Origin of the sequence: Caballeronia sp. INML3B, assembly GCF_023631305.1 — a bacterium.
GTDB classification, from domain to species: Bacteria; Pseudomonadota; Gammaproteobacteria; order Burkholderiales; family Burkholderiaceae; genus Caballeronia; species Caballeronia turbans.
The window spans coordinates 57,672-170,666 of the sequence record NZ_JALQDI010000002.1 but is presented as its reverse complement, the minus strand read 5'-3'; the positions used below and the strand labels follow the sequence as shown (position 1 = coordinate 170,666).

At 63.5% G+C, this 112,995-nt stretch carries 106 protein-coding genes, 1 other RNA gene and 1 riboswitch (1 of these 108 cut by a window edge); of the genes, 59 read left to right on the top strand and 48 right to left on the bottom strand.

All coding sequences use genetic code 11. The annotated features are described in order from the left end of the window. The first annotated feature begins 288 nt into the window (after positions 1–288). The gene (locus tag NCS58_RS03075) at positions 289–486 is read left to right on the top strand and encodes a hypothetical protein (protein ID WP_035497782.1); all 198 of its coding nucleotides are present in this window, start codon (positions 289–291) and stop codon (positions 484–486) included. 70 nt (positions 487–556) lie between these two features. Here the strand turns inward: NCS58_RS03075 and NCS58_RS03070 are convergent, their stop codons facing one another. Continuing rightward, positions 557–940 carry a hypothetical protein gene (locus NCS58_RS03070; protein ID WP_250476354.1) on the bottom strand — a complete coding sequence of 128 codons (384 nt, stop codon included), beginning with the start codon at positions 938–940 and terminating at the stop codon, positions 557–559. A gap of 221 nt (positions 941–1,161) precedes the next feature. Between NCS58_RS03070 and glpK the strand changes: the two genes are divergently transcribed. Both glpK and ribB read left to right on the top strand, forming a co-directional pair. Continuing rightward, positions 1,162–2,658 carry a glycerol kinase GlpK gene (gene glpK, locus NCS58_RS03065; RefSeq protein ID WP_250537817.1) on the top strand — a complete coding sequence of 499 codons (1,497 nt, stop codon included), beginning with the start codon at positions 1,162–1,164 and terminating at the stop codon, positions 2,656–2,658. A gap of 114 nt (positions 2,659–2,772) precedes the next feature. After that, a riboswitch (FMN riboswitch) is annotated at positions 2,773–2,936 on the top strand. A 151-nt stretch (positions 2,937–3,087) separates the two neighbouring features. Next, complete coding sequence (gene ribB / locus NCS58_RS03060; protein ID WP_250537816.1) at positions 3,088–3,822, top strand: 3,4-dihydroxy-2-butanone-4-phosphate synthase; 735 nt, start codon at positions 3,088–3,090, stop codon at positions 3,820–3,822. Positions 3,823–3,834: 12 nt separating this feature from the next. Here the strand turns inward: ribB and NCS58_RS03055 are convergent, their stop codons facing one another. Genes NCS58_RS03055 through NCS58_RS03045 form a run of 3 tightly spaced genes read right to left on the bottom strand, consistent with a single transcriptional unit; the run spans position 3,835 to position 6,133 of the window. Continuing rightward, the gene (locus NCS58_RS03055; protein WP_061117747.1) at positions 3,835–4,521 is read right to left on the bottom strand and encodes an HAD family phosphatase; all 687 of its coding nucleotides are present in this window, start codon (positions 4,519–4,521) and stop codon (positions 3,835–3,837) included. Between the two features lie 37 nt (positions 4,522–4,558). Further along, on the bottom strand, positions 4,559–5,737 hold the full coding sequence (locus NCS58_RS03050) for an MFS transporter (protein WP_250537815.1): 1,179 nt from the start codon (positions 5,735–5,737) through the stop codon (positions 4,559–4,561). A 12-nt stretch (positions 5,738–5,749) separates the two neighbouring features. Then, positions 5,750–6,133: a VOC family protein gene (locus NCS58_RS03045; protein ID WP_250537814.1), complete on the bottom strand. Its 384-nt coding sequence runs from the start codon at positions 6,131–6,133 to the stop codon at positions 5,750–5,752. Between the two features lie 111 nt (positions 6,134–6,244). On the opposite strand from NCS58_RS03045, the gene NCS58_RS03040 reads away from it, so the two are divergent. The 14 genes from NCS58_RS03040 to NCS58_RS02975 all read left to right on the top strand — a co-directional run bounded on the left by NCS58_RS03040 (position 6,245) and on the right by NCS58_RS02975 (position 21,137). Beyond that, positions 6,245–7,216 carry a LysR family transcriptional regulator gene (locus tag NCS58_RS03040; protein WP_250537841.1) on the top strand — a complete coding sequence of 324 codons (972 nt, stop codon included), beginning with the start codon at positions 6,245–6,247 and terminating at the stop codon, positions 7,214–7,216. A 112-nt stretch (positions 7,217–7,328) separates the two neighbouring features. Next, positions 7,329–8,690 (top strand): tRNA (N6-isopentenyl adenosine(37)-C2)-methylthiotransferase MiaB, encoded by a 1,362-nt coding sequence (miaB, locus tag NCS58_RS03035; RefSeq protein WP_061117750.1) that lies wholly within the window; start codon positions 7,329–7,331, stop codon positions 8,688–8,690. 21 nt (positions 8,691–8,711) lie between these two features. Continuing rightward, positions 8,712–9,830 (top strand): PhoH family protein, encoded by a 1,119-nt coding sequence (locus tag NCS58_RS03030; protein WP_061117751.1) that lies wholly within the window; start codon positions 8,712–8,714, stop codon positions 9,828–9,830. Next, entirely contained in the window at positions 9,827–10,291 is a 465-nt protein-coding gene (gene ybeY, locus NCS58_RS03025; RefSeq protein ID WP_250537813.1) for an rRNA maturation RNase YbeY, read from the top strand. The genes NCS58_RS03030 and ybeY overlap by 4 nt, the downstream gene beginning before the upstream one ends. A 35-nt stretch (positions 10,292–10,326) precedes the next feature. Beyond that, positions 10,327–11,016 carry a gamma-glutamylcyclotransferase gene (locus NCS58_RS03020; RefSeq protein WP_250537812.1) on the top strand — a complete coding sequence of 230 codons (690 nt, stop codon included), beginning with the start codon at positions 10,327–10,329 and terminating at the stop codon, positions 11,014–11,016. A gap of 203 nt (positions 11,017–11,219) precedes the next feature. Then, positions 11,220–12,125 (top strand): HlyC/CorC family transporter, encoded by a 906-nt coding sequence (locus NCS58_RS03015; protein ID WP_250537811.1) that lies wholly within the window; start codon positions 11,220–11,222, stop codon positions 12,123–12,125. Positions 12,126–12,204: 79 nt separating this feature from the next. Beyond that, positions 12,205–13,878: an apolipoprotein N-acyltransferase gene (gene lnt / locus NCS58_RS03010; RefSeq protein ID WP_250537810.1), complete on the top strand. Its 1,674-nt coding sequence runs from the start codon at positions 12,205–12,207 to the stop codon at positions 13,876–13,878. A gap of 195 nt (positions 13,879–14,073) precedes the next feature. Then, positions 14,074–15,102 carry a glycine--tRNA ligase subunit alpha gene (gene glyQ / locus NCS58_RS03005; protein WP_086960944.1) on the top strand — a complete coding sequence of 343 codons (1,029 nt, stop codon included), beginning with the start codon at positions 14,074–14,076 and terminating at the stop codon, positions 15,100–15,102. Between the two features lie 17 nt (positions 15,103–15,119). Then, complete coding sequence (gene glyS / locus NCS58_RS03000) at positions 15,120–17,219, top strand: glycine--tRNA ligase subunit beta (RefSeq protein ID WP_250537809.1); 2,100 nt, start codon at positions 15,120–15,122, stop codon at positions 17,217–17,219. A gap of 9 nt (positions 17,220–17,228) precedes the next feature. Then, positions 17,229–17,801 (top strand): D-glycero-beta-D-manno-heptose 1,7-bisphosphate 7-phosphatase, encoded by a 573-nt coding sequence (gene gmhB / locus NCS58_RS02995; protein ID WP_061117757.1) that lies wholly within the window; start codon positions 17,229–17,231, stop codon positions 17,799–17,801. A 12-nt stretch (positions 17,802–17,813) separates the two neighbouring features. Further along, positions 17,814–18,587, top strand: coding sequence for a 1-acyl-sn-glycerol-3-phosphate acyltransferase (locus NCS58_RS02990; RefSeq protein WP_061117758.1), 774 nt, complete (start codon positions 17,814–17,816; stop codon positions 18,585–18,587). An 82-nt stretch (positions 18,588–18,669) separates the two neighbouring features. Beyond that, positions 18,670–19,590, top strand: a complete 921-nt coding sequence (locus NCS58_RS02985) for a M48 family metallopeptidase (protein WP_061117882.1) — start codon at positions 18,670–18,672, stop codon at positions 19,588–19,590. An 81-nt stretch (positions 19,591–19,671) separates the two neighbouring features. Next, positions 19,672–20,058, top strand: coding sequence for a lactoylglutathione lyase (gene gloA / locus NCS58_RS02980; RefSeq protein WP_050608809.1), 387 nt, complete (start codon positions 19,672–19,674; stop codon positions 20,056–20,058). Between the two features lie 149 nt (positions 20,059–20,207). Then, positions 20,208–21,137, top strand: a complete 930-nt coding sequence (locus tag NCS58_RS02975; RefSeq protein WP_250537808.1) for a DMT family transporter — start codon at positions 20,208–20,210, stop codon at positions 21,135–21,137. Between the two features lies 1 nt (position 21,138). Here the strand turns inward: NCS58_RS02975 and NCS58_RS02970 are convergent, their stop codons facing one another. Next, positions 21,139–22,152, bottom strand: coding sequence for a DedA family protein/thiosulfate sulfurtransferase GlpE (locus NCS58_RS02970; protein WP_061117761.1), 1,014 nt, complete (start codon positions 22,150–22,152; stop codon positions 21,139–21,141). Positions 22,153–22,314: 162 nt separating this feature from the next. On the opposite strand from NCS58_RS02970, the gene NCS58_RS02965 reads away from it, so the two are divergent. After that, positions 22,315–23,175 carry an MBL fold metallo-hydrolase gene (locus NCS58_RS02965; protein WP_250537807.1) on the top strand — a complete coding sequence of 287 codons (861 nt, stop codon included), beginning with the start codon at positions 22,315–22,317 and terminating at the stop codon, positions 23,173–23,175. Here NCS58_RS02965 and NCS58_RS02960 read toward each other — a convergent pair. After that, positions 23,172–23,807 (bottom strand): FadR/GntR family transcriptional regulator, encoded by a 636-nt coding sequence (locus NCS58_RS02960; protein ID WP_409219251.1) that lies wholly within the window; start codon positions 23,805–23,807, stop codon positions 23,172–23,174. The genes NCS58_RS02965 and NCS58_RS02960 overlap by 4 nt on opposite strands. Positions 23,808–23,988: 181 nt before the next feature. Between NCS58_RS02960 and dgoD the strand changes: the two genes are divergently transcribed. Then, positions 23,989–25,137 carry a galactonate dehydratase gene (dgoD, locus tag NCS58_RS02955; RefSeq protein ID WP_250537806.1) on the top strand — a complete coding sequence of 383 codons (1,149 nt, stop codon included), beginning with the start codon at positions 23,989–23,991 and terminating at the stop codon, positions 25,135–25,137. 3 nt (positions 25,138–25,140) lie between these two features. On the opposite strand, the gene pabB is transcribed toward dgoD, so the two are convergent. From pabB to grpE, 5 genes are all read right to left on the bottom strand, one after another. Beyond that, complete coding sequence (gene pabB / locus NCS58_RS02950) at positions 25,141–26,928, bottom strand: aminodeoxychorismate synthase component I (protein WP_250537840.1); 1,788 nt, start codon at positions 26,926–26,928, stop codon at positions 25,141–25,143. A gap of 37 nt (positions 26,929–26,965) precedes the next feature. Then, positions 26,966–28,102, bottom strand: a complete 1,137-nt coding sequence (dnaJ, locus tag NCS58_RS02945; protein ID WP_061117765.1) for a molecular chaperone DnaJ — start codon at positions 28,100–28,102, stop codon at positions 26,966–26,968. A gap of 236 nt (positions 28,103–28,338) precedes the next feature. After that, entirely contained in the window at positions 28,339–30,294 is a 1,956-nt protein-coding gene (gene dnaK / locus NCS58_RS02940; RefSeq protein ID WP_061117766.1) for a molecular chaperone DnaK, read from the bottom strand. A 162-nt stretch (positions 30,295–30,456) separates the two neighbouring features. Next, the gene (locus NCS58_RS02935) at positions 30,457–30,855 is read right to left on the bottom strand and encodes a thioredoxin family protein (RefSeq protein ID WP_250537805.1); all 399 of its coding nucleotides are present in this window, start codon (positions 30,853–30,855) and stop codon (positions 30,457–30,459) included. Between the two features lie 16 nt (positions 30,856–30,871). Further along, on the bottom strand, positions 30,872–31,453 hold the full coding sequence (gene grpE, locus NCS58_RS02930) for a nucleotide exchange factor GrpE (RefSeq protein WP_250537839.1): 582 nt from the start codon (positions 31,451–31,453) through the stop codon (positions 30,872–30,874). A 360-nt stretch (positions 31,454–31,813) separates the two neighbouring features. Between grpE and NCS58_RS02925 the strand changes: the two genes are divergently transcribed. Beyond that, on the top strand, positions 31,814–31,975 hold the full coding sequence (locus tag NCS58_RS02925; protein WP_181291003.1) for a hypothetical protein: 162 nt from the start codon (positions 31,814–31,816) through the stop codon (positions 31,973–31,975). Here NCS58_RS02925 and NCS58_RS02920 read toward each other — a convergent pair. From NCS58_RS02920 to hrcA, 3 genes are all read right to left on the bottom strand, one after another. Continuing rightward, the gene (locus NCS58_RS02920; RefSeq protein ID WP_250537804.1) at positions 31,947–32,354 is read right to left on the bottom strand and encodes an RNA-binding S4 domain-containing protein; all 408 of its coding nucleotides are present in this window, start codon (positions 32,352–32,354) and stop codon (positions 31,947–31,949) included. The two genes, NCS58_RS02925 and NCS58_RS02920, sit on opposite strands and share 29 nt — an antisense overlap. 24 nt (positions 32,355–32,378) lie before the next feature. Continuing rightward, positions 32,379–33,446 carry a ferrochelatase gene (gene hemH / locus NCS58_RS02915; RefSeq protein ID WP_250476315.1) on the bottom strand — a complete coding sequence of 356 codons (1,068 nt, stop codon included), beginning with the start codon at positions 33,444–33,446 and terminating at the stop codon, positions 32,379–32,381. Between the two features lie 120 nt (positions 33,447–33,566). Further along, a complete protein-coding gene (gene hrcA, locus NCS58_RS02910) occupies positions 33,567–34,583 on the bottom strand; it encodes a heat-inducible transcriptional repressor HrcA (RefSeq protein WP_061117771.1) in 1,017 nt (338 codons plus the stop codon). A 185-nt stretch (positions 34,584–34,768) separates the two neighbouring features. On the opposite strand from hrcA, the gene NCS58_RS02905 reads away from it, so the two are divergent. After that, positions 34,769–35,665: an NAD kinase gene (locus NCS58_RS02905; protein ID WP_061117772.1), complete on the top strand. Its 897-nt coding sequence runs from the start codon at positions 34,769–34,771 to the stop codon at positions 35,663–35,665. A gap of 35 nt (positions 35,666–35,700) precedes the next feature. Then, positions 35,701–37,353, top strand: a complete 1,653-nt coding sequence (gene recN, locus NCS58_RS02900; protein WP_061117773.1) for a DNA repair protein RecN — start codon at positions 35,701–35,703, stop codon at positions 37,351–37,353. Between the two features lie 7 nt (positions 37,354–37,360). On the opposite strand, the gene glnE is transcribed toward recN, so the two are convergent. Further along, positions 37,361–40,153 carry a bifunctional [glutamate--ammonia ligase]-adenylyl-L-tyrosine phosphorylase/[glutamate--ammonia-ligase] adenylyltransferase gene (gene glnE / locus NCS58_RS02895; protein ID WP_061117774.1) on the bottom strand — a complete coding sequence of 931 codons (2,793 nt, stop codon included), beginning with the start codon at positions 40,151–40,153 and terminating at the stop codon, positions 37,361–37,363. A gap of 183 nt (positions 40,154–40,336) precedes the next feature. Between glnE and NCS58_RS02890 the strand changes: the two genes are divergently transcribed. From NCS58_RS02890 to aroG, 4 genes are all read left to right on the top strand, one after another. Further along, a complete protein-coding gene (locus NCS58_RS02890; RefSeq protein ID WP_250537803.1) occupies positions 40,337–44,623 on the top strand; it encodes a YhdP family protein in 4,287 nt (1,428 codons plus the stop codon). Positions 44,624–44,692: 69 nt separating this feature from the next. Continuing rightward, positions 44,693–45,523, top strand: a complete 831-nt coding sequence (locus tag NCS58_RS02885) for a carbon-nitrogen hydrolase family protein (RefSeq protein WP_250537802.1) — start codon at positions 44,693–44,695, stop codon at positions 45,521–45,523. Positions 45,524–45,660: 137 nt separating this feature from the next. Then, a complete protein-coding gene (tldD, locus tag NCS58_RS02880; protein ID WP_061117777.1) occupies positions 45,661–47,127 on the top strand; it encodes a metalloprotease TldD in 1,467 nt (488 codons plus the stop codon). A gap of 331 nt (positions 47,128–47,458) precedes the next feature. Then, positions 47,459–48,532, top strand: a complete 1,074-nt coding sequence (gene aroG, locus NCS58_RS02875; protein ID WP_061117884.1) for a 3-deoxy-7-phosphoheptulonate synthase AroG — start codon at positions 47,459–47,461, stop codon at positions 48,530–48,532. 252 nt (positions 48,533–48,784) lie between these two features. Here aroG and NCS58_RS02870 read toward each other — a convergent pair whose 3' ends face one another. After that, positions 48,785–49,342, bottom strand: coding sequence for a cob(I)yrinic acid a,c-diamide adenosyltransferase (locus NCS58_RS02870; RefSeq protein WP_061117778.1), 558 nt, complete (start codon positions 49,340–49,342; stop codon positions 48,785–48,787). A gap of 236 nt (positions 49,343–49,578) precedes the next feature. Here NCS58_RS02870 and NCS58_RS02865 point away from each other — a divergent pair, with 236 nt between their 5' ends. From NCS58_RS02865 to proC, 6 genes are all read left to right on the top strand, one after another. Further along, a complete protein-coding gene (locus tag NCS58_RS02865; protein WP_250537801.1) occupies positions 49,579–50,997 on the top strand; it encodes an FAD-binding oxidoreductase in 1,419 nt (472 codons plus the stop codon). Between the two features lie 64 nt (positions 50,998–51,061). Beyond that, positions 51,062–52,606 carry an FAD-linked oxidase C-terminal domain-containing protein gene (locus NCS58_RS02860; RefSeq protein WP_061117780.1) on the top strand — a complete coding sequence of 515 codons (1,545 nt, stop codon included), beginning with the start codon at positions 51,062–51,064 and terminating at the stop codon, positions 52,604–52,606. Between the two features lie 143 nt (positions 52,607–52,749). Continuing rightward, positions 52,750–53,838 carry a glycolate oxidase subunit GlcE gene (gene glcE / locus NCS58_RS02855; RefSeq protein ID WP_061117781.1) on the top strand — a complete coding sequence of 363 codons (1,089 nt, stop codon included), beginning with the start codon at positions 52,750–52,752 and terminating at the stop codon, positions 53,836–53,838. Positions 53,839–53,846: 8 nt separating this feature from the next. Continuing rightward, a complete protein-coding gene (glcF, locus tag NCS58_RS02850) occupies positions 53,847–55,073 on the top strand; it encodes a glycolate oxidase subunit GlcF (RefSeq protein WP_061117782.1) in 1,227 nt (408 codons plus the stop codon). 44 nt (positions 55,074–55,117) lie between these two features. Beyond that, positions 55,118–55,813 carry a YggS family pyridoxal phosphate-dependent enzyme gene (locus NCS58_RS02845; RefSeq protein WP_250476350.1) on the top strand — a complete coding sequence of 232 codons (696 nt, stop codon included), beginning with the start codon at positions 55,118–55,120 and terminating at the stop codon, positions 55,811–55,813. Between the two features lie 14 nt (positions 55,814–55,827). Further along, entirely contained in the window at positions 55,828–56,640 is an 813-nt protein-coding gene (gene proC / locus NCS58_RS02840; protein ID WP_250537800.1) for a pyrroline-5-carboxylate reductase, read from the top strand. Positions 56,641–56,695: 55 nt separating this feature from the next. On the opposite strand, the gene NCS58_RS02835 is transcribed toward proC, so the two are convergent. From NCS58_RS02835 to recG, 7 genes are all read right to left on the bottom strand, one after another. Further along, positions 56,696–57,709: a class I SAM-dependent methyltransferase gene (locus tag NCS58_RS02835; protein ID WP_250476308.1), complete on the bottom strand. Its 1,014-nt coding sequence runs from the start codon at positions 57,707–57,709 to the stop codon at positions 56,696–56,698. 550 nt (positions 57,710–58,259) lie between these two features. Next, complete coding sequence (gene ubiA / locus NCS58_RS02830) at positions 58,260–59,120, bottom strand: 4-hydroxybenzoate octaprenyltransferase (RefSeq protein ID WP_250537799.1); 861 nt, start codon at positions 59,118–59,120, stop codon at positions 58,260–58,262. 119 nt (positions 59,121–59,239) lie between these two features. Then, entirely contained in the window at positions 59,240–59,728 is a 489-nt protein-coding gene (locus tag NCS58_RS02825; RefSeq protein ID WP_061117886.1) for a Dps family protein, read from the bottom strand. A gap of 146 nt (positions 59,729–59,874) precedes the next feature. Then, on the bottom strand, positions 59,875–60,027 hold the full coding sequence (locus NCS58_RS02820; protein WP_250537798.1) for a hypothetical protein: 153 nt from the start codon (positions 60,025–60,027) through the stop codon (positions 59,875–59,877). Positions 60,028–60,060: 33 nt separating this feature from the next. Then, positions 60,061–61,533, bottom strand: a complete 1,473-nt coding sequence (locus tag NCS58_RS02815) for a catalase (RefSeq protein WP_250537797.1) — start codon at positions 61,531–61,533, stop codon at positions 60,061–60,063. Positions 61,534–61,868: 335 nt separating this feature from the next. After that, on the bottom strand, positions 61,869–62,828 hold the full coding sequence (locus NCS58_RS02810; protein ID WP_061117787.1) for a hydrogen peroxide-inducible genes activator: 960 nt from the start codon (positions 62,826–62,828) through the stop codon (positions 61,869–61,871). A gap of 130 nt (positions 62,829–62,958) precedes the next feature. Then, positions 62,959–65,148 (bottom strand): ATP-dependent DNA helicase RecG, encoded by a 2,190-nt coding sequence (gene recG / locus NCS58_RS02805; RefSeq protein ID WP_250537796.1) that lies wholly within the window; start codon positions 65,146–65,148, stop codon positions 62,959–62,961. Positions 65,149–65,243: 95 nt separating this feature from the next. Between recG and queA the strand changes: the two genes are divergently transcribed. The 5 genes from queA to secF all read left to right on the top strand — a co-directional run bounded on the left by queA (position 65,244) and on the right by secF (position 71,207). Then, complete coding sequence (queA, locus tag NCS58_RS02800) at positions 65,244–66,290, top strand: tRNA preQ1(34) S-adenosylmethionine ribosyltransferase-isomerase QueA (RefSeq protein ID WP_250537795.1); 1,047 nt, start codon at positions 65,244–65,246, stop codon at positions 66,288–66,290. Between the two features lie 47 nt (positions 66,291–66,337). Beyond that, on the top strand, positions 66,338–67,498 hold the full coding sequence (tgt, locus tag NCS58_RS02795; RefSeq protein ID WP_061117790.1) for a tRNA guanosine(34) transglycosylase Tgt: 1,161 nt from the start codon (positions 66,338–66,340) through the stop codon (positions 67,496–67,498). Positions 67,499–67,706: 208 nt separating this feature from the next. Further along, positions 67,707–68,036, top strand: coding sequence for a preprotein translocase subunit YajC (gene yajC, locus NCS58_RS02790; protein WP_061117791.1), 330 nt, complete (start codon positions 67,707–67,709; stop codon positions 68,034–68,036). Between the two features lie 127 nt (positions 68,037–68,163). Then, positions 68,164–70,230 carry a protein translocase subunit SecD gene (secD, locus tag NCS58_RS02785; RefSeq protein ID WP_250537794.1) on the top strand — a complete coding sequence of 689 codons (2,067 nt, stop codon included), beginning with the start codon at positions 68,164–68,166 and terminating at the stop codon, positions 70,228–70,230. Between the two features lie 26 nt (positions 70,231–70,256). Further along, positions 70,257–71,207, top strand: coding sequence for a protein translocase subunit SecF (gene secF, locus NCS58_RS02780; RefSeq protein WP_061117793.1), 951 nt, complete (start codon positions 70,257–70,259; stop codon positions 71,205–71,207). Between the two features lie 115 nt (positions 71,208–71,322). Here the strand turns inward: secF and NCS58_RS02775 are convergent, their stop codons facing one another. From NCS58_RS02775 to NCS58_RS02760, 4 genes are all read right to left on the bottom strand, one after another. Beyond that, positions 71,323–72,189 carry a DUF5672 family protein gene (locus NCS58_RS02775; protein ID WP_250537793.1) on the bottom strand — a complete coding sequence of 289 codons (867 nt, stop codon included), beginning with the start codon at positions 72,187–72,189 and terminating at the stop codon, positions 71,323–71,325. A 239-nt stretch (positions 72,190–72,428) separates the two neighbouring features. Further along, positions 72,429–73,019 carry a YceI family protein gene (locus tag NCS58_RS02770; protein WP_250537792.1) on the bottom strand — a complete coding sequence of 197 codons (591 nt, stop codon included), beginning with the start codon at positions 73,017–73,019 and terminating at the stop codon, positions 72,429–72,431. Positions 73,020–73,078: 59 nt separating this feature from the next. Then, positions 73,079–73,636, bottom strand: a complete 558-nt coding sequence (locus tag NCS58_RS02765; protein ID WP_250476301.1) for a YceI family protein — start codon at positions 73,634–73,636, stop codon at positions 73,079–73,081. A 116-nt stretch (positions 73,637–73,752) separates the two neighbouring features. Next, the gene (locus NCS58_RS02760) at positions 73,753–74,322 is read right to left on the bottom strand and encodes a cytochrome b (protein ID WP_061117797.1); all 570 of its coding nucleotides are present in this window, start codon (positions 74,320–74,322) and stop codon (positions 73,753–73,755) included. 460 nt (positions 74,323–74,782) lie between these two features. On the opposite strand from NCS58_RS02760, the gene NCS58_RS02755 reads away from it, so the two are divergent. The 5 genes from NCS58_RS02755 to NCS58_RS02735 all read left to right on the top strand — a co-directional run bounded on the left by NCS58_RS02755 (position 74,783) and on the right by NCS58_RS02735 (position 79,280). Next, positions 74,783–75,463 carry a paraquat-inducible protein A gene (locus NCS58_RS02755; protein ID WP_250476299.1) on the top strand — a complete coding sequence of 227 codons (681 nt, stop codon included), beginning with the start codon at positions 74,783–74,785 and terminating at the stop codon, positions 75,461–75,463. Continuing rightward, entirely contained in the window at positions 75,460–76,149 is a 690-nt protein-coding gene (locus NCS58_RS02750) for a paraquat-inducible protein A (RefSeq protein WP_250537791.1), read from the top strand. The genes NCS58_RS02755 and NCS58_RS02750 overlap by 4 nt, the downstream gene beginning before the upstream one ends. Next, positions 76,142–77,821, top strand: coding sequence for an intermembrane transport protein PqiB (locus NCS58_RS02745; protein ID WP_250537790.1), 1,680 nt, complete (start codon positions 76,142–76,144; stop codon positions 77,819–77,821). The genes NCS58_RS02750 and NCS58_RS02745 overlap by 8 nt, the downstream gene beginning before the upstream one ends. After that, complete coding sequence (locus NCS58_RS02740) at positions 77,818–78,519, top strand: membrane integrity-associated transporter subunit PqiC (protein WP_061117800.1); 702 nt, start codon at positions 77,818–77,820, stop codon at positions 78,517–78,519. The genes NCS58_RS02745 and NCS58_RS02740 overlap by 4 nt, the downstream gene beginning before the upstream one ends. Before the next feature lie 149 nt (positions 78,520–78,668). Next, positions 78,669–79,280, top strand: a complete 612-nt coding sequence (locus NCS58_RS02735) for a glutathione S-transferase N-terminal domain-containing protein (protein ID WP_250476295.1) — start codon at positions 78,669–78,671, stop codon at positions 79,278–79,280. Between the two features lie 396 nt (positions 79,281–79,676). Here the strand turns inward: NCS58_RS02735 and NCS58_RS02730 are convergent, their stop codons facing one another. The 3 genes from NCS58_RS02730 to NCS58_RS02720 all read right to left on the bottom strand — a co-directional run bounded on the left by NCS58_RS02730 (position 79,677) and on the right by NCS58_RS02720 (position 82,004). After that, positions 79,677–80,234 carry a TetR/AcrR family transcriptional regulator gene (locus tag NCS58_RS02730; protein WP_250476294.1) on the bottom strand — a complete coding sequence of 186 codons (558 nt, stop codon included), beginning with the start codon at positions 80,232–80,234 and terminating at the stop codon, positions 79,677–79,679. Positions 80,235–80,383: 149 nt separating this feature from the next. Beyond that, on the bottom strand, positions 80,384–81,514 hold the full coding sequence (gene mnmA, locus NCS58_RS02725; protein WP_061117802.1) for a tRNA 2-thiouridine(34) synthase MnmA: 1,131 nt from the start codon (positions 81,512–81,514) through the stop codon (positions 80,384–80,386). A 7-nt stretch (positions 81,515–81,521) separates the two neighbouring features. Continuing rightward, entirely contained in the window at positions 81,522–82,004 is a 483-nt protein-coding gene (locus tag NCS58_RS02720) for an NUDIX hydrolase (RefSeq protein WP_250537789.1), read from the bottom strand. Between the two features lie 225 nt (positions 82,005–82,229). On the opposite strand from NCS58_RS02720, the gene NCS58_RS02715 reads away from it, so the two are divergent. From NCS58_RS02715 to NCS58_RS02705, 3 genes are read left to right on the top strand one after another with little or no spacing between them, the layout of a single operon-like run. Further along, on the top strand, positions 82,230–83,375 hold the full coding sequence (locus tag NCS58_RS02715; RefSeq protein ID WP_250537788.1) for a Re/Si-specific NAD(P)(+) transhydrogenase subunit alpha: 1,146 nt from the start codon (positions 82,230–82,232) through the stop codon (positions 83,373–83,375). 19 nt (positions 83,376–83,394) lie between these two features. Beyond that, on the top strand, positions 83,395–83,715 hold the full coding sequence (locus NCS58_RS02710; protein ID WP_061117805.1) for an NAD(P) transhydrogenase subunit alpha: 321 nt from the start codon (positions 83,395–83,397) through the stop codon (positions 83,713–83,715). Continuing rightward, complete coding sequence (locus NCS58_RS02705; RefSeq protein ID WP_061117806.1) at positions 83,716–85,158, top strand: NAD(P)(+) transhydrogenase (Re/Si-specific) subunit beta; 1,443 nt, start codon at positions 83,716–83,718, stop codon at positions 85,156–85,158. It begins immediately after the preceding gene. Positions 85,159–85,213: 55 nt separating this feature from the next. On the opposite strand, the gene NCS58_RS02700 is transcribed toward NCS58_RS02705, so the two are convergent. After that, on the bottom strand, positions 85,214–85,432 hold the full coding sequence (locus tag NCS58_RS02700; protein ID WP_250537787.1) for a hypothetical protein: 219 nt from the start codon (positions 85,430–85,432) through the stop codon (positions 85,214–85,216). Positions 85,433–85,656: 224 nt separating this feature from the next. Here NCS58_RS02700 and NCS58_RS02695 point away from each other — a divergent pair, with 224 nt between their 5' ends. The 9 genes from NCS58_RS02695 (at position 85,657) to ruvB (ending at position 95,307) form a co-directional block, all read left to right on the top strand. Then, on the top strand, positions 85,657–86,961 hold the full coding sequence (locus tag NCS58_RS02695) for a class I SAM-dependent RNA methyltransferase (RefSeq protein WP_061117808.1): 1,305 nt from the start codon (positions 85,657–85,659) through the stop codon (positions 86,959–86,961). Between the two features lie 229 nt (positions 86,962–87,190). Further along, positions 87,191–88,588 (top strand): aminopeptidase P N-terminal domain-containing protein, encoded by a 1,398-nt coding sequence (locus NCS58_RS02690; protein WP_250537786.1) that lies wholly within the window; start codon positions 87,191–87,193, stop codon positions 88,586–88,588. A gap of 2 nt (positions 88,589–88,590) precedes the next feature. Beyond that, positions 88,591–89,787: a UbiH/UbiF/VisC/COQ6 family ubiquinone biosynthesis hydroxylase gene (locus NCS58_RS02685; RefSeq protein ID WP_250537785.1), complete on the top strand. Its 1,197-nt coding sequence runs from the start codon at positions 88,591–88,593 to the stop codon at positions 89,785–89,787. Positions 89,788–89,998: 211 nt separating this feature from the next. Beyond that, complete coding sequence (gene dusB / locus NCS58_RS02680; RefSeq protein WP_061117889.1) at positions 89,999–91,093, top strand: tRNA dihydrouridine synthase DusB; 1,095 nt, start codon at positions 89,999–90,001, stop codon at positions 91,091–91,093. Next, positions 91,090–91,323, top strand: coding sequence for a Fis family transcriptional regulator (locus NCS58_RS02675; RefSeq protein ID WP_008351548.1), 234 nt, complete (start codon positions 91,090–91,092; stop codon positions 91,321–91,323). The genes dusB and NCS58_RS02675 overlap by 4 nt, the downstream gene beginning before the upstream one ends. A 64-nt stretch (positions 91,324–91,387) precedes the next feature. Next, positions 91,388–92,953, top strand: coding sequence for a bifunctional phosphoribosylaminoimidazolecarboxamide formyltransferase/IMP cyclohydrolase (gene purH, locus NCS58_RS02670; RefSeq protein ID WP_250537784.1), 1,566 nt, complete (start codon positions 91,388–91,390; stop codon positions 92,951–92,953). An 88-nt stretch (positions 92,954–93,041) separates the two neighbouring features. Beyond that, positions 93,042–93,584 carry a crossover junction endodeoxyribonuclease RuvC gene (gene ruvC, locus NCS58_RS02665; protein WP_061117891.1) on the top strand — a complete coding sequence of 181 codons (543 nt, stop codon included), beginning with the start codon at positions 93,042–93,044 and terminating at the stop codon, positions 93,582–93,584. A 24-nt stretch (positions 93,585–93,608) separates the two neighbouring features. Next, positions 93,609–94,190, top strand: coding sequence for a Holliday junction branch migration protein RuvA (ruvA, locus tag NCS58_RS02660; RefSeq protein ID WP_061117811.1), 582 nt, complete (start codon positions 93,609–93,611; stop codon positions 94,188–94,190). Positions 94,191–94,245: 55 nt separating this feature from the next. Then, positions 94,246–95,307: a Holliday junction branch migration DNA helicase RuvB gene (gene ruvB / locus NCS58_RS02655; protein ID WP_061117812.1), complete on the top strand. Its 1,062-nt coding sequence runs from the start codon at positions 94,246–94,248 to the stop codon at positions 95,305–95,307. Here ruvB and NCS58_RS02650 read toward each other — a convergent pair. From NCS58_RS02650 to tyrS, 3 genes are read right to left on the bottom strand one after another with little or no spacing between them, the layout of a single operon-like run. After that, entirely contained in the window at positions 95,304–95,954 is a 651-nt protein-coding gene (locus NCS58_RS02650; protein ID WP_250537783.1) for a histidine phosphatase family protein, read from the bottom strand. The two genes, ruvB and NCS58_RS02650, sit on opposite strands and share 4 nt — an antisense overlap. Beyond that, a complete protein-coding gene (gene dtd / locus NCS58_RS02645) occupies positions 95,951–96,409 on the bottom strand; it encodes a D-aminoacyl-tRNA deacylase (protein WP_061117814.1) in 459 nt (152 codons plus the stop codon). Before dtd ends, NCS58_RS02650 begins: the two co-directional genes overlap by 4 nt. Positions 96,410–96,413: 4 nt before the next feature. After that, positions 96,414–97,673 (bottom strand): tyrosine--tRNA ligase, encoded by a 1,260-nt coding sequence (gene tyrS, locus NCS58_RS02640; RefSeq protein ID WP_061117815.1) that lies wholly within the window; start codon positions 97,671–97,673, stop codon positions 96,414–96,416. Between the two features lie 381 nt (positions 97,674–98,054). Here tyrS and NCS58_RS02635 point away from each other — a divergent pair, with 381 nt between their 5' ends. Beyond that, a complete protein-coding gene (locus NCS58_RS02635) occupies positions 98,055–99,185 on the top strand; it encodes an anhydro-N-acetylmuramic acid kinase (protein ID WP_311766294.1) in 1,131 nt (376 codons plus the stop codon). A gap of 64 nt (positions 99,186–99,249) precedes the next feature. Here NCS58_RS02635 and erpA read toward each other — a convergent pair whose 3' ends face one another. The 3 genes from erpA to rplM form a co-directional block, all read right to left on the bottom strand. Further along, positions 99,250–99,615, bottom strand: a complete 366-nt coding sequence (gene erpA / locus NCS58_RS02630) for an iron-sulfur cluster insertion protein ErpA (RefSeq protein WP_061117816.1) — start codon at positions 99,613–99,615, stop codon at positions 99,250–99,252. 211 nt (positions 99,616–99,826) lie between these two features. Further along, on the bottom strand, positions 99,827–100,219 hold the full coding sequence (gene rpsI, locus NCS58_RS02625; protein WP_061117817.1) for a 30S ribosomal protein S9: 393 nt from the start codon (positions 100,217–100,219) through the stop codon (positions 99,827–99,829). 11 nt (positions 100,220–100,230) lie between these two features. After that, a complete protein-coding gene (gene rplM / locus NCS58_RS02620; protein ID WP_008351572.1) occupies positions 100,231–100,659 on the bottom strand; it encodes a 50S ribosomal protein L13 in 429 nt (142 codons plus the stop codon). 267 nt (positions 100,660–100,926) lie between these two features. Here rplM and NCS58_RS02615 point away from each other — a divergent pair, with 267 nt between their 5' ends. Both NCS58_RS02615 and NCS58_RS02610 read left to right on the top strand, forming a co-directional pair. Then, the gene (locus tag NCS58_RS02615; protein ID WP_250537782.1) at positions 100,927–101,193 is read left to right on the top strand and encodes a hypothetical protein; all 267 of its coding nucleotides are present in this window, start codon (positions 100,927–100,929) and stop codon (positions 101,191–101,193) included. Between the two features lie 39 nt (positions 101,194–101,232). Continuing rightward, the gene (locus NCS58_RS02610; RefSeq protein ID WP_061117818.1) at positions 101,233–101,655 is read left to right on the top strand and encodes an OsmC family protein; all 423 of its coding nucleotides are present in this window, start codon (positions 101,233–101,235) and stop codon (positions 101,653–101,655) included. Positions 101,656–101,720: 65 nt separating this feature from the next. On the opposite strand, the gene rnpB is transcribed toward NCS58_RS02610, so the two are convergent. From rnpB to pyrC, 3 genes are all read right to left on the bottom strand, one after another. Further along, positions 101,721–102,134, bottom strand: an RNA gene (gene rnpB / locus NCS58_RS02605) — RNase P RNA component class A. A 29-nt stretch (positions 102,135–102,163) separates the two neighbouring features. Further along, positions 102,164–102,970: a DUF3025 domain-containing protein gene (locus tag NCS58_RS02600; RefSeq protein WP_409241783.1), complete on the bottom strand. Its 807-nt coding sequence runs from the start codon at positions 102,968–102,970 to the stop codon at positions 102,164–102,166. 10 nt (positions 102,971–102,980) lie between these two features. Beyond that, complete coding sequence (pyrC, locus tag NCS58_RS02595; RefSeq protein ID WP_250537781.1) at positions 102,981–104,051, bottom strand: dihydroorotase; 1,071 nt, start codon at positions 104,049–104,051, stop codon at positions 102,981–102,983. Between the two features lie 181 nt (positions 104,052–104,232). On the opposite strand from pyrC, the gene NCS58_RS02590 reads away from it, so the two are divergent. Beyond that, complete coding sequence (locus NCS58_RS02590; RefSeq protein ID WP_086960946.1) at positions 104,233–105,135, top strand: class II glutamine amidotransferase; 903 nt, start codon at positions 104,233–104,235, stop codon at positions 105,133–105,135. Between the two features lie 44 nt (positions 105,136–105,179). Here NCS58_RS02590 and NCS58_RS02585 read toward each other — a convergent pair whose 3' ends face one another. From NCS58_RS02585 to NCS58_RS02560, 6 genes are all read right to left on the bottom strand, one after another. Further along, entirely contained in the window at positions 105,180–105,905 is a 726-nt protein-coding gene (locus tag NCS58_RS02585) for an amino acid ABC transporter ATP-binding protein (RefSeq protein WP_061117822.1), read from the bottom strand. After that, positions 105,902–106,579 carry a glutamate/aspartate ABC transporter permease GltK gene (gltK, locus tag NCS58_RS02580; RefSeq protein WP_061117823.1) on the bottom strand — a complete coding sequence of 226 codons (678 nt, stop codon included), beginning with the start codon at positions 106,577–106,579 and terminating at the stop codon, positions 105,902–105,904. Before gltK ends, NCS58_RS02585 begins: the two co-directional genes overlap by 4 nt. Continuing rightward, the gene (locus NCS58_RS02575; protein WP_061117824.1) at positions 106,579–107,319 is read right to left on the bottom strand and encodes an amino acid ABC transporter permease; all 741 of its coding nucleotides are present in this window, start codon (positions 107,317–107,319) and stop codon (positions 106,579–106,581) included. The genes gltK and NCS58_RS02575 overlap by 1 nt, the downstream gene beginning before the upstream one ends. Positions 107,320–107,387: 68 nt before the next feature. Next, entirely contained in the window at positions 107,388–108,281 is an 894-nt protein-coding gene (locus NCS58_RS02570; RefSeq protein ID WP_061117825.1) for a glutamate/aspartate ABC transporter substrate-binding protein, read from the bottom strand. Between the two features lie 309 nt (positions 108,282–108,590). After that, positions 108,591–109,904, bottom strand: a complete 1,314-nt coding sequence (locus NCS58_RS02565; protein ID WP_061117826.1) for a Glu/Leu/Phe/Val dehydrogenase — start codon at positions 109,902–109,904, stop codon at positions 108,591–108,593. A gap of 108 nt (positions 109,905–110,012) precedes the next feature. Beyond that, positions 110,013–110,984: a LysR family transcriptional regulator gene (locus NCS58_RS02560; RefSeq protein WP_250537780.1), complete on the bottom strand. Its 972-nt coding sequence runs from the start codon at positions 110,982–110,984 to the stop codon at positions 110,013–110,015. Between the two features lie 279 nt (positions 110,985–111,263). Between NCS58_RS02560 and NCS58_RS02555 the strand changes: the two genes are divergently transcribed. Then, positions 111,264–112,652 carry an MFS transporter gene (locus tag NCS58_RS02555; protein WP_061117828.1) on the top strand — a complete coding sequence of 463 codons (1,389 nt, stop codon included), beginning with the start codon at positions 111,264–111,266 and terminating at the stop codon, positions 112,650–112,652. A gap of 9 nt (positions 112,653–112,661) precedes the next feature. Here the strand turns inward: NCS58_RS02555 and NCS58_RS02550 are convergent, their stop codons facing one another. Together NCS58_RS02550 and NCS58_RS02545 are read right to left on the bottom strand one after the other, a co-directional pair. Next, positions 112,662–112,841 (bottom strand): hypothetical protein, encoded by a 180-nt coding sequence (locus NCS58_RS02550; RefSeq protein ID WP_250537779.1) that lies wholly within the window; start codon positions 112,839–112,841, stop codon positions 112,662–112,664. Positions 112,842–112,953: 112 nt separating this feature from the next. After that, positions 112,954–112,995: the end of an ABC transporter ATP-binding protein/permease gene (locus NCS58_RS02545; RefSeq protein WP_250537778.1), read on the bottom strand. The gene runs 1,836 nt beyond the window's last position; only the last 42 of its 1,878 coding nucleotides appear in the window; the start codon falls outside the window, past its right edge; it ends in the stop codon at positions 112,954–112,956.

The following is a 112,995-nucleotide window of genomic DNA, read 5'->3' as shown; positions in this document are numbered from 1 at the left end:
CGCCCTCGTGTTTGTGTGCGCCGCCGCACGAACTTCACGTCGAATCTCCGAATTCCCGTAAGCGATGGACCGCTTCCTCGACTAAAAAAAGTCAAAGCCAAAATTTTCAACGCGAATTTGGCACTTGTCAGACGCTTGCCTACAATCCCAATTCCCGGCATCCGCAATACAAAACTCCACGCGTTTGCCCGGCGGTTTTTCAGTTTCCCCGTACAACGTTTCGAAGCAAAAAGATCCGGCTTACAAAGCCGGCTGCTTATGCCGTTCGGTCGTCATGGAGAACACACAATGCTGAGTCCGCACGAATTTGCCACGCTGCTACTGGTACAGGAAGCGCCCAATCAGGTCGACATGGAACGCCAGGAACTCGACGCTCTGCTCGAACGTCAGTTGGTCCAACTCGAAAATCTCGCATCAGGACGCCAGCAATGGCGCCTCACCGCCACCGGCGATTCCACCGTCAAAGCTTTCAAGCGTTACTCGTAGCACGCGTAGCAGGACTCGGGGCGCGGCCCGCGGCCGCGTCCCTCTCCGCCTCTCCCTCGTATCAAATCATTCAGCCGGCACGCAGTGTCGGGTCGACTGCGGCGCGCCAGCTCAGTGCCTGTGCTCGCTGATCCAGGAAGAAGCTCGCCCATGCGCTCTGCGCCTCAGGGCTGGGATTCGACCGGTACATGCGATAACGCTCCGCGATCGCCGTCTGGAAAGCGCAAAAACGCTCCCTCGTCAGCCCGCCTCGCCGCTCGGCCACATAGGCGTCGTAGAAGGCCGAATAAACCGATTGCGCGTCCGCCCCGTAATCGACCGGAGACGACGTCCCGCACATGCCCTGCAGCGCATTGAACGAGGGCGCGCCCATCGTTCCGTCCAGATTGGGTGTTCCCACGCAGCCCGCCAGCAACGCCGCACTCAAAACGCCTGAAACACACAGCACTCGCATCGCGCTCACCTTCGATCGATTTCGTGACGCCAGTATCGGACGAACGGAACTGCCGCGCCACTCGGCCGAATGGCATAGGCCGATCGACGTTCGAGCGCGACATGTCACGCGGCTTATGCCGTTTGGCCAGGTTGTCCGCGGCGCCTCGCTCCGATAGATTGCGCAGAAGGACATCGCGTCACGGCTCGACGCGTCGATGTCAGCTCTACTCGGAGAAGACCATGCAGGATCAGTACATTCTCGCGCTCGACCAGGGCACGACCAGTTCGCGCGCCATGCTGTTCGACAGAAACGGCAACGTCGTGTCCGTGGCGCAGAAGGAATTCCAGCAGATTTATCCGGAAGCGGGCTGGGTGGAGCACGATCCGCAGGAGATCTGGTCGACGCAGGCCGGCGTCGCCGCAGAAGCCGTCACGCGCGCCGGCGCAAGCGCCTCATCGATTGCGGCGGTCGGCATTACGAATCAGCGCGAGACCACGATCGTCTGGGACCGCGAGACGGGCAAGCCGATCTACAACGCAATCGTCTGGCAAGACCGTCGCACGGCCGGCTTCTGCGACGAGCTCAAGGCGCGCGGCCTCGAAGCCATGGTGCGCAGTAAGACCGGCCTGCCCATCGACGCGTATTTCTCCGCGACGAAAATCCGGTGGATTCTCGACAATGTCGAGGGCGCCCGCGACAAGGCGAAACAAGGACGGCTCGCCTTCGGCACGGTCGATAGCTGGCTCGTCTGGAATTTCACGCGGCACGGCCTGCATGTCACGGACATCACGAACGCATCGCGCACCATGCTCTTCGACATCCACGAGCGACGCTGGGACGACGAGTTGCTCGACGCGCTCGGCATACCGCGCAACATGCTGCCCGAAGTGCGCACATCGTCCGAGGTGTATGCCACCACGCAAGGCACGGTGTTCGCAGCGGACGTCCCGCTCGCCTCGCTTGCCGGCGACCAGCACGCCGCGCTCTTCGGACAGATGTGCACGGATCCCGGCATGGTGAAGAATACGTACGGCACCGGCTGCTTTCTCGTCATGAACACGGGCGACAAGCCGATCGAGTCGCGCAATAACCTCGTCACGACAATCGCCTGGCAGATCGGCGATCAGGTCAATTACGCGCTTGAAGGCAGCATCTTCATCGCGGGCGCGGTGGTGCAATGGCTGCGCGACGGGCTCGGCCTCATTCGCCAGGCAAGCGAAGTCGAGACGCTCGCGCGCGGCGTGCCGCATAGCGATGGCGTCTATCTCGTCCCCGCGTTCGCCGGGCTCGGCGCGCCGCACTGGGACGCGCGCGCACGCGGCACGCTCTTCGGCGTCACACGCGGCACGACATCGAGTCATATCGCGCGCGCGGCGCTCGATTCGATCGCGTATCAATCCCTCGACGTGCTCAAAGCAATGGAAGCGGACTCGGGCATGCGCATCGGCGAATTGCGCGTCGATGGCGGCGCCTGCGCGAACAATCTGCTGATGCAGTTTCAGGCCGACATCCTCGGCGTCGATGTCGCGCGGCCGCGCATCGCTGAAACCACGGCGCTCGGCGCGGCTTATCTCGCGGGGCTCGCGGTCGGCTATTGGAAGGATGTCGATGAACTCAAGGCGCAATGGCAACTGGAGCGCCGGTTCAGTCCGTCGATGCCGCAACCGGAGATCGCGTCCTGTCTCGCCGGATGGCAACGCGCGGTCAATGCGGCGAAGGCATGGGCCGACAGCTAGCTGTACCGATCCGCCGATGTCATTTTCCGGAACGCGGCGCCATGCGGCGGTGCAAAAACCGGCGGCGTGCTGTATCCTAAAAAACCTGTCGAGCTTTTGGCTCGGCGGTATTCAGTACGTCTTCAGGGCGGGGTGCAATTCCCCACCGGCGGTAAGTGGCGAGGCCTCGTGGCCAGACCACGAGCCCGCGAGCGCCCGCGCCGGCAACGTGCGCGGGGTCAGCAGATCTGGTGAAACGCCAGAGCCGACGGTCACAGTCCGGATGAGAGAAGATGTGCAGATGGTCATGTCCGTTCCCCTTGGCGATCCTTGCGTCGCGCCGAATCGGACGACGCCGCGCCTTCGGGCGTGTCGCCGCGGGGTGTCGTTCTGTCTGTTTGCAATGCCCTGAAACGTTTTTCGCTTAATTTTCTCGCGAGAGCGTTTCACATGTCCCAGACCCAAGCTACCAGCCTTTCGTTCGCCGCACCCGCCGTCATCGCCGACGACGCCTTTGCCGACCTTCCCCAACTCGCTTCCTTCGACGTTCCGCCGCGCATTGCCGCTGCGCTCGACGCCATGCGCGAAGGCCGCCCGGTCGTCCTGCAGGACGATGACGATCGCGAGAACGAGGCCGATCTGATCGTCGCCGCGGAGAAACTCACCGACGCCACCATGGCCCTTCTGATCCGTGAGTGCAGCGGCATCGTGTGCCTTTGCCTGCCCGACGATAAAGTGCGCGCGCTCGAGCTTGCGCCGATGGCCCCAGCCAATGGCAGCCGCTACGGCACCGCGTTCACGGTGTCGATCGAAGCGCGCGAAGGCGTGACCACGGGCGTATCGGCGGCGGATCGCGTGACGACGATCCGCGCGGCCATCGCCGATCATGCGAAGCCGGGCGATATCGTCCGGCCGGGCCACGTCTTCCCGCTGCGCGCGATGCCGGGCGGTGTGCTCGCGCGGCGCGGCCACACGGAAGGCACCGTCGATCTGGCGATTCTCGCGGGACTCAAGCCCGCAGGCGTGCTGTGTGAACTGATGAACCCGGACGGCACGATGACGCGCGGCGAACAAGTGGCGCGCTTCGCACAGGAACACAGTCTGCCGATGCTGACCATCGCGGAACTCGTCGAATTCCGCACGGCGCTCGCAGCGGCGCGTGAGACCGTCGAAGAAACGGCCTGAGTCGCAAGACGCTCAGGACAGCACGTCGCCGAAATCCCCTCGCACGCCGGCGGCAACCAGCGCGGGGAGTTCGTCCATGTGCTCCATGATCCGTGTGATGCCGGTTTCGCGCAGCACCTGCGCGTAGCCCGACGGAATATGGCTCGCGCCGACGAACGCGATGGTCTTCATGCCCGCCGCGCGCGCCGCCGTGAGTCCGGCGACGCTGTCTTCCACGACGAGGCAGCGCTCGGGCGCGACATCGAGCGTGCGCGCCGCGAGCAGGTAGACATCGGGGTAAGGCTTCGGCCGCTCGACCTGCTGCGCACTGAATACGCGCGCGCCCACGACTTCGTCCAGACCCGCGCGCCGCACCGAGGCACGCACGCGCTCCAGACGGCTGTTCGACACAACCGCGACCGGCAAGCCGCAACCTTCCAGCGCGGCGCGCACGCCGGCGATCGGTCCGACCGAGCGCGCGAGTTCCACCGCGACGCGCGCCTCGATCGTGTTGACGAAATCCGGCGGCATCACGATGCCGAAGTTCGTCTCCAGATGCGTCAGGAAGCGCGAGGTCTGCTGCCCGAAAGCCGTCTTGACGGCCGGTTTGAAGTCGATGCCGGGAAACGTCTCGGTCAGGACGTCCAGCATCACGCGATCCGCGATGACTTCGCTATCGACGAGCACGCCGTCGCAATCGCAGATGAGATGATCGATCATGTTGGCTCGAATTACGTTGAGCCAACATCATAAGCGTTCAGCAAGCGTCGGCTGCTTTTACTTCGGATGTAACGCGCGGCGCGTCCAGCCGCGCCGCGAACCATGTCACCGCGAGGGCTGCGAGCGCGACCGCCGCGGCGGCCCACGGCAGCGCATCGAGTCCGTGACCGTGCGTCAGCACCGCGCCGCCGAGCCACGCGCCGCCCGCATTGCCGACGTTGAACGCGCCGATATTGAGCGTCGATGCAAGATTCGGCGCATCCTTCGCCTTCTCGACAACGCGCGCCTGCAGCGGCGGCACCGTCGCGAACGCCGCGATACCCCACACGAAAATCGTGACGATCGCGCCGATCTGACTGTGGCTCGTCTTTGCAAACACGGCCATGACGATCGCGAGCGCGAACAGAATGCCCATCAGCGAGGGCATCAGCGCGCGGTCGGCGAGCTTGCCGCCGATCGTATTGCCGATGGTGAGACCGAGGCCGAACAACACCAGGATCAGCGTGACGGCGCGCGGCGAGAAACCGCCGACCTGTTCGAGAATCGGCGCGATATAGGTGAACACGACGAACACGCCGCCGAAACCGAGCACGGTCATCGTGAGCGCGAGCCAGACCTGGCCGTCGCGCAGCACGCGCACTTCGCGTGCGAGTCCGCTCGGCGCGGCATCGTGGCGATTCGGCACGAGCGCGGTCACGCCGAGTGTGGAGAGCACGCCCAGCCCCGCGACGATCCAGAACGTCGCGCGCCAGCCCAGTTCCTGGCCGATGAACGTCCCAAACGGCACGCCCAGCACGTTCGCGAGCGTGAGGCCAGTGAACATCAGCGCGATGGCGCTCGCGCGCTTGTCCGCCGGCACGAGCGACGCGGCCACGACCGCGCCGATGCCGAAGAACGAGCCGTGTGCGAACGACGTGACGACGCGCGCGGCCATCAAGAGTCCATAGCCCGGCGCGACCGCGCACAGCACGTTGCCGACGATGAACACGAGCATCAGCCCTTGCAGCGCAAGCTTGCGCGGCAGCTTGCTCGTCAGCACGGCGAGCAGTGGCGCACCGACCGCGACGCCGAGCGCGTAGCCGGTGACGAGCAGGCCCGCCGACGGAATCGACACGGAAAGATCGTGCGCGACGTTGGGCAGCAGGCCCATGATGACGAACTCCGTCGTGCCGATGGCGAAAGCGCTGATCGCCAGCGCGAGAAGCGGGAGAGGCATGGTGGCTCCGAATCAGAATTGAGCGGTCACGAATTCGACGACGACACCTGGCGCCAGCCGCACGAAGAGCTGAAGCTCGCGGGCGAGCGGCACTTCGGCGAACTGGTGGGCATAGCCGTGGCAATCGAGACGTTCGAGCAAAGCACGCCACTCGGCCTTGTCGTCGATGCGCAGCGCCAGATGGTCGATGCGCGTCGCGCCTGGCCGCTCGGCGGGACGCGAATCCGCGGCACCCGAGGCAATCAGATGCACCGCCGGCCGCGCGCCGAGATAGAGCCAGTAACCGCCGACGCCGAACGGCGGCCGCGGCCCGACACGCATACCGGCGATATCGACGAAAAAGCGCATGAACGCATCGCAGTCGGGTGCGACGAGGCTGACGTGGTCGAGTTGCATGACGTGGATGCTCCTCAAGGGTTAACGCTAGCCGGCATTGTGCGAGCTATGCATTGTTTTGAGAATGGGTCTACGCTTTGAATCATTATCAAACCGGATTTGAAAATGACGATGGATCGACTCGGGGATATGCGCCTTTTCGTTGAAGCGGCGGCGGCGGGCAGCCTGTCGGCGGCGGGGCGCAAGATCGGACTATCACCGGCCGCAGCGAGCGCGCGGCTCATCAAGCTGGAAAAAGCGCTGCACACGCGGCTTTTCGAGCGCACGACGCGCCAGCTGCGTGTCACCGACGAAGGCCGCATGTATCTGCAGCACTGCCGGATCGCGCTGCAGGCAATCGACGACGCCGAAGCCGCGCTGCAAGCCGGCCAGAACGTCGTGCGCGGCAAGGTGCGCATTTCAGCGACGTCGAATTTCGGCCGCTCGATGCTGCGGGGCTGGATCGACGAATTCAGCGCGCTGCATCCGGACGTGAGATTCGCGCTGACGCTGTCGGACTCCGTGTCGAATCTGCTGCAGGAGGAGATCGATCTCGCGATTCGCTTCGGCGCGCCGCCGGACAGCGGACTGGCCGCCCGCGCGCTCGCGCCGAATCGACGCGTGCTGTGCGCATCGCCCGACTATCTCGCGCGCAAGGGCGAGCCCACAACGCCCGCGGAGTTGGTGGGTCACGATTTCGTCGTCGTGGTCACGGCAGGCGGGCCGCTCAACGAACTCGCTTTCGTGCGCGGCGACGAGCGCTACGCGTACACGATTCCGCTCGCGGACGCGTGGGAAACCAACGACGGCGCGATGACCCGCGCGTGGGCGCTCGCGGGCCACGGCATCGCGCATAAATCGATCTGGGATATCGCCGCCGACGTGCGCGCCGGCACGCTGAAGATGTTGTTGCCCGACTGGTGCACGCACGAGGCGGCCGTTCACGCCCTCTTCCACGCGAACCGCTACATGGCGCCGCGCGTGCGCGTGCTGCTGGATTTTCTGGTCGAGCGTTTCGAGAAAACGACGCACGAACTGCTCGGCGATCTGGCGTATCCGCCCGACAGGCGCCCGTCGCGTCAGGAATGGTCGTCGGCGCTATAATATCGGGCTAAATTACAGCAGAAAGCGGGCAGATGGCTGTAGAAGTCCGCGAAAACTCCCTCAATCCTCTTACCTGCGCCCCCAGATCAACCACTGCGACCGGCGACGATTCATGACCAAGAAAGTTTATGTAAAGACCTTCGGCTGCCAGATGAACGAGTACGACTCCGACAAGATGGTCGACGTGCTCGGCGCGGCGGAAGGACTCGTCAAGACGGACACGCCCGAAGACGCGGACGTCATCCTGTTCAACACGTGCTCGGTGCGCGAGAAGGCCCAGGAGAAAGTGTTCTCCGATCTCGGCCGCGTGCGCGAGCTGAAGGAAGCGAATCCGAATCTGCTGATCGGCGTCGGCGGTTGCGTCGCGAGCCAGGAAGGCGCGTCGATCGTCGCGCGGGCGCCGTATGTCGATCTCGTGTTCGGCCCGCAGACGCTGCATCGCCTGCCCGCGATGATCGATCAGCGCCGCGCTACCGGCCGCGCGCAGGTCGATATCACGTTCCCCGAAATCGAGAAGTTCGATCATCTGCCGCCCGCACGCGTCGACGGCCCGAGCGCGTTCGTGTCGATCATGGAAGGTTGCAGCAAGTACTGCAGCTACTGCGTCGTGCCCTACACGCGCGGCGAGGAAGTCTCCCGCCCGCTCGACGACGTGCTCACCGAAATCGCCGGCCTCGCCGACCAGGGCGTGCGCGAAGTCACGCTGCTCGGCCAGAACGTGAACGCCTATCGCGGCGCGCTCACGCTCGGCTCGCACGACATCGCGGATTTCGCGACGCTCATCGAGTACGTTGCGGATGTGCCCGGCATCGAACGCATTCGCTATACCACATCGCATCCGAAGGAATTCACGCAGCGCCTCATCGACACTTACGCGAAAGTGCCGAAGCTCGTCTCGCATCTGCATTTGCCGGTGCAGCACGGCTCGGATCGCATTCTGATGGCGATGAAGCGCGGCTACTCCGTGCTCGAGTACAAGTCGGTCATCCGCAAACTCCGCGCGATCCGCCCGGATCTGTCGCTATCGACGGACTTCATCGTGGGTTTCCCCGGAGAGACCGAGGACGATTTCAACAAGATGATGGCCCTCGTCGACGAGATGAGCTATGACACGAGCTTTTCGTTCATCTACAGTCCGCGCCCCGGCACGCCGGCCGCGAACCTCCATGACGACACGCCGCGCGAAGTGAAGCTGAAGCGTCTGCAACATCTGCAGGCGACCATCGAGGAAAACGTGCAGCGCATCAGCGCGTCGATGGTCGGCAAGGTCGAGCGTATTCTGGTCGAGCGGCCCGCGCGCAAGGACCCGAACGAACTCGCCGGGCGCACGCAGAACAACCGCGTCGTCAATTTCCCCGCGCCGGCCGAGTCGCACGCGCGTTTGATCGGCCAGATGATCGACGTGAAGATCGTGCATGCGTATCCGCATTCGCTGCGCGGCGAACTGGTCATGGCGCCCGAGCTGACGCACTAAAGAAAGGAACCCAGGTTCATCTTGAAGAACGCTCCTACGCAGCATCTGGAATTCACCGCGCCGCGCGACGACAACGCGCGGCTCGCCAACCTCTGCGGCCCGCTCGACGAAAACCTGCGGCAGATCGAGCAGGCGCTCGATGTGACGCTTTCGCGTCGCGGCCACAAGATCGCGATTCGCGGCCGTGGCGCGAAAGTCGCGCTCGCGGCGCTCGAGAACTTCTACAACCGCGCGCGCGATCCGATTTCCGTCGACGACATTCAACTCGCGCTCGTCGAGGCGAGCCATGCGACGCGCCGCGCGAAGGATGCGCGCGAAGCCAACGGTGAAGAAGGCGAGATCGATCCGCGTTTTCGTGGCGATCCGGATCATCCGTTCGATGAACCGAGCGCGACGATCGACCTCGGCGAAGACGAAGACCACGGTCCGAAGCTCTACACGCGCCGGGCCGATCTGCGCGGCCGCACGCCGGCGCAGCGCGAGTATCTGAAGCAGATCATCGCGCACGACGTGACGTTCGGCATCGGGCCGGCGGGCACGGGCAAGACTTATCTCGCGGTCGCGTGCGCGGTCGATGCACTCGAACGCGATCAGGTGAAGCGCATCGTGCTGACGCGTCCGGCCGTCGAGGCGGGCGAGCGGCTCGGCTTCCTGCCGGGTGATCTCGCGCAGAAGGTCGATCCGTATCTGCGTCCGCTCTATGACGCGCTTTACGATCTGCTCGGCTTCGACAAGACGGCGAAGATGTTCGAACGTCAGATGATCGAGATCGCGCCGCTCGCGTACATGCGCGGGCGCACGCTGAATCACGCGTTCATCATTCTCGACGAGGCGCAGAACACTACGCCCGAGCAGATGAAGATGTTCCTCACGCGTATCGGCTTCGGCTCGAAGGCGGTCGTCACCGGCGATACCACGCAGGTCGACCTGCCGCGCGGCCACAAGAGCGGGCTGATCGAGGCGCAGCACGTGCTCTCGGAAGTGCGCGGCATCGCGATCACGCACTTCACGTCGGCGGATGTGGTGCGGCATCCGCTCGTCGCGCGCATCGTCGAGGCTTACGACGCGCAATCGCAGAAAGATGCGGCGCTCGCCGAGGCCGCGCGCGTCGCTCAGCAGTCGCAGCAAAAGCCCGAATGAAGCCGCGCCTCACATTGACGATGCAGTTCCCCGCCGCAAAAGCGTACCCGTCGCACAAGGCGATCTTGCCGCGCGCGACGGTCGCGCGCTGGATCAAGGGCTCGCTTTTCGCCGACGCCGAGCTGACCGTGCGCTTCGTCGACGAGGAAGAAGGCCGGATGCTCAATCGCACGTATCGCCAGAAGGATTACGCGACGAACGTGCTCACGTTCGCCTACGCGGAATCCGAGGACGATCCCGTCGCGGGCGATCTGATTCTGTGCTGCCCCGTCGTCGAGCGCGAAGCCGACGAACAGGGCAAGCCGCTCGCCGCGCACTACGCGCATCTGATCGTCCACGGCACGCTCCATGCGCAGGGCTACGACCATGAAGTCGAAAGCGAAGCGCAAGAGATGGAATCCATTGAGACGGATATCATGCAGTCTCTGGGATTTTCCGATCCTTACGTGCCTTTGACCTGAAGCCGGTCCGATGTCCTCGATGTGTTGAAAGCGCCGTGAACGACAAGACGCCCGAACCCGCGCAAGCCGCACCTTCCGAAGCCGATCCGACGCCCGCGCCCTGCCCGGACTATCCGCCCGCGCTCGGCGAATCCGCGCTGCTGACGGACGAGGAACTGGCCGCGGCGCGCGACCCGGCGCTCGCTCACTGGGACCGGAAGTCGGATTTGTGGCTGTTCGGGTACGGCTCGCTGATCTGGAACCCCGGCTTGCCGACGCTCGAAGCCGTGCGCGGCAAGGTGCATGGCTACCATCGCGGGCTTTATTTGTGGTCGCGCGTGAATCGCGGCACGCCGGAACAGCCTGGCCTCGTGCTGGCGCTGGATCGCGGCGGCTCGTGCACCGGCATGGCGTTCAGGCTCGCGGGCGCCGATGCGATCGAGCATCTCCAGGTATTGTGGCGGCGCGAAATGGCGATGGCGTCGTATAGGCCCGCGTGGCTGCCCTGCACGCTCGCGGACGGACGGCGCGTGGAGGCGCTGGCATTCGTGATGCGCCGGGATGCGACTTCCTATACCGGCAAACTCTCCGATCCGATCGTGCGCACCGTGCTCGGCTGTGCGAGCGGCCGCTATGGCACGACGCTGGATTACGTAAGCCGGACCGTCGAGGCGCTGCGCGAGAGCGGCATGCCGGATCGCGCCCTCGAAGCGCTCCTGAAACGCTGTCAGGCACAAGGAAATTAATGACGCGCGTGCTTTTCGCATCCGTACGATTTTTTACCGCGCGTCGTCCGTTCGGACAACGCTCATCGCCGGACATACTCCTCGCATATTTATCGGCTAGCATGGCTCATGACATGCGCACTGCGCCACGCAGTCCCCGTTTTTCCTTGGTGTATGCTTGAACTTCCGCTAACCCGCGCCCGGGAACTCCCGGGCGCTCCGCTATGAACGAACCTTATCCCAGTCGACGCCACACCGACAAACCGCCGGAAAAGCGCTCTTTGCTCGAACGGCTGACCGATTTCATCTCGCACGAGCCCGAATCGCGCGACGAACTTCTCGAAGTGCTCCAGGATGCGCACGAGCGCAACCTGCTCGATGCCGATTCGCTCTCGATGATCGAAGGCGTCTTTCAGGTGTCCGATCTCTGCGCGCGCGACATCATGGTTCCGCGCGCCCAGATGGACGCCATCAACATCTCGGAAACGCCCGCCGAATTCATCCCGTTCGTGCTCGACAAGGCGCATTCGCGCTATCCCGTGTACGAGGGCAATCGGGACAACATCATCGGCGTGCTGCTCGCGAAAGACTTGCTGCGCTACTACGCGGAAGAGGAATTCGACGTGCGCGGCATGCTGCGCCCCGCCGTCTTCATCCCCGAATCGAAGCGCCTGAACGTGCTGCTGCACGACTTTCGCGTGAACCGCAATCACATCGCGATCGTCGTCGACGAATACGGCGGCGTGGCGGGTCTCATCACGATCGAAGACGTGCTCGAGCAGATCGTCGGCGACATCGAGGACGAATACGACTTCGACGAAGAAGCCGGCAATATCATCGCGACGCCTGACGGCAAGTATCGCGTGCGCGCGCTGACCGGCATCGAACAGTTCAACGAGGAGTTCGGCACGGATTACTCCGACGACGAGGTCGATACCATCGGCGGTCTCGTCACGCATCGCTTCGGGCGCGTGCCGCATCGCGGCGAGAAAGTGCGCATCGACGATTTCGCGTTCGAGATCCTGCGCGGCGACGCCCGGCAGATTCACGTTCTTCTCGTGCGGCGCGTGCCGAATCTCGCGCAGCAACATCACCACGCAGGCGACGACGAAGACGAATTGCGCGACTAAGCGCGCCGCGGGCGCCGGAGCGAATCCGGCACCCGCCATCACCCCTTCGCCCGCCTTCGTTTCATCTCGACCGTCATTAATGGCCGATTCATCGTTTCGTTTCCTCTCCCGTCAACGCGACGCATCCCTCATCTCCGAGTCGCCGCGCGCATTGCCCTTCTGGCATTACCTCGTGGCCGCCGTGCTCGGCGCCATCAATACGCTCTCCTTCGCCCCGACGCCGCACGGCGGCTGGATCGAGCTCGTCATCTTCGCGCTCTTTTTCGCGTGGCTCACGCGCACCGGCAACTGGCGCAGCGCCGCCGCGACCGGCTGGGCGTTCGGCTTCGGCAACTTCGTCACGGGCGTGTGGTGGCTCTACGTGAGCATGCATGTCTACGGCGGGATGGCCGCGCCGCTCGCCGCAGCGGCCGTCGCGTTGTTTTCGCTTTACCTCGCGATTTATCCGGCGCTGGCGAGCGCGGTCTGGTCGTTCGTCGCGGGCCGCGCGCGCTTCGGCGATGAAGACGCGGCCACCGCACGCGACATCGACGCCTCGCCGCGCTTTGCGCCGACATGGCACGGCGCGTTTGCGTTCGCGAGCGCGTGGGCGCTCGGCGAATGGCTGCGTGGACTCGTGTTCACGGGCTTTCCGTGGCTCGCGAGCGGTTATGCGCAAGTCGACGGACCGCTCAAGGGCTTCGGCGCGCTCGTCGGCGTGTACGGTGTCGGCTGGGTGCTCGCGCTCGTCGCGGCGCTGATCGTGCAGGCGCTGTATCACTGGCGGCATGCGGGCCGTGGCGCGCGTGCGCTGATCCCCGCGGCTGTTGCCATTGCGCTGATCGTCGGGGGCATGCTGCTATCGTTCGTCGATTGGACGACGCCCGCCAACGCCCCTCTCGATGTGCGTCTCCTGCAAGGCAATGTGAAACAGGAAATGAAGTTCGAACAGGCCGGTGTCGATGAATCGCTCGCGCTCTACCAGCGGCTCATCACCGAGAAGCCCGCCGATCTGATCGTCACGCCGGAAACTGCGCTGCCCGTCTTGTCCGTGCAGATTCCTCGAGACTTCGCCGTCACGATCCGGAACTTCGCGGACGACACGAACTCGTCGATTCTCTTCGGCGCGATCGGCGTCACGATTCTCCCCGATGGCCGCGCGACCGATTACACCAACAGCCTCTTCGGCGTCACGCCGCACGTGAACGGCGTGTACCGCTACGACAAGCATCATCTCGTGCCCTTCGGAGAATTCGTGCCGCTCGGCTTTCACTGGTTCGTGCGCATGATGGGCATTCCGCTCGGCGATCTTGCGCGCGGGCCGATCGCGCAGAAGGCGTTCATCGTGCACAACCAGCCGGTCGCCGTGGATATCTGCTACGAGGACATCTTCGGCGAAGAGATCGCGCGCACGATCCGCGAGCAGGAAACGCCTGCGGGCATTCTGGTCAACTCGACAAACCTCGCGTGGTTCGGCAATACGATTGCGCTCGATCAGCATCTTCAGATCGCGCGCATGCGATCGATCGAAACCGGCCGGCCGATGCTGCGCGCTACCAACACCGGCATGACGGCGGTGATCGCGGCGAACGGCGATGTCGTCTCGAAGCTGCCGACCTTCACGACCGGCGTGCTCGAAGCGCGCGTGCAAGGGACGTCGGGCAGCACGCCGTATGTGACGAGCGGGAATATGACGGTGATCGCGATGTCGCTCTTGTTGCTCGCGTTCGGGTTTGCGTTTGCACCTGACCGGAAACGTTCGGACGCGCGCTGAACATCGACTGAAACGATGCCGCGTTGCGCCATGCGACGCGGCCCGCGCGTCTGTTTCCGCAGGCGCGTCGATTCCCAAAAAGCCGCAGCCGCCCTGCCGTTCGGCTAAAATTCCCCGTTTCAGCACTTTGGCCGAGCCTCCGAGTCGCGTCGTCCCGACGATGGCCGCGCCGCATCCGCCCCGCAAAAGGCAATCATGCTCACATTCCAGCAAATCATTCTGACGCTGCAGTCCTACTGGAACGAGAAGGGCTGCGCGCTCCTCCAGCCGATCGACATGGAAGTCGGCGCGGGCACCTCGCACGTCCACACGTTCCTGCGCGCGATCGGCCCCGAGCCGTGGCGCGCGGCCTACGTTCAACCGTCGCGCCGCCCGAAGGACGGCCGCTATGGCGAGAATCCGAACCGCCTGCAGCACTACTATCAGTATCAGGTCGTGCTGAAACCCGCGCCTGAAAACATCCTCGATCTGTACCTCGGCTCGCTCGAAGCGCTCGGCTTCGATCTGAAGCAGAACGACGTGCGCTTCGTCGAGGACGACTGGGAGAACCCGACGCTCGGCGCGTGGGGCCTCGGCTGGGAAGTGTGGCTCAACGGAATGGAAGTGACGCAGTTCACGTATTTCCAGCAGGCGGGCGGCATCGATTGCAAGCCGGTGCTCGGCGAAATCACCTACGGCCTCGAACGTCTCGCGATGTATCTGCAAAAGGTCGAGAACGTGTACGACCTCGTCTGGACCGAATGGGAAGAAGACGGTCCGAACGGCCGCGTGCTGCGCCGGCTGACCTACGGTGACGTGTATCACCAGAACGAAGTCGAACAGTCCACCTATAACTTCGAGCATGCGAACGTCGACCTGCTCTTCACCTTCTTCAAGAGCTACGAAGAAGAAGCGAAGAAGATGATCGACGCAAAGCTCGCGCTGCCCGCATATGAACTCGTGCTGAAGGCGGGCCACACGTTCAATCTGCTCGATGCGCGCGGCGCCATTTCCGTCACGGAGCGCGCGGCGTACATCGGCCGCATCCGTGCGCTGTCGCGTCTCGTCGCGCAGGCTTACTACGATTCGCGCGAAGCGCTCGGCTTCCCGATGCTCGGCAACCCGGTGCGAGGCGATCGCGACCTGGTCACCGACGAGCAGGAAGCGCAGCGCCCCGCGTGGGCGCCGCCGCTCAAGCCGGAAAGCACGCCGCCGGGCGAACGCAGCAACAACGAACAGGTTTGACGAGGCTCGACAGAACAATGACGCAATCCAAACACGCTTCTCTGCTCGTCGAGCTGCTCACCGAGGAACTGCCGCCGAAGGCGCTCGCGCGTCTCGGCACCGCTTTCGCCGACGGCATTGTCGAACGTCTCGCCGCACGCGATCTGATCGACGGCGCGCCCTCGTTCGAAAAGTACGCGACGCCGCGCCGCCTCGCCGTGCTCATCCGGAACGTGCGCGATGTCGCGCCGCAAAGGCAGGTGCGTGAGAAAGTGCTGCCGGTGACGGTCGCGCTCGACAAGGAAGGCAACCCTACGGCGCCGCTCGCGAAGAAGCTCGCGGCGCTCGGCTTCCCCGACTTCCCGCTCGCCGAACTCGAACGCGCACAGGACGGCAAGGCGGAAGCGTTCTTCCTGCGCTATGCCGCGCCCGGCGCGACGCTCGCCGACGGGCTGCAAGCCGCGCTCGATGAAACACTCGGCAAGTTGCCGATTCCGAAGGTCATGACTTACCAGCGTCCGGACGGCACCAGCGTGCAGTTCGTGCGTCCGGTGCAGCGCCTGATCGCCATGCACGGGCGCAATATCGTGCCGGTCAGCGCGCTTGGCGTCGATTCGGGCGATACGACCATCGGCCATCGATTCATGTCGGAAGGCTTCGTCGCGATTCCGCACGCAGACGATTACGCCGACACGCTGCGCAGCAAGGGGCATGTGGTCGCCAACTTCGAGGATCGCCGCGAGTCGATTCGCACGCAACTTCTCGCGTTCGCAGGAGTTGACCGCGTCGTGATGCCCGAAGCGCTGCTCGACGAAGTGAACGCGCTCGTCGAATGGCCGGTCGTCTACGAATGCCGCTTCGACGAGGAGTTCCTGCAGGTGCCGCAGGAATGTCTGATCCTCACGATGCAGACCAACCAGAAGTACTTCGCGCTCACCGACCAGCACGGCAAGCTGCGCTCGCGCTTCCTGATCGTGTCGAACATCGATACGAAGACGCCCGGCGAGATCGTCGAAGGCAACGAGCGCGTCGTGCGCCCGCGCCTGGCCGATGCGAAGTTCTTCTTCACGCAGGACAAGAAGAAGCGTCTCGAAGATCGCGTGCCGCTGCTCGCGAACGTCGTCTATCACAACAAGCTCGGTTCGACGTTGCAACGCGTCGAGCGTCTCGAGGCGCTGGCAGGTGAAATCGCGCCGATGGTCGGCGTCGATGCCGCGCTCACCCGCCGCGCCGCGCGCCTCGCGAAGGCCGACTTGCTGACCGACATGGTCGGCGAGTTCCCGGAGCTGCAAGGGACGATGGGCACGTATTACGCACGTTACGACGGCGAGCCGGAAGAAGTCGCGCTCGCGTGCTCGGAGCACTATCAGCCGCGCTTTTCGGGCGATGAAACGCCATCGACGGGCGTCGGCGCCGCGGTCGCGCTCGCGGACAAGCTGGAGACGATCGTCGGTATCTGGGGTATCGGTCTCGCGCCGACCGGCGAGAAAGATCCGTTTGCGCTACGCCGTCACGCGCTCGGCGTGCTGCGCATCCTGCTGGAAAAGAAGCTGCCGATCGATCTGCGCGATCTCGTCGGCGTGGCGCAACGCCAGTTCGCAGGCATGCCGCAAGTCGCCGATTCGACCGACGCCATCTACGCGTTCTTCCTCGATCGCCTGCGCGGTCTGTTGCGCGAACGCGGCTTCGAAGCGAACGATATCGAAGCGGTGCTGAGCCTGAACCCGACGCGTCTCGACGACATCGTCGCGCGCCTCGATGCCGTGCGCGAGTTCGCCGCGCTGCCCGAAGCGGCGACGCTCGCGGCGGCCAACAAGCGCATCTCGAACATCCTGAAGAAGTCGGAGCAAGGCGCGCCTTCGTCGGTGAACAAGGCGTTGCTCGTCGAAGCGGCGGAAAAGAATCTCTACGCGCAGATCGAGCAGGTGACGCCGCGCGTGCAGAGCCAGCTCGCCGCGCGCAACTATACGGAAGCGTTGAGCGCGCTCGCCGCATTGCGCGAGAGCGTCGACACGTTCTTCAACGATGTGATGGTGAACGCGGAAGATCCCGCGCTGCGCAACAATCGGCTCGCATTGCTCAACGCATTGCATCAGCAGATGAACTGCGTCGCCGATATTTCGAAGCTCGCTGCCTGACGCGCCGCCATGGTCATGAACCGAAAACTGGTCATCCTCGATCGAGACGGCGTCATCAACGTCGATTCCGATGCGTTCATCAAGTCGCCGGACGAATGGGTCGCCATTCCCGGCAGCCTCGAAGCCATTGCGCGCCTGAATCAGTCGGGCTATCGCGTCGCGATCGCATCGAATCAGTCGGGCATCGGGCGCGGTCTCTTCGACATGGCCGCGCTGAACGCGATGCATCAAAAGATGAATCGCGCGGTCGCGGCCGTCGGCGGGCGCATCGACGCGGTGTTCTTCTGCCCGCACACGGCGGAAGATCAATGCGATTGCCGAAAGCCGAGGCCCGGCATGTTGCAGCAGATCATCGACCGCTTCGAGATCGATCCTGAAATTACGCCCGTCGTCGGCGATTCGCTGCGCGATCTGCAGGCGGGCGCGGCGCTCGGCTTCCCCGTGCATCTCGTGCTCACCGGCAAGGGCGAAAAGACGCTCAAGGAAGGTCAGTTGCCCGAAGGCACCGTCGTTCACAAGGACTTGCGCGCGTTCGCGCTCGACTTCCTCGCACGGCATCAGGACCGCTCCGCGGCCCAGTAACACCGAGACGCCATGCGCTTCATCCGTTCTTTGCTGTTGATGCTCTACTTCATCGCGTACACGACGCCGTACGCGATCGCCTGCTTCATTGCGTTTCCGTTCATGCGCGCCGACAAGCGCTACTGGATGGCGGCCGGCTGGTGCAAATCGACCATCGTCGTGTTGCGACATCTGATCGGGATACGCTACACGATCGAAGGCATGGAGAACCTGCCGAATGGGCCGGCCGTGCTGCTGTCCAAGCACCAGTCCGCGTGGGAGACGCTCGCGTTTCCCGCGCTGATGCCGCGGCCGCTCTGCTACGTGTTCAAGCGCGAGCTGCTCTACGTACCGTTCTTCGGCTGGGCGCTCGGGCTGCTCAAGATGGTGCACATCGATCGCAAGCAGGGCCGCGACGCGTTCGCATCGGTCACGCGCCAGGGCCGCGCACGCATGGAAGAAGGCGCGTGGGTCATCATGTTTCCCGAAGGTACGCGCACGCGAGTCGGCAGCCAGGGCAAGTACAAGACCGGCGGCGCGCGCTTCGCCGTCGTGACCGGCGCACCGGTCGTGCCCATCGCGCACAACGCGGGGCACGTCTGGCCACGCAATTCCTTTATCAAATATCCGGGTATAGTCACGGTGTCGATCGGCAAGCCGATCGATACAGCCGGCCTCACGCCCGAGGAAGTGAACACGCGCGTCGAAAGCTGGATCGAGGCGGAAATGCGCCGCATCGATCCGCATGCTTATGCCGCGCCGAACGCGCAGCCGGGTGAAGCCGGCGCCGCGGGCGCGGGCCGCTGAAGCGGCGGCGTTCGGATCGAGCCGCGGCGTGCCTTACTCATTCTTCTCGTCATTCCTGCGCCGTGAGCGCAAAGCCGAGCCGATGCAGAAAGCCCCATCGCGACAGCGTCCCGCCGTCGCGCTCGATACCCTGCAGCTCGATCTGCCGTTCGAGCATGCGCCGGCATACTCCGGCGCGCCGCCCGCGAGCGCACCCGCTCCGCTGCGTGGCGACGTCCCTGCCGCCGATCCCCTCCCCGTCCTGACACCAGCAACTCCGGCGGCGCCGCTGCCCGATGGCGTGCGCCTGCGCCGCATCGCGCTCAAGGCGGGCGCGCTCGAGTATCGGCTGAGGCGTTCGTCGCGGCGCACGATCGGCTTTTGCATCGACGGCACCGGGCTCGCGATCACCGCGCCGCGCTGGGTGACGATCGCGGACATCGAAAGCGCGATCCTCGACAAGCAGAACTGGATCGTCAAGAAGCTCACCGAATGGCAGACGCGCGTCGAGCAGCGTGCACTGCCGCGCATCGACTGGAAGGACGGCGCTCAGTTTCCGTATCTCGGCAAGACGATCAGCGTGTCGCTCGGATCGGCGGCGAGCGCGCTGTCCTTCGACGACGCCACCAACGTGCTCTCGCTCGCCATGCCCGCCTTCGCCGACGCGCAGCAGATCAAGGATCGCGTGCAAGGCTGGCTGCAATCGGAAGCAAAGCGCATCTTCGGCGAGCGGCTCGCGGTGTATGCGGCGAAGCTCGGCGTCGAGTATCGCGCGTACGCGTTGTCATCGGCGGCGACGCGCTGGGGCAGTTGTTCCAGCGACGGCAAGATCCGCCTGAACTGGCGGCTCATTCATTTCCCGATGTCGATCATCGATTACGTCGTCGCGCACGAGCTCGCGCATCTGCGCGAGATGAACCACAGCCCGCGCTTCTGGCAGACGGTCGAATCGATCTTCCCGGAGTTCCGCGAGGCGCGGCATACATTGAAGCATCATCCGCCGGATCTGCTTCCGGCGCTCTGACGCATCGTCAGCGGGCGTCCGGCGCCGACGGTACAATTTCTTTCCTGTCCCCCGCAAACCACACACAACAGGAACCCCACCATGCGACTCCTCCATACGATGCTGCGCGTCGGCGACCTGCAGCGTTCCATCGATTTCTATACGCGCATTCTCGGCATGAAAGTGCTGCGTCAAAGCGAAAACACGGAGTACAAGTACACGCTCGCTTTCGTCGGCTACGGCCCGGAAAGCGAGAACAGCGTGCTCGAACTCACCTACAACTGGGGCACCGACAAGTACGACCTCGGCACGGCATATGGCCATATCGCGCTCGAAGTCGACGACGCCGCCGACGCATGCGAGCGCATTCGCCAGGTGGGCGGCAAGGTCACCCGCGAAGCCGGCCCCGTGAAGGGCGGCACGACCGTGATTGCGTTCGTCGAAGATCCGGACGGCTACAAGGTCGAACTGATCGAAAAGCATTCCTGATTCACGCATGAACTCGCGCCGCGCATTCGTCGCGGCGCGCAATCTCCACGGGCTCATCGCGACCTTTCGCTCATCAGGGCCCGTTCGCTGGCACAATCGACGCTCCAAATCAGTGCATGGCCTCTGCGGCCACGTTCAAGAGCCAGCCAATGAACACGCCGTCCCTCGCCCTGCGCCGCGCCCCCGACACCACCGCCATCGTCGTCATGATCGCGCTGTGCGGCGCATGGGGATTCCAGCAAGTCGCGATCAAGGAAGCGAACGCGTCGATTCCGCCAATGCTGCAAGCCGGCATCCGCTCGCTCATCGCAACATTGCTTGTATGGATCTGGACGCGCACGCGCGGCGTGCCGCTCTTCCAGCGCGACGACACGTTGCCCGCCGGCTTGCTCGCAGGCCTGCTGTTCGGCGGCGAGTTCGTTTGCATATTCTTCGGCCTGAGTCTCACCACCGCGACGCGCATGGCCGTGTTTCTCTACACCGCGCCCTGCTTCACGGCGCTCGGCCTGCACGCATTCGTGGCCGGCGAGCGGCTCTCTCGCACGCAGTGGTGCGGCATCGTGCTCGCGTTCTGCGGCATCGCACTCGCGTTCGCCGACGGTTTTCTGCACGGCAATCCGAATAGCGCATCGACGTTGCAGGGTATCGCGGGCGATGCGCTCGGCATCATGGCCGGCATCTTCTGGGCCGCGACGACCGTGGTCGTGCGTGCGTCGTCGCTGGCGCGGGCAAGCGCGAGCAAGACGCTGTTCTATCAACTGGCGGTGTCGGCGGTGCTGCTGCTCGCGCTCGCGGCAGGCATCGGGCAGACGCACGTCGAAGCCGTCTCGCCGCTCGCGATCGCGAGTCTCGCGTATCAGGCGATCGTCGTCGCGTTCATCAGCTATCTGACCTGGTTCTGGCTGCTCACGCGCTATATGGCGTCGCGGCTTTCGGTGTTCTCGTTTCTCACGCCGATCTTCGGCGTCACCTTCGGCGTGCTTCTGCTCGGCGAGCATTTCACCGCGCGTTTCATGGTCGCCGCGGCGATGGTCCTCGCGGGCATCGCGCTGGTGAACCGGCCGGCGCGCCGGACGTAGATCATTCGGGCGCGGTCGCGCGAATCGTGACCATGTCGTGATCGATGTCGTCTTGGTCGGCGGCGGCGTGAAGGTGCTCCGCCGGCATCGGTTCGACCGGATAGCCGTGCTTCTCCCACGCATCCAGCCCGCCCTTCAGCGGCCGCACGTGCCTGAACCCCTTCGCGCGCAACTGCCGTGCGATGGTCTTCGCGGTCGCCTCGTTCGGGCACACGCAATACACGACCACCTCGTGCTCCGAATACAACTGATCGACGCGATCGGGCGAATCGAGATCCAGCGCGATCGCGCCCGCGATGCGATACGGCTCGCGGCGGCGGATCTCCGCCGGGCGCGCGTCGTAGATCACGGGCGGCGTGTCGGAACGCATCATCGCGTCGAGTTGATCCGGCGTGATGTGATACTTCGCGAGCCACTGGCGAAATTGCTCGCGCCGGATCCATCGATACAGCATGAAGCCGAGCGCGACCATCACGAGAATGTCGATCACCGTCGTGCCGTTGGCGCGCACCAGGATGACGAGCCGTCCGATCTGTTCCTGCAGCGCCGCGCCGCCGAGCATCCAGAAACTCGCCCACGCCGTCGCGCCGATCAGATCCCACAGCAGAAAGACGCGCACTTCGATCTGCGTGGTGCCGAGCAGCGGCGCCGACACGAGCCCGAGCCCGGGCACAAACTTCGACAGCGCGAGCAGCGGCACGCCGAAGCGCTCGAACCAGCGGCGCGCGGTGCGCAACGTCGTATCGATCGACAGCGAGAAGCGCACGAGCGAATTGAGAAAGCGCCGGCCGTAGAGTCGGCCGGCGGCGAACCAGAGCGAATCGGCGATGAGCACGGCGAGCACTGCCGCCGCGAGCATCTGCCAGAACGGCGCGTTGCCGGCGGCGACGAGCGTGCCGGCGAGAATCAGCATCGGCGCGGCGGGGACGGGCACGCCGAGCTGCGTCGCGAGGACGCTGACGAAGACGGCCCACGCGCCCCACGACGACGCGAGCGAAGTCGGGACGTGCGGCATTCGAACCTCTTGATGGAGCTTCCGTGGAGATGACCGCCGGCGCGTTCGGGTCCGGCGCAAAGGGTTACACTGTATCGCGATCCTGACAAACACGCCCAATCGATCAGGGCGACGAGAGCACGACGCGAGTCGACGCGCCGCACGGCAGCCGGGGGAATCAGCGTGCAACCCATCATTCAGCCTTTCTTCGATATCAACACCGGCACGATGACGTATGTCGTCTACGCGAAGGCCGGTTCGGCGGCGGCGATCATCGATCCCGTGCTCGACTACGACCCCAAAGCCGCGCGCACGTCGACGCAATCAGCCGATGCGGTCATCGAGTTCGTGCGCGAAGAGCGGCTTGCCGTCGAATGGATTCTGGAGACACACGCGCATGCCGACCATCTTTCGGCGGCGCCGTATCTGAAGCGCATGCTCGGCGGGAAGATCGGCATCGGCGAATCGATACGCGCCGTGCAGGGCGTGTTCAAGAAGATCTTCGATCTCGAGCCGGAGTTTCGGCTCGACGGCTCGCAATTCGATCATCTCTTTGCGGACGGCGAGCGCTTCATGATCGGCGAGCTCGAAGCCACCGCGCTCTTCGTGCCGGGCCACACGCCCGCCGACGTGGCGTATCGGATCGGCGATGCGGTGTTCGTCGGCGACACGCTCTTCATGCCGGACGTCGGGACCGCGCGCTGCGATTTTCCCGGCGGCAGCGCGCGCCGGCTGTATCGATCGATCCAGCGCCTGCTCGCGCTCGATCCGGACACGCGGCTCTTCGTGTGCCACGACTATCCGCCCGACACGCGCGCCCCGCGCTGGCAATCCACGGTGCGCGAGCAGCGTGAGCAGAACATTCACGTCGGGGGCGGCAAGACCGAGGACGAATTCGTCGCGATGCGCGAGGCACGCGACGCGACCCTCGGCATGCCGACGCTCATTCTGCCGGCGATCCAGGTGAACATCCGCGCCGGCCACTTTCCTGAAGCGGCCGGCAACGGCACGACGTATCTGAAGATTCCGCTGAACGCTTTTTAGCCTTCAATCCTGCTGCGCGTCATGCCGAGCAGATCGGCCATCGCGCGGCGCGCACCGGTCGAATCGCGCGCGATGATCGCCTCGAACACGGCCGTATGCTCCGCGAGCGACGCGTTGTAGACATCGGCGCGTTTGGCGTTCAGGCGCAACTGGCCTTCCAGCGTGCGCTCGATGAGCGCGCCGAGCGGTATCAGCAATTCGTTGCTGCACGCGGCGAGCACGCACAGATGGAAATCGAGGTCCGCGCGCACCCATTCTTCGACATTCTGTGCGCCGGCCATCGCCTGATGCGCGCGCGTGAGGCGCTCGCGCGTGCGGTCCTCGTGGTTGCCGGCGGCAAGCGCGGCGGCGTACGGCTCGATCATCTCGCGCATTTCCTGGAGCTTGAGCGCGAATTGCAGCGGCGGCGCGACGCGCGAGTACCAGTCGAGCATATCGACGTCGAGCAGATTCCAGGCATCCTTCGCGCGCACGCGCGTGCCGACCTTCGGGCGCGACTCGATCAGCCCTTTCGATGTGAGCGTGCGTAACGCCTCGCGGAGCACCGTGCGGCTCACGCCGAAGCGCTCCATCAATTCCGCTTCGCGCGGCAGAGGCGAACCGGGCGCGAAGTCCCCGCGCAGAATGGCCATGCCCAGTTCATGCGCCACGCGGCCATGTAGATCCCGGTGAATGATCGTCTCCTTTAGTGTGGGCACGATTATGGGCTATTCGACTGATGTTTCGTAGAACCCGACTTAAATACAATAATACTATTAATATGCCTTGATCGCGGCTTTTTGCTAACATGGATGACCCTTCAGGAGACGCTCAATGAAAATCACGAAGCTCGAAACTTTTATCGTTCCGCCGCGCTGGTGCTTCCTCAAGATCGAAACGGACGAAGGCATCACCGGCTGGGGCGAGCCGGTTGTCGAAGGCCGCGCACATACGGTGGCCGCCGCAGTGGACGAACTCGCCGACTATCTGGTCGGCAAGGACCCGCGGCATATCGAAGACCTGTGGCAGGTGATGTACCGCTCCGGGTTTTATCGCGGCGGTCCTATCGGCATGAGCGCGATCGCGGGCGTCGATCAGGCGTTGTGGGACATTCTCGGCAAGCATCACGGCGTGCCGGTGCACGCGCTGCTCGGCGGCCAGGTGCGCGACAGGATCAAGGTGTATTCGTGGATCGGCGGCGACCGTCCGAGCGATGTCGCGAATAACGCGCGCGCGGTGGTCGAACGCGGCTTCAAGGCCGTGAAGATGAACGGCTCGGAAGAGTTGCAGATCATCGATACCTTCGACAAGGTGCAAGGCGTGATCGACAACGTGCGCGCGGTGCGCGAGGCGGTCGGTCCGAACGTGGGCATCGGCGTCGACTTCCACGGACGCGTCCACAAGCCGATGGCGAAGGTGCTCGCGAAGGAACTCGATCCGTTCAAGCTGATGTTCATCGAAGAGCCGGTGCTGTCGGAGAACGTCGAGGCGCTGCGCGATATCGTCAGCCAGACAAGCACGCCGATCGCGCTCGGCGAGCGGCTCTACTCGCGCTGGGACTTCAAGCACATTCTGGCGGGCGGTTACGTCGACATCATTCAGCCGGATGCGTCACATGCGGGCGGCCTGACCGAATGCCGCAAGATCGCGACGATGGCTGAAGCTTACGACGTCGCGCTCGCGCTGCATTGCCCGCTCGGGCCGATCGCGCTCGCGACCTGCCTGCAGATCGACGCGGTGAGCTACAACGCGTTCATTCAGGAGCAGAGCCTCGGCATTCACTACAACAAGGGCAACGACCTGCTCGATTACATCAAGAATCCGGAAGTCTTCAAGTATGACGACGGGATGGTTTCGATCCCGCAGGGACCGGGGCTCGGCATCGAGGTGAACGAGGAGAAGGTGCGAGAGATGGCGAAGGTCGGGCATCGCTGGCGCAATCCGGTTTGGCGTCATGCGGACGGCAGCGTCGCGGAGTGGTGATGCTTAGCGCTGAAGCCTTGCCTTCACGGCACCGCGTAATGCGTTGCTGATGAGCAGGGCTTCGGCTTTCTGCAAGTCATCCATCGTCAGCGTGCGTTCGGCGGCACCGAGTTCTTCGATGAGCACCGCGCGCATCACGCCTGGCAACACGCCGGCGTCGACGGGCGGCGTCCACCACTTTCCGTCGAGCTGCACGAAGACGCTCGAACGGCCGCCTTCGGTCAGCTCGCCGCGTTCGTTGACGAAGAGCATGTCGAACGCGCCTTCGGCTTCGGCGGCTTTCCATGCGCGATCGTAGTCGGCGCGGCGCGTGGTCTTGTGACGTAGCAGCGGATCGCTTGATGACTGCGCTGCGAAGCCGCGATCGGACGCGAGCAACACATCGACGGTATCTGATGACAACGGCGCGAGCAACGCGCTCGTGATCGCGATGCGTCCGTTCTTGTCCAGCGCGATACGCATACGATACGGCGTGCCGGCGTCGAATTGCGCGCACTGCTTCTCGACTTGAGCCGCGAGCGCGCGCTCGTCGAAAGCAAAGCCGAGATAGGCGGCGCTTGCCTTCAGTCGCGCGGCGTGGCGCGCGTAGTAGCGAATGCCTTCGTCGCGCGTCGCATAGGTCGTCTCGAAGAGTTCGAAGCCAGGGTCCGCGCCGGTCAGGAAGCGTGCTTTCAACAGACACTCCTCGTATTCGTCGGCCGCGACGCTATCGAGCACGATGCCCGCGCCGATGCCGAGCACGCCGCGTTTGCCCGCGGCGTCGACGACGAGTGTGCGAATCGCCACCGACAGACAAACATCGCCGCTCGCATCCAGCCAGCCGATTGCGCCCGTATAGAGGCCGCGCGGCGAGCTCTCGATTTCGTCGATCAGTTGCATCGTCCGATACTTCGGCGCGCCGGTGATCGAACCGCATGGAAAAAGCGCGCGCACGATGCCGGCGAACGACGTGCCGGGAATCACGCGCGCTTCGATCGTCGAGGTCATCTGCCACACCGACGCATAAGGCTCGACCGCGAACAGCACGGGCACATGCACCGAACCCGTGACCGCCACGCGCGACATGTCGTTGCGCAGCAGATCGACGATCATCACGTTCTCGGCGCGATTCTTCGGATCACGGCGCAGCGCTTCGGGATCGGTGTCGCGCGGCGCGGTGCCTTTCATCGGCCGGGCGCGCAGCAGATCGCCCTGCTTCTCGACGAATAATTCCGGGGAGCACGACACCACCGACCTGCCATCGGGCAACGCAATCAGCGCGCCGTAATGCACGGCCTGCCGCTTGCGCAAACGCCGGTACAGCGCGAGCGGCGTGCCGAACACGTCGAAGTGCAGACGGAAGGTGTAGTTGATCTGATATGACTCGCCCGCGCGCAACGCATCCTGCACAGCGGCGATCGACGCATCGAACTCATCGCGCGTGACGCTCGATTCGATGCCCGCGATGCCTGCCGTCAGGTCATCGCCTTCCGAGGCGAGCCAGGCGTCGACCTCATCGCGCGAAAGACGCGCGCACTCGCGGAACATGAGCACGCGCAGCGCATGATCGTCGCCGCGTCCGATGCTGCCGAACTGGAGATTGCGTCCGAACTCGTAATCCGCGACGACGACCGCATGGAGACCGCATTGCAAGTCGCGTTCGATGTCGCCGCAGACCGCGTCGAGCTCACGCGCATCCGCGCACGCGCGTTCGTGCGCGAAGTCCGTGTACAAACGACTCGACCGCCTTTCGGCGGTCGCATCGCAATCGTCGAGCAGCGCGAACACCGCGCTGCGCTCTTCGGTTTTCATCGTCATGCTCGCACGACGTTTAACGCGTTCAACCGCATCAATCGAAGAAGCTCTTCACACGGTCGAACCAGCTTTTGCTTTGCGGACTATGCCGCGCGCCGCCCTGCTCCAGCGACTTCTCGAACTGCTTCAGCAGATCACGCTGCTGTTCCGTGAGCTTGACCGGCGTTTCCACCTGCACATGCACATAGAGATCGCCGGCGATGCTCGAACGCAAGCCCTTGATACCCTTGCCGCGCAGACGGAACGTCTTGCCGGACTGCGTGCCTTCCGGCACCGTGAAGCTCGCGCGACCCGCCAGCGTGGGCACTTCGATCTCGCCGCCCAATGCCGCCGTCGTGAACGGAATCGGCATCTGGCAATGGAGGTCGTCGCCGTCGCGTTCGAACACCGTGTGCTGCTTGATGTGGATTTCCACGTACAAGTCGCCGGCCGGTCCGCCGTTGATACCCGGCTCGCCGTTGCCCGCCGAGCGGATGCGCATGCCGTCGTCGATGCCCGCCGGAATCTTCACTTCCAGCGTCTTCGTTTCCTTCACCTTGCCCGCGCCGTGGCAATTGGCGCACGGATCGGGAATGTAGCTGCCGCTGCCGTGGCACTTCGGGCATGTCTGCTGGATGCTGAAGAATCCCTGCGACATGCGCACCTGGCCCTGGCCATGACAGGTCGGGCAGGTTTCCGGCTTGGTGCCCGGTTTCGCGCCCGAGCCGTGACATACGTTGCAGTTCACCCAGCTCGGTACGCGGATCTGCGTGTCGTAGCCGTGCGCCGCCTGCTCCAGCGTGATCTCCATGCTGTAGCGCAAGTCCGCGCCGCGATACACCTGCGGGCCGCCTCGGCCGCCGCGAGCAGCACCGCCGGCCGCCTGTCCGAAGATGTCGCCGAAGATATCGCCGAAGGCATCGGCGAAACCGCCGAATCCCTGTGCGCCCGCACCCGCCATGTTCGGATCGACGCCCGCGTGGCCGTACTGATCGTACGCGGCCCGCTTCTGCTGGTCGGAGAGCATTTCGTAGGCTTCCTTCGCCTCCTTGAAATTCTCTTCCGCCTTCTTGTTGTCCGGATTGCGGTCAGGGTGATACTTCATCGCGAGCTTGCGATACGCCTTCTTGATCTCGTCGTCGCTCGCGTTTTTCGCGACGCCCAGAACGTCGTAGTAATCCCGTTTCGCCATGTCGGTTCGATGCCGCCGCGCTTACCCGCGACGGTTCCTGTCAGATGCTGCGAGTCCGTTGCTTCGACTCGCGCGTAAAACTTCGCGCGCCTCGCCTAAATCAAGACGCCTCTGAAAAAACAACGTGCCCGGAGAGCCGTGAGGCTCGCCAGGCGCGTTACACGTAAGACGCGTCACGCGTCCCGGTGATGCCACCGAAAAGCGCGTGAGCGTTGCCACTCGCGCGCCCTCACGGCTTAGTCCTTCTTCACTTCCTTGAAGTCGGCATCGACGACATCGTCGTGATGCTGGCTCGCGCCCGCATCCGCCGAAGCGCCCGCGCCCGCGGCACCCGCCGCCGCGCTCGCCGCGCCCTGCTGCGCCTGCATGTCGGCGTACATCTTTTCGCCGAGCTTCTGCGAGGCTTGCGCCAGCGCCTCGACCTTCGCTTCGATCGTGGCCTTGTCGCTCGAACTGCTCTTCAGCGCGTCTTCGAGGTCCTTCAGCGCCGCTTCGATCTTTTCCTTTTCCGAAGCGTCGACCTTGTCGCCATACTCGGCAACGGCCTTCTTCGTGCTGTGGACCAGCGCGTCACCCTGGTTGCGGGCATCGGCCAGCTCGCGCAGCTTGTGATCTTCCTCGGCGTTGGCTTCGGCGTCCTTCACCATCTTGTCGATTTCCGCGTCCGTCAGACCCGAGTTCGCCTTGATGGTGATCTTGTTTTCCTTGCCCGTCGCCTTGTCCTTCGCGCCCACGTGCAGAATGCCGTTCGCGTCGATGTCGAAGGTCACTTCGATCTGCGGCACGCCGCGCGGTGCGGGCGGAATGCCCTCGAGGTTGAACTCGCCGAGCAGCTTGTTGCCCACGGCCATTTCGCGCTCGCCCTGGAACACCTTGATGGTCACGGCGCCCTGGTTGTCGTCGGCCGTCGAATACACTTGTGAGTGCTTCGTCGGGATCGTCGTATTCTTGTTGATCATCTTCGTCATCACGCCGCCGAGCGTCTCGATGCCAAGCGACAGAGGCGTCACGTCGAGCAGCAGAACGTCCTTGCGGTCGCCCGACAGAACCTGACCTTGGATCGCGGCGCCCACGGCCACCGCTTCGTCCGGGTTCACGTCACGGCGCGGGTCCTTGCCGAAGAACTCCTTGACCTTTTCCTGCACCTTCGGCATGCGCGTCATGCCGCCGACGAGAATCACGTCGTCGATGTCGCCAACCTTTACGCCCGCATCCTTGATCGCGATGCGGCACGGTTCGATCGTACGCTCGATCAGCTCTTCGACGAGCGCTTCGAGCTTCGCGCGGGTGAACTTGAGGTTCAAGTGCTTCGGACCCGACGCGTCGGCCGTGATGTAAGGCAGGTTGATGTCGGTCTGCGCCGTCGACGACAGCTCGATCTTCGCCTTTTCAGCGGCTTCTTTCAGGCGCTGCAGCGCGAGCACGTCCTTCGACAGATCGACGCCCTGCTCTTTCTTGAACTCGCCGATGATGTAATCGATGATGCGCTGGTCGAAGTCTTCACCGCCGAGGAACGTGTCGCCGTTCGTCGACAGCACTTCGAACTGCATTTCGCCGTCCACGTCCGCAATTTCGATGATCGAGATATCGAACGTGCCGCCGCCGAGGTCGAACACCGCGATCTTGCGGTCACCCTTTTCAGCCTTGTCGAGACCGAACGCGAGCGCGGCTGCCGTCGGCTCGTTGATGATGCGCTTCACTTCCAGACCGGCGATGCGGCCCGCATCCTTCGTTGCCTGACGCTGGCTGTCGTTGAAGTACGCCGGCACCGTGATGACAGCTTCCGTGACCGGCTCGCCGAGGTAATCCTCAGCGGTCTTCTTCATCTTGCGCAGGACTTCGGCGGAAACCTGCGAAGGCGCGAGGTTTTTCCCGTGCGCTTCGACCCATGCGTCGCCGTTGTCGTGCTTGACGATCTTGTAGGGCATCAGGTTGATGTCCTTCTGCACTTCCTTCTCGTCGAAGCGGCGGCCGATCAGGCGCTTGACCGCATACAGCGTGTTCTTCGGATTGGTGACCGACTGGCGCTTGGCAGGCGCGCCGACGAGAATCTCGTTGTCATCCATGTAAGCGATGATCGACGGCGTGGTGCGCGCGCCTTCCGAGTTCTCGATGACCTTGACCTGGTTGCCTTCCATCAGCGCCACGCACGAGTTCGTGGTGCCGAGGTCGATGCCGATGATTTTGCCCATTTTTTATACTCTCCTAGCTTTGATCGCAGTGGCGTTGCGGCGGCGGTGTGTCGTGCCTGACGCCGGCTTTTGCCGATTTACCGGGCCGAACGCCCAAAATTCATACCTGTACGCAAGATAAGAGCGTCAGTTTCGATTTCAAGACCCTGAACGCGATGCGGTCTATAACTTTTTTTGCGCGGCGCCGATCTTCTCACGGGCCGCCTTGACTGCCGTTTCGAACTGAGCGAGTCCATGCCAGCCGGTCACCCGGCCGAGCCGTTTGCCCCGATGAAAGAAGAACCAGGTCGGCACGCCGTGCAGCATGAACCGCCGGCTGAGTTCGCGATGCGCGTACACGTTGCTATGGAACCATTTCAGGCCGAGCGCGCGGATCGCATCGGGCTTCGCGAGCATCGCTTTCTCGGCGATCTCGCAATTGAAGCAGTCGCGGCCCCAGAAGAACACCACGGCCAGCTCGTCGCCCGCCGATGCAAGACCGGCGTCGAAACCGGCTTCATCGAGCGCCTGCATGTCGAGGACCACCGCAAAAGCGGCCGAATCGACGAGCACGCTGGCCATGATCGCCCCGGATGCGTTACCTCGGCGCGGCGACGGTCACGAGCGCCGGACGCAGCACGCGATCGGCGATCACATAGCCCTTCTGAAGCACCGTCACGACGGTGTTCGGATCCTGCTCGGCCGGAACCATCGAAATGGCCTGATGACGATGCGGATCGAATTTCTCGCCGACAGGATTCAACGCGATGACGCGGCCTTTCTCCAAGGCGCCCGTCAGCTGACGCAGCGTCAGTTCGACACCTTCGCGAACCTTGGCGAGGTCCGAGGATTGGTCCGAAAGCGCCGCTTCGAGACTGTCAAGCACGGGCAACAAGTTTTCCGCGAAATTTTCGATGGCAAATTTATGCGCCTTCGCGACATCTTCCTGGCTGCGGCGGCGCACGTTTTCCGTCTCGGCCTTGGCGCGCAGGAAATCTTCCTTCAGCGCCGCGATGGTCGCCTGCGCCTCGGCCAAGGCCGCCTCGGCCTCGTTCGGCGCCGTTTGCGGCGCGGCGGCCGCGTCTGCCGGGGCCGTGCTGGTCGTGTCTGCGGCCTGGCGCGCGTTATCGTCGGCGGGCGTGGGGTTCTGGCTCGCTGAATTTTCTTGCGTGTTTTCCATGTCGCTCAATATGAATTGCTGTTGAGTTGAATCGGCTGCGAAAGCGGCGAACAGAGTTGAGATCGCGTCTTTCGCACTAGCGCCGGAAATTGGGGCGTCGAACGCATTTTCAAGCTTTAAAGGCGAATTTTTGCGACTAGTTTCCGGCCCTCGATGGCACGAAATGGCCTGTAACCCACGCTTCGCCGCACCGCGCAATTTAGAGATTGAGGGAAAGCCCTGACTGGCCTACACTTCAACGAAGCACTGCAGACGCACGTTTACCCTTAATCCTACGTATTGCTTCAAACCGCTTTCAGCCCTTGCCCGTTTCCTGAACCGGCCGCTTTCTGACCGGGCAACCCGTTCTCCGGGGGTACCATGAAACTGACCTTTGCTATTGCGGTGGTCGCCCTGGTACTCGTCGCGGGAACGACCACCATCTGCATGTCCGGCGTCGTGACCGACCGTAACACCGAGTACGGCGGCGTTCACGCGACCATCGAAAGCTACTTCAATCCGAACGAGAAAATTTGTCGATGATCCGCCGGTCTCGTTTGGTTGGCCTGCCCTGCATGCCGGCTGCGGGTTCGCGGAACGTCTTGCGACGCTCGGCCTCGGCCATGCGCTTCGCCCGGCCGTCCTCGGCCTCGGCGTAGAGCATTCGCGCGACCGTCGCCGGGCCGCGCACGTCGCACAACCCGAGTACTTCGACCTGCCAGACGAGCCCCTCGATGTCGATCTCGACGATATCGCCGACACGCACATCCTTCGACGGCTTTACATTCGCCCCGCCGACCTTCACGCGGCCCTTCTCCACCGCATCGCTCGCAAGCGAACGCGTTTTGTAGAAACGCGCCGCCCAAAGCCACTTATCGATGCGCAAACGCGCGCCAGGTTCCGTCGAAATTTTGTGATTCATCGGTGAATGCTTGAAAAGCCTTGTTCAGGCCACCGCGGTGAGCGGCTGCACGGACTGTACGGGCCATCCCTGCAGATGCTGCGCGGCAATCTCGCCGAGCGCCTTGATCCACGCGGAAGCCGAGTTCAGACAGGGAATCCGGTGGAAATGCCTGCCGCCAGCCTTCAGGAATTCGTCACGCACCTCGATGCCGATTTCCTCGATCGTTTCGAGGCAATCCGCCGTGAAGCCGGGACAGAACACGTCCACGCGCGCGACGCCGCCTGCGCCGAGCTCCATGACCGTCGGCGCAGTGTACGGCTGAAGCCACTCCGCGCGGCCGAAGCGCGACTGGAACGTCACGCGACACTCCACCGGCGTGAGCCCGAGTGCGGACGCGAGCAGCGAGCCGGTCAACTGGCATTGGTCGTGATACGGATCGCCGAGATCCATCGTGCGCTTCGGCACGCCGTGGAAGCTCAGGACGAGCTTGTCGCCCGCGGCGAAATCGGGCTGGCCGTGATGCCGCCAGTAGTCGCGCACCTGCTCCGCAAGCGCGGCGATGTATGCCGGATGATCCGCGTAGTGGCGGATCGTGCGGATTTCCGGCTGATTGCGCACGCGCTTGAGCGCGGTAAAGGCATCGTCGAACGCGGTGGCTGTCGTGGACGATGAGTATTGCGGATACATCGGCAAAAGAAGGATGCGATCGGCGCCTTCGAGCTTCAGCTGATTCAGCATTGCGCCGATGCCGGGCGAACCGTAGCGCATCGCATAGTCGACGATCACGTGATAGTCGTTCGCCGCGAACAGCCGCCGCAGGCCCTCGACCTGCTTTTCCGTATGCACGCGCAGCGGCGAGCCTTCGGGCATCCATACTTGAGCGTATTTCTTCGCCGACGCGCGTCCGCGAAACGGCAGGATCAGCCCGCGCAGAATGACCTGCCACACGATCGAGGGTATTTCGACGACGCGCGGATCGGAAAGGAATTGCGCCAGATACTTGCGCACCGCCCGCGGCGTGGGCGCGTCCGGGGTGCCGAGATTGATCAGCAGCACCGCGACGCGATGGGAAGCGCTGGGCTGCGAGGGCAACTCGAGGTCGAAACGCATAGGGCAAGCGGGCCGGAAGGGACGTCGAAAAGGTGAAGACCATTATAGCGGCGGGTCCACGAGCGCATCATTGGCCGAATGGCCTAGTGGCGCAGCCTTGCGTGCCGCGCCAAGATGGCGCTACTGGTGGCTGAGCGACATCGAGAGCAGGCGCGCGGTGATGTCCACGATCGGAATCACGCGGTTGTAGGCCATGCGTGTCGGGCCGATCACGCCGAGCGTGCCGACGATCTTCCCGTTGACCTCGTACGGCGCCGTCACGACGCTCATTTCCTCGATCGGCACGAGATTCGACTCGCCGCCGATGAAAATCTGCACGCCTTGCGCGTGGCTCGAAACATCCAGCAATTGCAGGAGGCTCGTCTTTTGGTCGAACAAATCGAAAAGCTTGCGCAGCCGCGCCATGTCGGACGAAAGGTCCGCCACTTCGAGCAGGTTGCGCTCGCCGGAAATGAGCACGGTGTCCGTGGGATCCGTCTCGGCGGTGCTCGCGACCACGGCCGCCTGCATGAGCGCGGTCATGTCGCCGCGCAACTGATCGATTTCCTCGCGCAGGCGCCGGCGCACTTCGTCGAAGGACAGGCCCGCAAAATGCGCGTTGATGTAATTGGAGGCTTCGACGAGCTGCGACGGCGAGTAGTCGCGCTGCGTCGCCATCATGCGGTTCTGGACATCGCCCTCGGGCGTCACGATGATGAGCAGAATACGCTTGTCGGACAGCCGCATGAACTCGATCTGCTTGAACATGTGGCTGCGGCGCGGCGTGAGCACGACGCCCGCGAACGACGACAGATTGGACAGCACGCTCGCCGCCGCCGCGACGATTTTCTGCGGCTCCTCGCCCTGCAGCCGGGTCTTGACCGCGGTGGTCATGGCTTCGTCTTGCGGCGCTTCTACAGTCAGCATCGTATCGACGAAGAGCCGGTAGCCGCGCGGCGTGGGAATACGTCCCGCCGACGTATGGGGGCTCGCGACGAGGCCGAGCTCCTCGAGATCCGACATCACGTTGCGGATCGTCGCGGGACTCAGTTCGAGACCGGAATGGCGTGATAGCGTGCGCGAACCGACCGGCTGACCTTCGGCGATATAGCGCTCGATCAACGTCTTGAGGAGGGTTTGTGCACGTGGGTCTAGCATGGGGAAATTTTAGCTCAACGAGTCGGGGGGCGGCGAGCCGCGCCGCGTGCGCTGCGTTCAACGTCCGCTCCATTCTAGCGAGAAACGACGGGCGTGCCGCGCAACGTCGCGCGGTCCCGTCGCAGCACGACCGTCCAACCTGGCCCACGGTTCTTTTCGATCTCTGACTATGGTGTAATGCCGGCATGGAAATTGGCCAATTCAAGACCGTCGCCCTCGTGGGGCGCACCAACACGCCAGGCATCGAGGCGCCGCTGAGATCGCTCGCCGGTCTTCTTGCGCAGCAAGGCTTCGAGGTCGTGTTCGAGGCGGGCACCGCGAAAGACGTCGGTGTGACGGAGTTTCCCGCGCTGTCCATCGCGGAGATGGGTGCGCGCGCGGACGTCGCAATCGTGCTCGGCGGCGACGGCACCATGCTCGGCATCGGCCGACAGCTCGCCCCCTACAAGACGCCGCTCATCGGCGTGAATCACGGGCGGCTCGGCTTCATCACGGACATTCCGCTCAAGGCGATGCAGGAAATCGTCCCGCAACTGCTCGCCGGCCAGTTCGAGCGCGAGGAGCGCAGCCTGCTCGAAGCGCGCATCGTGCGCGACGACAAGCCGATCTATCACGCACTCGCGTTCAACGACGTCGTGGTGAATCGCAGCGGCTTTTCCGGCATGGCGGAGCTGCGCGTGTCGGTGGACGGCCACTTCATGTACAACCAGCGCTCGGACGGCCTGATCGTCGCGACGCCGACGGGCTCGACCGCTTACGCGCTGTCGTCGGCGGGGCCGATTCTTCATCCTCAGTTGCAAGGCTTCGTGCTCGTGCCGATTGCGCCGCATTCGCTGTCGAACCGTCCGATCGTGCTGCCTGACGATTCGAAGGTGACCATCCAGATCATCGGCGGACGGGACGTCAACGTGAATTTCGACATGCAGTCCTTCACCGCCGTCGAATTGAACGACGCGATCGAAGTGCGGCGCTCGAAGCACACGGTGCCGGTGCTGCATCCGGTCGGCTACAGCACTTACGCGACGCTGCGCAAGAAGCTGCACTGGAACGAGCATCCGTCGCAGGACGCCTCTTCGCTCTGAACTAACTTCTCGTCTTCCCCTTTCCCGAAGCGTCCATGCTCCGTCATCTTTCCATTCGAGATTTCGTCATCGTCGCCACGCTGGATATCGATTTCGATCCAGGTTTCACGGTCTTTTCGGGAGAAACCGGCGCGGGCAAGTCGATCCTGATCGACGCCCTCGCGCTCACGCTCGGCGCCCGCGGCGACGCGAGTGTCGTGCGCACGGGCCAGGCGCGCGCCGATATCACCGCGGAGTTCGGCACCCATCCTTTGGTGACGCGCTGGCTGGACGAGCACGCGTTGGCGCAAGACAGCGACTCGGTCATGCTGCGCCGGGTGATCGATTCGGGCGGCCGCTCCCGCGCGTTCATTAACGGCACGCCCGCGACGCTCGCGCAGCTTCGCGAAGTGGGTGAAATGCTCGTCGACATCCACGGGCAGCACGCGCATCAGTTGCTGATGCGTCCCGACGCGCAGCGCGAACTCTTCGACACGCACGCGCAGTTGCTCGACACCGCCGGCGCGGTGAGTCGCGCGTGGCGGGCCATGCGCGACGCGCAGCAGGCCGTCGAGGCCGCGCAAAGCCGCGACCGCGAGCTGCAACTGGAGCGCGAACGCCTCGCGTGGCAACTGAGCGAATTCGACAAACTCGCGCCGCAACCGGGCGAATGGGAAGAAGTGAGCGCGGAGCATCATCGGCTGTCGCATTCGGCGAGTCTCATCGACGGCGTGCAGGGCGCGCTCGGCGCGCTTTCGGAGTCCGACGAGGCCATGATCTCGCAGCTCGGCACGATCATCTCGAAGGTGCGCGGCCTCGCCGATATCGATCCCGCGCTTAATGACGTGCTCGCGTCGCTCGAACCGGCGGAGATCCAGTTGCAGGAGGCGTCGTATTCGCTGTCGCATTACGCGCAGCGGCTCGAACTCGATCCCGACCGGCTCGCGCAAGTCGAAAGGCGCATGGATCAACTTCACTCGACGGCACGCAAGTTCCGCCTTCAGCCCGAAACGCTGCCCGAGGAACACGACGCGCGCCGCCGCCAGCTCGCCGAACTCGACGCCGCCGCCGATCTCGACGCGCTCAACGCCGCAGCGGACAAAGCGAAAGGCGAATATCTCGCGCACGCCAACGTGTTGTCGAAGGCGCGCGCGAAGGCCGCGAAGCATCTCTCGAAAGCAGTCACCGCCGGCATGCAGGAATTGTCGATGGCGGGCGGCAGCTTCGAAGTCGCGCTCGTGCCCCTCGCCGAAGGCGGCGCCAACGGGCTGGAGCAGGTCGAGTTCCGCGTTGCCGGTCATGCGGGCGTCGCGTTGAGACCGCTCGCGAAAGTCGCGTCAGGCGGCGAACTGGCGCGTATCAGCCTCGCGCTCGCCGTGATCGCGAGCACCGCGAGCCCGACGCCCACGCTCATCTTCGACGAGGTGGACACGGGCATCGGCGGCGGTGTCGCGGAGGTGGTCGGGCGTCTGCTACATCAACTCGGGCGTGACCGTCAGGTCCTGTGCGTGACGCACCTGCCGCAGGTGGCCGCGCGCGGCGATCAGCACTTCCAGGTCGCGAAGTCTCCGGACGACGCCGGCGGCACCGTGAGCACGGTGACCCCGCTCGACAAGAGCAGGCGCATCGAGGAAGTCGCGCGCATGCTGGGCGGGCTGGAGATCACCGCGACCACGCGCAAGCACGCGAAGGAAATGCTGGCCGCCTGAAGCCGGCTCAGCCCGCCACGCTGAACACCCGCTCCCACAACGCTGTCACCGCGTCGCGCTCGGTCTGAACCTCGGCCGGATCGACGCGCGCCTTCTCCATGCCGTCGAGCCGCAGCGTGTGCTGGAGCTTGCGATAATGCCGGTAAGCCGCGCCGATGACTTCCGCTTGCGCTTCGGCGATCAGTCCGCTTTGCGCAGCGATCTTGAGCAGCGTGATATTGCCCGCGTTGCGCAGAAACGCGCGATGCTCGCGCGCATGCAGCAGCACCCAGTACTGCACGATGAACTCGATATCGACCATGCCGCCGCGATCGTGCTTCAGGTCGAACAGTTCGCTGCGATTCGGATGGCCGTCGGCGACGCGCTGACGCATCGTCGCGATCTCGCGCGCCAGAGCGGCGGCATCGCGCTCCATGATGAGCACGTCGGCGCGAATCTTCTCGAACTCCGCGCCGATTTCGGCATCGCCCGCGCTATAGCGTGCGCGCGAAAGCGCCTGATGCTCCCAGACCCACGCGGTGTTCGCCGCGTCGCCCTCGCGGATCTGATAGCGGCGAAACGTTGCGAGATCGGTCACGAGCAGGCCGGATTCACCGTTCGGCCGCAGGCGCAAATCGACGTCGAACAGCGTGCCCGCGCCGGTCGCCGCCGTGAGCCACGTGATGAGGCGGCGCGTGAACATCGCGTAGATGTCGGAGGCCGCGTCGTCGTCATCGTCGTAGAGAAAGATGAGATCGAGATCCGACGCGTAGCCCAGTTCCTTGCCGCCGAGCTTCCCGTACGCGATGACCGAGAAACGCGGCGTCTCGCGATGCCGCTTCGGGAACTGCTTCCACACGGTTCGTACAGTTACGTCGAGCACGGCATCGGCGAGTTCGGAAAGACGGTCGCTCACATGCTCGACGCTCAAATGGCCGGCGAGATCGATCAGCAGAATGCGGAACACTTCGGCCTGGTGCGCGTGACGCAACAGATCCATCTGATGCTCGACGTCCTCGGCAGCGTCGAGCCGCGCGATCAGCGAGCGCTTGAACTCGGACCAGTCGAACGGGCTGGCGATCGCTTCGTCGTCGAGTAATTCGTCGAGCAATTGCGGATGGCGGATCAGATAGCCCGCCGCCCAGCGCGAGCCCGACAGCACCGACAGCACGCGCTCGAGCGCCGCCGGATATTCCGTCAGCAACGCGAGATACGCGCCGCGTTTGCCGATCGCTTCGAGCAGATCGAACAGCCGCACGATGATGTCGCCGCGCTTGCCCGCATCGTTCGACTGCACGGCTTCGAGCGCCCGCTGCGCAACGATGTCGAAGCGCTCGCGGCTCTGCGACGGCAAGCCTGCATAACGCGCCGAATTCCACACGCCGGTCAGACGCGAAAGCACTGGCGCGGGGTCCGCAAAGCCGAGTTCCGCCAGGCGTGCGGCGAGTTCTTCCTGCGCGGAGTCGTCGGCGAGCGCGCTGCTCCAGATCCACGACGCCGCCGAATCCTCCGCGACGCCGCAGCCGCCCTGCCCGCTCACCTTGTCGGCGAAGATCGCGTCGAACTGCTGCTCGACGAGCTCGCGATGCGCATCGAGCTTTTCCATCAGCGCGGCATAGTCCGCGAAACCGAGCGACTTCGCGAGCCGCGCGCGCTCGTCGTCCGCGACGGGCATCGCGTGCGTCTGCGCGTCGTTGCGATATTGCAGCCGATGCTCGACCGTGCGCAGGAACAAATACGCGTCGGACAGCGCCGCGCACACGTCGGGCGCGAGCAAGCCGTGCGCGGCGGCGCGTTCGAGCACGGCGAGCGTCGGACGAATGCGGAAATCCGCCGCCTGACCGCCGCGAATCAACTGAAACACTTGCGCGCTGAACTCGATCTCCCGGATGCCGCCGCGTCCGAGCTTGATGTCGTCGGCTTTGTCGGGACGCATCGATGCGCGCCGCCGCGCTTCCTGCCGAATCTGCTGATGCAGCGAGCGGATCGCCGCGATCACGCCGTAATCGAGATAGCGCCGGTAGATGAACGGCGTCGCGATCGCTTCGAGCTGTTTCATGAGGCGCCTGGCGGATTCGCTTTGTGTCTCCGAAACGAGCCGCCCCTTGATCCATGCGTAGCGCTCCCACTCGCGGCCCTGCACGTAGAAATACTCTTCGAGCATCCCGAGGCTGCACACGAGCGGGCCGGAATCGCCGTTGGGCCGCAGCCGCATGTCGACGCGGAACACATAGCCGTCCTGCGTGATCTCCGCGAGCGCGCCGATCAGACGTTTGCCGAGCCGTGTGAAGAATTCCTGCGTCGCGAGCGCGGAGCGCGTGCCGCCCGAGGTTTCGCCGTCCTCTTCATAAACGAAGATCAGGTCGATGTCCGACGATGCGTTCAGCTCGCGCCCGCCGAGCTTGCCCATGCCGACGACGCCCAGCGTGAGCCGCTCGCCGTCCGGTCCGCGCGGTTCGCCGAAGAGCGCTTCGAGATCCGCGGACAACACCGCGAGCGCGCGCTGGACGGTGACTTCGGCGAGATCGGTCATCGCGCCGGTGACTTCGGCGACATCCGCCGCGCCCGCGAGATCGCGCTCCATCACCGTGCAAAACACATCCGTTCGCAGTCGACGCAGCGCGGTCTTGAGCGCGGCCTCGTCGAGCACGCCGTTTTCGGTGCACGGCTTGCAGTGCGCATCGAGACGCGCCTCGATCCATGCGCGCGTGATGCGCGAGCGCGCCCACTGCGCGACATTCGACGCCAGTTCGGGCCGCGCTGCATATGCGCGCGCCGCATAGTTGGAATAGTCGGAACTGAGGAGAGTGTCGGCGGTCATGAATGGTTGGGTTCGCTCATTGCTTCCGGTAAGACATAACGCTTCACGCATTGCGCCGCGAGTCTTGCCGGGCGCGACTTTGCGAGCATCCACGCGTACACGGGCAGCGGCCTTCCCCGCTTTGCCCGTGTTACATTTCAGCGTCAAACACGCAAAACTACCATATCGCCCGACAGCAGCAGCATGTCCGACAGCAGACGATCCGTCGACCCGACCGAAGTTGGACAAGCCAAGCCCAGCGGCAACGCCGAGCGCGTGCTTTCACGCGTCTTCAAAATCGTTCTGGTCATCGCGGCCATCGCGTATTTCGCGGTGGCGGGCGTGTATGTCGGCCTGCGCTATATCGTCATGCCGCAGGTCGATTCGTTCCGGCCGCGCATCGAGGAACTCGTCTCATCGAAGATTCAGGCGCAGTTGCATATCGGCAGGATTTCCGCGCGATGGTCGGGGCTTTCGCCGACACTCGATATCGACAATCTGAGCATCGACGCCGCCGATGGCTCGCCGGGTCTCGCCGTGCCGCACGCGAGCGCGAGCATCGCGTGGGCCTCTCTGCTGCATCTGCGGCCCAAGCTCGCGGACCTGACCGTCGACGGCCCCGACGTGATCATCGCGCGCAATGCGGACGGCGCGCTGACCGTCGCGGGCGTGCCGATTCCCACGCATCGGACCGGCTCTAACGCGTTCACGACCTGGCTGCTCGGCCAGGACCGCATCCTTCTGCGCGACGGCACGCTGCGCTGGCGCGACGCTCAACGCGCCGCGCCCGAGATCGCGTTCAAGCGCCTGCATCTCGCGATCATCAACGACGGCACGCGGCATCGGCTCGCGCTCAAGGCGCCCGCCGACGGCGACGTGCTGCACGGCCCGCTCGACTTGCGCGCGGACTTCCGTCATCAGCCTTTTTCCGCGATGGGCGCGCCCGCCAACTGGGCCGGCCGTCTCTACATGTCGACCGGGCCGGTCGATCTGCCGATGCTCGCGCGCTACGTGAAGCTGCCTTTCCAGATGTACGGCGGGCGCATCAACAACCAGATCTGGCTGAACTTCGCCGGCGGCCAGTTGCAGAACGCGACCGGCGAGCTGACCGGCGCGAACGTCGCGCTGCGCGTGCGCGCGACGCAGCCGCGTCTCGATCTGCCGATCGCGCGCTTCGGCTGGAGCATCGACAGGAACGACACCGAGTACACGTTGAATCTGCGCGACCTGCATGCGGAGCTCGGCCAGCCGCCGCTCGAGGACGGCACGCCGGTCACGCGCCTGCTCGTGTCGCGCTCGCTGACGGGCACATATCGGCCGCCGGGCGTGGGCAAGGGACAACTGGTGCGGCTGACGGGCGATTCCGTCGATATCGGCATCCTTGCGGAATTCACGCGCGCGCTGCCGGTGCCGGCAAAAGTGCTCAACGAACTCGTGCGCTTCAATCCGCGCGGCCAGGTGTCGAACTACACGATCTTCACCGAGCGCGCCGCGCCGAAGACCGAACAAGAAGCGCAGGAGCAGCGCAAGAAGGGCGACGCGCCGCTTTTGCACTACGCGTTGAAGGGCGATCTCCAGGGTCTTAGCATCCAGGCGCAGGAGCCGCCACCCGGACTCACGATCAACAATCATCCCCGCGCGGGCATTCCGGGCGTCGAGAACATGTGGGGCACGGTCGACGCGAACGAGAAGGAAGGCCGGATCACGATCGACACGAAGAACGTGGCCGTCATCATCCCCGGCGCGTTCGACGATCCCCGCCTCACCTTCGACTCGCTGCAAGGCAATGCGCGCTGGACTGTGGCCGACGCGATCGCGCCGGGCGAACTGCGCCGCGCCTTCACGATCCACCTCGAAAGACTGCGCGTCAAAAACGCCGACGCCGAAGGCGAAGCCACCGCCGATTACTGGAACCAGGGCCACGGACGCGGCAATCTCGACCTGAAGGCGAAGGTCGCGCATCTGAAGGTGACGAGCCTCGTGCGCTATCTGCCGACGAGCCTGAACGAGCGCGTGCGCGTCTATCTCGGCCATGCGCTGCAGGCGGGCGTCGCGAAGAACGGGACGATCGAAGTGCACGGCGATCTCACGCGCTTCCCTTACGCGAAGTTTCCCGACGCGGGCATCTTCCGCATCGAGGCGCCGTTCAGCGGCGGCAAGTTCGACCCGACGCCGTTTCCGCCGCGCAAGATGGCCAACGGCCTGCCGAACTTCTGGCCGGCGTTCGAGGGCATCGACGGCACATTCACGCTCGCGCAGAACAAGCTCGGGTTCGACATCGACAAGGGGCATTACCGCGGCGTGAAGGTTTCGAAGGTCATCGGACGCATCGACGATACGGGCAATCGTGAGACGAAGTTGTGGATCGACGGCAAGGCACGCGGCCCGCTCGCCGACATGCTGCAATACGTCGACGACAGTTCGCTCGGCCTGATGGCGAAGCACGCGACGCGCAAGATCGACGCCAAAGGCGACGCCGCACTCGCGCTCACGCTCGGCATTCCGCGCTATCGTCCGCCCGCGCCGCAACCGCCGATCAAGCCCGAGTACAAAGGCTCGCTCACCTTCGCGGACAACGAAGTCACCTACGGCAATCTGCCGCCGCTCACGCATCTGCGCGGCCGCGCCGACTTCGCCGCGAAGACCGTGACGCTCGACGGCCTGACCGCGCAGTTGCTCGGCGGCGACGTGCGTGCAAAAGGCGGCGTGCAGCCCGACGGCAGCTATGCGATCGACGTGAACGGGCGCATCGGCGCGGACGCCGCCACGCGGCTCAACAAGCGGATCACGCCGCAGGTCGCGGAATTCATGAAGCGGATCAACGGCACCGCGCCTTACGAGCTGCACGTGCACGGCGCGAGGAACGCGTTGCCGATCGTGCAGGCTCGCTCGGATCTGACGGGACTCGGCATCGATCTGCCCGCGCCGTTCAGCAAGCCGCAAGGCACGCCGATGCCCTTCTCTTTCACGTTCCAGCCCGCGCCGGGCGGTGCGTCGGACCTCCACGACGCGCGGCTCAGCTTCGGGCCGGTGGCAGCGCATTACGTACTGCAGCAGATAGGCCGCGCGCAGGTCAGGATCGATCCGCAAAACGCGGCCGAGCCGATGAACATGCGCGCGCGTCTGAAAGTCGTGCGCGGCGCGATCGGCTTGAACAAGGCCGCCGACTTGCCGGCCGAAGGCGTCATCGCGAACGCGGATCTGAACGAGCTCGATGCCGACGCATGGCGCAAGGTGTTCGCCGATATCGCCGCCGCCGGCGCCGCGACGCCGCAAGCCGCCGACGCGAACGCGCCTGCCCCCCCGATGAGCGAGAGCGTCAGTCAGTTCGTCCCGACGCGCGCTGCCATCCACATCACGACGCTCAAGCTGCTCGACCGGCGGTGGGAGAACATCGCGATCGACGCGAGCGGTGCCGATCGCAAGTGGCAGGCGAACATCGCGTCGGATCGGGTGTCGGGCGATGTTGCGTGGACGCCGGGCGCGACCCGGGACAGTCCCGGCGCGTTGCATGCGCGCTTCGCGAAAGTCGTGATTCCGGACAAGACGGGAAGCGAATCCACCGGGCAGGTCATGAAAAAGCCGCCGCGCAACGTGCCGACGATCGATCTCATCGTGAACGAGCTCGTGTATCGCGGTCACAGCCTCGGGCGGCTCGAAGTCGACGCGCACAACGAAGTCATCGCCGACGAACCGATCTGGACACTCGACAAGCTCGAGCTCGCGAACCCCGACGCGACGCTCACCGCGAACGCCACGTGGCGCACGCTGCCGGGCGGCGTCGTAAAGGCAAACACCGACGACGGCGCGCCGCGCCGCACGTCGCTCGCTTTCAAGCTCGATGTGAAGAACGGCGGACAGTTGATCGACCGTTTCGGCGCGCCGCGCGTCGTCAACTCGGGCAGCGGCACGGTCGCGGGCCATGCGGGCTGGAACGGCGGTCCGACTGCCGTCGATGTGAACACGCTCGATGGCGACGTCGCCGTCGATCTGCGTCACGGCCAGATCCTGCGTGCGCCGGGCGCGGCGAAGTGGCTCGGCATCTTCAGCCTGCGCAGCCTCGCCAATCTGCTGACGCTGCACTTCGAGGATGTCGTCGGAAAGGGTCTGCCGTTCGAGAAGATCACGGGCAATGCGAAGATCGTCGATGGCATCAGCCGCACGGACGACTTTCTCATGGTCACATCGCCCGCGCGCGTGCAGATGCAGGGCCTCGTCGATATGCCGAAGCAGACGCAGGACCTTCACGTGAAGGTGATTCCGACGGTCGGCGCGGGCGCGGCTGCGATCGGCGCCGCGGTGATCAATCCCTTGCTCGGCCTCGGCGTGCTTGCGGCGGACATCGCGCTGTCGGCATCGATTCAAAAAGCATTTGCGCTCGACTATTCGATCACCGGCTCATGGAGCAAACCCGTCGTTAAGCGGCTCACTGGCGATCAGGGTAAGATCGAAACACCCGCCGCCACCGCGGTTCCGTCCGCTGCCCGCTGAAAACGGGCGGTCGCACCCGCCCCGGCGACGCCGTTTTTTCGTCCCCTTTTTTATCAGCGCACAAAAGACATGAGCGAAAGATCGAGCGAAAGCGCGGCCCCGTTTCAGGTCGCCGCGCTGCAGATGGTCAGCACGCCCGAGCGCGACCGCAATCTGGCCGACGCCGGGCGCCTCATCGCCGAAGCTGCGCGCGGCGGCGCTCAGCTCGTGCTCCTGCCCGAATATTTCTGCTACATGGGCTTCAAGGACACCGACAAGCTCGCGATCCGCGAAACGCCCGGCGCGGGTCCGATCCAGCAATTTCTGTCCGATGCGGCGCGCGAGCATCGCGTGTGGATCATCGGCGGGACACTTCCGCTGCAATCGCCCGAACCGAACCGCGTCCTGAACACGACGCTCGTCTTCGATCCGACTGGCAAGCAGGTCGCGCGCTACGACAAGATTCATCTGTTCAATTTCGAAAAGGGCGAAGAATCCTTCGACGAATCGCGCACCATCTGTCCTGGCAGCGAAGTGCGGACGTTCGAGGCGCCGTTCGGGCGCGTGGGATTGTCGGTGTGCTACGACCTGCGCTTTCCCGAGCTGTACCGCAAGCTCGGCGATTGCGCGCTGATGGTCGTGCCTTCCGCGTTCACTTACACGACCGGCAATGCGCACTGGGAAACGCTGCTCAAGGCGCGCGCCGTCGAGAATCAATGCTACGTGCTGGCCGCGGCGCAGGGCGGCAGGCACGAGAACGGCCGCAGGACGTGGGGCCACAGCATGCTGATCGATCCGTGGGGCGCGATCGTCGCCGTCAAGGACGAGGGCATGGGCGTGGTCGCGGGCGGTATCGATCTGCAACGCATCGCAGCCGTGCGGCAGAGCTTGCCGGCTTATCGACATCGCGTGATCGGGTGATCGCGCGGCTCACTCAACTGACGACTCGAAGACGCGGTTTGCCCGCGCACATGACCTGACTGGATCAGACCGTAGAATAGGCTGCAATTCGTCTGAAATATCATCGAACTCGTCACAGAACACGTAATAGGCACCGCATGAATATCATCGAACCCGGCATTCGTAACCTGGTCACGGCGAAGGACGTTTTGCTCACGCCCTACGGCCTCGACGAAGGGCTGATCACTCGTACGCTCGCGGAAATCTTCACGCATCGTGTCGATTACGCGGACCTCTATTTCCAGTCCACGCGCAGCGAAGCGTGGAGTCTCGAAGAAGGCATCGTCAAATCAGGCAGCTTCAGCATCGATCAGGGCGTCGGCGTGCGCGCCGTGTCCGGCGAGCGCACGGCGTTCGCCTATTCGGACGACCTGTCGCCCGAATCCATCCGCCAGGCCGCGATCGCGACGCGCGCCATCGCCAAGGCGGGCGGCGGCAAGCACAAGATCAAACCGGCGAGCACGCTCACGGGCGTATCGGGGCGCGATCTGTATCTGCCTGCCGATCCGCTGCATTCGCTCGATGCGAACGCCAAGGTGAAGTTGCTGGAGCGCGTCGAGCAGATGGCCCGCGGCAAGGATCCGCGCATCACGCAGGTGATGGCCGGTCTCGCCGGCGAGTATGACGTCGTGCTCGTCGCGCGCAGCGACGGCGCGCTCGCGGCGGACGTGCGCCCGCTCGTGCGCGTGTCGGTGACGGTGATCGCCGAGCAGAACGGGCGACGTGAAATCGGCACGGGCGGCGGCGGCGGACGCTTCGACTACGGCTATTTCACCGACGACATCCTGAACAAGTACGTCGACGATGCCGTGCACGCGGCGCTCGTCAATCTCGAAGCGCGCCCGGCTCCCGCTGGCGCGATGACGGTGGTGCTCGGGCCGGGCTGGCCCGGCGTGCTGCTGCACGAGGCGGTCGGACACGGGCTCGAGGGCGATTTCAACCGCAAGGGATCGTCGGCGTTCGCGGGGATGATCGGCGAGCAGGTGGCGGCGAAGGGCGTCACCGTGGTGGATGACGGCACGCTTCCGAATCGGCGCGGCTCGCTCAATATCGACGACGAAGGCAACCCGACGCAGTGCACGACGCTGATCGAGGACGGCATTCTGAAGGGCTACATCCAGGATTCGCTCAATGCGCGCCTGATGAAAATGCCGGTGACGGGCAACGCGCGCCGCGAATCGTACGCCGCGCTGCCGATGCCGCGCATGACGAACACGTACATGCTCAACGGCGACAAGGACCCGAAGGAAATTCTCGCCTCGGTCAAGAACGGCTTGTATGCGGTGAATTTCGGCGGCGGTCAGGTCGACATCACCAACGGCAAGTTCGTCTTCTCGGCGTCCGAGGCGTACATGATCGAGAACGGCAAGATCACGTATCCGGTGAAAGGCGCGACGCTGATCGGAAGCGGCCCGGAATCGCTCAAGTACGTGACGATGATAGGCAACGACATGTCGCTCGATAGCGGCGTCGGCGTGTGCGGCAAGGAAGGCCAGAGCGTGCCGGTGGGCGTCGGTCAGCCGACATTGCGCATCGAGAAGATGACGGTCGGCGGGACGGTGTGATTTGTATGCGGCATTTCCGCATCGGATGGGTGGGTATGCGGCGTGGCCGCGCCGTCCGATGCGGATTGTCCGCGTTTTCTTAGTTGCAGGGTTGTCAGCGCCGCACGTTTGAGGTTATAAAAGCAGTCACAACTTTTTGCGACACCCCTTCGACCCATCATGTCCGCCAAGTTTTATTTTTATTTCTTTTGGCATCTCAAGCCGCTGGCGGATCGAGAGGGGTGAGTCGTACACAGGTTGAACAAGCCGAAATTCCCGAAAAACCGCCAGCGAGTCTGGCGGTTTTTTTTCGTCTCATATTTTGATTAGAACGTTGCCGTTGGAGAACGACATGCCCCCGCACAATACCGATGATGTTCGCATCCGCGAGTTGAAAGAGCTGACCCCGCCCGCGCATCTGATCCGCGAATTTCCCTGCGCCGAGCCGGTTTCCGAACTCATCTACAACGCGCGGCAGTCGATGCATCGCATTCTTCATGGGATGGATGATCGCCTGATCGTCATCGTCGGGCCTTGCTCGATTCATGATCCGAAGGCTGCATTGGAGTACGCGGGGCGATTGATCGAGCAGCGTAAGCGGTTTGCTGGTGAACTTGAGATCGTGATGCGGGTGTATTTCGAAAAGCCGCGGACAACGGTCGGCTGGAAGGGGCTGATCAACGATCCGTACATGGATAACAGCTTCAAGATCAATGATGGGTTGCGGGCCGCGCGGGAGTTGCTCATGCATATCAATGAGCTTGGCTTGCCTGCGGGGACCGAGTATCTCGACATGATCAGTCCGCAGTACATCGCCGATCTGATTTCGTGGGGCGCGATTGGGGCGCGGACCACGGAGTCTCAAGTACACCGCGAGCTTGCCTCCGGGTTGTCTTGCCCGGTGGGATTCAAGAACGGTACTGACGGTAACGTCAAGATTGCTGTGGATGCGATCAAGGCGGCTTCGCAGCCGCATCATTTTCTCTCTGTGACCAAGGGCGGCCATTCGGCGATTGTTTCTACCGCTGGTAATGAGGATTGCCACATCATTTTGCGCGGTGGCAAGACGCCTAATTTCGATGCGGCGAGTGTGGATGCTGCGTGTAGCGATATTGGGAAGGCTGGCTTGGCTGCGCGATTAATGATTGACGCGAGCCATGCCAATAGCTCGAAGAAGCATGAGAATCAGATTCCGGTTTGTGAGGATATTGGCAAGCAACTGGCTGCTGGGGATGAGCGGATTGTCGGAGTGATGGTGGAGTCGCATCTGGTTGCGGGACGCCAGGATCTGAAGGAAGGATGCGAATTGACCTACGGGCAAAGCGTCACCGATGCCTGTATCGGATGGGATGAGAGTGTGAAGGTGCTTGAGGGATTGGCGGAAGCGGTTAAGCAGCGGCGCGTAGTACGTGGCGGCGGAAACTGAGTTTCCTGACATCGTTGTAGACGGCGATCCGAGTAAGCCGTCTACAAAGTAGGCTATGAGAACAGAGCAGTCGTCGCTAGAACCGAATTTGCTGGCATCGGGCGTGAAGGACAATCGTTTCCAGAGTTTGGCTTAATCTTTTTGGATTATTTCGAACTCTGCGCTTATCGCGTGCATTTCCAATCTAAAAAGAACCCAGAGTGCGAGATGGAAGACGAAGTTGAATCAAACCAATGGTGTTTTGGCGTGCTGCTATCGCTCAGTTGCACGAGTCCATAAGATATCGCTTCCTCCGTCCGCCCGATTTAGCACCCGAGCCCAAATAAACATCAAATCCGACAACCGGTTCACATACCTCCTCGGCGCCTCATTCACTCCCGCGGTCTCTGCACGTCCCAACGCCACAATCCCCCTCTCCGCCCTCCGACAAACCGTCCGCGCAACATGAGCAAGCGCCGCCGCCCTCGACCCACCCGGCAAAATAAACTCCTTCAACGGAGGCAAAGTCGCGTTGTACTCTTCCAGCCACGCATCGAGTTGAGCAAGATGAGAAGTCTGAATCATCGAATGCCCGGGAATCGACAACTCGCCACCGAGATCGAATAAATCGTTTTGAATCTGCGTCAGCGCGGCGCGAATATCGGAGGGCATCGGCTCGCATAAAAGCACGCCAATACAGGAATTCAATTCGTCGACATCCCCGATCGCGGCGATGCGCGTATCGTCTTTCGAAACCCGGCTCCCATCGCCCAGTCCTGTGGTTCCATCGTCGCCAGTACGCGTGGTGATCTTGCTCAAGCGGTTACCCATCGCTGTCTCCCTGATAAGCAGACAAAAAACCGACCCATTATAGGCACGCCGACGCACTCGAAACCGCCATAAACCCGCCCCGCCGGCCTCTCTCCGACGGCGTAAAATGGAATGAACACCGTACGGCTTTCGCGCGAACCGCAAAACGAGCCAGTCACGAGGCATCACGCGAAAACCGCAACGCCCATACCAAGCGCAAGCAAGAACACAAAGCCGCACCGCCCGGAGACACGCAAGTGAACCACCCCACAGAACATCAAGCACTTCAGAAGCGTCCCTTTCCCGCGTCGCTTTTCGAAGCGCTGAAAGCAAGATTCGGCGAGCGCGCGACGGCATCGCAAGCCGTCCGCGAACACCACGGCCGCGACGAATCGCCGTTCGATCCGCAACTCCCCGACGCCGTCGTCTACGCGCGCAGCATCGACGAAGTGCAGGCCATCGTGAAGCTCTGCGCAGAACACGACGTCCCGATCATTCCCTACGGCAACGGCTCCTCGCTCGAAGGTCACTTGCTCGCGGTCCAGGGCGGCGTCTCCATCGACCTCTCCGAGATGAACCAGATCGTCTCGATCAACGCCGAAGACCTCACGGTCACGGTGCAACCCGGCATCTCCCGCAAGCAACTGAACGAAGCGCTGAAGGACACGGGCCTCTTCTTCCCGATCGATCCCGGCGCCGACGCGAGCATCGGCGGCATGTCCGCGACGCGCGCCTCGGGCACCAACGCCGTGCGCTACGGCACGATGCGCGAAAACGTCCTCGGCCTCACCGTCGTGCTCGCCGATGGCCGCGTCATCAAAACCGGCACGCGCGCGCGCAAATCGTCCGCGGGTTACGACCTCACGCGTCTTTTCGTCGGCTCGGAAGGCACGCTCGGCGTCATCACCGAAATCACGGTGCGTCTTTATCCGCAGCCCGAAGCGATTTCGGCGGCCGTGTGCGCATTTCCGTCGATGGGAGATGCCGTGCGCGCCGTCATCGAAACCATTCAGATGGGCGTGCCGATCGCGCGCGTCGAGTTCGTCGACAAACTCGCCGTGCGCGCCATCAACCGTCACTCGAATCTGACGCTGCGCGAATCGCCGATGCTGTTCTTCGAATTCCACGGTACCGAATCCGGCGTGCAGGAACAGGCGCAGACCGTGCAGGACATCGTCGCGGAGAACAACGGCGAGGACTTCGAATGGGCGACGCGTCCCGAAGACCGCAGCCGTCTCTGGAACGCGCGCCATTCGGCGTATTTCGCGATGCTGCAACTGAAGCCCGGCTGCCGCGCCGTCACCACTGACGTCTGCGTGCCGATCTCGCGTCTCGCCGAATGTGTCGAGGAAACGGAAAAGGATCTGCAAGGCTCGTACTTGCCGAGCCCGATCGTCGGTCACGTCGGCGACGGCAATTTTCACGTCGCGATGCTGCTCGATCCCAACAAGCCCGAAGAGCTGGAAGAAGCCGAGCGCATCAACCGGCGCATCGTCGGACGGGCGCTCGAGATGGGCGGCACCTGCACCGGCGAACACGGCGTCGGGCTGCACAAGATGAGCTTCATGATCGAGGAGCACGGCGAGGACGCCATCGCGACGATGCGCGCCATCAAACAGGCACTCGATCCGAGAAACCTGATGAACCCCGGGAAAATCTTCACTTTCGAAGGCTGAAGAAGCGCAAGATGCACGCATGAAATAAGCGCCACTGACCGCGCAGGCATCAAAAGGAGGAGACATGAACGCACCCGACGAGCTCAAGGCCGAGCAGATGTCGCCCAATCTGCCGCACGAAGACGCGCCCGAGCTGACCGAAGATCAGCTCGCCGCGCGTCAGCGTGAAGTCGTGCAGGCGCTGATGGCCGTGCTGCCGACGCACTGTCTGCTCTTTCGCGACGAAGACACCGCCCCGTATGAATGCGATGGCCTCGCCGCGTACCGGCGCCTGCCGCTCGCGGTGGCGCTGCCGGAAACCGAGGCGCAGGTGCAGCGTGTCGTGCAAATCTGCGCGCGTCTTTCGATTCCGATCGTCCCGCGCGGCGCGGGCACCGGCCTCTCCGGCGGCGCGATGCCGATTCGCCACGGCATCGTGCTGTCGCTTGCGCGCTTTCGCAAGATCGTCGAAGTCGATCCATACGCGCGCACCGCGACCGTGCAGCCGGGCGTGCGCAACCTCGCCATTTCGGAAGCTGCCGCGCCCTATGGGCTGTATTACGCGCCCGATCCGTCATCGCAGATCGCGTGCACGATCGGCGGAAATGTGTCCGAGAACTCCGGCGGCGTGCACTGCCTGAAATACGGCCTCACGGTGCACAACGTCCTGCGCGTGCGCGCGGTGACGATGGAAGGCGACGTCGTCGAGTTCGGCTCGCTCGGCCCCGACGCGCCGGGCCTCGATCTGCTCGCGGTGCTGATCGGCAGCGAAGGCATGTTTGCGATCGTCACCGAGATCACGGTCAAGCTGATCCCGAAGCCGCAAACGGCGCAGGTCATCATGGCGAGTTTCGACGATGTCGTGAAAGGCGGCGACGCCGTCGCGGCGATCATCGCCGCGGGCATCATCCCGGCCGGCCTGGAAATGATGGACAAACCCGCGACGCGCGCGGTCGAAGAGTTCGTCAACGCGGGCTACGACCTCGACGCCGCCGCGATCCTGCTGTGCGAATCCGACGGCACGCACGACGAAGTCGCCGAGGAAATCGTCCGCATGACGGCGGTTTTGCGCGAGCACGGCGCGTCGCGCATCCAGATCTCGCGTTCCGAAGCCGAGCGCCTCAAGTTCTGGTCGGGCCGCAAGAACGCGTTCCCGGCGGCGGGCCGCATCTCGCCGGACTATTACTGCATGGACGGTACCGTACCGCGCCGCGCGATCGGGCCGCTGCTCAAGCGCATCGAAGAGATGGAGAAGAAGTACGCGCTGCGCTGCATCAACGTGTTCCACGCCGGCGATGGCAACATGCATCCGCTGATTCTGTTCAACGGCAACGATCTCGATGAATGGCATCGCGCCGAGGCGTTCGGCTGCGACATCCTGGAGTGTTGCGTCGAGCTGGGCGGCACGGTGACGGGCGAGCATGGCGTCGGCATCGAAAAGATCAATTCGATGTGCGTGCAGTTTTCGCCGGAAGAGCGCGACGCGTTCTTCGCGGTCAAGCGCGCGTTCGATCCGCCGGGCCTGCTCAATCCCGACAAGGGTATCCCGACGCGCGCGCGCTGCGCCGAGTACGGCAAGATGCATGTCCGGGGCGGGCTGTTGCCGCATCCCGAATTGCCGCGCTTCTGAAGTCTCACGACGCGCGGCGCGCGTTGCGCTATCCACGTTTCTCCGAGTGTGGCGGGGTTAAGCGGCCGGTACAATCGATCGGACAGCCATTAGAAAGCTGAACACGGAAGTCGGATCGAAATCGACGAATGAGCGGAACATCCATGGAACAGGACGACATCGTCGCCGGCTGGTCGGAGAGGATCGCCCGGGCCACCGAAACCGGCACGCTGCTGCGCGTGCGCGGGGGTGGCACGAAAGACTGGTACGGGCAGACGCTCCAGGGAGAGATCCTCGACACGCGCGTGTATCGCGGCATCATCGCTTACGATCCGGCGGAACTCGTCATCACTGCGCGAAGCGGCACGCCGCTCGCCGAAATCGAAGCGGCACTCAGAGAGCACAACCAGATGCTGCCGTTCGAGCCGCCGCACTTCGGGCGCAACGCGACGCTGGGCGGCTGCATCGCCGCGGGGCTCGCGGGCCCGCGCCGCGCATGGACCGGCGCGCCGCGCGATTTCGTGCTCGGCGCGGTCGTCATGAACGGTCACGGGCAAGTGCTGCATTTCGGCGGACAAGTGGTGAAGAACGTCGCCGGGTATGACGTGTCGCGCCTGCTAGCGGGTTCGCTCGGCACGCTCGGCCTGATTCTCGAACTCTCGATCAAGGTGCTGCCGCGCCCCGTCGCCGAAGCCACGCTCAAGTTCGACATGCACGCCACCGACGGCGTGCGCAAGCTCAACGAATGGGGCGGCCATCCATTGCCGATCTGCGGCAGCGCGTGGCGCGACGGCACGCTTGCGCTGCGTCTCGCAGGCGCGGAAGCTGCTGTAAAGACAGCGCGCAATACGCTCGGCGGCGAGGTCGTCGATGCGGTCGAAGCCGACCGTTTCTGGATCGGCATGCGCGAGCAGACGGACCCGTTCTTCGCGGTGATCGAACCGCGCTCGGCGCTGTGGCGGCTCGCGTTGCCGTCGATCGCGGAGCCGCTGCATCTGCCGGGCGCGCAGTTGATGGAATGGGGCGGCGCGCAGCGCTGGTGGATCACCGACACCGATCCGCAAACCGTGCGCATCAGCGCGAAGCAGGCGGGCGGGCACGCGACGATATTCCGCGCAGGCTCCGCCTACGATCGCAACGCGGGCGTGTTCACGCCGCTGCCCGCGCCGCTGATGAAGATTCATCGTGGATTGAAAGCCGCATTCGATCCGGCGCGCATCTTCAACCGCGCGCGTTTGTACCCCGACTTTTAGGCGCTTCGATGCAAACCAATCTCGCCGAATTCATCCGCGGCACGGCCGATGGCGACGAAGCCGACGCCATCCTGCGCAAGTGCGTGCACTGCGGCTTCTGCACGGCGACCTGCCCGACGTATCAGATACTCGGCGACGAGCTCGACGGGCCGCGCGGGCGCATCTATCTGATGAAGCAGATGTTCGAAGGCGCGCCGGTCTCGCGCAGCACGCAACTGCATCTGGACCGCTGTCTCACGTGCCGCAATTGCGAAAGCACGTGTCCATCGGGGGTGCAGTACGGACGGCTCGTCGAGATCGGGCGCAAGATCGTCGAAGAAAAGGTCGAGCGGCCGATGCGCCAGCGCCTGCAACGGCGCCTCCTCGCGAGCTTCCTGCCGAACAGCACGCTCTTCACGCCCGCGATGAAGCTCGGGCAGCAGTTCCGCGGCATCCTGCCGCGCAAGCTGCGCGCGAAGATTCCCGTGCCCGAGCGGCCGCTCGCGGCGCCCACGAACAAGCATGAACGCAAGATGCTGATGCTCGCCGGCTGTGTGCAACCGGCGATGATGCCTAACGTCAACACCGCAACGGCCCGCGTGTTCGACGCGCTCGGCATCGAGATCGTCACGGCGCCGTCCGCGGGCTGCTGCGGCGCGATCCGCCTGCATCTCGGCTACAACGAAGACGCGCTCGACGACGTGCGCAACAACATCGACGCATGGTGGCCGTATGTGGAAAGCGGCGTCGAGGCGATCGTGATGAACGCGTCGGGCTGCGGCGCGACGGTGAAGGAGTACGCGCATCTGTTGCGCAACGATCCGGCGTACGCGGAAAAGGCGCAGAAGATCGTCGACCTGACGCGCGATCTCGCCGAAATCCTGCCGATGTACGAGGAGGAGCTCGTCGCGCTTTCGCGTCGGCGCGGCGTGCATACCGTGGCGTTCCATCCGCCGTGCACGTTGCAGCACGGACAGCAGATCCGCGGACGCGTCGAGCAATTGCTGACCGCGCTCGGGCTCGAAGTGCGCCTGCCCGCCGACAGCCACTTGTGCTGCGGATCGGCGGGGACGTATTCGGTCCTGCAGCCGAAGCTCTCGTACACGCTGCGCAATCAGAAGCTCGACCGGCTGGAGAAGCTGGAGCCGCAGATGATCGTATCGGCCAATGTCGGCTGCATCGCGCATCTGCAAAGCGGCACGTCGACGCCCGTCACGCACTGGATTCAACTGCTGGAGCATCTGCTGTACGGTTGAGCGATTCGTATAATGGCCGGATGGTTCTCATGGCTGTCTCAGGTATGTCCATCGCTCAACACCTCGAAGAAGTCCGTCGACGCATCGCGAAGGCCGCGCAAAGCGCGTCGCGCGATGCGGCGTCCATCAAGCTGCTCGCCGTGTCCAAGACCTTTCCCGCCGACGACGTGCGCGCCGCCTTCGACGCCGGCCAGCGCGCGTTCGGCGAGAACTACGTGCAGGAAGGCATCGCGAAGATCGCCGCGCTCGGTGATCTGCGCGGCGACATCGAATGGCATTTCATCGGGCCGCTGCAATCGAACAAGACGAAGCTCGTCGCCGAGCAGTTCGACTGGGTGCATTCCATCGACCGGCTCAAGATCGCGGAGCGGCTCTCCGCGCAACGTCCCGAAGGCACGCCCGCGCTCAACGTGTGCATTCAGGTCAACGTGAGCGGCGAGGCGTCGAAGAGCGGCGTCGAGCCGGATGAAGCCACCGCGCTCGCGCACGCGGTCGCCGCCCTGCCCGGCCTGCGTTTGCGCGGCCTGATGGCGATACCCGAGCCCGCCGATACCCTCGATGCGCAACGCGCGCCGCATGTCCGCCTGCGCGAGTTGATGAACACGCTACGCGCCGATGGCCTCGAACTCGACACGCTCTCGATGGGCATGTCCGCCGATCTCGAAGCCGCCGTGATCGAAGGCGCGACGATCGTGCGTATCGGCACCGCCATTTTTGGCGCGCGCACTTACACCACCTGACCTCACCTTCAACCATGAAAATCGCATTCATCGGCGGCGGCAACATGGCCGCGGCGCTCATCGGCGGTCTGATCAAGCGCGGCGTCCAGCCGTCCGACATCTACGCCGTCGACATCAACGACGAAGCGCGCGAGCGCACGGCGAAACAGTTCGGCATCGCGACCGGCGCGGCCGTCGATGCAACGCTCGCCGGTTACGACGCGATCGTGCTCGCCGTGAAGCCGCAAGTGCTCAAGAGTGTGGCCGAAGCGCTCGCGCCGCATCTGTCGAAGCAGACGATCATCAGCATCGCGGCGGGCATCCGCGCGACCGATCTTTCGCGCTGGCTGAACGGCTATACGCAGATCGTGCGCACGATGCCGAACACGCCCGCGCTGATCGGCATGGGCGTGACGGGTCTGGCCGCGCTGCCCGGCGTGAGCGACGCGGCGAAGGCGCTCAGCAGCCAGGTCCTGGAAGCGGTCGGCACGGCCGTCTGGTTCGACGACGAAGCCAAGCTCGACGCGGTCACGGCGATCTCCGGCAGCGGCCCGGCCTACGTGTTCTATTTCATCGAAGCGATGCAGGAAGCGGCCCGCCAGCTCGGCATGGACGAGGAGCAAGGCCGCGCGCTCGCGGTCGCCACGTTCACGGGTGCGGCGCAACTGGCGGCGCAATCGGGCGAGCCGGCGAGCGTGCTGCGCGAGCGCGTGACGTCGAAGGGCGGCACCACGGCGGCCGCGCTCGCCTCGTTCGATACTCAGGGCGTGAAGGACGCGATCGTGCGCGGCGCACTGGCGGCGCAAGCGCGGGCGAAAGAGATGGGGGATGAACTGGGCGGCGCCTGATCGAGCGACGCCACCCTGAACGAGCGGCGCGCGCAAGCACGCGCGCCGCGCTCGCTCAAAGCTTCTGCACGACGAACTCGATGCCGCACTCCGCGAAGGCAGTCCGCGTCTGGTCGAAGCGCTCCATGCCGTGCATGAAGCTGTGATCCAGCAGTTCGGCCTTCTTCACGCTGACTTCGCGTTCGAAATCGCGCAGCAAATCGAGCACGTTGATCGACACAGGCGACCAGCTTTTGCGCTTGAAGAGGGTGAACGTGTGCTTGTGGTCGGTGTTGAATGTCGACGGCCATACACCTTGCTCGTACATGTCCTCGTCCGGCACGGTGATGACTAGATGGCCGCCCGGCTTGAGCACGCGCAACCAGTGGCGCAACGCGACGCGCGGGTCCATCACGTGTTCGAGGCAGTGCCCCGAATAGACGAAGTCGAAGCTGTTGTCCCGAACGTTCTCGAGGTATTGCGCGTCCCCCTGCGCCCACTCATAGACCGTCACGCTCTCGATGCGCGGAAACAACGTGCTATACAGCGCGATGCTGTCGTTGCCGCCGCCGATATCGAGCCCCTTGCCCACGAGCCAGCGATTGCCGAAGCGAGCGTCGAGCAGACGGCGATTGACCGATATGCACGTCGTACCCGGAACACCCAGCGTCAGCACAAACGGCTGCGTCTGATCGCCGGGAACGACCCATTTCTTCAGCCCGTACTCGCCCCACGCACGCGGCCATAGCACCGCGTAGCCCGTATCCTCTCCATGCCAGTGCACCGTATGCGTGGACTCGAACGACGCGAGCAATTCGAGGAACGCCGCTTCCTGATCGAAGCCGTTCTCGACCCAATCCGGAAGGGTCCCTGCGTTCGTCCGGAAGTCGCGCCGGTAGATGCGCACATCGTCCAGCACGATGAGTGCGTTAGCCGTCCGGCCGCGCAGGAGTTCGAGTTCAGCGAGCAGCGGCAGGCGCTCGGTCGGAGCATGCTCCTGGCTGATATAGCTGTTGCCGCCATAGTCCGCGCCGGGATAATGCGCGTCCAGAAAAACGAGGCAGCGTCGCCCGGCCAGTGTGTCTTCCACCGGGGCCGAGCGCAAAAAGGCAAGACTGTCAGCATTCGCCACATGGAGACGTTCGCTTTGTTCCGCCTCTGCGAAAAGCGGCTTGAAGATTTCGCAGGACAGCGCTTTGGTGAACCCGGCGGACAATGCGGCTCGGCAAGAATCGCCCTTTCCATAACCGGTTTCAATGAGATGTGTGACCCGATTCCGGGAAACGAGTGCAGCCAGATCGAAGCGAGCAAGAGAACCCATGATTCACACGCTGAAAATGAAGCAAGCGAACGATTGCCACCGCGCGGAAAACCCCGCAGTGTTCAACCGGCTTGTCGAGGGAAGGGACGGTGCGTTCGTGAGAATCACCGGGCGCCACGGGAGGCTTTGCTTTGAGCGTTCCCGGGCAACCAATCGTTTGACTGGCGCACGACGTTATCAAAACATAAGGCCGCGACGCCGCGATGTGATCAAATTTTTCGTTCTCAAACCATTTCGCAGATTGACATAAAGCAGCGAGCTATGGTTTTACGCAACGTGCGTTGCGCACGTTGCGGGCACTCGATCCACGCAAAAGGGCTCAACTCGAAAACGCGTAGTGAAGGGCGATTCCCGCGAACAGCATCCCTCCGAGCCAGTTGTTATGCTTGAACGCCGCGAAGCACGCCATCCGCTCGCGATTGCGGATCAGCCCGTAGTGATACACCGCGCAACCCGCCGCCGCGAGCCAGCCGAGCCAGTAGAGCCAGCCATATCCCAGTGCGATGCCGATGCCCACGTAGATCGCGAGCGTCACCGCGTAACACAGCATGACGGCCAGCACGTCGTATCGGCCGAACGTGAGCGCGGACGTGCGAATGCCGATCTTGATGTCGTCGTCGCGGTCGACCATCGCGTATTCGGTGTCGTACGCGACCGACCAGAACACGTTCGCCGCGAGCATGATCCACGCGAGCATCGGCACGTGGTTCTGCACGGCGGCGAAGGCCATCGGGATGCCGAAGCCGAACGCGATGCCGAGATACGCCTGCGGAATCGCGAAGAAGCGCTTGGTGAACGGATACGTGCCCGCGACGAACAGCGCGAACACCGACAACTCCTTGGTTAGCGTGTTGAGCGGCAGGATCAGCAGGAACGCGACGAGCGCCAGCGCCGCCGCGAGTGCCACCGCTTCCCATGCCTTGATCTTGCCCGACGTGATCGGCCGCTCGGCGGTGCGCTTCACGTGGCGGTCGAAATCGCGGTCGGCGTAGTCGTTGATCGCGCAGCCCGCCGAGCGCATCAGGATCGTGCCGATCGTGAAGATGACGAGCAGCATCGGCGACGGACGGCCATCGGACGCGATCCACAATGCGTTGAGCGTCGGCCATAGCAGCAACAGGCTGCCGATGGGCTTGTCGAGGCGCACGAGGCGCATGTAAAGCGGAAGACGGGCGAGCATGGCGAATGTCGAGGCAGAGAAACGCGATCCGGCTATTTTAGATCAGCGTGCCGGGACATCCTCAAAAGCAAAAACCCCGCTTGAGAGCGGGGTTTCATCGCTTCGAAACGGAAGAAGCATCAGGCCAGCATCGCGCGCAGCATCCACGCGGTCTTCTCGTGCGTCTGCATGCGTTGCGTGAGCAGGTCGGCCGTCGGCTCGTCGTTCGCGGCTTCGGTCGCCGGGAAAATCTCGCGCGCCGTGCGCACCACCGCTTCCTGACCTTCCACCAGCTGACGGATCATGTCTTCGGCAGCCGGCACGCCGTCCGCTTCCGGGATTGACGACAGCTTCGCGAATTCCTTGTAGCTGCCCGGCGCATGCACGCCCAGCGCGCGGATGCGTTCCGCGATCGAATCGACGGCGAGCGCGAGTTCGTTGTACTGCGTCTCGAACATCAGATGCAGCGTGTTGAACATCGGACCCGTGACGTTCCAGTGAAAGTTGTGCGTCTTCAGATAGAGCGTGTACGTATCGGCCAGCAGCCGGGACAGCCCGTCGGCGATCTTCTTGCGGTCTTTGTCGCTGATGCCGATGTTGACGGCAGGTGCAGTGCCTTTCTTCGCCATGATGACTCCGTGAGAGAGTGATTCGAACGTTGCGAACGCCGCGCGCATCGCCTTGCCGCGCGGCGCTTCGAGCGCTCGACAGTTTATCGTAGAGAAACAGGAAGCGCCGTATTGCTTCGCAAGTCTGTCGAAAGCTTCGACGACGCTCAGGCGCCGACGACACCGCTCGCCACGACGAGTCCATAGCCCGCCGCGACGATGCCGAATGCAATCGCGACGCGCACGCCGCGCGACGCCTGACGGCTGGATGCTTCGATGTGGTCGACCGCCTGTGCGATGTGCTTCAACGCTTGCGACATGATGTTTTCTCCCGGTGTATCCCAGCGCCGCCGTCACGCAGCGGCGGTATCTTTCTCGTCGACGTACTGGCCGAGCTTCGCGAGCGCGTCGATCACGCCCTGCGCGTAAGCCGCGTCGATGCGGCGGAAATGCCCGATTTGCCGCGCGACGATTTCGTTCGGCACGCCATGAATGTGCCGCGCGATGTTGCCGAAGAAGCGCTCGCGCTGCGCGTCGTCGAAGAGCCTGAACAGCGCCGCCGGCTGGCTGTAGTAGTCGTCGTCCTCGCGATGGTCGTAGCGATGCACCGTGCCGCCCGCGAGCGGCGGCTCGTTCGCGTTGGCGTCCTGCGCGAATTCGCCGTAGCGGTTCGGCTCGTAATTCACGCGCCCGCCGAGATTGCCATCGGTGCGCATTGCGCCATCGCGATGAAACGGATTGGCGATCGGCGCGCGCGGCGCATTCACCGGAATCTGGTGATGATTGATGCCGAGACGATAACGCTGCGTGTCGCCATACGAGAACAGGCGGCCCTGCAACAGGCGATCCGGCGAGAAGCCGATGCCCGGCACCACGTTCGCCGGCGAGAACGCGGCCTGCTCGACATCCGCGAAGTAATTCTGCGCGTTGCGATTCAACTCGATCACACCGACGTCGATCAGCGGATAGTCCTTGTGCGACCACACTTTGGTGATGTCGAACGGATTCACCTTCGACTTCGCCGCCTCTTCTTCCGTCATCACCTGAATGCGGAAATTCCAGCGCGGGAAGTTGCCGTTGTCGATGTTCTCCACGAGATCACGCTGCGCGCTTTCGCGATCGTTCGCGATCACCGCCGCGGCTTCGGCATCCGTGTAATGGTCGAGCGGTTGCTGCGACTTGAAGTGGAACTTCACATAGAAGCGCTCGCCGTCCTTGTTGACGAACGAAAACGTGTGCGATCCGAAGCCGTGCATCTGCCGGTAGTTTTTCGGAATGCCACGGTCGCTCATGAGAATCGTCACCTGATGCAGCGATTCCGGGTGACGCGACCAGAAATCCCACGCCGCGACATTGCTGCGCATGTTCGTGTACGGATCGCGTTTTTGCGTGTGAATGAAGTCGGGAAACTTGAGCGGATCGCGGATGAAGAACACCGGCGTGTTGTTGCCGACGACGTCCCAGTTTCCCTCTTCCGTATAGAACTTGAGCGAGAAGCCGCGCACGTCGCGCTCGGCGTCGGCGGCGCCGCGCTCGCCCGCGACCGTCGAGAAGCGCATGAAGATCGGCGTTTCCTTGCCGATGTCGGCGAACAACTTCGCCTTCGTATATAGCGAGATATCGTGCGTCACGCGAAACGTGCCGAACGCGCCCGAGCCCTTCGCGTGCACGCGGCGCTCCGGAATCACTTCGCGGTCGAAGTGGGCGAGTTTCTCGACGAGCCAGAAATCCTGCAGCGTGACCGGGCCGCGCGGGCCAGCGGTCTGCGAGTTCTGGTTGTCGCCGACGGGTGCGCCTGCTGCGGTCGTGAGTCGTTGAGTCGTCATCGTGATGCTCCTGCTTTTTTGGGTTGCGTGGGATGATGCGAGCCGCGCGCTTCAGGCGACGCGAGCGAAATCGGCGAGGATCGAAACCGTCATGTCGCGCAGGCTGTTCCAGCGGTCGAAGAAGGTCTTGGCGGTCATGGAATCCTCTCTCTGTCGTGATGTCGGCCGAGAACCGGCAGTGAGAGAATCCTAACTTAGACTATCGACATTTTTAATTCGATTAAATTTATCTATTCGATAGGCCGAACTTCGCGCCAGCTTTGCCTTAAGGCGTGCGCCAAACGAAAACGCCGCGCTCCGTTGCCAGAGCGCGGCGTTTTCAGGGAAAAGGTCGATCAGTTCACGGCGACAGGCATGTCGAGCTTTCTCACGCCCGGCAAATCGCAATTGGCGATCGCTTCGCAGATGGCGTCGATGGCAGGCATGCGCGTGAAACTCTTGCGCCATGCCAGCACGACGCGCCGGTCCGGCACCGGTTCATCGAACGGCACGTAGCTGAGCAGACCCGAATCGATGCCCCCCGCGTGCGGCTTCACCTCGCTCACCGACATGCGCGGCAGCACCGTAATTCCGACGCCGCTCGCGACCATATGACGGATCGTCTCCAGCGAGGAGCCTTCGAACGTCTTCTGGATGCCGTCCGCGTTCTGCGAGAAGCGCATCAATTCGGGGCATACGCCGAGCACGTGATCGCGGAAGCAGTGACCGCTGCCGAGCAGCAGCATGGTTTCCTGCTTGAGATCGTCCGGATCGATCTTCGCGCGGTTCTCCCACGCGTGGCCGGAAGGCATCGCGACGACGAAGGGCTCGTCATAGAGCGCGCGCACCATCAGCCCGGTTTCGGGGAACGGCAGCGCCATGATCGCGACATCGATTTCGCCCTGCTTCAGCAGCTCGATCAGCTTGAGCGTGTAGTTCTCCTGGAGCATCAGCGGCATCTGCGGGACCGACTTGATCATCTGCTTGACGAGCGTGGGCAGCAGATACGGTCCGATGGTGTAGATCACGCCGAGGCGCAACGGACCGACGAGCGGATCCTTGCCCTGCTTGGCGATTTCCTTGATGGCGAGCGTCTGTTCGAGCACGCGCTGCGCTTGCGTCACGATCTGCTCGCCGATCGGCGTCACGCTGACTTCGCTCGTGCCGCGCTCGAAGATCTGCACGTTGAGTTCGTCTTCGAGCTTCTTGATTGCCACCGACAGCGTCGGCTGGCTGACGAAGCACGCCTCGGCCGCGCGGCCGAAATGCCGCTCGCGCGCGACCGCGACGATGTACTTCAGTTCAGTGAGGGTCATTGGCGGCCAATGAAATACATTGATTCAATAGGTTTGAGTTATACACCTGCGTGCCGTCGTTCGACAACTTCTGCCGAATCGCCGGTCCGCGCCGGCTAAATAGGGACCGACATGACCCGCGCGAGTTCAGTCAGGCCTTCAAATAGTGCTCCCTCGCGCCGAGCCAGCGCGCGAGGTGCCGCGTGACGGCGTCTGGGAACTGCGCGAGCATCTGATCGGCGGCGGCGCGCGCCGGTTCGATCAGCCAGCCATCGTTTTCGAGACTCGCGAAGCGCAACATCGCTTCACCCGATTGCCGCGCGCCGAGAAATTCGCCGGGGCCGCGAATCTCGAGATCGCGGCGAGCGATCTCGAAGCCATCGGTTGTCTCACGCATGGTTTTCAGGCGCGCGCGGGCGGTCTGCGACAGCGGGTTCGAATACATCAGCACGCACACGGACGCCGCGCTGCCCCGACCCACGCGCCCGCGCAACTGATGCAGTTGCGCGAGACCGAAACGCTCCGCATGCTCGATCACCATCAGCGACGCATTCGGCACGTCGACGCCGACTTCGATCACCGTCGTCGCGACGAGCAGTTGCACTTCGTTGCGCGAGAACGCGTCCATCACCGCCGCTTTTTCGGCGGGTGCGAGCCGGCCGTGAACCAGCCCGACGCGCAGTTCGGGCAGCGCGGCAACCAGCGTCTCGTAGGTCTCGACGGCCGTCTGCAACTGCAGCGTCTCGCTTTCCTCGATCAGCGGACAGACCCAGTACACCTGCCGTCCGGTCAGCGCCGCTTCACGCACGCGGCCGATAATTTCGTCGCGCCTGCCGTCCGACACCACCTTGGTGAGGATCGGCGTGCGGCCGGGCGGAAGTTCGTCGATGGTCGAGACGTCGAGATCCGCGTAGTAGGTCATCGCGAGCGTGCGCGGGATCGGCGTCGCGGACATCATCAGTTGATGCGGCTGGAAGTCGCGCGCGCCGTCCGCCGCATTCAGGGCTTTCGCCCGCAGGGCAAGCCGTTGCGCGACGCCGAAGCGATGCTGCTCGTCGACGATCACGAGTCCGAGGCGCGCGAACTCCACCGCATCCTGAATGATCGCGTGCGTGCCGATGACGAGCTTGGCCGTGCCGAGCGCCGCCGCCTCGATCGCGGCGCGCTTTTCCTTCGCCTTAAGGCTGCCCGCGAGCCACGCGACCGTGACGCCCAGCGGCTCCAGCCAGCCGCGGAGTTTGCGCGCGTGCTGCTCCGCGAGGATTTCGGTCGGCGCCATGAGCGCGGCCTGATATCCGGCGTCGATGGCCTGTGCCGCCGCCAGCGCCGCGACGATCGTCTTGCCGCTGCCGACATCGCCTTGAAGCAGCCGCTGCATCGGATGCGCGAGCGTCAGTTCGCCCGCGATTTCCGCGACCACGCGCTGCTGCGCGCCGGTCAGCGCGAAAGGCAGCGTGCGCAACAGCCTCACGACGAGCGACGCGTCATCGTCGGGCAGGCGGCGCGGCATCGCGGGCGCGGCGCGCGTGCGTCGCTCCTCGTGTGCGCGCTTGAGCGACAGTTGCTGCGCGAGCAATTCCTCGAATTTGATGCGCGTCCACGCCGGATGCGTGCCGTCGATGAGCGCGGTTTCATCCGAATCCGCGCGCGGATGATGCAGCGTCTTAACGGCGTCGAGCAGGCCGGGCACGTTCAGCGGCGCGAGATGCGCGCGCGCGATCGGCTCGGGCAGCAGTTCCGGCAGCGACACGCGGGAAATGGCCGAGTCGATGGCCTTGCGCAAGTACGCCTGCGAAATGCCCGCCGTCGACGGATAAACCGGTGTGAGCGCTTGCGGCAGCGGCGTGTCGTCATCGACGGGACGCACCGCCGGATGCACCATCTCCATCCCGAAGAAGCCGCCGCGCACATCGCCACGCACGCGCAGGCGCACGCCGATGGCCATCTGGTTGACCTGCGAGCCGTAGAAGTTGAGGAAGCGCAGCGTAAGCTCGTCGCCGGCGTCGTCGTGAATCTTCACGAGCAACTGGCGACGCGGCCGATACGCGATCTCGTTGTCGAACACGACGCCTTCGGTCTGGGCAATATCGCCGGGAATCAGTTCGCCGATGGGCGTGAGCGAGGTCTCGTCCTCGTAGCGCATCGGCAGATGCAATACGAGATCGATGTCCGATTTCAGGCCCAGCTTCGCGAGCTTGTCCGCCGTCCTCACGACCGGTTTGGTTTTTTTCCCGGCGCTTTCCGCCGTCTTCGCCCGCTTGCGCGCGACAGGCGCGTCGGCTTCGTCCGCGGTCGGGAGTGCGTCGGTCGGGGAAGCCAGGCGGCGGTCGGACAAGGGCATTGACTCTCTTCGCAAGTACAATATGAGGTTTGTTCGGCGCGATTGCGGTTTTTTCGCGTCCTGTTCGCGCCTAAGTTGCGTCACCCAGTCACGCCATGTTCACGCTTTCCGATTTCGATTTTAATCTGCCGCCCGAGCTGATCGCGCAGAGTGCGCTCGCCGAGCGCAGCGCGAGCCGCCTGCTCGAGGTCGACAACCGCATCACGCCCGCCACGCTCGTCGATCGGCGCTTCTCCGAACTTCCCGATCTGATCGCGCCGGGCGATTTGCTGGTGTTCAACGATACCAAAGTCCTGAAGGCGCGCTTCTTCGGCCAGAAGGCCAGTGGCGGGCGCGTCGAGGTGCTGGTCGAGCGGCTGACCGGCGCGACCACGGCGCTCGCGCAGATCCGCGCGAGCAAGAGCCCGGCCGAAGGCACCACGATCCGCCTCGCGGATGCATTCGACGTGACCGTCGGCGAGCGCGTCGAGCCGTTCTACACGCTGCACTTTCCGGCCGAATGCCTGACGCTCATCGAGCAATACGGGCGCTTGCCGCTGCCGCCCTATATCGAGCACGACGCCGACGCCTACGACGAAACGCGCTATCAGACCGTTTATGCGGCCAATCCCGGCGCGGTGGCCGCGCCGACTGCGGGCCTGCATTTCGACGACGCCCTTTTCGCCGAACTCGATGCCCGCGGCGTCGAGCGCGCGACGTTGACGCTGCACGTCGGCGCGGGCACGTTCCAGCCGGTGCGCGTGGAGAACATCGCGGAGCACAAGATGCACACCGAGTGGTACGACCTGCCGCAATCGCTCGTCGATCGCATCGCGGCGGTGAAGGCGCGCGGCAACAAGGTGATCGCGGTCGGCACGACGTCGATGCGCGCGCTCGAAGCCGCCGCGCGCGATGCGGCAAGCGCCGGCCGGCCGCTCGCCGCGACGCAGGCCGAAACCGATATCTTCATCACGCCTGGCTACGAATTTCGCGTCGTCGACCGGCTGGTGACGAACTTCCATCTGCCGAAATCGACGCTGCTGATGCTCGTGTCGGCGTTCGCCGGCATGGAAACGATTCGCGATGCATATCGTCACGCGATCGAGGAGAAGTACCGTTTCTTCAGTTACGGCGACGCCATGCTGCTGACGCGCCGCGACTAGTTTTTTCAACCAATGCGCTGGACTGTTTTCCAGTGGCAGGAATTCTGATGACCGCCAACCACACCCCGCCCGAGAACGGGCTCAAGTTCGAATTGCTGACGACCGACGGCCAGGCGCGCCGCGGGCGCCTCACGCTCAATCACGGCGTCGTCGAAACGCCGATCTTCATGCCGGTCGGAACCTACGGCACCGTCAAGGCGATCCAGCCGCGCGAGCTCGAGGAGCTGCGCGCGCAGATCATCCTCGGCAACACGTTCCACCTGTGGCTGCGTCCGGGGCTGGAAGTCATCGGCGCGCACGGCGGCTTGCACAAATTCATGGGCTGGAACCGGCCGATCCTCACCGATTCGGGCGGCTTTCAGGTGTTTTCGCTCGGCGAACTGCGCAAGATCACCGAAGAAGGCGTGACGTTCGCGTCGCCGATCAACGGTGACCGGCTCTTCCTTTCGCCCGAAGTGTCGATGCAGATACAGAAGGTGCTGAACTCCGACATCGTCATGCAGTTCGACGAATGCACGCCCTACTCGACCAACGGCATTCCGACCTCGCACAAGGACGCTGCGGATTCCATGCGCATGTCGATGCGCTGGGCGAAGCGGTCCATCGACGAATTCAACCGGCTCGGCAACCCGAACGCGCTCTTTGGCATCGTGCAGGGCGGGATGTTCGAGGATCTGCGCGACGAATCGCTCGCGGGTCTTTCCGAGATCGGCTTTCACGGTCTCGCGATCGGCGGGCTTTCCGTCGGCGAGCCGAAGGAAGACATGATGCGCGTGCTGAACCACATCGGTCCGAAGCTGCCCGCCGACAAGCCGCATTACCTGATGGGCGTCGGCACGCCGGAGGATCTCGTCGCGGGCGTCGCGGCGGGCGTCGACATGTTCGACTGCGTGATGCCTACCCGCAACGCACGCAACGGCTGGCTCTTCACGCGTTTCGGCGATCTCAAGATCAAGAACGCGACGCACAAGAATTCGATGAAGCCGCTCGACGAAAGCTGCGGCTGCTACACATGCCAGAACTTCACGCGCGGGTATCTGCACCATCTGCATCGCGTCGGTGAAATTCTCGGCGCGCAACTGAACACGATTCACAACCTGCACTACTACCTGCAATTGATCGGCGAAGTGCGGGCATCGATCGAAAATCACTCGTTCGAAGCATTCCGCAAGACGTTCGCGGAAAATCGTGCGCGCGGAGTCGATTGAGCCGCGTCTTGAAATGGCGCGGCAGTATTACAATTGCCTTTCTACTGTTCGCCGAGCATGCAGCGAAAGTCCGGAAATGCGAGTCGTAACGGCTTGATGACAAAGCGCATTCCCGGAGTGTCGCGTCATGGGCGAGTGGTAGAATACCGGGCTAATTTCCATTCGAGTTTTTCGAACGTATTTGTGACGTTTTAACGGAGAGACCAACGTGTCGTTCATTTCCAATGCCTTTGCACAAGGCGTAACCGCGGGTGGCGCGGAATCGAGCCTGATGAGCTTCCTGCCGCTGATCCTGATGTTCGCGGTGCTGTACTTCATCATGATCCGTCCGCAGATGAAGCGTCAGAAGGAGCATCGCAACATGCTCGCCGCCATGGCCAAGGGCGATGAAGTGGTGACCAACGGCGGTATCGTCGGCAAGATCACGAAGGTCACGGATGCTTACGTGGGCGTGGAAATCGCCGAAGGCACGGAAATCACGATCCAGAAAGCGGCTGTGACCACCATTCTCCCGAAGGGCACGATCAAGTCGCTGTAAGGCCACTCGTTCCACCGCGTCCGGCGCGGCCTCGCTCACCGAGCCGTCCGATCCTTCATCACCGGCTCATCGCGCATAACGCCGGACGCCCTCTCCTCCGAAGCCAACTTTCCGGTCGGCCATTCCCATGAATCGTTATCCCCTCTGGAAGTATGTCGTGATGCTGGTGGCGCTCGTCATCGGCCTCGTGTACACGCTCCCCAACTTCTTCGGCGAGGCGCCCGCAGTTCAGGTGTCGAGCGGCAAGGCGACGGTCAAGCTCGATTCTTCGACGCTTGCGAACGTCGAAGCCGCGCTCGCCGCGAACAATATCAAGGCCGACGAAGTCACCTTCGATAATTCGCAACTGAACGCGAACATCCGCGTGCGCCTGAAGGACACCGACACGCAGTTGCACGTGAAGGACCTTCTCTCGAAGACGCTCAACACGGATCCGGCCGATCCGCAGTACATCGTCGCGCTGAACCTGCAGAGCGCTTCGCCGCGCTGGCTGACGGCCCTGCACGCACTGCCGATGTACCTCGGTCTCGACTTGCGCGGCGGTGTGCACTTCCTGCTGCAGGTCGACATGGCCGGCGCGCTCAACAAGAAGCTCGACTCCGACGCCGCCGACGCGCGCACGTATCTGCGCGACCGCAATATCCGCGATGGCGGCGTGAACCGCATCGGGCAGTCGGTCGTCGTGAACTTCTCGGATCAGGACAGCGCCGACAGCGCGCGCACGCAGCTCCAGACTGGCGTGTCGGAACTGCAATGGGTGACGCGCCAGGGCGGCGACGGCTTCCAGGTGGTCGGCACGTTCTCGGCGGCTGCGCAGAAGACCGTCGAGGACAGCGCGCTCAAGCAGAACATCACGACGCTGCATAACCGCGTGAACGAACTCGGCGTCGCGGAGCCGGTGATCCAGCAGCAGGGCTCGGACCGCATCGTGGTCGAGCTGCCGGGCGTGCAGGACACCGCGAAGGCGAAGGACATCATCGGCCGCACGGCGACGCTCGAAGCGCGCCTCGCCGATCCGGTCAACACCTACATCGGTCCGAACGACGCTGTGCCGCCCGGCGACGAAGCGTTCAAGCAGGGCGATCGCCTCGTGCTCTTGCGCAAGCAGGTGATTTTCACGGGCGACCGCATCATCGATGCGTCGGCGGGCTTCGACGATCATCAGCGCCCGTCCGTCAACATCCGGCTGGACTCCGCCGGCGGCCGAGCGGTGTCGGCCGTGTCGCGCGACAACATCGGCAAGCCGATGGCCATGGTCCTGTTCGAAAAGGGCAAAGGCGAAGTGCTGACGGTCGCGACGATCCAGTCCGAGCTCGGCGACCGCTTCTCGATCACCGGCCAGCCGACCCCGCAGGCCGCCACCGACCTCGCGCTGCTCCTGCGCGCCGGTTCGCTCGCGGCGCCGATGGACATCATCGAGGAACGCACGGTCGGCCCGAGCCTCGGCGCGGACAACATCAAGAAGGGCTTCGATTCGGTGACCTACGGTTTCGCCGCGATCGCCGTCTTCATGGTCGCGTACTACCTGCTGTTCGGCGTGTTCTCGATGCTGGCGCTCTCGGTCAACCTTCTGTTGCTGGTCGCGGTGCTCTCGCTCCTGCAGGCGACGCTGACCTTGCCGGGTATCGCGGCTATCGCGCTCGCGCTCGGTATGGCGATCGACGCGAACGTGCTGATCAACGAACGTATCCGCGAGGAACTGCGTAACGGCGCGCCGCCGCAGACCGCGATCCAGGAGGGCTTCAAGCACGCCTGGGCGACGATTCTCGACTCGAACGTGACCACGCTGATCGCCGGTCTGGCGCTGCTCGCGTTCGGTTCGGGCCCGGTGCGCGGCTTTGCGGTCGTGCACTGTATCGGCATTCTCACGTCGATGTTCTCGGCGGTGTTCTTCTCGCGCGGGCTCGTGAACCTGTGGTACGGCGGCAAGAAGAAGCTGAAGTCGCTCGCAATCGGTCAGGTGTGGCGTCCGGAAGGCTCGAATGCCGAAGCGGCCGCGGCGGCGTATCTCGCGGCGCAACGCGGCGACGAATCGCCTGTCGACGAAATCGTGAAGACCTCGAAGGGCAAGACGAAGACGGCGGCGGCTGCGCCGCGCCCGGCAGCTCAAGCGCAAGCGCGCACGGGCAAGCCGACGGTGCGCCGTCGTTCGGGCCCCGGCATCGATCAACAGAAACCGGGCGAGTCCCGCTGATTCCGCAGAGTCCGGAGATATAGACAATGGAATTCTTCCGCATCCGCCGCGACTTGCCGTTCATGGAACGCGCGTTGATCTTCAACGTGATTTCGTTCGTGACGTTTCTCGTGGCCGTATTTTTTCTCGTGCATCGCGGCCTGCATCTGTCGGTGGAGTTCACCGGCGGCACGGTCGTCGAGGTGCAGTATCCGCAAGCCGCGCAGCTCGAACCGGTGCGCGGTTCGATGGCAAGGCTCGGCTACCCCGACGCGCAGGTGCAGAACTTCGGTACGTCGCAGGACGTGCTGATTCGTCTGCCGCTCAAGCAGGGTCTCACGTCCGCGCAGCAGAGCGATCAGGTGATGACCGCGCTCAAGGCCGACAACGCCGAAGTGAAGCTGCAACGCGTCGAGTTCGTCGGTCCGCAGGTCGGCAAGGAACTGGTGACGAACGGCCTGCTCGCGCTCGCGTGCGTGGTCATCGGCATCGTGATTTATCTGTCGTTCCGCTTCGAATGGAAGTACGCGGTGGCGGGCATCATCGCGAACCTGCACGATGTGGTGATCATTCTCGGCTTCTTTGCGTTCTTCCAGTGGGAGTTCTCGCTGTCCGTGCTGGCGGCGATTCTCGCGGTGCTCGGCTACTCGGTGAACGAGTCGGTCGTTATCTTCGACCGGATTCGCGAAACCTTCCGCAAGCAGCGCAAGATGACGGTGAAGGAAGTGATCGATCACGCGATCACGAGCACGATGTCGCGAACCATCATCACCCACGGCTGTACGGAAATGATGGTGCTGTCGATGTTCTTCTTCGGCGGCCCGACGCTGCATTATTTCGCGCTGGCGCTCACCGTAGGTATTCTGTTCGGTATCTATTCGTCGGTGTTCGTCGCGGCGGCGCTCGCGATGTGGTTCGGCGTGAAGCGCGAAGATCTCGTGAAGGACAAGAAGGACAAGTTCGATCCGAACGATCCGAACGCGGGCGCGCAGGTTTGAGCGTGAACCTGGCGTCTGCCTGGAAAAGCAAAAGGGCCGGTCTGTGAAAGACCGGCCCTTTTTGTTTCCGGCTCACCGCCTTCAGCCCGACAGAATTCGCTCAACCCGGAACCGTTCAGGGCGCAGGCTCGCGGATCAGCGCTTCGCAAAGCGACACGCAATATGCGGCCAGATCCGCGCTCACGCCTACTTTGAGGAGCGTCTTTCGCACATGATCGGCGTCGACCGTTTTCATCATGCCGGAGTACAAGATCCTGAGCGGAACGAGCCGATTGCGAACGAGGTAGTTTGCCAGCAGGCAGATCATGCTGTCCGTGGCGACCGTGCCCGGATGCGCCATATCGACCAGTTCCTTTAGTTCCAGGTCAGTCAGGTGTTGGAAAAAGTTATGCGGAGAATGAAATCCGAACGTCGGCGCTGTTGGCTCGGCATTTTCATATGAGAACCGGTCCGCAACTTCATTGGGCGAGAACTTGATGCCATGTTGCGCCTCCAGAACCGGTCGATAAATCCGGCCGATCAGCTCGTCTTCGTTGATTCCGTCACGCAGCGGAAATTCATCGCTCGCAAGCAGATGCATGAGTTTCGCCGAGCGCAGCGAGAATCCGCCATTTCCGACGGTCATGCCATCGTTATGCGCCGGCCAGCGCGCGCCGATATAGTCGTAGTCCAGAAAGTCCGCACTCCACGCCGACGGATCGACAACGTAACCGTCCCATTGGATGAGTAAGACCCACGGCGTGTGGATATGGCGAATGACGTTCTTGAGGATGAAATCGTTATATTGCTCGCGCGACGCGATGTGAGGCGTAGTGACGATTCGCGCTTCGGTATCGATTTCTTCGTGCGTGAAGAGCACGACATCGCCGAACTTGCAATGTCTGCTCGAAATCCCCAGCGCACGCGACGCCAGCCGGGGATTGAGCGAGTCTACGGCACATACCGTCACGTTGCTCAGATCGGTTCTGGAGTCGCTATTCATTGCACCAGCTTGCTTTTCAGATGGTTGTTTATCTTACTTTCATGCAGCCATGCACGCTGCTGACGTGCGCAGAATAGCAGTCCGCCTTGCCAAATCAGCAAAAGTCTGTAGCTTGTCTGGAAAGGAGAAGAAGCGGGGGAAAATGGAAGAACTTCAGGCAAGGCGCCGGAGCGCCTGTCGTCATGCGGCGCCGCTTCGCGTCGGCGCGCGAAGCGGCTTGCCGGTAAAACCGAAGACACTTACTGCTTCACGCCTTCGGCCTGAATATGCAGCACCGTCTTCAGGCTGAAACCATACGCCTTGCCGTAATCCATTCCGAAGTCGCCGCGATCGAAGGTCGTCGTCGCTTCCACGCCGCACACTTCCTTCTTCATCATCGGGTTCACGAAGCACTTGAAGCTCTCGACCTTCAGGTTGATCGGCTTCGTCACGCCGTGCATCGTGAGCGTGCCGATGACTTCCGAAGGCTTGTCGCCGTCGAACTTGATCGACGTACCCTTGTACTCGGCCGTCGGATACTTCGCGATATCGAAGAATTCGGCCTTCTGCAGATGCTCGTCCAGCTTCACATTGCCCGTGTTGACCGAAGAAAGGTCGATGGTCACGTTCACCGTGCCCGTCTTCGCCGCGCGATCGAGCGTGACTTCACCGCTGCTCTTGTTGAACTTGCCGCGCCACGTCGACACGCCACCGAAGTGATCGGCCTCGAAGCTCGGATAGGTGTGGTTCGGGTCGAGCTTGTACGTGTCGGCGGCGAGTGCGCTCACCGAGGCGCCGAACGACAGACCCAGTGCGAGCGCGCCCGCGGCGATGATCGAAAGCTTTTTCAAGTTCTTCTCCTGACTAACTAAGTACGCTGAATATGCGTCGTGTGTAACAAAAGCGCCGCTCACTTCTTCGCGGCAACGATGTGAAACTTGATGACGACGTCGTCCGCGACGATCGACGTATCTTTCCATTCACCCGTCCCGACATCGAACTGGGTGCGCTTGATCGGCAGCGCGCCGTCGAAGGTTTCCGTCGCGCCCTGCTGCGTGACCGTCACAGGAACCGTGACCGTCTGCGACTTGCCCTTGATCGTGATCTTGCCGGTCACGTTGTACTTGTTGCCGCCGGCCGGCGCGATCGCGCTGGAGACGAAAGTCGCGGTCGGATACTTGGCGGCATCGAACCATTCCGCGCCGCGTACCTGCTTGTTGTAGTCGTCGTCGCCAAGGTCGTAGCTGCCCGTGTCGATCGTGATGTTCGCCGTGCCCGCGGTCGGCTTCGCCGGATCGAAGGCGATTTGCGCGCTGAACTTGTTGAACTTGCCGTCGGTGGGGACGTTCATCTGCTTCGAGGTGGCAATCACCGTGCTCTTGCTCACGTCCACCTGCGCCTGCGCGCCCGCGACCAGCGCAAGCGAAGCCGCCGTAGCCATCAACCAACGATTGAGTTTCACTTTCATGTGTGCCCTATTCAAACGGTTCGATCGAACAGACCGGTATTGGAAATCATAAGAACGCGATAACAATCAGCCGCCGGGAAACGCCCTGCCAACGGCCAGGAAACAATGCGGCGCGCTTATCTGTGGAACGGCAGCATGCGCCCGAGCAAGCCGTCGCGATCGACGAAATGATGCTTGAGCGCAGCGAGAACGTGCATCGCGACGAAGAACAGCAACGTGTAGTTCAACGCGATATGGACGATGCGCAGCGTCGCCTTCAGCGCCTTGTCCGGGCCGATGATCGTCGGCAGCGGCAGCACGCCGAGATAGACCACCTGAATGCCCGCCGCCGAGCTGTAGAGATAACCTGACGCGGGAATGACGAGCATCAGCAGATAGAGCAGAAAATGCGTGAGATGCGCGGCGCCCTGCTGCCAGCGCGGCATGCCATCGGGCATCGACGGCGCCTGGTGCGTCGCGCGCCAGATAAGGCGCAGCAGCGCGAGCGCGAATACCGTCACGCCGATCCACTTGTGCCATGAGAAGTACTTGAGCTTCGTCGGCGTGATGCCCGGAATGTCGGTCATGATCCAGCCGAGCCAGAAGCCGCACACGATCAACAACGCGATCAGCCAGTGCAGGCCGATCGCCGTGGCGCTGTAGCGTTGCGCCGGCGGCGTCGCCGCGATGCGAGCGGTGCTTTCCATTTTGCTTTCACCTCAAGTGTTCAATGTTGGCCGGCGCAGTCGCCGGCTGACGACAAGTATTCAAGGCCGCCATGCTACCTCAACGATAACGAATTGCCAGCGCACGCAAAATGGCCCGCACTGAGCCGGCAAACCCAGTCCCGGCGCGGGTTTGGCGGCTTTCCACAATGTTTCCGGGTCTTTGCGTGCCGCGCGTGCAACGAACTATTCCACGCGTGCAACGGTCGATGGAGGCACGACGAAGCGGCGCGACCCGCGCCGGATTCCGGCATCAAAGTATTAACGAGCGGACCAGCGATTTAATTCCGTGTGGCGCGAAGCACTCTGCGCAATCAGATAACGACTCGCCATTTGATACCATGCTGATACTTTTTGTGCTGGCCCGCTGCTTGCTAAGTCCGCTCGGAGCCGGTCCTCGCGGCGCCCGACCAACACGCTCGACCCGTCTCGGGCCTCGACCATGAACGCGAACGAACCGGATGATCTGATCGCGTGTCACGAATGCGACGCGCTCTTCCATAAACGTGCGCTGCCTCAACGCACTTCGGCGAAATGTCCGCGTTGCGGCTCGCTGCTCTATCGCAGCATCTCGTCGAACCTCGACAAAATCTGCGCGATGACGCTGGCGGCGCTCGTCACGTTCTTGATCGCGCAGGGCTTTCCCATCGTCGAACTGGAGGCGAATGGCCTCACGTCGCAGACCACGCTCATCGGCGCGATCGTCGCGCTGTGGAACGAGCAGATGGAGATCATGGCGGTTCTCGTCTTCTGTTCGACCATCCTGTTTCCGTTGTGCGAATTGCTCGCGCTGCTCTACGTGCTGCTTCCGCTGCGCTCGGGCTACGTCCCGCCGGGCTTCAACGGGCTTCTGCGCGGCATCCAGTTCGTGCGTCCGTGGGGCATGATCGAAGTCTTCATGCTCGGCGTGCTCGTCACGCTCGTGAAGATGGTCAGCATCGCGCGCGTGATTCCCGAAGCCGCGCTCTTCGCGTTCGGCGCGCTGACGCTCATGTTCGCGGTCGTCGTGAGCTTCGATCCGCGCGCGCTGTGGGACATCGCGAACACGCTCCGCCCGCGCGGCGGTACACACCCAGCCAACGGCCGCAAGCGCATTCCCTCTGAAGCGAGTCAGAAATCGTGAACGATCCGATCGATCCGGCCAATCCGGCAACCGGCGCAGAAGCCAGCGAGACTTACTACACCACGGCGTCGCGCGCGAATGTCGTGGCGTGTCACGCTTGCGGGCTCGTGCAGCCGCTCGCGTACACCGTCGAGAAGCAACGCTGCACGCGCTGCGGCGCGGCCGTGCACCGGCGCCACCCGGACAGCATCGCGCGCACCTGGGCGCTGCTCATCAGCGCGGCGATCCTCTATATCCCGGCGAATCTCTTTCCGATCATGCATACGTCGTCGATTCTCGGCTCCGAGGACGACACCATCATGAGCGGCGTCGCGCTCTTCTGGAACGACGGCGACTATCCGCTCGCCGCGGTGATTTTCGTCGCCAGCATTCTCGTGCCGATGCTCAAGCTCTTCACGCTCGCCTTTCTCACCATCAGCGTGCAGCGGCGCTCGACCTGGCGGCCGCGTCAGCGCACGACGCTCTTTCGCATCGTCGAAGGTATCGGCCGCTGGTCGATGCTCGATGTCTTCGTGATCACGCTCACCGTCGCGCTCGTGCGCTTCAAGTCGCTGGCGGTCATCACGCCGGGTCCGGGCGCGCTCGCGTTCGCATCGGTCGTCGTGCTGACGATGATCGCTTCCATGCAATTCGACCCTCGCCTCATGTGGGACAACATCGAACCGTCAGGAAAGAAATATGACTAGCGCCCAAGGTCCGAACGACCCGAAGCAGCCGGTGCCGCCCGCCGGCAATGGCGACACAGGCAAAGGCAAAGGCGGCGGCCTCCCGCCGAATCTGCCCGAGCCCGTGATCGAGCCGCGCAGCCGCTGGCTACCCTCGCTCGTGTGGCTCATTCCGCTCGTTGCGGCGCTGATCGGCGTGATTCTCGTCGTGAAGACGGTGTCGAGCCGCGGGCCGACCGTGACCATCAGCTTCGTCAGCGCGGAAGGACTCGAGCCGGGCAAGACGAAGGTGAAGTTCAAGGACGTCGATATCGGCACGGTCAAGACCATCACGCTGTCGAAAGATCATTCACGCGTGCTCGTCGATGTTCAGCTCACCAAGGAAGCCACCGATTTCGCCGTGAAGGACACGCGCTTCTGGGTCGTGCGCCCGCGCGTCGCGGCAAGCGGCGTGACCGGTCTGTCGACGCTATTGTCGGGCGCGTATATCGGCGTCGATGCGGGCAGGTCGACTGAAGACCAGACGTACTTCGTCGGCCTGGAGACGCCGCCCGCCGTCACGGGCGACCAGAAGGGCCACACCTTCACGCTGCACGGCGAGTCGCTCGGCTCCCTCGACATCGGCTCGCCGGTCTATTACCGGCGCGTGCAGGTCGGTCAGGTCGTGGCGTTCTCGCTCGACAAGGACGGCACCGGCGTCACGCTGCAGGTGTTCGTCACCGCGCCCTACGATCAGTATGTCGGCACCAATTCGCGCTGGTGGCATGCGAGTGGCGTCGATCTGCGGCTCGATTCGAGCGGCTTCACGCTCAACACGCAATCGCTCGCGACGGTCGTGCTGGGCGGCATTGCGTTCCAGACGCCGCCGAACCAGCCGCCCGGGCCGCAGGCGCAAACCAATGCGACCTTCCGGCTCGCCGGCGATGAGGCCGACGCGATGCGCGACCCCGATGGCCAGGCCGTTCATGTCGTGATGAACTTCAATCAGTCGCTGCGCGGGCTGTCGGTCGGCGCGCCGGTCGATTTCCGCGGCATCGTGCTCGGACAGGTCACGGGCATCGGCGTGCAATACGATCCGAAGTCGCATGCTTTCATGATGCCGGTCACGATCGATCTCTATCCCGATCGTCTCGGCAGGCGTGCGAAGCAGGCGCTGCCGGAGCAAGGTTCGACAGCGAGCCAGGACATGCTGCAACTGCTCGTGAATCGCGGCCTGCGCGGACAGTTGCGCACCGGCAACCTGCTGACGAGCCAGTTGTATGTCGCGCTCGACTTCTTCCCGAAGGCGGCGCCCGCGAAGGTCAATGCCAACAATGATCCGCTCGAACTGCCGACCGTGCCGAACACGCTCGACGAACTGCAACTGCAGATCGCGGACATCGCGCGCAAGATCGACAAGATTCCGTTCGACGAAATCGGCACCAATCTGAATGGCTCGCTCAAGAACGCGAACGCGCTCTTCGACCGGGTCGGCAAGGAAGTCCTGCCGGAAATGCAGGACACGCTCGCGCAAGCGAAGAAGACGTTCGGCCAGGCGCAGTCGACGCTGCAGTCGGACTCGCCGCTTCAGTCGGACGTCCATCAGGCGCTGCAGGAACTCACGCGCACGCTGCAGTCGCTCAACTCGCTCGCGGATTACCTTGAACGCCATCCGGAATCGCTCGTGCGCGGAAAATCGGGAGACAAACCATGAAGTTCGGCTCGTTGATATTGACCTTGAGCGCGGCGGCGATGCTCGCCGCCTGCGCTTCGCCGACGAGCCGTTTCTATACGCTCGGCGGCGGCGACGCGCGTCCAATGCCGACCGCGCAGGCGTCGTTCTATTTCGAGCTCGCGCCCGTCGACGTGCCGCAGCAGGTCGCCAAGAATCAATTGGTCGTGCAGACGAGTCCCGCGCAGGTGCGCGTGCTCGAAGAAGAGCGCTGGGCGTCGCTGCCCGGCGACGAAGTCCGGCGCGCGCTGTCCGCCGATCTCACGCAGCAGCTCGGCGCGATCGACGTGTACGGCACGCCGCATCCGGAGTCGGTGCCGGTGTATCGCGTGAAGGTGAACGTGCGGCGCTTCGAGTCGTGGCCAGGCTCGCAGGCGGTGATCGACGCGGTGTGGAGCGTGCGCGCCGCCGGATCGGATACGGTGCTGACGTGCCGGACCGTCGCGCAGGAACGCGTGGACGCAGGCTACGACGCGCTCGTCGACGGTCATCGCAAGGCGGTCGATGCGCTGGCCTCCGCGATCTCCGCGGGCGTGCGCAGCCTGAGTTCGCTCCCCTCGGCGACGAGCGCGCCTGCCGCGTCCGCGAAGAGCAAGAGCGGTGCGAACGTGAAGCCCGCGTCCGCGGCGGTTTTGCCGTGTCCGTCCACGAACCCCGCGACGACGGCCAGCGCGCAATGATCCATGCCGCGTCCGGCATCGTGCCGGGCGCGGCTCATGTTGTCGGCAGACGACATCGACGCTGGAAGCTATCTCTAAATATCCGATGGTGCGTGCGCGCCCGGTTAAGATCGTCGTCGCCCGCATTTCGAATCAACCGTGAAAACTAGATGATGAAACTGATCGGTTCGCATCCCAGCCCATTCGTCCGCAAAGTGCGGATCGTCATGGCGGAGAAGAAGATCGATTGCGAACTGGTGCTCGAGGACGTCTGGGCATCCGATTCGAAAATCCACGACTACAACCCGCTCGGCAAGGTGCCGTGCCTCATCCTGGACGACGGCGAAGCGGTGTTCGATTCGCGCGTCATCTGCGAGTACGTGGACACGCTTACGCCTGTCGGCAAACTGCTGCCGCAAGAGCGCCGCGAGCGCACCGAAGTGCGTTGCTGGGAAGCGCTCGCTGACGGCATGCTCGATGCCGCCGTGCTGATCCGTCTCGAAGGGGTCTTGCGCGAAGAAGCGCATCGCAGTGAAAAGTGGACGACGCGCCAGCGTCACAAGATCGAGGACGGCCTGAGCGCGATGGCGCGCGGTATCGGCTCGAAGCAGTGGTGCTCGGCGAACCGCTTCACGCTTGCGGATATCGCCTGCGGCTGTGCGCTCGGCTATCTCGACTTCCGTATGCCCGATCTGAACTGGCGCGACGCGCATCCCAATCTCGACAAGTACTACGCGCGAATCTCGCAGCGCCAGTCATTTGTGGATACCGCGCCGGTCTGATCCGGACGCGGAAGCACTTCTGCGTGCGGCGGGAGCGTCGCGGCTCTAGTTCGTCACTTCGATATCGTGTTTGCCTGGGCGGTCGGCGTGCGCGTCAGTAATGCGCATGAGCGTCGGCCCTCCGTCGCTCAGCACATCGCGGTCGCGGGAGAAGCGAAACGCGATGCCAAAACCTGCCGTCATATCTACTGCTAGATAGATTTTGAATGGCAGTAAGCCCGAATGTACGTTGACACAGGCGCTTTCTACTCGAGATAGTCCACCTTTCGCCATATCGACAGACTAAAAATCGGCGGCATCCACGAAATAGCCTTCCCGAATCAAAATCTATCTACTCAACGGTAGAAAGCCCCCCGTTAATTCAGGTGTTTCTCACAAGGTTATCCACAGCCTTGTCTACCGCCGAAATGCGTCCGCGACTTCTTCCAGTCGCGCTCGTGTCTGAAAGAGACGGCACCCAAGCAGGCTGCCCTGAAATGCGGCATACAAGGTGCGCGCGGCGGCTTCGGGTTTTCCACCGGCGTCGAGCGTATCCTGCGCTTCGCCTTCGGCGAGCACCTTCGCCAGCCAGTTCTCGTTCGCTTTATAGAATGACTGCACGGCGTGACGGACCTTCTCCGGCAGCGATTCGATGTCCGCCGCCAGCATGCCGCACAGGCAAATCCGATTACCACCGCCGATGATTCGCCCGAACAGCTTCGTGTAGCGGTCGAGTTTCTTGTCGGCGGGGGCGGAACTGTCGATCGCGTAGATCGACGACATCAGATCGGCGCTGTATGCGTTCACCGCCTCGAGCGCGAGATCTTCCTTCGTTGGAAAGTAGTAGTGGATGCTGGAGGTCTTTACGCCGACCAGTTCGGACAAGTCACGGTAGCTGAATCCGTTGTAGCCGTGCGTCATCAACAACGTCTGAGCGTGGTCCAGCAGCGCTTCCCGTACCGTGTTCTTGTCCATTTGCGGCATTCCCCTGCGTTCGATGTGCGTAATTTATCTATCGCTAGATAGACGGTCAAGCGCTTGTATCGAAAAAGGTTTTATCGGACCGATAGGCAAGAAAAAGCCCTGACCGAAGCCAGGGCTTTCGTTCGTTGCTGCCGGCGACGCTAACGCGCGGCTGCAAGCACCGCCGTTTGCGTCGCCCCTTGCCCCGCCGCCGCGTGCTCGATGATGCCACCGCCCAGACACACGTCGCCCTGATAGAGCACGGCGGATTGCCCCGGCGTGACGGCCCATTGCGCGTCGTCGAAATGCAGCGCGAAGCGGCCGTCGTCTGCGTTCGCAAAGCGGCACGCCGCGTCCTGCTGCCGATAGCGCGTCTTCGCCCCGCACGCCACACCCTCGTCAGGCGCGAAACCCGCGACCCAGCTTGTATTGCCCGCGACGAGCGTCGGCGACAGAAGCCACGGATGGTCGTGACCCTGCACCACATAGAGCGTGTTCGTCGCCATGTCCTTGCCGGCGACGAACCACGGCTCGCCGCTGCCCTCCTTCGCGCCGCCGATGCCGATGCCCTTGCGCTGCCCGAACGTATAGAACGCGAGCCCGATATGTTCGCCGACGATCTTCCCGTCGGCCGTCTTCATCGGACCGGGCTTCGTCGGCAGGTAGCGGTTCAGGAATTCGCGGAACGGCCGTTCGCCGATGAAGCAGATGCCGGTCGAATCCTTTTTCTTCGCGTTCGGCAGGCCGATTTGCGCAGCGATCTCGCGCACTTTCGTCTTCGGGATTTCGCCGAGCGGGAACAGCGTCTTCGACAGTTGCGCCTGATTCAGCCGATGCAGGAAATACGACTGATCCTTGGTCGAATCCGTGGCCTTGAGCAACTGGAAGAGGCCGTTGTGCTCGCGCACTCGCGCGTAATGGCCCGTCGCGATGGTCTGCGCGCCGAGCGACATCGCGTGATCGAGGAACGCCTTGAACTTGATTTCCGCATTGCATAGCACGTCCGGGTTCGGCGTGCGGCCCGCCGAATATTCGCGCAGAAACTCCGCGAACACACGGTCCTTGTACTCGGCGGCGAAGTTGACCGCCTCGACATCGATGCCGATCAGATCCGCGACCGACACCACGTCGATCCAGTCCTGGCGGGTCGAGCAATATTCGCCGTCGTCATCGTCTTCCCAGTTCTTCATGAAGAGGCCGACGACGTCGTAGCCTTGTTCCTTCAGAAGCCATGCCGTCACGGACGAATCCACGCCGCCCGACATGCCCACTACCACTTTTCGCTTGCTCATAGGGATATCACGCCCGCACCACCGGCGCGACCGAATGCGTATGAATGAAATCGAGCGGCACGCGCCGCCCGCATAAATAGTCGTCGACACACTTCATCACGAGCGGCGTCCGGTGCCGGTCGGCGGACGCGCGCAGCTCCTCGGCGGTGAGCCACATCGCGCGCACGATGCCTTGATCGAGAGAACGATCGGCCTCTTCACCCAACGACTTGCCGCAGAACGTGAAACGCAGATACGTGACATCGCGCCCCGGTCGCGCGAAGTGCGTCATATAGGCGCCGACGAGCGCCTCGGGCTCGAATCGATGCGCCGTTTCTTCGAGCGTCTCGCGGATTACCGCTTCGACGAGCGTTTCGCCCGCTTCGAGGTGACCGGCCGGTTGGTTGATCCGCAAACCTGCGGACGTGTGCTCTTCGATGACGAGAAAGCGTCCGTCTCGCTCGACGATCGCCGCCACCGTAACGTGGGGGGCCCAAGTATCTGATTTCATGGTGAGATATTTTACCGTCCCGGCGACGTTCCCGCGCGCCCTGTCCTAAGGGTAAGCGCTGACGCTCGACGGGTGGAACGAGTGCCGGATCGGATTCTTGCGCGTGCCATCTTCGGTTACAGTTGCGATAGCCGTCCGTTCCAGCATTTGAATAACAACTCAGCCTTAAGCCTTCCTAACCCTTCCCCGGGGTGACGATGGCAACAAAGACAGGAGGATTTGAAGATGCACATCGGAGTGCCTGCTGAAACGCGGGCGAACGAGGCGCGCGTCGCCGCTACGCCCGAAACGGTCAAAAAGCTCGTCACGCAAGGACATCGCGTTTCTGTCCAGAGCGGCGCGGGCTTGCCGGCAAGCTATATCGACGATGCCTTCGCGCAAGCGGGCGCGGATCTCGTCGATGCGGCCACGGCCTTTTCCGCCGAAATCGTCCTCAAGGTGCAGTCACCGAGCGAAAGCGAACTGGCGATGCTCAAGCCGGGCGCCGTGCTCGTCGGCATGCTCGATCCCTTCAATACGGAAAACACCGCGCGGCTCGCGTCGTCGGGCGTCACCGCGTTCGCGCTCGAAGCCGCGCCGCGCACGACGCGCGCGCAGAGTCTCGACGTGCTGTCGTCGCAGGCGAACATCGCCGGGTACAAGGCGGTGCTGATGGCTTGCCAGTATTACCAGCGCTTCATGCCGATGCTCATGACCGCTGCCGGCACCGTCAAAGCCGCGCGCGTGCTCGTGCTCGGCGCGGGCGTCGCGGGCCTGCAGGCGATCGCCACGGCCAAGCGTCTCGGCGCGGTCGTCGAAGCCTCCGATGTGCGTCCGGCCGTGAAGGAGCAGATCGAGTCGCTCGGCGCGAAGTTCGTCGACGTGCCCTTCGAAACAGACGAGGAGCGCGAAGCGGCGGTCGGCGTCGGCGGCTACGCGCGTCCGATGCCGCCAAGCTGGCTCGCGCGGCAATCGGCGCAGGTGCATGAGCGTGCGAAAGCGGCGGATATCGTCATCTCGACGGCGCTGATTCCCGGCCGTCCGGCGCCGACGCTGATCTCGGTGGAAACGGTCAAGCACATGAAGCCAGGCTCCGTGATCATCGATCTCGCCGCGGGTCGCGGAGCCGAGTTCGAAGGCAAGAAAGGCGGCAACTGTCCGCTCACCGAAGTGGATCAGGTGGTGATGAAGCACGGCGTGCATATCGTCGGCCACACGAACCTCGCTTCGATGGTCGCCGCCGATGCCTCCGCGCTCTATGCCCGCAATCTTCTGGACTTCCTGAAACTGATCCTCACCAAGGAAGGCACGCTCAACATCGACCTCGCGGACGACATCGTCGCGGCCACGCTCCAGTGCCGCGACGGACAAGTCACGCGTCCGGCCGCTTAACGCCGATACGGAGACGCACATGGATGTCATCAATCACACGGTGATCAATCTCATCATCTTCGTGCTGGCCATTTACGTCGGCTATCACGTCGTGTGGAACGTCACTCCTGCGCTGCATACGCCGCTCATGGCCGTGACCAATGCGATTTCGGCGATCGTCATCGTCGGCGCGATGCTCGCGGTCGGCCTCACGGTCGGCGTGGCGGGCAAGTTCTTCGGCACGCTCGCCGTGCTGCTCGCGGCGGTGAACGTGTTCGGCGGCTTTCTCGTCACACGGCGAATGCTGGAGATGTTCAAGAAGAAGGAACCGAAGAAGATCGTCAGCAAGGAGGGCGCGTAAATGAGCCTGAACGTCGTCACTCTCCTGTATCTCGTCGCCTCGGTGTGTTTCATCCAGGCGCTGAAAGGCTTGTCCAATCCGAAGACCGCGCGCATCGGCAATACGTTCGGCATGGCGGGCATGGCGATCGCCATTCTCACCACGCTCGCGCTGATCGTGAAACAGGCGGCTTATCTCGAAGCCAATCTGGCGCTCGGGCTGTCGCTGTTGTTCGTCGCGCTGATCGTCGGCGGCGGTGCGGGCGCGTACATCGCGGCGAAAGTCGAGATGACGAAGATGCCCGAGCTCGTCGCGGCGATGCACTCGCTGATCGGTCTCGCGGCGGTGTGTATCGCGTATGGCGTGGTGGCCGAACCTGCCGCGTTCGGACTGGCCCCGCTCGGTGAGCCGATTCCCTATGGCAATCGCGTCGAGTTGTTCATCGGCACGTTCGTCGGGGCGATCACGTTCTCGGGCTCGGTCATCGCGTTCGGGAAACTGTCGGGCAAGTACAAGTTCCGGCTGTTTCAGGGCGCGCCGGTCACCTATTCGGGACAGCATCTGATCAACCTGCTGCTCGCCATCGCGATGGTCGGCTTCGGCGTGATCTTCATGCTCACCGAGTCGTGGCTGCCGTTCGTCGTCATGACGCTGATCGCGTTCGCACTCGGCGTGCTGATCATCATTCCGATCGGCGGCGCGGACATGCCGGTGGTCGTGTCGATGCTGAACTCGTACTCGGGCTGGGCGGCGGCGGGCATCGGCTTCTCGCTGAACAATCCGATGCTGATCATCGCGGGGTCGCTGGTGGGTTCGTCGGGTGCGATTCTGTCGTACATCATGTGCCGCGCGATGAACCGGTCGTTCTTCAACGTGATTCTCGGCGGGTTCGGCGGCGAAGCCGGCGGCGCGGCCGCGGGCGGCTCGACGGAGCAACGTCCGGTGAAGTCCGGTTCCGCCGACGATGCCGCGTTCATGCTCGGTAACGCGGAAAGCGTGGTGATCGTGCCGGGTTATGGTCTTGCCGTCGCGCGCGCGCAGCACGCGTTGAAGGAGCTGACCGACAAGCTGGTCGAAAAAGGCATCGATGTGCGCTACGCGATTCACCCGGTCGCGGGGCGCATGCCGGGGCACATGAACGTGCTGCTGGCGGAAGCCGAAGTGCCGTACGAAATGGTGCAGGAGATGGAGGACATCAACAGCGAGTTCGGTCAGACGGACGTGGTGCTCGTGCTCGGGGCGAACGACGTGGTGAATCCCGCCGCGAAAAACGATCCGAAGTCGCCGATCGCAGGGATGCCCATTCTCGAAGCGTACAAGGCACGGACGATCATCGTGAACAAGCGCTCGATGGCGGCGGGTTATGCCGGACTCGACAACGAACTGTTCTATATGGACAAGACGATGATGGTGTTCGGGGATGCGAAGAAGGTGGTTGAGGACATGATGAAGGCGGTCGAATAACGACGAGTGCAGCCTGGCAGCCGCAGCGCGGCTGCCAGGACAAGAAGGCGCGTAATCAATCTGCTGCGCGCCAGTGATCGGGATTGCCCTTGTCGGTTTGTCTCACGCGCGCGACCAGCGGTTTATAGCCGTTGGCGCGCGCAGCTTTTATCGCATCAGCCTGGGTTCGGTAGTCGACGGTGGTCAGCCGTTGCGTGGCTGAGAGCTCGAGTACGTAGCCTTCGATTGCCCCGTCGCGATGTTTCGGAAGTGGTTCAACGTACACGTTCGGCATGGAATCTCCTTTGATTGGCAGGTTCGCCAAGTCAGACTCTGGAGATCCGGCTGACGTAGCAACAGGCGAATAGTCCCAATTCGGACGAGCGGAAACGACCGGCCAACGGTTCGTACCCGACGCCATCGCGAAAGGCGCGGGTTTGTTTGCAAAGAGCGACGACGTCCTGGGCCGGTGAAGCACGCGCGTACAATACCGCCTTTCAACGTCCCTCAAAGCAGCTCATGTCCTCCCCACTCTTCGACTGGTTTGTCCCCTGCCCGCGCGGTCTCGAAGCGCCGCTCGCCGCCGAGCTTTCGGAGATCGGCGAGCGTCATGTGGCGAGCGCGCCGCTGTCGGGCGGCGGATCGCTGGTCGTCGGCGCACAAGTGCCCGGCGGCGTGCATTTCCGGGGCGGCTGGGTCGCGGGCATGGCGGCAAACCTGCATTCGCGCATCGCGAGCCGGGTGCTTCTAAAGGTCGCGCAAGGCCCGTATCGCAGCGAGCAAGACATCTACGAACTCACGCATCGGCAACGCTGGGAGCAATGGTTCACGCCCAGCCAGACGATGCGCGTCGACCTCACCGCGATCAAATCGCCGGTGAAGAGCCTCGAATTCACGACGCTGCGCGTCAAGGACGCCGTCTGCGACCGCCTGCGCGATGTCGCCGGCGCGCGTCCGAGCATCGACACCGCGCAGCCCGACGTTCGCGTGTTCGCGTTCCTCACGGTGAACGAGTGCACGCTCTATCTCGACACCTCCGGCGAACCGCTCTTCAAGCGCGGCTGGCGCCTGGACAAGGGCGCCGCGCCGCTGCGCGAAAATCTCGCGGCTGGCATCCTGCGCCTCACCGGCTGGACGCCCGGCACGCCGCTCTTCGATCCGATGTGCGGCAGCGGCACCTTCCTCGCCGAAGCGGCGCAGACCGCGCTCAACATCGCGCCGGGCAACGATCGGCGTTTCGGCTTCGAAAAGCTCAAGCCGTTTCATCCGGGCATGTGGCAGAAGCTGAAGACGGCCGCCCTCGAACAGCGCCGCGCCGCGCGCGCCACGCAAGCCGAGCTGAACATCTTCGGCAGTGACATCTCCGGCGACATGCTCGAAAAGGCGCGCGCGAACCTGAGCCGCGCGGGCATTACCGATTTGTCGCTCAAGCAGGTCGACGCCCGCAACATGGTCCCGCCCACCGACGCCCCGGGCATCCTCATCGCCAATCCGCCCTACGGCGAGCGGATAGAAGTGCGCGGGCGCGGACCGCGCGGCGAGATCCGCGATACGGCGCGCTCGCGCCGCGAGGACGACGACGCGTTTGCACGCGCACAGCCCGATCCGGCCGACACGGAATTCTTCGTCTCGTTCGGCAACGCGCTCAAGCAGCGCTTTCCCGGCTGGCGGGCGTACGTGCTCACATCCGACCGCAAATTGCCGGGCCTCTTGCGGCTGCGCGAATCGACCAAGACGCCGCTTTTCAATGGCGCGCTCGAATGCCGCCTGTTCCGCTTCGATCTGATCGCGGGCAGCGTGCGCAATCGTCCTGCTGGCGAATGAGCCGCGCCGCCGTATGCGCTGCCTTCGAAACAAGTATGCAGCGGCGGCACACGTGAAGCCATTCGGCCGAATGGCATAGGCAGATTGCACGAATCGCACGCCTCCCGCCGACGATCGCGAGAAGGCATGCGCTGCCACGTCCGGGCGATACTGCATCGTCCCGGATGCGTTTCGGCCTATGCCGAATGGCCAGGTGCCGTGATCGCGAAGCCGGCGCTACAATCGGCGCATGAACTCACCGACCGAACTCGCCAGTCCCATCGCCGTCGATATTTACCGCGCGCGTCGCGAGCGCGTGCTCGCCGCGCTGCGTGCGCGAGGCGGCGGCGTGGCCATCGTCCCCACCGCGCCGGAAGTCATGCGCAACCGGGACACGGACTACCCTTTCCGGCACGACAGCTACTTCTACTATCTGACAGGCTTCAACGAACCCGAGGCGACGCTCGTGCTGAACGCGAGCGCGAAGGACGGCGAGCCCGCGTCGATTCTCTTCTGCCGCGAGAAAAACGCGGAACGCGAAACGTGGGAAGGCTTTCGTTTCGGCCCAGAAGCCGCGCGCGACGCCTTCGGCTTCGATGCCGCATTCCCCGTCAGCGCGCTCGACGAGGAAATGCCCCGGCTGATCGCCGACAAGCCCGCGCTGCACTACGCGCTCGGCACGTCGGCGGACCTCGATGCGCAAGTGCGCGACTGGCTCGCCGCTGTGCGCGCGCAAGGTCGTACCGGCGTGCGCGCACCCGCCCGCGCGGAAAATGTGCTGCCCATCCTCGACGAGATGCGCCTCGTGAAAGACGTGCACGAAATCGCCATCATGCGCCGCGCGGCGTCGATTTCGGCCGAAGCGCACCGCCGCGCGATGCGCGCATGCCGCCCCGGCATGCGCGAGTACGAGATCGAAGCCGAGTTGCTTTACACGTTTCGCCGGCACGGCGCGCAGGCGCCTGCATACGGATCGATCGTCGCGGCGGGCGCGAACGCCTGCGTGCTGCACTATCCGGCGGGCAACGCAATCGCCCGCGACGGTGACCTGATCCTCATCGACGCCGCGTGCGAACTCGACGGCTACGCCTCCGACATCACGCGCACATTCCCCGCAAGCGGCCGCTTCACGCCCGCGCAGCGCGAGCTCTACGACATCGTGCTCGCGGCCCAGGCGGCAGCCGTCGATGCGACGCGCCCCGGCGTGAGCTTCGACGCGCCGCATCAGGCGGCGTTGAAAGTGCTGTCGCAAGGCTTGCTCGATACCGGCATCCTCGACAAGACAAAGTTCGCAAGCCTCGACGATGTCCTCGCGCAACGCGCCTACGCGCGCTTTTACATGCATCGCACGGGACACTGGATCGGCATGGACGTACACGACGCGGGCGAATACCGCGAGGCCGACGGTCCGCTCGACGAGCAAGGCGCGCGGCCCTGGCGCACGCTGGCGCCCGGCATGGCGCTCACGATCGAACCGGGTCTCTACGTGCGCGCCGCCGAAGACGTGCCGGAACAGTACTGGAACATTGGCATCCGCATCGAGGACGACGCGGTCATCACGGAAAGCGGCTGCGAGTTGATCACGCGCGAGGTGCCCGTCGCGGCCGACGAGATCGAAGCGCTGATGCGCGATTCAAACGCAAACTGACCATGAGCGACGTGCAAGGCATCGAACCGCATTTCGACTACGACATCGCCATCGTCGGCGCGGGGCCGGTCGGGCTCGCGCTCGCCGGCTGGCTCGCGCGGCGCAGCGCCACGTCGCGCCTGTCCATCGCGCTGATCGACGCGCGCACGCCCGAAGCAGCCGCCAACGATCCGCGCTCGCTCGCGCTGTCGCACGGCAGCCGCGTGATGCTCCAGCCGCTCGGCTTTCCCGGTGACGCCACGCCGATCCGCCGCATTCACGTGTCGCAGCGCGGGCACTTCGGCCGCACGCTGATCGAGCACGACGAGCATGAGCTGCCCGAACTGGGCTACGTGGTGCGTTACGGCTCGCTCGTCGGCGCGCTTGCCGATGCGGTGCGCGCGACCAAGGTCCACTGGCTCACCGATACCTCGGCACTCGCGCCGCTGCAGGATCACGACGGCGTCACACTGCCGCTGCAGTCGTCCAGCGGCGAGCGCACGATCCGTGCGAAGGTGCTCGTGAATGCCGAAGGCGGTCTTTATCAGAAGAGCGATGTGACCGCGCCCGGCGAGCGCCGCGCGCGGGATTACGGGCAAACGGCCATCGTCGGCACGGTAAGCGTCTCGGATCCGCGCGCGAACGTCGCGTGGGAACGCTTCACCGGCGAAGGACCGATCGCGCTTTTGCCCTGTGGCGGTCAGCGTCACGCGGACTACTCGCTCGTCTGGTGCTGCACGCCCGACGAAGCCGCGCGCCGCATGCAGCTCGACGACGACACTTTCCTCGCCGAACTGGGCGCCGCTTTCGGCTCGCGCATGGGCCGCTTCACGCGCATCGCGTCGCGTGCGGCGTTCCCGCTCGGCCTGACCGCGCTCGATGGGCTCGTCGACCGGCGCACCGTCGCCATCGGCAATGCCGCGCAGACGCTGCATCCAGTCGCGGGTCAGGGCCTGAATCTCGGCTTGCGCGACGCGCTCGCGCTTACCGACGCCCTGTCCGCCGACGGCCCGCGCCCGCTCGCGCTCGCCCGCTTCGCGCAGCGCCGCACGCTCGACCGGCGCCTGACGATCGGCGCGACCGACACCCTCGCGCGCATTTTCACGGTCGATTTCCCGCCGTTCGCCGCCGTGCGCGGTCTCGCCCTCACCGCGCTCGAGTTCCTCCCGCCGGTGAAATCCGCGCTCGCCCGGCAGATGATGTTCGGCCAACGGCGCTGACCCGGCACGGAATATGGCAACCGTCTGCGCTAAGCCGTGGGAGTTATCCTCTATGAGCGCCCGTTCTTTCATAGAAGATTTAAAGACTTGCAGACGATTGCTCTTAATTTCAGCACGCTCTTCGCGTTAAAATAGCCGTTTCCCTTCAGCAACGTTGCATCCGCCAGACGCGGCTCTTGCCGAGATCATCAGCGCGGATCGTTCAGCCTTCATGCTCACCATCGGTTCACACGTTCTGCGCAATAACCTGTTCGTCGCTCCGATGGCAGGCGTCACCGACCGCCCGTTCCGGCAGCTCTGCAAACGCATGGGCGCTGGCTACGCGGTGTCGGAGATGGTCGCCTCGAACGCGCAGTTGTGGAAAAGCGAAAAGACCATGCGCCGCGCGAACCACGCCGGCGAGGTCGAGCCGATCTCGGTGCAGATTGCCGGCGCCGATCCGCAGATGCTGGCCGAGGCCGCGCGCCACAACGTCGCGAACGGCGCGCAGATCATCGACATCAACATGGGCTGTCCGGCGAAGAAGGTGTGCAACGTCGCGGCGGGGTCGGCGCTGCTGCAGAACGAGCCGCTCGTCGCGCGCATCGTGGAAGCCGTGGTGCAGGCGGTCGGCGTGGGTCCGGGCGCCGTGCCCGTGACGCTCAAGATTCGCACGGGGTGGAATCGCGAAAACAAGAATGCGCTGACCATTGCGCGGATCGCGCAGGACGCGGGCATTTCGATGCTCACCGTCCACGGCCGCACGCGCGCCGATCTCTACAAGGGCGACGCGGAGTATGAAACCATCGCGGCCGTGAAGGCATCGGTGACGATTCCCGTCGTCGCGAACGGCGACATCACGACGCCCGAAAAAGCGCGCGACGTGCTCGCCGCGACCGGCGCCGACGCCATCATGATCGGCCGCGCGGCGCAGGGGCGTCCGTGGCTGTTTCGCGAGATCGAACATTTCCTGACGACCGGCGAGCGCCTGCCGCCGCCGCGCATCGACGAGATCCAGCAGGTGATGAACGAACACCTCGAAGATCACTACGCCTTTTATGGGGAATTCACCGGCGTACGGACTGCGCGCAAGCATATCGGCTGGTACACTCGCGGCCTTTCCGGCGCCAACACCTTCCGGCACCGGATGAATACGCTGGACACGACCAAAGAACAATTGCTCGCTGTCAACGAATTCTTTGACGCGCAAAAGGCGTTGTCGGACCGCCTCGTCTATGTGGACGAGTCCGGTGACGCCGAAGACGCGGAAGGGGAAGAATCGTGCGGCGGGCTCAACAACACGACAGACCGACTGATTGCCGCATGAGCAGACATAACATCGAACAATGCGTCCGCCAGAGCCTCGACAACTACTTCCAGGATCTGGACGGCTCCAACCCGCACGACGTCTACGACATGGTGATTTCGTGCGTGGAAAAACCAATGCTCGAAGTGGTGCTCGAGCAGGCGGGCGGGAACCAATCGCTCGCGGCCGAGTATCTCGGCATCAACCGCAACACGTTACGCAAGAAGCTTCAGCAGCACGGATTGATTTGATTCATCGGACTGAGGCGCGCGCCTTGGTCCGGCCTGGTTTCCCTTTTCGGTTTCAGTGTTCATCATGATCAAGCAAGCGCTCCTTTCCGTTTCCGACAAATCCGGCATCGTCGATTTCGCCAAATCGCTGTCGGCGCTCGGCGTCAAGCTCCTCTCGACCGGCGGCACCGCGAAACTGCTCGCCGACGCGTGCCTGCCCGTGACCGAGGTCGCCGACTACACCGGCTTTCCGGAGATGCTCGACGGGCGGGTGAAGACGCTGCATCCGAAAGTGCATGGCGGGATTCTCGCGCGCCGCGACCTGCCCGAGCACATGGCCGCGCTCGAGAAACACGATATCCCGACCATCGACCTGCTGGTCGTCAATCTGTATCCGTTCGTGCAGACGGTGTCGAAGGAAGAATGCTCGCTGGAAGACGCGATCGAGAACATCGATATCGGCGGCCCGACCATGCTGCGCTCCGCGGCGAAGAATCATCGCGACGTGACGGTCGTCGTCGATCCGGCCGATTACGCCGCCGTGCTCGACGAAATGCGCGCGAACAATAACGCCGTCGGCTACAAGACGAACTTCCGTCTCGCGACGAAGGTGTTTGCGCACACCGCGCAATACGATGGCGCGATCACGAACTATCTGACGAGCCTCACGGAAGAGCTGCAGCATTCGAGCCGCAACACGTATCCGGCCACCTTCAACATGGCGTTCGAGAAGGTTCAGGACCTGCGCTACGGCGAGAATCCGCATCAGAGCGCGGCGTTCTATCGCGACCTTTCGGTGCCCGCAGGCGCGCTCGCGAATTATGAGCAGTTGCAGGGCAAGGAACTGTCGTACAACAACATCGCCGATTCGGACGCCGCGTGGGAATGCGTGAATACGTTCGATGCGCCCGCCTGCGTCATCATCAAGCACGCGAATCCTTGCGGCGTGGCGGTGGGCGCGAACGCCGCCGACGCGTATTCGAAGGCGTTCCAGACGGATCCGACCTCCGCATTCGGCGGCATCATCGCGTTCAATCGCGAAGTCGATGAAGCCGCGGCGCAAGCGGTCGCGAAGCAGTTCGTCGAAGTGCTGATCGCACCGTCGTTCAGCGAGGCGGCGCGCGCCGTGTTCGCGGCGAAGCAGAACGTGCGCCTGTTGCAGATCGCACTCGGGGACGGTCACAACACGTTCGACCTGAAGCGCGTCGGCGGCGGCCTGCTCGTGCAATCGCTCGATGCGAAGAACGTCCAGCCGCACGAACTGCGCGTCGTGACGAAGCGCCACCCGACGCCGAAGGAAATGGACGACCTGATGTTCGCGTGGCGCGTCGCGAAGTACGTCAAGTCGAATGCCATCGTGTTCTGCGGCGGCGGCATGACGCTCGGCGTCGGCGCGGGCCAGATGAGCCGCGTGGATTCGGCGCGCATCGCGGGCATCAAGGCGCAGAACGCCGGTCTGACGCTGAACGGCTCGGCAGTGGCCTCCGATGCATTCTTCCCGTTCCGTGACGGCCTCGACGTCGTCGTGAACGCGGGCGCGACCTGCGTGATCCAGCCGGGCGGCTCCATGCGCGACGACGAAGTGATCGCCGCCGCCGATGAGCACAATGTCGCGATGATCGTCACCGGCACGCGTCATTTCCGCCATTAATCTCGCCCGCTTCATTTAAGATTGGCCTGTTTGCGCTTCGAGAGCGCAAGCAGGCCTTTTTGATTTGGACTACGCGCATCGCGAACGAATGAGAATCCTCGGCATCGACCCCGGCCTGCGTGTGACGGGCTTCGGCATCATCGACAAGACGGGGCACACGCTCACTTACGTCACGAGCGGCGTCATCAAGACGGCCGATGCCGACTTGCCTTCGCGCCTGAACACCATCTTCAGCGGTATCTCGACGCTCATCACGCAGCACAATCCGGATCAGGCCGCGATCGAAAAGGTCTTCGTCAACGTGAATCCGCAATCGACCCTGTTGCTCGGCCAGGCCCGCGGCGCGGCCATTTGCGGGCTCGTCGCGAGTGGCGTGCCGGTGGCGGAGTACACGGCGTTGCAGTTGAAGCAGGCCGTCGTCGGCTACGGACGCGCGACGAAGGAACAGATGCAGCAGATGGTCGTGCGGCTCCTCAGCCTCTCCGGCGTGCCAGGCACCGACGCCGCCGACGCGCTCGGCATGGCCATCTGCCACGCGCACGGCGGCACGGGCCTCGCGGCGTTGGGCGGCATCGCGCCGGGGCTTGCGAAGAAAGGCTTGCGCGTGCGGCGCGGTCGTCTCATCGGCTAATAACACTTCTTCTGGTTCAAACACATGATCGGTCGCATCGCCGGCGTTCTGCTGGAAAAAAATCCGCCGCACTTGCTCGTCGATTGCGGCGGCGTCGGCTACGAAATCGACGTGCCGATGAGCACCTTCTATAACCTGCCGAATGCCGGCGAAAAAGTCGTGCTGCTCACCCAGCTGATCGTGCGCGAAGATGCGCATCTGCTGTACGGCTTTCTCACCGCGCAGGAGCGCTCGACGTTCCGCGAGTTGCTGAAAATAAGCGGCATCGGCGCGCGGATGGCCTTGGCGGTGCTTTCGGGCATGAGCGTGCACGAGCTCTCGCAGACGGTGACGACGCAAGACGCCGCGCGCCTCACGCGCGTGCCCGGCATCGGCAAGAAGACGGCGGAACGGCTGCTGCTCGAACTGAAAGGCAAGCTCGGCGCGGATCTCGGCGCGATTGCGGGGACGGTTTCCCAGTCGGATCACGCGTCCGATATCCTCAACGCGCTGCTCGCGCTCGGCTATTCCGAGAAGGAAGCGCTCGCCGCCGTCAAGAATGTGCCGGCGGGAACGGGGGTGTCCGAGGGTATCAAGCTGGCGCTGAAGGCACTTTCGAAGGCGTGACGGCCTGGCCCATTCGGCCGATTCCCCGCGAGAAGCCTAGCTGTACAATCGACCCATGATCGAAACCGACAAACTCGCCGCCGAACGCGTCATCTCGGCTACGCCCGTCTCGCCGAACGAAGAAGCGTTCGAGCGCGCGCTGCGCCCGCACAAGCTCGACGAGTACATCGGGCAGGAAAAGGCGCGCGGTCAGCTCGAAATCTTCATCGAAGCGGCCAAGCGGCGCTCCGAAGCGCTCGATCACGTACTGCTGTTCGGGCCGCCGGGTCTCGGCAAGACGACGCTCGCGCATATCATCGCGCGGGAAATGGGTGTGAATTTGCGGCAGACGTCGGGCCCGGTGCTCGAACGCGCGGGCGATCTCGCCGCGCTTCTCACGAATCTCGAAGCGAACGACGTGCTGTTCATCGACGAAATTCATCGGCTTTCACCCGTCGTCGAGGAAATCCTGTATCCGGCACTCGAGGATTATCAGATCGACATCATGATCGGCGAAGGACCGGCCGCGCGCAGCGTGAAGCTGGATCTGCAGCCGTTCACGCTCGTCGGCGCGACCACGCGCGCGGGCATGCTGACGAATCCGCTGCGCGACCGCTTCGGCATCGTGTCGCGGCTGGAGTTTTATAACGCGAGCGAACTGGCGCGCATCGTGTCGCGGTCGGCGTCTTTGTTGAAGGCGGAGATCGTACCCGAAGGCGCGCTGGAAATTGCCAAGCGCTCCCGTGGCACGCCGCGGATTGCGAACCGCCTGCTGCGCCGGGTGCGCGACTACGCCGAGGTGAAAGCGGACGGCGTGATTTCCGCCGATGTCGCGGACCGCGCGCTAAAGATGCTCGACGTCGATCCCGTCGGCTTCGATCTGATGGACCGCAAGCTGCTCGAAGCGATCCTGCACAAGTTCGATGGCGGGCCGGTCGGCGTGGACAATCTCGCCGCGGCAATCGGCGAGGAGCGCGATACGATCGAGGACGTGCTCGAACCGTATCTGATCCAGCAAGGCTTCCTGCAGCGCACGCCGCGCGGACGCGTCGCGACCATGCTCACGTATCGGCACTTCGGCATCGCTGCGCCGGATGCCGGGCCGATTCGGGATCTTTGGGATACGAGCAACGGCTAGGCGCGCTTGCGCAAGCTGTCGTCGTCAGTGTCCGTCGACAGATGCGCGACATCTCCCCACGACACGACCCTCGCCCCGCCATCCTGATAATCCACGATATTGACGCTGCAATTGAGCAGCGGCCAGTTGCGCGGTTCATGGAGCGACAGCTTCATCGCGAATCGATAGATGCAATCGAGCACGCCGCCATGCGCGACGACCGCGATACATCCGTCCGGATGCGCGGCAACGATCGGTTCCATCGCATGCACGACGCGGTGATAAAACACGCGCTGCGACTCACCATCGCCGGGCGGTGAAAAACCGGGATCGCGTGTCTGCCATTCGACGTATTCAGCGGGAAACCTGTCGCTGATCTCGTCGCTGTCATGGCCTTGGAACGCGCCGTAGAACCGCTCACGCAACTTTTCCGACAAGCGCAACTCGAGCCCGAGCGCATCCGCGAATGGACGCGCCGTCTGCTGCGCGCGTTGCAGATCGCTCGAATAGACCGCATCGATCCCGCCTTCTCGAGCCAGGCGTTCTCCGAGCTGTTCGGCTTGCAGGAAGCCGTGCTCGGACAACGGAATATCGATATGCCCTTGAATGCGCTTGATGCGATTCCAGTCGGTTTCGCCGTGCCGGATGAAGAGTACCCGAGTCGTCATGGACGTACCTGAAGCCAGAAAGTAACCGGCCCGTCATTGACGAGCGACACCTGCATCTCCGCGCCGAATTCGCCCGTTTCGACGATCGGATGCTTCGCGCGTGCCTGCTCGACGAAGTAATCGAAGAGCCGCTTGCCTTCGTCGGGCGGAGCGGCAGGCGTGAAGCTCGGGCGCAAGCCGCTCGACGTATCGGCGGCAAGCGTGAATTGCGAGACCAGCAAGACGCCGCCCGCGCGGCCCGCGCCATCCATGTTCGAGACGGACAGGTTCATCTTGCCGGCGGCGTCGCTGAACACCCGGTACGCGAGCATCTTGGCGAGCAGCTTGTCGGCTGCTGCTTCGTTGTCGCCGCGCTCGGCGCAGACCAGCGCGAGCAAGCCCGCGTCGATCGCACCGGTCACGCGCTCGCCCACGCGGACATCGGCGCGCTTCACACGCTGAATGAGCGCGATCATCGGCTCAAGCGGTCAGCGTGACGCGTGCGAAACGGCGCTTGCCCACCTGCACCACGAACTCGCCCGCCTCGATCTTCAGGCCCTTGTCGGAGACGGTCGCGCCGTCGATCTTCACGCCGCCCTGCTCGATATTGCGCAGCGCCTCGCTCGTCGACGGCACGAGGCCCGCCTGCTTCAGCAACTGGCCGATCGCGATTGGGGCGCCCGCGAGCGTCACCGTCGGAATGTCGTCCGGAACGCCACCCTTCGCGCGATGGTTGAAGTCGTCGAGCGCGCGCTGTGCGTCCGCCGACGAGTGGAAGCGCGCAACGATCTCCTGCGCGAGCATCACCTTGAAGTCACGCGGGTTGCGGCCGCCTTCGGCCTCCTTCTTGAAGCCCGCAATCTCATCGATGCTGCGGAACGACAGCAGCTCGAAGTAGCGCCACATGAGCACGTCCGAAATGCTCATCAGCTTGCCGAACATCTCGGTCGGCTTCTCGCTGATGCCGACGTAATTGTTCTTCGACTTCGACATCTTCTCGACGCCGTCGAGGCCTTCGAGCAGCGGCATCGTCAGGATGCACTGCTGTTCCTGGCCGTATTGCTTCTGCAATTCACGGCCGACGAGCAGGTTGAACTTCTGATCCGTGCCGCCGAGCTCGAGATCCGCGTTCAGCGCGACGGAGTCGTAGCCCTGCATCAGCGGGTACAGAAATTCATGGATCGAAATCGGCACGCCGCTTTGGAAGCGCTTCGTGAAGTCCTCGCGCTCGAGAATGCGCGCCACCGTGTAGCGCGACGCGAGCTTGATCATGCCGTCGGCGCCGAGCGGCATCGACCATTCGCTGTTGTAGCGGATTTCGGTCTTCTCGCGATCCAGCACGAGCGCAGCCTGCTCGAAATACGTCTTCGCGTTGTTTTCGATCTGCTCGCGCGTGAGCGGCGGGCGCGTCGCGTTGCGGCCGGACGGATCGCCGATCAGCGAAGTGAAATCGCCGATCAGGAAAATGACCTGATGGCCGAGATCCTGCAACTGGCGCATCTTGTTCAGCACGACCGTATGGCCGATGTGGATGTCGGGCGCGGTCGGGTCGAGACCGAGCTTGATGCGCAGCGGCTTGCCCGTCGCGGCGCTTCTTGCGAGCTTCTGCGCGAATTCGTCTTCGATCAGCAATTCGTCGCAGCCACGCTTCGCGATGGCGAGCGCGTTTTTCACATCGTCGGTGATCGGAAAGCTCTGCGCGGCGGCGGGCGCGGAAGAAGCGTTGGAATCTGTGGTCATGCTTGCGGCTTGTGAAGTCAAAAGGGTTCGATGACTGGCGAACGGGGCGGCGCGATCTGGCCTCAACACCGTCGCAGCGGTCCGGCGCGGCCGGATGGGACGCCGCGCGTCGAAACGCGGCGTGCGCGGAAAAAATGACGAAATCGCGCGCAATTGCTTGTTCAGGCTCAGGATTTTACGCGATGACGCGGCCATTCGCGCCGTTTCGTGTCGGATGAGGCGCGTTTGCGCGTGCTGCGGCCTGGCGAAAGGCGTCGGTCCATGAGGACGACGCCAGACGCGTCTTAACGATTCGATGCATAACGCGGATAATCGCCGCTTGAGCGAAATCCGCAACACGGCATCGACGAGGAGAGCAGCGTGCCCAAGAAAACCGAAGCAATCGAAACCGGCAAGGCCGATGGCGTGTACTTCGGTTTGATGTCCGGAACCAGCATGGACGGCGTGGACGGCGTCGCGGTGCAATTCGCAGCGGGCAAGCCGCCCGTCGTGCTCGGCGAGGCGCATGTCTCCTTCTCGAAAGGCTTGCGCGACGCGCTCTTCGAATTGCAATCACCCGGTGACAACGAAATCGAGCGCGAGGCGCTTGCCGCCAATGCGCTCGCGACGCGTTACGCCGTGTGCTGTCATGAATTGCAGAGCATGAGCGGCTATTCGGCGGCGAAGGTGCGTGCGATCGGCGTTCACGGCCAGACGGTGCGGCATCGGCCGGAGAAGGGCTATACGCGACAGATCAACAATCCCGCGCTGCTTGCGGAGATGACCAACATCGACGTCGTCGCCGATTTCCGCAGCCGCGATGTCGCCGCGGGCGGCCAGGGCGCGCCGCTCGTGCCGGCGTTTCACGCGACGGTGTTCGGCGAAAAGAACGAGACGCGCGTCGTGTGCAATCTGGGCGGCATCAGCAATATCACGATCCTTGCGGCAAGCGGCGAAGTGCGCGGCTTCGATTGTGGTCCGGCGAACGCGCTGATCGACGAATGGGCGTTGCGTCATCTGCAAAGAGCCTACGACGATGGCGGGCAATTCGCGGCGCAAGGCCAGGTGCATCAGCCGCTGCTCGACGCCCTTCTCGACGAGCCGTTTTTCGAACTGCCTCCGCCGAAAAGTACAGGCCGCGATCTGTTCAACCCGGCATGGATGGACGCGAAGCTCGCCGCCTTCGCAAGCCTTGCTCCCGCCGACGTTCAGGCGACGCTCACCGCGCTCACCGCAACGACGGTCGCCCGCGAGATCGCGCGTCACGCGTCGGATGTGCGCGCCGTGTACGTGTGCGGCGGCGGCGCGCGCAATCCGGTTCTGATGAAAATGCTCGAGCAGGCCCTGGAAGACGGCGGCGTTGCGGGCGTGCCCGTCATGACGACCGAGGCGCTCGGCGTGCCGCCGCAGCAGGTCGAAGCACTTGCGTTCGCGTGGCTCGCGATGCGCTGCGTTGCGCGCGAGCCGGGCAATCTGCCCGCGGTGACAGGCGCGTCGGGTGCGCGGGTGCTCGGCGCAATCTACCCGCACTGACGCGCGCCCGAAAACAAAAACGGAGCCCGAAGGCTCCGTTTCGCTCACATCGACTGATTCGTGCTCAGACCGAGAACGACGAACCGCAACCGCACGTCGTGGTGGCGTTGGGGTTCTTGATGACGAACTGCGCGCCGTTGATGTCGTCCTTATAGTCGATCTCCGCGCCGACGAGATACTGATAGCTCATCGAATCGACGAGCAACTGCACGCCCGCCTTGTCCATCACGGTGTCGTCTTCGTTGACTTCTTCGTCGAACGTGAAGCCGTACTGGAAACCGGAGCATCCGCCGCCCTGCACGAACACGCGCAGCTTCAGATCCGGATTGCCTTCTTCATCGATCAATTGCTTGACCTTGTCTGCAGCCGCGTCGGTGAAGACGAACGGCATCGGCATTTCGGTCGTGGGGGTGTCGCTGACAGCGCTCATTCGAACTCTCCAATTTAGCTTCTGACCGCTATTGTAGGGCTGATCTCAATATCGTGCCGAATGTCCATGAAATCAATGGGCTATATGCAAGTTCGACATGGCGGTGATTTTGCGCGCAAAAACGAAAAAGCCGCCGGCACCAAGGTGCGGGCGGCTTTCGCAGCAGTTTCGCCAGGAACCGGTCTCCGGTCCCGGGGAAATGCCGAAGCGCTTAACGCTTCGAGAATTGCTTCCTGCGGCGTGCCTTGTGGAAACCGACCTTCTTACGTTCCACTTCACGCGCGTCGCGGGTGACGAAGCCTGCGTTCGACAGTTGCGACTTCAGCGTTGCGTCGTAGTCCATCAGCGCGCGGGTGATGCCGTGGCGCACCGCGCCGGCCTGACCCGTCTCACCGCCGCCCGACACGTTGACCTTGATGTCGAACGTGGTGCCGTGGTTCGTGAGTTCGAGCGGCTGACGCACGATCATCAGCGACGTTTCACGCGAGAAATAGTCGGCGATGGGCTTGCCGTTGACGACGATATCGCCCTTGCCCGACTTGATGAAGACACGAGCGACGGCGCTCTTGCGGCGGCCCGTACCGTAGTTCCAGTTACCGATCATGTGGGCTCCCCTTAGATCTCGAGCGCTTTAGGCTGTTGAGCCGTATGCGGATGCGTTGCTTCGGCGTAGACCTTCAGCTTCTTGATCATCGCGTAGCCGAGCGGACCCTTCGGAAGCATGCCCTTGACAGCCTTCTCGAGCGCGCGGCCCGGGAAACGCTCCTGCATCTTGCCGAACGTCGTTTCGTAGATGCCGCCCGGGTAGCCCGAGTGACGATAGTACTTCTTGTCCGTGGTCTTGTTGCCGGTGACCTTCAGCTTGCCGGCATTGACGACGATGATGAAATCACCGGTGTCGACGTGCGGAGTGAATTCAGGCTTGTGCTTGCCGCGAAGACGGCGTGCCACTTCGCTGGCGACACGGCCGAGAACCTTATCCGTCGCGTCAATCACGTACCATTCGCGCGTCACCTCTTCGGCTTTTGCGGAAAACGTCTTCATGATCGATCCAAAAAATTGATCTGCCCTTGAACTTTGCCTTGCTCGGCCCTGCTTATATGAGTGCGTTCGCGACGCGTGCAGGCTCTCACAAGCCTCTCTCCGCGGGCGTGTGGCGAAGAGAACTTTGAATTATAAAGGGAATTTGGCCGCTGCGTCAAAGATTCGCTTTACGCGGCGCGAGGGCGAAAAAAAGCCCGGGCCGCTGTGGCTCGGGCTTAATCCACCAAGGAGGAGGTGGAGGAGACAGGGACGAGTATAGGCACGGTCATGCTGCAAGGCAAGAAGATTTGCATGGTGAAAGCGTATTTCATAATTCGAAATATTGAAATCACAAATAAAGATTTCACTTCATCAATAATTTCAGTTAGTTACGACGCTTTCGCGTCATCGTTTCGGAAAAATATCCCTCCAGAGCGCATCCTCGAATCAGGTTTTTTGGGTCAACGCCGTGGCGACCGCAGCGATTGTCGCTTTGTCAACCCGTGGATGCTCGTAAGCCGCGACCCGTCGAAAATCCCTGAACGGCTACAATAAAGTTTCTGTAACGACGCGCTGAACAGCTGGAGCCTGAGCATGGAATGCAAAGTTAGCTGGATGGGACAAGGCGGCATGGCCTTCGCCGCGGAAACGGGAAGCGGCCATCTCGTCAATATGGATGGCGCACCCGAAGGCGGCGGCCGCAATCTCGCGCCGCGCCCGATGGAAATGGTGCTGCTCGGCACCGGCGGCTGCACCGCCTACGACGTCGTGATGATCCTGAAGAAGAGCCGTCAGGAAATCGAGGATTGCTCGGTCACGCTCAAGGCCGATCGCGCAAGCGAAGACCCGAAAGTCTTCACGAAGATCCATTTCCATTTCACCGTGACCGGGAAGAATCTGAATCCGGCGACGGTCGAGCGCGCGATCAATCTGTCGCACGACAAGTACTGCTCGGCGTCGATCATGCTGGCGAAGACGGCCGAACTCACGCATTCGTTCGAGATCGTCGAAGCGTAGGCCAGGTCCAGCAGAAATGAAAAAGAGCCGGCGTCGCCAGACGCCGGCTCTTTTCCTTTGAATGACGACAAAGCGGGCCGATAAGCCGGATTCTGTGCGCGCGCCAACCGAAGCCGAACGCGCGTGGCAATCATTCCTCTAGACGCGCCATTGCTGACGCGTTCAAGCTTCCTACCCGCAGACGGACGGGGGCCCCGTCCTGCATCGCGAGGATGCGCGCCTGCCTATTTGGAATTGCTCCGGGTGGAGGTTACCGTGCCGGAGCGTCTCGCGACGTCCGCGGTGCGCTCTTACCGCACCGTTTCACCCTTACCTGATCTCCGGACTTGCGCCCGAAGCCATCGGCGGTTTGCTTTCTGTTGCCCTGTTCCGCGTGTTGCCACGGATGGCCGTTAGCCATCACCCTGCCCTGTGGAGTCCGGACTTTCCTCGCCCTCTTCGGCCGAAACCGTCGAGGCCGCGATTGCCTGGCCCGCTTTGCGGCATCGATTTTAACATCGGACCTGCTTCAGCGATTGCGGCGGCCCGGTCGAAAAACGTTCGTATCGTCGTAGAAGTCGGGTGACGCGTTCGCGGCCCACCAGCCCGGTACGCCCAGCACCGGCAGCGGCGCGAACGCGCGGCTGTCGAGCGGCTCGGCGTTCAGGCGCTGCGCCACGCGTTCGTCGATCAGCGCGCGGCGGGCGGCATCGTCGAGCGTGAAATAGTCGATGGGAACCTCGACGATCCACGCGTGCCCCGTGCACGCCTTGTACGGCGCGACGAGCTTTTCCAGCAGCGCGTGACCGAAGATGCGCGCCTCGCAGCGCGTGCCCCACGCCGTGCGCTCGTCGACGAACAGCGTGCGCCAACGGAAACCGCGCAGCGCAAGCGCCAGCGATGGATCGGCGCAGGCGAAGAGCACCGCGTTTTCGTCGAAGAGCGTGAGCGCGTCGCGCACGCCGCCGCGCGTCGGGCCGATGCCGAGCGTATCGATCTGCTGTGCCTGTAGCGCGTTGAGCGCCGCCTTGATGCGCGGATACGCGAACCACATCGACCCGTTGAAGAAATCGTGGAGATTGTGGCGAGTCGGCACGCGGCCGGTCTGCGCGATATGCCCTTCGTACGAGGCGCCCGCCGGCAGTTCTTCCTGCGCGATGAACGCGAGCGCTTCGCCGCGGCCGGTGACATGGGAGGCCGCCGCCGCGTCTTCGTTGAGCGTCGCGAGATATTCGTCGTAACCGGCAAGCGCCGCCGCCTGCCAGCGCTTGCCGCGCGCTTCGATCGACGCGAGCCAGGGCCGCGCCCAGTCGATATCCGCGAAACCCGCGCTCACGTTCGAAATGTCAATGCGCGTCCGCGAAACGCCAGCCGATCGGCTCGCCGCCGCGCAACGGCACGATCGTCGCGTCGCCGGCGGTGAATTCGGCAGGCAGCGTCCACGATCCGCGTTCCAGCGTCACCTTTTCCGCACTGCGCGGCAGGCCGTAGAAGTCCGCGCCGTGGAAGCTGGCGAAGCCTTCGAGCTTGTCGAGCGCGCCGGCCTTGTCGAAAGTTTCGGCGTAGAGCTCGAGCGCGTGCAGCGCCGTGTAGCAGCCCGCGCAGCCGCACGCGTGTTCCTTCAGGCCTTTGGGATGCGGCGCGCTGTCCGTGCCGAGGAAATAGCGCGGATTGCCAGACGTCGCCGCCTCGACGAGGGCCACGCGATGCGTCTCGCGCTTGAGCACGGGCAGGCAGTAGTAGTGCGGCCGCATGCCGCCGACGAGCATGATGTTGCGGTTGTACAGCAGGTGATGCGCGGTGATCGTTGCACCGATCGGCCCTTCGGCCTCGCGCACGTAATCGGCCGCGTCCTTCGTCGTAATGTGCTCGAACACGACCTTCAGCGCCGGAAAATCGCGGCGCAGCGGCGTCATCACGCGGTCGATGAAGACCTTCTCACGATCGAACACGTCGATGTCGCCATCGGTTACTTCGCCGTGCACGAGCAGCGGCATGCCCGTTTCCTGCATCGCTTCGAGCGTCTTCGCGCACTTTCCGAGATCCGTCACGCCCGCGTCGGAATTGGTCGTCGCGCCCGCCGGATACAGCTTCACGCCGTGCACGAAGCCGCTGTCTTTCGCGCGGCGAATTTCGTCGGGCGGCGTGTTGTCGGTGAGATAGAGCGTCATCAGCGGCTCGAAGCGCGCGGCCGCGCCGTCCTTCGGCAGCGCCGCGAGGATGCGCTCGCGGTACGCCGCGGCCATCTCGGTCGTCGTTACGGGCGGCTTCAGGTTCGGCATGATGATCGCGCGGCCGAACTGGCGCGCCGTGTGCGGCAGGACGGCCGCGAGCGTCGCGCCGTCGCGCACGTGCAGATGCCAGTCGTCGGGGCGCGCGATCGTGAGCGAATTGGGCGAGGTTGAGGTAGCGGACATGGCGTGATGACGGAGATCGGTGGAATGGCGCAAGTCCACGCGAGGACAGGAAAAAATCGCCGTGGAAATTCCACAACGCGCACGGTTATGAGCGGTTGCGCGATTTTTTCGGCCCGACCTCGGTGATATGCTTGTCGGACGTATTGTAACAACCAGGCCATAAGCCGCCCGCCCCCGCATCATGTGCCAACTTCTCGGAATGAATTGCGCCGAACCGACCGACGTGACGTTTTCGTTCACCGGTTTCGCGGCGCGCGGCGGCGTCACGGATCATCATGCCGACGGCTGGGGGATCGCGTTCTTCGAAGACAAGGCCTGCCGGCTCTTCATCGATCACCAGTCCTCCGCCAGCTCGCCGCTCGCAGACATGGTGAAGCGTTATCCGATCAAATCGAAGAACACGATCGCACATATCCGCAAGGCGACGCAGGGGCATATCCTGCTCGAGAACTGTCATCCGTTCATGCGCGAGTTGTGGGGCCGGCACTGGATCTTCGCGCACAACGGCGATTTGAAAGGCCATACGCCCGAACTCACCGGCGTCTATCAGCCGGTCGGCACGACGGATAGCGAGCTCGCCTTCTGCGCGCTGCTGCAAGGCCTGCGCCGCGCGTTTCCGTGTTCGCAGCCGCCGCTCGAAGAACTCTTCGACGCGCTCGCCGGGCTCACCCGCGACATCACGCAATACGGCGTCTTCAATTTCCTGATGTCGAACGGGCAGGCGCTCTTCTCGCACTGTTCCACGCATTTGTACTATCTGGTGCGTAGCTGGCCTTTCTCGACGGCGCATCTGATCGACGCGGACATGTCCATCGACTTCGCCAAATACACGACACCGGAAGACCGCGTCGCCGTGATCGCCACGTCCCCGCTCACCGACAATGAAACCTGGACGCGCTTCGCGCCCGGCGATCTCGCGATGTTCCAGTGCGGCGCGCTCGCCCGCAGCGTGAATATTCCGGTGCCGGAGGAAATCGCGAAGAAGGCGGCGGAGCCGCTCGCGAAGGCGTGCGTCGGATCGGCGCTTGAGATTGGCGAGATTCGGACGACGGCGGCGGTGGAATCGGAACTTGGGATTGAATAAAAAAAGGCGCTTCGTTTCGGAAGCGCCTTTTTTTCACGACGAGGTCAGTGCAGGATCTTCGCGAGGAAATCCTTCGCGCGATCCGACCTCGGATTCGCGAAGAACGCTTCCTTCTGATCGTCCTCGACGATCAAGCCCTTGTCCATGAAGATCACGCGGTTCGCGACCTTCTTAGCGAACCCCATTTCGTGCGTCACGCACATCATGGTCATGCCTTCCTGCGCGAGTTCCACCATCACGTCGAGCACTTCGTTGATCATCTCCGGATCGAGCGCGGATGTCGGCTCGTCGAAGAGCATCGCGATCGGGTCCATCGACAAGGCGCGCGCAATCGCCACGCGCTGCTGCTGACCGCCCGAAAGCTGGCCCGGAAACTTGTCGGCATGCGCGCGCAGGCCGACGCGATCCAGCAGCTTCAAACCCTTCTGCGTTGCTTCGTCGTTCGAGCGGCCGAGCACCTTGATCTGCGCGAGCGTCAGGTTTTGCGTGATAGTCAGATGCGGAAACAGCTCGAAGTGCTGGAACACCATGCCGACCTTCGAGCGCAGCTTCGACAGATTAGTCTTCTTGTCGGTGAGCGATTGCCCGTTGATCGTGATCTCGCCCTTCTGGAACGGCTCCAGGCCGTTCACGGTCTTGATGAGCGTCGACTTGCCCGAACCCGACGGGCCGCACACCACGACGACCTCGCCCTTCTTCACTTCGGTCGTGCAGTCCGTCAACACCTGGAACTGCCCGTACCACTTGGAAACATTCTTGATAGAGATCATCTTGCGACCTTTTTCTGAAGACTTTTGACGAGGGCCGACGCCACCACGCAGATCACGAAATAGCACGCGCCCGCGAACAGGACCATCTCGACGGACGTGCCGTCGCGATCCCCGATGTTCGTCGCCGTGCGGAAGAAGTCGGCGAGACTGATGACGTAGACGAGCGACGTATCCTGAAACAGGACGATGGCCTGCGTGAGCAAGAGCGGCACCATCGCACGGAACGCCTGCGGCAGCACGACGAGTTGCATCGCCTGGCCGTAGGTCATGCCGAGCGCGAAGGCCGCATTCACCTGACCGCGCGGCACCGCTTGAATGCCCGCGCGAATGATTTCCGAATAGTACGCGGCCTCGAACAGCGAGAACGCGACCATCGCCGAGGCGAGACGAATGTCGATGTCCGCCGACAGTCCGAGCACGTTCTGCAACAACTGCGGCACGATCAGGAAGAACCACAGCAGCACCATCACCAGCGGGATCGAGCGGAACAGCGTGACGTACGCGCTCGCGAACCATTGCAGCGGCTTGACGCCCGACAGGCGGAACAGCGCGAGCACGGTGCCCCAGACGATGCCGACGACGATGGCGAGCACGGTGATCTGCAGCGTGATCTTGGCGCCCGTCATCAGCGTGGGCCACGACGCGAGAACACCACTCCAGTTGAAATGATGCATCACTTGCCTCCGATGTAGCCAGGCAGCCGCGTTCTGGCTTCGACCCAGCGCATCAACTGCATCACGACCAGATTGATGAGCATGTAGGCGACCGTCACCGCGATGAACGACTCATAGGTCTGCGCCGTGTAGTCGACGAGCTGACGCGCCTGCGCGGACAGATCCAAGAGACCGATGGTCGACGCCACCGCCGAGTTCTTGAACACGTTGAGAAATTCCGACGTGAGCGGCGGCACGATGATGCGGTACGCGACCGGCATCAGCACGTAACGGTACGTCTGCCATTGCGTGAAGCCCATCGCGAGGCCCGCGTTGCGCTGTCCGGGCGGCAGTGCGTTGATGCCCGAGCGCACCTGCTCGCACACGCGCGCGCCGGTGAAGAGCCCGAGACAGATGATCGACGACGAGAAGAACTGCGCGGTCGGCGGCAGTTGCTTGAACCAGTTGCCGATGGAAGGCGGCAGCAGCTCCGGTATCACGAGATACCAGACGAAGAACTGCACGATCAGCGGAATATTGCGGAAGATCGCGACGTAGACGGTGCCGATGGCCGCCAGCGTGCGATTCGGGACCGTGCGCAAGATGCCGAACAACGAGCCGACCACGAGCGCGATCACCCAGGCCGCGAGCGACACGGTGATCGTCACCCAAAAGCCGGAGATCAGCCAGCCGAGATAGGTGGTGGGCTCGCCGGTCGAAACCGGACTCAGCAGGATGCCCCAGTTCCAGTGATAAGACATGGACTCACTCCAAAAAGAAACGGAAGAAGCAAGCTCCTTCCGTTTCGTTCGTTCGAGACTCGAACCGGTTAGTCGATTGCCTTGTCATTCGGGCTCTTGTAGAGAGCCTTGATGTCGTCACTTTCGGGGAAGTTGAGGTTGAGACCCTTCGGCGGGATCGGGCTTTCGAACCACTTCTTGTAGATCTTGTCCGCTTCGCCCGACGTTTCGACCTTGGCGATCGCATCGTCGACGACCTTCTTGAACTCCGGATCGTTCTTGCGGATCATGCAGCCGTACGCTTCATGCGACTGCGGCGCGCCGACGATCACGAAATCGTTCGGGTTGTTCGACTTGGCGCGTTCGCCCGCGAGGAGCGCATCGTCCATCATGAACGCGACCGCGCGGCCCGTCGACAGCGTCAGGAACGACTCGCCGTGGTCCTTCGCGCTGATGATGTTCATGCCCATGTTCTTGTCCTGATTCATCTTGCGAAGCAGGCGCTCGGACGTGGTGCCGGCGGTCGTCACGACGGTCTTGCCCTTCAGGTCGGCCCAGTCCTTCACGCCCGAATCCTTCTTGGTCATAAGGCGCGTGCCGATCACGAAGATCGTGTTCGAGAAGGAGACTTGCTGCTGGCGTTCGGCGTTGTTCGTGGTCGAGCCGCACTCGATATCGACGGTGCCGTTCTGCACGAGCGGAATGCGGTTCTGCGACGTGATCGGCGTGAGCTTCACCTTCAGATCCTGCATGCCCAGCTTCTGCTTGACGGCCTCGACGACCTTCAGCGCGAACTCGTGCGAGTAACCGACGACGTTCTGCTTGTCGTCATAGTAAGAAAACGGAATGGACGATTCGCGATGCCCCAGCGAGATCACGCCCGTGTCTTTGATCTTCTTCAGCGTGCCCGCGTCCTGGGCATACGCGCCGGTTGCGAGAAACCCGAGCGCGGCGACGAGCAGCGCAGCCTTTTTAACCTTCATGTGTTCGATCTCCTGTGGCGAAAAACCGGGGCAAGTTTAGCAGGGTAATTATTCTGAAAGAATGATTGTTAACCCACGCCGTCTTATTTGTGAGACGCCTGATTGCAACTGGGTTGCAACGGGTTGCGACCGCGCATATTACTGGCGTTTTTGCGCGGATGCTTGACCGAATACAACTAGTCGGCCGACTTGTAGTTTTCATGCAAATGCGGGCGGCATTCCCGAGGGAATGCCGCCCGCATCATTCAAGGGGCGCGAACGCTGCCCGCATTGCGCAGACTGCTCGAGCGAGCGCGCCGCCGCATCGGATCAGGGGTAGAGGCCGCGCATTTCACGCGCCTGCAGAATCCGCGTACACGCGACGATGAACGCCGCCGTGCGGACCGAAACCTGGTGCTCGCTCGCGACTTGCCACACGCTGGCAAACGCCTCGCGCATCACGCGTTCGAGACGCTGATTGATTTCGTCCTCGGTCCAGAAGAAGCTCGAAAAGTCCTGCACCCATTCGAAATACGAGACCGTCACGCCGCCCGCGTTCGCGATGACGTCCGGAATCACGAGGATGCCCTTGTCGTTCAGGATGTCGTCCGCTGCGGTCGTGGTCGGGCCGTTCGCGCCTTCGACGACGATCTTCGTGCGAATCTTCGACGCGTTCTTCTCGGTAATCTGGTTTTCCAGCGCGGCCGGAATCAGGATGTCGCTTTCGATCATCCAGAACTCTTCGGCCTGCACGGGATCGGCGCCCGCGAAGCCGCCGACGCCGCCGTTCTTCGCGACGTGATCGAGCAGCGCGGCCGTGTCGATGCCCTTGGAGTTGTGAATCGTGCCCGTGTGATCCTGCACGGCGATCACGCGCGCGCCCGCTTCCTGGAACAGCTTGGCCGCAATGCCGCCCACGTTGCCGAAGCCTTGCACCGCGATGCGCGCGCCTTCGATCTCCATGCCGATGCGCCGCGCCGCTTCCGTGCCGACCACGAACACGCCGCGACCCGTCGCTTCCTTGCGGCCGAGCGAGCCGCCGAGCGAGATCGGCTTGCCGGTCACGACGCCCGTCGCCGTCTGGCCCTGGTTCATGGAGTAGGTGTCCATCATCCACGCCATGATCTGCTCGTTCGTGTTCACGTCCGGCGCGGGAATGTCCGTGTTCGGCCCGATGATGATGCCGATCTCGCTGGTGTACCGACGCGTCACGCGTTCGAGCTCGCCGCGCGACAGCGTGCGCGGATCGACACGGATACCGCCCTTCGCGCCGCCGTACGGCACGTTCACGGCCGCATTCTTCACCGACATCCACGCGGACAGCGCCATCACTTCGGAGAGTGTCACGTCCTGGTGATAACGCACGCCGCCCTTGCCGGGACCGCGCGACGTGTTGTGCTGCACGCGATAGCCTTCGAAGTGCGCGACGGTTCCGTTATCGAGTTCGATCGGGCAATCGACGACGAGAATGCGCTTCGGGCGCTTGAGGGTTTCGAGCCAGCGCGAGAGAGAACCGAGATACGGCGCGACGCGATCGACCTGCTTGAGATAGTTGCCCCAGGGACCGAGATCGTCGGCGTTGAGATACGACGGGATTGCATGTTTGGCATCCGGCGTTTGCAGCGACTGCTTCGAGGAGGACATTGACGCTCCAGCGTTGAAGGAATGCGCTCATTGTCGAAAAACGCCGTTTTCAAATCCAATGCCGTTTCCTTATCCCATCATGCAAATCCTGCATAACGTCGCCAAGCCTTATGCGCCGGGCTTTCCGGACGATTCCTTTAACAATTCTTCACCGACTGCGTCCCATAGCGCGCGCATCAACGCCTGCCGCGGCTCCTCGCCAGGCGCCGCGAGCTTGTCGCGATAGAGGCGGATTTCCATCGTCAGCGTGAACTGACCTGCGGGCGTGCCGCGTGTGCCGCGATCGAGGCGGATGAGCCGCCCTTCCTCCACGGCATCTTCCACTGCGCTGTGCGGAAGGAACGCGACGCCGTGCCCGGCCAGCGCCATCGCCTTGAGTCCTTCGGCCATGTCGGTTTCATACACCTTGTCGAGATAGAGCCGCGTGGGCGCGGTCGCGATGATGACTTCGGTCATGCGCCCGAGATAGGCGTTCGGCGTGTACGACAGATACGGAACCGGGGATTCGGCGGTCGCGGGCAGCGAAAAGCGCGCGCGTCCGCCCTTGGTGACCGCGGAGAACGGACTGATCGGCTCGACGCCGAGCGTGAGCATGTCGTAGCGCGCGGGATCGAGCGCGACCGGATGACTCGGATGGTGATAGCCCATCACGAGATCGCAGCCGCCTTCGACGAGCGACAGCACCGCATCGTGAACGTTGAGCGCGCGCAGCCGCGTGCGGATGCGCCCGAGCCGCGCCTCGATGTGCTCGAGCCAGCGCGGAAAGTAGGTGAGCGACAGCGTATGCGGCACGGCGAACTCGATGGTCGCCGAGGGCACGCCGCCCTGCCCGCGCAGCAGCGTGCGCGCTTCGTGGAACTGCGAGAGCATCGCGAGCGCCTGCTCGTAGAACACGTTGCCGGCTTGCGTGAGCCGCGTCGGATACACGGACCGGTCGATGAGCTCCGTGCCGAGCCACGCCTCCAGCGCCTGGATGCGCCGCGAAAATGCGGGCTGGGTGATATGTCGAAGCTCGGCGGAGCGGCTAAAGCTGCGCGTCTCCGCGAGCGACACGAAGTCTTCCAGCCATTTCAGTTCCATTCGATTCGGGCGCGAGCGGCGCTTGTTCGGCAAAAGCGCATTCTAGCGGGCATGAACCGCGCGAAGGCGCGGCGCACCATTCGCATGCGGTCGCGCACGGACGCGGTGCCGTCGGCGGGTGTGCCGAATCGCGACGACGTGCCCCATGCGCGCTCGAATCCCGCGCCACCACTCGCCGATGCGATACGTCGATCAAACATGCATTCCATTGGCATGATGCTTGCAATTTTGGGGGCCGTCGCGTGCTCTTCCGGAAGCGCGCATATACGGAAACCCGCAATGTCCAATCTGATCGCGTCGCTCAGGAGCGGCAACTGGCGCTCGCTGCTCGCCTGCTTCCTCTACTTCGATACGGGTTTCACCGTCTGGGTGCTGTATGGACCGCTCGCGCCGTTCATCGGCCGCGACGTGACGATGTCCGCCGCGCAACAGGGCTTTCTCGTCGCGGTGCCGGTGCTGGCCGCGGCGATCCTGCGCGTGACGCTCGGCAATCTCTATCAGTCGACCGACGGACGGCGCGTCGCATTGATGGGCGTCGTGCTCTCGTCGATTCCGTCGATCGTGCTGCCGCTTCTGCCTGGCGTGCCCTCGTATGCGCTGCTGCTCGTGCTCGGCGTATTTCTCGGCATGGGCGGCGCGAGCTTCGCAGTCGCGTTGCCGATGGCCGGCAGCAACTATCCACCGAAGGTGCAAGGGCTCGTGCTGGGTCTCGCCGCCGCGGGCAACATCGGCGCGGTGCTCGACGGCTTCCTGTTCCCGCATCTCGCCGATGCCTTCGGCTGGCAGATCTCGACCGCCGCCGCGCTGCCGCTGCTCGCGATCACGGCGGCCGCGCTTCTCGCATGGGCCTCCGATGCCGGCCAGAAAACCGGCAGCACGATGCGCGCGCTGTCCAGCTTCGCGGTGACGCTGGTCAGCCTCATCGTGCTGGTGCTCGCGGTGAATGGCGGCGTGTTCGGCGGCGGCAAGACCGGCGTGCTGCTATTGCCGGTGATCGGTGCGCTGATCGCGATTGCGGTGCTGCCGCGACACTATCGTTCGGTGCTGGGCGAGCGCGATACATGGGTCATCATGCTGATCTACAGCATCACGTTCGGTGGCTTCGTCGGCATGTCGTCGTATGTGACGCTGCTGCTCACGTCGCTTTATCAGATGCCGAAGCTGGAAGCGGGGCTTTTCATGTCGTTGCTCGCGTTTCTCGGCGCGATCGTGCGGCCGTTCGGCGGCTATGTCGCCGATCGTGTGACCGGCGTGCGGGCGCTGCTCGTGCTGCTCGCGGCAATCGCGATCGGCGACTTCGCATTCGCGATCTGGATGCCGCCGGTCGCGGGCGGTGTGGCGATTCTGATCTGTCTGTACGTCGCGTTCGGTCTCGGCAACGGTTCGACGTTCCAGCTCGTGCCGCATCGGTGGAAGGGCAAGACAGGGCTGCTCTCGGGGATCGTCGGTGCGGCGGGCGGCATCGGCGGCTTCTATCTGCCGGTGATCATGGGGATCGCGAAGGAAAGCACGGGAAGCTATCAGATGGGCTTCGCGACCTTCGGCGTGCTCGCGACCTGCGCATTCGGCGCGTTGTTCATGCTGCGTGCGCAGTGGCTGCGGTGGTCGTCCACTTCCTCGCAGACGCATGATGGCGTCGCAATCGGCGGCGCGCACGCGATGGAGTGAGGCTGCGGCTTATGGCCGGCGGTCGCCGTCGAACGCCGGCCAGCGCACGAATGCGAAGACGTACAGCGCGATGAGCGTCAGTGGTGGCGCCATGAACGCGAGCACCCACGAGCCGGAACGCCCCATGCGACGAATGATTCGCACAACCGGACAGGTGAGCACGGCGAGGATTGCAGCGAGAAGGATCAAGTCCCCGAATCCGACACCATCCACGCGCGTTCACTTTGGCTTCAGGTGCGGAACGGGGGATTTGTCGAGTTTCGTGCGATCGCGCCTGATCGGCCATCAGGCGCCCGCTGCGTCAAACGCCCGCCGTATCCCGCTGATCCCGCACCGCCTCTTC

What these genes read in the sequence shown, in the direction of transcription:
- NCS58_RS02870 (WP_061117778.1), bottom strand. Translation starts at nt 49,342, where the DNA reads ATGGGTAACCGCTTGAGCAAGATCACCACGCGTACTGGCGACGATGGA.
- hrcA (WP_061117771.1), bottom strand. Translation starts at nt 34,583, where the DNA reads ATGCTAGACCCACGTGCACAAACCCTCCTCAAGACGTTGATCGAGCGC.
- grpE (WP_250537839.1), bottom strand. Translation starts at nt 31,453, where the DNA reads ATGGAAAACACGCAAGAAAATTCAGCGAGCCAGAACCCCACGCCCGCC.
- ybeY (WP_250537813.1), top strand. Translation starts at nt 9,827, where the DNA reads ATGAAGCCGCGCCTCACATTGACGATGCAGTTCCCCGCCGCAAAAGCG.
- NCS58_RS02705 (WP_061117806.1), top strand. Translation starts at nt 83,716, where the DNA reads ATGAGCCTGAACGTCGTCACTCTCCTGTATCTCGTCGCCTCGGTGTGT.
- lnt (WP_250537810.1), top strand. Translation starts at nt 12,205, where the DNA reads ATGGCCGATTCATCGTTTCGTTTCCTCTCCCGTCAACGCGACGCATCC.
- ruvB (WP_061117812.1), top strand. Translation starts at nt 94,246, where the DNA reads ATGATCGAAACCGACAAACTCGCCGCCGAACGCGTCATCTCGGCTACG.
- NCS58_RS02845 (WP_250476350.1), top strand. Translation starts at nt 55,118, where the DNA reads ATGTCCATCGCTCAACACCTCGAAGAAGTCCGTCGACGCATCGCGAAG.
- NCS58_RS03045 (WP_250537814.1), bottom strand. Translation starts at nt 6,133, where the DNA reads ATGCAACTCGACCACGTCAGCCTCGTCGCACCCGACTGCGATGCGTTC.
- NCS58_RS02825 (WP_061117886.1), bottom strand. Translation starts at nt 59,728, where the DNA reads ATGGCGAAGAAAGGCACTGCACCTGCCGTCAACATCGGCATCAGCGAC.
- mnmA (WP_061117802.1), bottom strand. Translation starts at nt 81,514, where the DNA reads ATGAGCAAGCGAAAAGTGGTAGTGGGCATGTCGGGCGGCGTGGATTCG.
- NCS58_RS03015 (WP_250537811.1), top strand. Translation starts at nt 11,220, where the DNA reads ATGAACGAACCTTATCCCAGTCGACGCCACACCGACAAACCGCCGGAA.
- NCS58_RS02560 (WP_250537780.1), bottom strand. Translation starts at nt 110,984, where the DNA reads ATGGAACTGAAATGGCTGGAAGACTTCGTGTCGCTCGCGGAGACGCGC.
- NCS58_RS02590 (WP_086960946.1), top strand. Translation starts at nt 104,233, where the DNA reads ATGTGCCAACTTCTCGGAATGAATTGCGCCGAACCGACCGACGTGACG.
- NCS58_RS02810 (WP_061117787.1), bottom strand. Translation starts at nt 62,828, where the DNA reads ATGACCCTCACTGAACTGAAGTACATCGTCGCGGTCGCGCGCGAGCGG.
- dgoD (WP_250537806.1), top strand. Translation starts at nt 23,989, where the DNA reads ATGAAAATCACGAAGCTCGAAACTTTTATCGTTCCGCCGCGCTGGTGC.
- ubiA (WP_250537799.1), bottom strand. Translation starts at nt 59,120, where the DNA reads ATGCTCGCCCGTCTTCCGCTTTACATGCGCCTCGTGCGCCTCGACAAG.
- gloA (WP_050608809.1), top strand. Translation starts at nt 19,672, where the DNA reads ATGCGACTCCTCCATACGATGCTGCGCGTCGGCGACCTGCAGCGTTCC.
- NCS58_RS02765 (WP_250476301.1), bottom strand. Translation starts at nt 73,636, where the DNA reads ATGAAAGTGAAACTCAATCGTTGGTTGATGGCTACGGCGGCTTCGCTT.
- ruvA (WP_061117811.1), top strand. Translation starts at nt 93,609, where the DNA reads ATGATCGGTCGCATCGCCGGCGTTCTGCTGGAAAAAAATCCGCCGCAC.
- rplM (WP_008351572.1), bottom strand. Translation starts at nt 100,659, where the DNA reads ATGAAGACGTTTTCCGCAAAAGCCGAAGAGGTGACGCGCGAATGGTAC.
- dnaK (WP_061117766.1), bottom strand. Translation starts at nt 30,294, where the DNA reads ATGGGCAAAATCATCGGCATCGACCTCGGCACCACGAACTCGTGCGTG.
- NCS58_RS02715 (WP_250537788.1), top strand. Translation starts at nt 82,230, where the DNA reads ATGCACATCGGAGTGCCTGCTGAAACGCGGGCGAACGAGGCGCGCGTC.
- pyrC (WP_250537781.1), bottom strand. Translation starts at nt 104,051, where the DNA reads ATGTCCGCTACCTCAACCTCGCCCAATTCGCTCACGATCGCGCGCCCC.
- tyrS (WP_061117815.1), bottom strand. Translation starts at nt 97,673, where the DNA reads ATGACCACAGATTCCAACGCTTCTTCCGCGCCCGCCGCCGCGCAGAGC.
- NCS58_RS02720 (WP_250537789.1), bottom strand. Translation starts at nt 82,004, where the DNA reads ATGAAATCAGATACTTGGGCCCCCCACGTTACGGTGGCGGCGATCGTC.
- NCS58_RS02925 (WP_181291003.1), top strand. Translation starts at nt 31,814, where the DNA reads ATGAAACTGACCTTTGCTATTGCGGTGGTCGCCCTGGTACTCGTCGCG.
- NCS58_RS02990 (WP_061117758.1), top strand. Translation starts at nt 17,814, where the DNA reads ATGCGCTTCATCCGTTCTTTGCTGTTGATGCTCTACTTCATCGCGTAC.
- NCS58_RS02585 (WP_061117822.1), bottom strand. Translation starts at nt 105,905, where the DNA reads ATGATCTCTATCAAGAATGTTTCCAAGTGGTACGGGCAGTTCCAGGTG.
- NCS58_RS02760 (WP_061117797.1), bottom strand. Translation starts at nt 74,322, where the DNA reads ATGGAAAGCACCGCTCGCATCGCGGCGACGCCGCCGGCGCAACGCTAC.
- gltK (WP_061117823.1), bottom strand. Translation starts at nt 106,579, where the DNA reads ATGCATCATTTCAACTGGAGTGGTGTTCTCGCGTCGTGGCCCACGCTG.
- tgt (WP_061117790.1), top strand. Translation starts at nt 66,338, where the DNA reads ATGACCGCCAACCACACCCCGCCCGAGAACGGGCTCAAGTTCGAATTG.
- NCS58_RS02735 (WP_250476295.1), top strand. Translation starts at nt 78,669, where the DNA reads ATGATGAAACTGATCGGTTCGCATCCCAGCCCATTCGTCCGCAAAGTG.
- dtd (WP_061117814.1), bottom strand. Translation starts at nt 96,409, where the DNA reads ATGATCGCGCTCATTCAGCGTGTGAAGCGCGCCGATGTCCGCGTGGGC.
- NCS58_RS02690 (WP_250537786.1), top strand. Translation starts at nt 87,191, where the DNA reads ATGAACTCACCGACCGAACTCGCCAGTCCCATCGCCGTCGATATTTAC.
- NCS58_RS02885 (WP_250537802.1), top strand. Translation starts at nt 44,693, where the DNA reads ATGAGCGAAAGATCGAGCGAAAGCGCGGCCCCGTTTCAGGTCGCCGCG.
- rpsI (WP_061117817.1), bottom strand. Translation starts at nt 100,219, where the DNA reads ATGATCGGTAACTGGAACTACGGTACGGGCCGCCGCAAGAGCGCCGTC.
- NCS58_RS03055 (WP_061117747.1), bottom strand. Translation starts at nt 4,521, where the DNA reads ATGATCGATCATCTCATCTGCGATTGCGACGGCGTGCTCGTCGATAGC.
- glpK (WP_250537817.1), top strand. Translation starts at nt 1,162, where the DNA reads ATGCAGGATCAGTACATTCTCGCGCTCGACCAGGGCACGACCAGTTCG.
- NCS58_RS02565 (WP_061117826.1), bottom strand. Translation starts at nt 109,904, where the DNA reads ATGTCCTCCTCGAAGCAGTCGCTGCAAACGCCGGATGCCAAACATGCA.
- glcE (WP_061117781.1), top strand. Translation starts at nt 52,750, where the DNA reads ATGGAACAGGACGACATCGTCGCCGGCTGGTCGGAGAGGATCGCCCGG.
- ruvC (WP_061117891.1), top strand. Translation starts at nt 93,042, where the DNA reads ATGAGAATCCTCGGCATCGACCCCGGCCTGCGTGTGACGGGCTTCGGC.
- NCS58_RS02575 (WP_061117824.1), bottom strand. Translation starts at nt 107,319, where the DNA reads ATGTCTTATCACTGGAACTGGGGCATCCTGCTGAGTCCGGTTTCGACC.
- erpA (WP_061117816.1), bottom strand. Translation starts at nt 99,615, where the DNA reads ATGAGCGCTGTCAGCGACACCCCCACGACCGAAATGCCGATGCCGTTC.
- glcF (WP_061117782.1), top strand. Translation starts at nt 53,847, where the DNA reads ATGCAAACCAATCTCGCCGAATTCATCCGCGGCACGGCCGATGGCGAC.
- NCS58_RS02700 (WP_250537787.1), bottom strand. Translation starts at nt 85,432, where the DNA reads ATGCCGAACGTGTACGTTGAACCACTTCCGAAACATCGCGACGGGGCA.
- NCS58_RS02820 (WP_250537798.1), bottom strand. Translation starts at nt 60,027, where the DNA reads ATGTCGCAAGCGTTGAAGCACATCGCACAGGCGGTCGACCACATCGAA.
- NCS58_RS02610 (WP_061117818.1), top strand. Translation starts at nt 101,233, where the DNA reads ATGGAATGCAAAGTTAGCTGGATGGGACAAGGCGGCATGGCCTTCGCC.
- recG (WP_250537796.1), bottom strand. Translation starts at nt 65,148, where the DNA reads ATGCCCTTGTCCGACCGCCGCCTGGCTTCCCCGACCGACGCACTCCCG.
- NCS58_RS02555 (WP_061117828.1), top strand. Translation starts at nt 111,264, where the DNA reads ATGTCCAATCTGATCGCGTCGCTCAGGAGCGGCAACTGGCGCTCGCTG.
- NCS58_RS02615 (WP_250537782.1), top strand. Translation starts at nt 100,927, where the DNA reads ATGCTGCAAGGCAAGAAGATTTGCATGGTGAAAGCGTATTTCATAATT.
- glyQ (WP_086960944.1), top strand. Translation starts at nt 14,074, where the DNA reads ATGCTCACATTCCAGCAAATCATTCTGACGCTGCAGTCCTACTGGAAC.
- gmhB (WP_061117757.1), top strand. Translation starts at nt 17,229, where the DNA reads ATGGTCATGAACCGAAAACTGGTCATCCTCGATCGAGACGGCGTCATC.
- glnE (WP_061117774.1), bottom strand. Translation starts at nt 40,153, where the DNA reads ATGACCGCCGACACTCTCCTCAGTTCCGACTATTCCAACTATGCGGCG.
- hemH (WP_250476315.1), bottom strand. Translation starts at nt 33,446, where the DNA reads ATGCGTTTCGACCTCGAGTTGCCCTCGCAGCCCAGCGCTTCCCATCGC.
- NCS58_RS02935 (WP_250537805.1), bottom strand. Translation starts at nt 30,855, where the DNA reads ATGGCCAGCGTGCTCGTCGATTCGGCCGCTTTTGCGGTGGTCCTCGAC.
- dusB (WP_061117889.1), top strand. Translation starts at nt 89,999, where the DNA reads ATGCTCACCATCGGTTCACACGTTCTGCGCAATAACCTGTTCGTCGCT.
- NCS58_RS02755 (WP_250476299.1), top strand. Translation starts at nt 74,783, where the DNA reads ATGAACGCGAACGAACCGGATGATCTGATCGCGTGTCACGAATGCGAC.
- secD (WP_250537794.1), top strand. Translation starts at nt 68,164, where the DNA reads ATGAATCGTTATCCCCTCTGGAAGTATGTCGTGATGCTGGTGGCGCTC.
- NCS58_RS02685 (WP_250537785.1), top strand. Translation starts at nt 88,591, where the DNA reads ATGAGCGACGTGCAAGGCATCGAACCGCATTTCGACTACGACATCGCC.
- NCS58_RS03075 (WP_035497782.1), top strand. Translation starts at nt 289, where the DNA reads ATGCTGAGTCCGCACGAATTTGCCACGCTGCTACTGGTACAGGAAGCG.
- NCS58_RS02695 (WP_061117808.1), top strand. Translation starts at nt 85,657, where the DNA reads ATGTCCTCCCCACTCTTCGACTGGTTTGTCCCCTGCCCGCGCGGTCTC.
- queA (WP_250537795.1), top strand. Translation starts at nt 65,244, where the DNA reads ATGTTCACGCTTTCCGATTTCGATTTTAATCTGCCGCCCGAGCTGATC.
- NCS58_RS02920 (WP_250537804.1), bottom strand. Translation starts at nt 32,354, where the DNA reads ATGAATCACAAAATTTCGACGGAACCTGGCGCGCGTTTGCGCATCGAT.
- dnaJ (WP_061117765.1), bottom strand. Translation starts at nt 28,102, where the DNA reads ATGGCGAAACGGGATTACTACGACGTTCTGGGCGTCGCGAAAAACGCG.
- NCS58_RS03050 (WP_250537815.1), bottom strand. Translation starts at nt 5,737, where the DNA reads ATGCCTCTCCCGCTTCTCGCGCTGGCGATCAGCGCTTTCGCCATCGGC.
- NCS58_RS02905 (WP_061117772.1), top strand. Translation starts at nt 34,769, where the DNA reads ATGGAAATTGGCCAATTCAAGACCGTCGCCCTCGTGGGGCGCACCAAC.
- NCS58_RS02985 (WP_061117882.1), top strand. Translation starts at nt 18,670, where the DNA reads ATGCAGAAAGCCCCATCGCGACAGCGTCCCGCCGTCGCGCTCGATACC.
- NCS58_RS02745 (WP_250537790.1), top strand. Translation starts at nt 76,142, where the DNA reads ATGACTAGCGCCCAAGGTCCGAACGACCCGAAGCAGCCGGTGCCGCCC.
- NCS58_RS02740 (WP_061117800.1), top strand. Translation starts at nt 77,818, where the DNA reads ATGAAGTTCGGCTCGTTGATATTGACCTTGAGCGCGGCGGCGATGCTC.
- aroG (WP_061117884.1), top strand. Translation starts at nt 47,459, where the DNA reads ATGCCCCCGCACAATACCGATGATGTTCGCATCCGCGAGTTGAAAGAG.
- NCS58_RS02650 (WP_250537783.1), bottom strand. Translation starts at nt 95,954, where the DNA reads ATGACGACTCGGGTACTCTTCATCCGGCACGGCGAAACCGACTGGAAT.
- proC (WP_250537800.1), top strand. Translation starts at nt 55,828, where the DNA reads ATGAAAATCGCATTCATCGGCGGCGGCAACATGGCCGCGGCGCTCATC.
- NCS58_RS02815 (WP_250537797.1), bottom strand. Translation starts at nt 61,533, where the DNA reads ATGACGACTCAACGACTCACGACCGCAGCAGGCGCACCCGTCGGCGAC.
- NCS58_RS02960 (WP_409219251.1), bottom strand. Translation starts at nt 23,807, where the DNA reads ATGGCCATTCTGCGCGGGGACTTCGCGCCCGGTTCGCCTCTGCCGCGC.
- NCS58_RS02570 (WP_061117825.1), bottom strand. Translation starts at nt 108,281, where the DNA reads ATGAAGGTTAAAAAGGCTGCGCTGCTCGTCGCCGCGCTCGGGTTTCTC.
- recN (WP_061117773.1), top strand. Translation starts at nt 35,701, where the DNA reads ATGCTCCGTCATCTTTCCATTCGAGATTTCGTCATCGTCGCCACGCTG.
- glyS (WP_250537809.1), top strand. Translation starts at nt 15,120, where the DNA reads ATGACGCAATCCAAACACGCTTCTCTGCTCGTCGAGCTGCTCACCGAG.
- tldD (WP_061117777.1), top strand. Translation starts at nt 45,661, where the DNA reads ATGAATATCATCGAACCCGGCATTCGTAACCTGGTCACGGCGAAGGAC.
- NCS58_RS03070 (WP_250476354.1), bottom strand. Translation starts at nt 940, where the DNA reads ATGCGAGTGCTGTGTGTTTCAGGCGTTTTGAGTGCGGCGTTGCTGGCG.
- NCS58_RS03040 (WP_250537841.1), top strand. Translation starts at nt 6,245, where the DNA reads ATGGATCGACTCGGGGATATGCGCCTTTTCGTTGAAGCGGCGGCGGCG.
- secF (WP_061117793.1), top strand. Translation starts at nt 70,257, where the DNA reads ATGGAATTCTTCCGCATCCGCCGCGACTTGCCGTTCATGGAACGCGCG.
- miaB (WP_061117750.1), top strand. Translation starts at nt 7,329, where the DNA reads ATGACCAAGAAAGTTTATGTAAAGACCTTCGGCTGCCAGATGAACGAG.
- NCS58_RS02775 (WP_250537793.1), bottom strand. Translation starts at nt 72,189, where the DNA reads ATGAATAGCGACTCCAGAACCGATCTGAGCAACGTGACGGTATGTGCC.
- NCS58_RS02710 (WP_061117805.1), top strand. Translation starts at nt 83,395, where the DNA reads ATGGATGTCATCAATCACACGGTGATCAATCTCATCATCTTCGTGCTG.
- ribB (WP_250537816.1), top strand. Translation starts at nt 3,088, where the DNA reads ATGTCCCAGACCCAAGCTACCAGCCTTTCGTTCGCCGCACCCGCCGTC.
- NCS58_RS02890 (WP_250537803.1), top strand. Translation starts at nt 40,337, where the DNA reads ATGTCCGACAGCAGACGATCCGTCGACCCGACCGAAGTTGGACAAGCC.
- NCS58_RS02675 (WP_008351548.1), top strand. Translation starts at nt 91,090, where the DNA reads ATGAGCAGACATAACATCGAACAATGCGTCCGCCAGAGCCTCGACAAC.
- NCS58_RS02970 (WP_061117761.1), bottom strand. Translation starts at nt 22,152, where the DNA reads ATGCCGCACGTCCCGACTTCGCTCGCGTCGTCGTGGGGCGCGTGGGCC.
- pabB (WP_250537840.1), bottom strand. Translation starts at nt 26,928, where the DNA reads ATGAAAACCGAAGAGCGCAGCGCGGTGTTCGCGCTGCTCGACGATTGC.
- NCS58_RS02860 (WP_061117780.1), top strand. Translation starts at nt 51,062, where the DNA reads ATGAACGCACCCGACGAGCTCAAGGCCGAGCAGATGTCGCCCAATCTG.
- NCS58_RS02975 (WP_250537808.1), top strand. Translation starts at nt 20,208, where the DNA reads ATGAACACGCCGTCCCTCGCCCTGCGCCGCGCCCCCGACACCACCGCC.
- purH (WP_250537784.1), top strand. Translation starts at nt 91,388, where the DNA reads ATGATCAAGCAAGCGCTCCTTTCCGTTTCCGACAAATCCGGCATCGTC.
- NCS58_RS02730 (WP_250476294.1), bottom strand. Translation starts at nt 80,234, where the DNA reads ATGGACAAGAACACGGTACGGGAAGCGCTGCTGGACCACGCTCAGACG.